The 111,018-nt window shown below is 65.8% G+C and carries 109 protein-coding genes, 3 tRNA genes and 1 riboswitch (2 of these 113 running past the window's edge); of the genes, 52 read left to right on the top strand and 60 right to left on the bottom strand.

Annotated features, from left to right (window positions below; all coding sequences use genetic code 11):
* Positions 1–2,725, bottom strand: the 5' portion of a protein-coding gene (locus PAA8504_RS09475) for a chemotaxis protein CheB (protein ID WP_108893928.1). 371 nt of this gene lie to the left of the window's left edge; the window shows 2,725 of its 3,096 coding nt (coding positions 1–2,725); it begins with the start codon at positions 2,723–2,725; its stop codon lies off the left edge, out of view.
* 361 nt (positions 2,726–3,086) lie between these two features.
* Positions 3,087–3,191: riboswitch (guanidine-I (ykkC/yxkD leader) on the top strand.
* 100 nt (positions 3,192–3,291) lie between these two features.
* Between PAA8504_RS09475 and PAA8504_RS09470 the strand changes: the two genes are divergently transcribed.
* The 6 genes from PAA8504_RS09470 to PAA8504_RS09445 all read left to right on the top strand — a co-directional run bounded on the left by PAA8504_RS09470 (position 3,292) and on the right by PAA8504_RS09445 (position 7,997).
* A complete protein-coding gene (locus PAA8504_RS09470; protein ID WP_108893927.1) occupies positions 3,292–4,359 on the top strand; it encodes a putative urea ABC transporter substrate-binding protein in 1,068 nt (355 codons plus the stop codon).
* 58 nt (positions 4,360–4,417) lie between these two features.
* Positions 4,418–5,230: an ABC transporter permease gene (locus PAA8504_RS09465; RefSeq protein WP_108893926.1), complete on the top strand. Its 813-nt coding sequence runs from the start codon at positions 4,418–4,420 to the stop codon at positions 5,228–5,230.
* Positions 5,227–5,994, top strand: coding sequence for an ATP-binding cassette domain-containing protein (locus tag PAA8504_RS09460; protein ID WP_108893925.1), 768 nt, complete (start codon positions 5,227–5,229; stop codon positions 5,992–5,994). The genes PAA8504_RS09465 and PAA8504_RS09460 overlap by 4 nt, the downstream gene beginning before the upstream one ends.
* Positions 5,995–6,089: 95 nt before the next feature.
* Positions 6,090–7,364 (top strand): agmatinase family protein, encoded by a 1,275-nt coding sequence (locus tag PAA8504_RS09455; RefSeq protein ID WP_219928907.1) that lies wholly within the window; start codon positions 6,090–6,092, stop codon positions 7,362–7,364.
* A 4-nt stretch (positions 7,365–7,368) separates the two neighbouring features.
* Positions 7,369–7,815 (top strand): hypothetical protein, encoded by a 447-nt coding sequence (locus PAA8504_RS09450; protein ID WP_108893924.1) that lies wholly within the window; start codon positions 7,369–7,371, stop codon positions 7,813–7,815.
* Positions 7,812–7,997 (top strand): hypothetical protein, encoded by a 186-nt coding sequence (locus PAA8504_RS09445; protein ID WP_108893923.1) that lies wholly within the window; start codon positions 7,812–7,814, stop codon positions 7,995–7,997. The genes PAA8504_RS09450 and PAA8504_RS09445 overlap by 4 nt, the downstream gene beginning before the upstream one ends.
* A 98-nt stretch (positions 7,998–8,095) precedes the next feature.
* On the opposite strand, the gene PAA8504_RS09440 is transcribed toward PAA8504_RS09445, so the two are convergent.
* The 7 genes from PAA8504_RS09440 to PAA8504_RS09410 form a co-directional block, all read right to left on the bottom strand.
* Entirely contained in the window at positions 8,096–10,162 is a 2,067-nt protein-coding gene (locus PAA8504_RS09440) for a TonB-dependent siderophore receptor (protein WP_108893922.1), read from the bottom strand.
* Between the two features lie 65 nt (positions 10,163–10,227).
* On the bottom strand, positions 10,228–11,076 hold the full coding sequence (locus PAA8504_RS09435) for an ABC transporter ATP-binding protein (protein ID WP_108893921.1): 849 nt from the start codon (positions 11,074–11,076) through the stop codon (positions 10,228–10,230).
* Positions 11,073–12,068, bottom strand: coding sequence for a FecCD family ABC transporter permease (locus tag PAA8504_RS09430; protein ID WP_108893920.1), 996 nt, complete (start codon positions 12,066–12,068; stop codon positions 11,073–11,075). The genes PAA8504_RS09435 and PAA8504_RS09430 overlap by 4 nt, the downstream gene beginning before the upstream one ends.
* Before the next feature lie 17 nt (positions 12,069–12,085).
* A complete protein-coding gene (locus PAA8504_RS09425; RefSeq protein WP_108893919.1) occupies positions 12,086–13,087 on the bottom strand; it encodes a FecCD family ABC transporter permease in 1,002 nt (333 codons plus the stop codon).
* A gap of 3 nt (positions 13,088–13,090) precedes the next feature.
* Positions 13,091–14,053: an ABC transporter substrate-binding protein gene (locus tag PAA8504_RS09420; protein ID WP_108893918.1), complete on the bottom strand. Its 963-nt coding sequence runs from the start codon at positions 14,051–14,053 to the stop codon at positions 13,091–13,093.
* A 72-nt stretch (positions 14,054–14,125) separates the two neighbouring features.
* On the bottom strand, positions 14,126–15,184 hold the full coding sequence (locus PAA8504_RS09415; RefSeq protein WP_108893917.1) for a siderophore-interacting protein: 1,059 nt from the start codon (positions 15,182–15,184) through the stop codon (positions 14,126–14,128).
* A 258-nt stretch (positions 15,185–15,442) separates the two neighbouring features.
* Positions 15,443–16,816, bottom strand: coding sequence for an NAD-dependent succinate-semialdehyde dehydrogenase (locus tag PAA8504_RS09410; RefSeq protein ID WP_108893916.1), 1,374 nt, complete (start codon positions 16,814–16,816; stop codon positions 15,443–15,445).
* Between the two features lie 189 nt (positions 16,817–17,005).
* Between PAA8504_RS09410 and PAA8504_RS09405 the strand changes: the two genes are divergently transcribed.
* From PAA8504_RS09405 to PAA8504_RS09395, 3 genes are all read left to right on the top strand, one after another.
* Entirely contained in the window at positions 17,006–19,507 is a 2,502-nt protein-coding gene (locus tag PAA8504_RS09405; RefSeq protein ID WP_108893915.1) for a GcvT family protein, read from the top strand.
* A 626-nt stretch (positions 19,508–20,133) separates the two neighbouring features.
* Positions 20,134–21,048, top strand: a complete 915-nt coding sequence (kdgD, locus tag PAA8504_RS09400) for a 5-dehydro-4-deoxyglucarate dehydratase (protein WP_108893914.1) — start codon at positions 20,134–20,136, stop codon at positions 21,046–21,048.
* Positions 21,045–22,289: an AGE family epimerase/isomerase gene (locus PAA8504_RS09395; protein ID WP_108893913.1), complete on the top strand. Its 1,245-nt coding sequence runs from the start codon at positions 21,045–21,047 to the stop codon at positions 22,287–22,289. The genes kdgD and PAA8504_RS09395 overlap by 4 nt, the downstream gene beginning before the upstream one ends.
* Positions 22,290–22,357: 68 nt before the next feature.
* Here the strand turns inward: PAA8504_RS09395 and PAA8504_RS09390 are convergent, their stop codons facing one another.
* The 4 genes from PAA8504_RS09390 to PAA8504_RS09375 all read right to left on the bottom strand — a co-directional run bounded on the left by PAA8504_RS09390 (position 22,358) and on the right by PAA8504_RS09375 (position 25,451).
* Positions 22,358–22,552 carry a hypothetical protein gene (locus PAA8504_RS09390; RefSeq protein WP_108893912.1) on the bottom strand — a complete coding sequence of 65 codons (195 nt, stop codon included), beginning with the start codon at positions 22,550–22,552 and terminating at the stop codon, positions 22,358–22,360.
* 99 nt (positions 22,553–22,651) lie between these two features.
* Positions 22,652–23,023, bottom strand: a complete 372-nt coding sequence (locus PAA8504_RS09385) for a DnaJ family domain-containing protein (RefSeq protein ID WP_245897577.1) — start codon at positions 23,021–23,023, stop codon at positions 22,652–22,654.
* Between the two features lie 4 nt (positions 23,024–23,027).
* Positions 23,028–24,650 carry an ABC transporter substrate-binding protein gene (locus PAA8504_RS09380; protein ID WP_108893911.1) on the bottom strand — a complete coding sequence of 541 codons (1,623 nt, stop codon included), beginning with the start codon at positions 24,648–24,650 and terminating at the stop codon, positions 23,028–23,030.
* 63 nt (positions 24,651–24,713) lie between these two features.
* Entirely contained in the window at positions 24,714–25,451 is a 738-nt protein-coding gene (locus PAA8504_RS09375) for a helix-turn-helix transcriptional regulator (protein WP_108893910.1), read from the bottom strand.
* Positions 25,452–25,523: 72 nt separating this feature from the next.
* On the opposite strand from PAA8504_RS09375, the gene PAA8504_RS09370 reads away from it, so the two are divergent.
* The 6 genes from PAA8504_RS09370 to PAA8504_RS09345 all read left to right on the top strand — a co-directional run bounded on the left by PAA8504_RS09370 (position 25,524) and on the right by PAA8504_RS09345 (position 30,350).
* Positions 25,524–26,084 carry a glutathione S-transferase family protein gene (locus tag PAA8504_RS09370; protein ID WP_108893909.1) on the top strand — a complete coding sequence of 187 codons (561 nt, stop codon included), beginning with the start codon at positions 25,524–25,526 and terminating at the stop codon, positions 26,082–26,084.
* 86 nt (positions 26,085–26,170) lie between these two features.
* Positions 26,171–27,466, top strand: coding sequence for a lipoprotein-releasing ABC transporter permease subunit (locus tag PAA8504_RS09365; protein ID WP_108893908.1), 1,296 nt, complete (start codon positions 26,171–26,173; stop codon positions 27,464–27,466).
* Complete coding sequence (locus PAA8504_RS09360) at positions 27,459–28,136, top strand: ABC transporter ATP-binding protein (protein ID WP_108893907.1); 678 nt, start codon at positions 27,459–27,461, stop codon at positions 28,134–28,136. Before PAA8504_RS09365 ends, PAA8504_RS09360 begins: the two co-directional genes overlap by 8 nt.
* 93 nt (positions 28,137–28,229) lie before the next feature.
* On the top strand, positions 28,230–29,423 hold the full coding sequence (locus tag PAA8504_RS09355) for a calcium-binding protein (protein ID WP_108893906.1): 1,194 nt from the start codon (positions 28,230–28,232) through the stop codon (positions 29,421–29,423).
* Between the two features lie 67 nt (positions 29,424–29,490).
* Positions 29,491–29,874, top strand: a complete 384-nt coding sequence (locus tag PAA8504_RS09350) for an NADH:ubiquinone oxidoreductase subunit NDUFA12 (RefSeq protein WP_108893905.1) — start codon at positions 29,491–29,493, stop codon at positions 29,872–29,874.
* Complete coding sequence (locus PAA8504_RS09345) at positions 29,871–30,350, top strand: DUF2155 domain-containing protein (RefSeq protein ID WP_245897576.1); 480 nt, start codon at positions 29,871–29,873, stop codon at positions 30,348–30,350. The genes PAA8504_RS09350 and PAA8504_RS09345 overlap by 4 nt, the downstream gene beginning before the upstream one ends.
* On the opposite strand, the gene aat is transcribed toward PAA8504_RS09345, so the two are convergent.
* The 3 genes from aat to accB are packed head-to-tail and all read right to left on the bottom strand — an operon-like array spanning position 30,317 to position 32,796.
* A complete protein-coding gene (gene aat / locus PAA8504_RS09340; protein WP_108893904.1) occupies positions 30,317–30,961 on the bottom strand; it encodes a leucyl/phenylalanyl-tRNA--protein transferase in 645 nt (214 codons plus the stop codon). The two genes, PAA8504_RS09345 and aat, sit on opposite strands and share 34 nt — an antisense overlap.
* Entirely contained in the window at positions 30,958–32,304 is a 1,347-nt protein-coding gene (gene accC / locus PAA8504_RS09335; protein ID WP_108893903.1) for an acetyl-CoA carboxylase biotin carboxylase subunit, read from the bottom strand. Before accC ends, aat begins: the two co-directional genes overlap by 4 nt.
* Positions 32,305–32,313: 9 nt before the next feature.
* Entirely contained in the window at positions 32,314–32,796 is a 483-nt protein-coding gene (accB, locus tag PAA8504_RS09330) for an acetyl-CoA carboxylase biotin carboxyl carrier protein (RefSeq protein WP_108893902.1), read from the bottom strand.
* Positions 32,797–33,014: 218 nt separating this feature from the next.
* Here accB and PAA8504_RS09325 point away from each other — a divergent pair, with 218 nt between their 5' ends.
* Together PAA8504_RS09325 and PAA8504_RS09320 are read left to right on the top strand one after the other, a co-directional pair.
* The gene (locus tag PAA8504_RS09325) at positions 33,015–33,269 is read left to right on the top strand and encodes a putative periplasmic lipoprotein (protein ID WP_108893901.1); all 255 of its coding nucleotides are present in this window, start codon (positions 33,015–33,017) and stop codon (positions 33,267–33,269) included.
* Positions 33,262–34,089: an urea carboxylase-associated family protein gene (locus PAA8504_RS09320; protein ID WP_108893900.1), complete on the top strand. Its 828-nt coding sequence runs from the start codon at positions 33,262–33,264 to the stop codon at positions 34,087–34,089. The genes PAA8504_RS09325 and PAA8504_RS09320 overlap by 8 nt, the downstream gene beginning before the upstream one ends.
* On the opposite strand, the gene PAA8504_RS09315 is transcribed toward PAA8504_RS09320, so the two are convergent.
* Positions 34,086–35,231, bottom strand: coding sequence for a cytochrome P450 (locus tag PAA8504_RS09315; protein WP_108893899.1), 1,146 nt, complete (start codon positions 35,229–35,231; stop codon positions 34,086–34,088). The genes PAA8504_RS09320 and PAA8504_RS09315 overlap by 4 nt on opposite strands.
* Positions 35,232–35,325: 94 nt before the next feature.
* Here PAA8504_RS09315 and PAA8504_RS09310 point away from each other — a divergent pair, with 94 nt between their 5' ends.
* On the top strand, positions 35,326–35,772 hold the full coding sequence (locus PAA8504_RS09310; protein WP_181375746.1) for a universal stress protein: 447 nt from the start codon (positions 35,326–35,328) through the stop codon (positions 35,770–35,772).
* On the opposite strand, the gene mmsB is transcribed toward PAA8504_RS09310, so the two are convergent.
* Genes mmsB through PAA8504_RS09285 form a run of 5 tightly spaced genes read right to left on the bottom strand, consistent with a single transcriptional unit; the run spans position 35,763 to position 41,474 of the window.
* Positions 35,763–36,638 (bottom strand): 3-hydroxyisobutyrate dehydrogenase, encoded by an 876-nt coding sequence (gene mmsB / locus PAA8504_RS09305; RefSeq protein WP_108893897.1) that lies wholly within the window; start codon positions 36,636–36,638, stop codon positions 35,763–35,765. The two genes, PAA8504_RS09310 and mmsB, sit on opposite strands and share 10 nt — an antisense overlap.
* On the bottom strand, positions 36,635–37,636 hold the full coding sequence (locus PAA8504_RS09300; RefSeq protein ID WP_108893896.1) for an enoyl-CoA hydratase/isomerase family protein: 1,002 nt from the start codon (positions 37,634–37,636) through the stop codon (positions 36,635–36,637). The genes mmsB and PAA8504_RS09300 overlap by 4 nt, the downstream gene beginning before the upstream one ends.
* Positions 37,633–38,772 carry an acyl-CoA dehydrogenase family protein gene (locus tag PAA8504_RS09295; RefSeq protein ID WP_108893895.1) on the bottom strand — a complete coding sequence of 380 codons (1,140 nt, stop codon included), beginning with the start codon at positions 38,770–38,772 and terminating at the stop codon, positions 37,633–37,635. Before PAA8504_RS09295 ends, PAA8504_RS09300 begins: the two co-directional genes overlap by 4 nt.
* Positions 38,773–38,794: 22 nt before the next feature.
* A complete protein-coding gene (locus tag PAA8504_RS09290) occupies positions 38,795–39,928 on the bottom strand; it encodes a carboxylate-amine ligase (protein ID WP_108893894.1) in 1,134 nt (377 codons plus the stop codon).
* 46 nt (positions 39,929–39,974) lie between these two features.
* Positions 39,975–41,474, bottom strand: a complete 1,500-nt coding sequence (locus PAA8504_RS09285; RefSeq protein WP_108893893.1) for a CoA-acylating methylmalonate-semialdehyde dehydrogenase — start codon at positions 41,472–41,474, stop codon at positions 39,975–39,977.
* A 104-nt stretch (positions 41,475–41,578) separates the two neighbouring features.
* On the opposite strand from PAA8504_RS09285, the gene PAA8504_RS09280 reads away from it, so the two are divergent.
* The 3 genes from PAA8504_RS09280 (at position 41,579) to coaD (ending at position 43,506) form a co-directional block, all read left to right on the top strand.
* The gene (locus PAA8504_RS09280) at positions 41,579–42,457 is read left to right on the top strand and encodes a LysR family transcriptional regulator (RefSeq protein ID WP_108893892.1); all 879 of its coding nucleotides are present in this window, start codon (positions 41,579–41,581) and stop codon (positions 42,455–42,457) included.
* 58 nt (positions 42,458–42,515) lie between these two features.
* Complete coding sequence (locus PAA8504_RS09275; protein WP_108893891.1) at positions 42,516–42,947, top strand: CBS domain-containing protein; 432 nt, start codon at positions 42,516–42,518, stop codon at positions 42,945–42,947.
* 67 nt (positions 42,948–43,014) lie between these two features.
* A complete protein-coding gene (gene coaD / locus PAA8504_RS09270; RefSeq protein WP_108893890.1) occupies positions 43,015–43,506 on the top strand; it encodes a pantetheine-phosphate adenylyltransferase in 492 nt (163 codons plus the stop codon).
* Here coaD and PAA8504_RS09265 read toward each other — a convergent pair.
* A complete protein-coding gene (locus PAA8504_RS09265) occupies positions 43,503–44,708 on the bottom strand; it encodes a bifunctional alpha/beta hydrolase/OsmC family protein (RefSeq protein WP_108893889.1) in 1,206 nt (401 codons plus the stop codon). The two genes, coaD and PAA8504_RS09265, sit on opposite strands and share 4 nt — an antisense overlap.
* Before the next feature lie 75 nt (positions 44,709–44,783).
* Between PAA8504_RS09265 and PAA8504_RS09260 the strand changes: the two genes are divergently transcribed.
* From PAA8504_RS09260 to PAA8504_RS09235, 6 genes are all read left to right on the top strand, one after another.
* Entirely contained in the window at positions 44,784–45,710 is a 927-nt protein-coding gene (locus PAA8504_RS09260) for a Gfo/Idh/MocA family protein (protein ID WP_108893888.1), read from the top strand.
* Between the two features lie 43 nt (positions 45,711–45,753).
* Positions 45,754–45,829, top strand: a tRNA-Val gene (locus PAA8504_RS09255).
* A gap of 59 nt (positions 45,830–45,888) precedes the next feature.
* The gene (locus tag PAA8504_RS09250) at positions 45,889–46,347 is read left to right on the top strand and encodes a GNAT family N-acetyltransferase (protein WP_108893887.1); all 459 of its coding nucleotides are present in this window, start codon (positions 45,889–45,891) and stop codon (positions 46,345–46,347) included.
* A 103-nt stretch (positions 46,348–46,450) separates the two neighbouring features.
* Positions 46,451–46,527: transfer RNA gene (locus PAA8504_RS09245), tRNA-Asp, on the top strand.
* 30 nt (positions 46,528–46,557) lie between these two features.
* A tRNA-Asp gene (locus tag PAA8504_RS09240) sits at positions 46,558–46,634 on the top strand.
* Between the two features lie 94 nt (positions 46,635–46,728).
* A complete protein-coding gene (locus tag PAA8504_RS09235; protein ID WP_108893886.1) occupies positions 46,729–47,181 on the top strand; it encodes a VOC family protein in 453 nt (150 codons plus the stop codon).
* An 18-nt stretch (positions 47,182–47,199) separates the two neighbouring features.
* On the opposite strand, the gene PAA8504_RS09230 is transcribed toward PAA8504_RS09235, so the two are convergent.
* The 4 genes from PAA8504_RS09230 to mazG form a co-directional block, all read right to left on the bottom strand.
* The gene (locus PAA8504_RS09230; protein ID WP_108893885.1) at positions 47,200–47,958 is read right to left on the bottom strand and encodes a DUF2243 domain-containing protein; all 759 of its coding nucleotides are present in this window, start codon (positions 47,956–47,958) and stop codon (positions 47,200–47,202) included.
* Positions 47,959–48,400: 442 nt separating this feature from the next.
* The gene (locus PAA8504_RS09225; RefSeq protein ID WP_108893884.1) at positions 48,401–49,399 is read right to left on the bottom strand and encodes a Fe(3+) ABC transporter substrate-binding protein; all 999 of its coding nucleotides are present in this window, start codon (positions 49,397–49,399) and stop codon (positions 48,401–48,403) included.
* 154 nt (positions 49,400–49,553) lie between these two features.
* Positions 49,554–49,934 carry a RidA family protein gene (locus tag PAA8504_RS09220; RefSeq protein ID WP_108894083.1) on the bottom strand — a complete coding sequence of 127 codons (381 nt, stop codon included), beginning with the start codon at positions 49,932–49,934 and terminating at the stop codon, positions 49,554–49,556.
* A gap of 5 nt (positions 49,935–49,939) precedes the next feature.
* A complete protein-coding gene (gene mazG, locus PAA8504_RS09215; RefSeq protein ID WP_108893883.1) occupies positions 49,940–50,761 on the bottom strand; it encodes a nucleoside triphosphate pyrophosphohydrolase in 822 nt (273 codons plus the stop codon).
* 100 nt (positions 50,762–50,861) lie between these two features.
* Here mazG and PAA8504_RS09210 point away from each other — a divergent pair, with 100 nt between their 5' ends.
* From PAA8504_RS09210 to PAA8504_RS09195, 4 genes are all read left to right on the top strand, one after another.
* Positions 50,862–51,287, top strand: coding sequence for a DUF1499 domain-containing protein (locus tag PAA8504_RS09210; RefSeq protein WP_245897575.1), 426 nt, complete (start codon positions 50,862–50,864; stop codon positions 51,285–51,287).
* Positions 51,288–51,323: 36 nt separating this feature from the next.
* On the top strand, positions 51,324–52,373 hold the full coding sequence (gene prfA, locus PAA8504_RS09205) for a peptide chain release factor 1 (RefSeq protein WP_108893882.1): 1,050 nt from the start codon (positions 51,324–51,326) through the stop codon (positions 52,371–52,373).
* Complete coding sequence (gene prmC, locus PAA8504_RS09200; RefSeq protein ID WP_108893881.1) at positions 52,370–53,194, top strand: peptide chain release factor N(5)-glutamine methyltransferase; 825 nt, start codon at positions 52,370–52,372, stop codon at positions 53,192–53,194. Before prfA ends, prmC begins: the two co-directional genes overlap by 4 nt.
* 228 nt (positions 53,195–53,422) lie before the next feature.
* Positions 53,423–54,304 carry a DUF4167 domain-containing protein gene (locus PAA8504_RS09195; protein ID WP_108893880.1) on the top strand — a complete coding sequence of 294 codons (882 nt, stop codon included), beginning with the start codon at positions 53,423–53,425 and terminating at the stop codon, positions 54,302–54,304.
* A 66-nt stretch (positions 54,305–54,370) separates the two neighbouring features.
* Here the strand turns inward: PAA8504_RS09195 and rsmA are convergent, their stop codons facing one another.
* Genes rsmA through PAA8504_RS09165 form a run of 6 tightly spaced genes read right to left on the bottom strand, consistent with a single transcriptional unit; the run spans position 54,371 to position 61,761 of the window.
* Positions 54,371–55,216, bottom strand: coding sequence for a 16S rRNA (adenine(1518)-N(6)/adenine(1519)-N(6))-dimethyltransferase RsmA (gene rsmA, locus PAA8504_RS09190; RefSeq protein ID WP_108893879.1), 846 nt, complete (start codon positions 55,214–55,216; stop codon positions 54,371–54,373).
* Positions 55,213–56,187 carry a 4-hydroxythreonine-4-phosphate dehydrogenase PdxA gene (pdxA, locus tag PAA8504_RS09185; protein WP_108893878.1) on the bottom strand — a complete coding sequence of 325 codons (975 nt, stop codon included), beginning with the start codon at positions 56,185–56,187 and terminating at the stop codon, positions 55,213–55,215. The genes rsmA and pdxA overlap by 4 nt, the downstream gene beginning before the upstream one ends.
* A complete protein-coding gene (locus PAA8504_RS09180; RefSeq protein ID WP_108893877.1) occupies positions 56,184–57,422 on the bottom strand; it encodes a peptidylprolyl isomerase in 1,239 nt (412 codons plus the stop codon). The genes pdxA and PAA8504_RS09180 overlap by 4 nt, the downstream gene beginning before the upstream one ends.
* A 39-nt stretch (positions 57,423–57,461) precedes the next feature.
* Positions 57,462–59,558 carry an LPS-assembly protein LptD gene (locus tag PAA8504_RS09175; RefSeq protein WP_108893876.1) on the bottom strand — a complete coding sequence of 699 codons (2,097 nt, stop codon included), beginning with the start codon at positions 59,556–59,558 and terminating at the stop codon, positions 57,462–57,464.
* A complete protein-coding gene (lptG, locus tag PAA8504_RS09170) occupies positions 59,558–60,652 on the bottom strand; it encodes an LPS export ABC transporter permease LptG (RefSeq protein WP_108894081.1) in 1,095 nt (364 codons plus the stop codon). The genes PAA8504_RS09175 and lptG overlap by 1 nt, the downstream gene beginning before the upstream one ends.
* Entirely contained in the window at positions 60,649–61,761 is a 1,113-nt protein-coding gene (locus PAA8504_RS09165) for an LptF/LptG family permease (RefSeq protein ID WP_181375745.1), read from the bottom strand. The genes lptG and PAA8504_RS09165 overlap by 4 nt, the downstream gene beginning before the upstream one ends.
* 131 nt (positions 61,762–61,892) lie before the next feature.
* Here PAA8504_RS09165 and PAA8504_RS09160 point away from each other — a divergent pair, with 131 nt between their 5' ends.
* Together PAA8504_RS09160 and PAA8504_RS09155 are read left to right on the top strand one after the other, a co-directional pair.
* Entirely contained in the window at positions 61,893–63,359 is a 1,467-nt protein-coding gene (locus PAA8504_RS09160; protein ID WP_108893874.1) for a leucyl aminopeptidase, read from the top strand.
* A gap of 65 nt (positions 63,360–63,424) precedes the next feature.
* Positions 63,425–63,883, top strand: a complete 459-nt coding sequence (locus PAA8504_RS09155) for a DNA polymerase III subunit chi (RefSeq protein ID WP_108893873.1) — start codon at positions 63,425–63,427, stop codon at positions 63,881–63,883.
* 370 nt (positions 63,884–64,253) lie between these two features.
* Here PAA8504_RS09155 and PAA8504_RS09150 read toward each other — a convergent pair whose 3' ends face one another.
* From PAA8504_RS09150 to PAA8504_RS09140, 3 genes are all read right to left on the bottom strand, one after another.
* Complete coding sequence (locus PAA8504_RS09150) at positions 64,254–64,880, bottom strand: retropepsin-like aspartic protease family protein (protein WP_306419526.1); 627 nt, start codon at positions 64,878–64,880, stop codon at positions 64,254–64,256.
* Complete coding sequence (locus PAA8504_RS09145) at positions 64,870–65,499, bottom strand: MarC family protein (RefSeq protein ID WP_108893872.1); 630 nt, start codon at positions 65,497–65,499, stop codon at positions 64,870–64,872. The genes PAA8504_RS09150 and PAA8504_RS09145 overlap by 11 nt, the downstream gene beginning before the upstream one ends.
* A gap of 79 nt (positions 65,500–65,578) precedes the next feature.
* Positions 65,579–67,432 (bottom strand): ABC-F family ATP-binding cassette domain-containing protein, encoded by a 1,854-nt coding sequence (locus tag PAA8504_RS09140; RefSeq protein WP_108893871.1) that lies wholly within the window; start codon positions 67,430–67,432, stop codon positions 65,579–65,581.
* A 135-nt stretch (positions 67,433–67,567) separates the two neighbouring features.
* On the opposite strand from PAA8504_RS09140, the gene ndk reads away from it, so the two are divergent.
* Positions 67,568–67,990, top strand: coding sequence for a nucleoside-diphosphate kinase (gene ndk, locus PAA8504_RS09135; protein ID WP_108893870.1), 423 nt, complete (start codon positions 67,568–67,570; stop codon positions 67,988–67,990).
* A gap of 133 nt (positions 67,991–68,123) precedes the next feature.
* Here ndk and PAA8504_RS09130 read toward each other — a convergent pair whose 3' ends face one another.
* Positions 68,124–69,311 (bottom strand): alpha/beta hydrolase, encoded by a 1,188-nt coding sequence (locus tag PAA8504_RS09130; RefSeq protein ID WP_146190474.1) that lies wholly within the window; start codon positions 69,309–69,311, stop codon positions 68,124–68,126.
* A 158-nt stretch (positions 69,312–69,469) separates the two neighbouring features.
* Between PAA8504_RS09130 and PAA8504_RS09125 the strand changes: the two genes are divergently transcribed.
* Positions 69,470–69,679, top strand: a complete 210-nt coding sequence (locus PAA8504_RS09125) for a hypothetical protein (RefSeq protein ID WP_146190473.1) — start codon at positions 69,470–69,472, stop codon at positions 69,677–69,679.
* Positions 69,680–69,770: 91 nt separating this feature from the next.
* Here the strand turns inward: PAA8504_RS09125 and PAA8504_RS09120 are convergent, their stop codons facing one another.
* The 5 genes from PAA8504_RS09120 to PAA8504_RS09100 all read right to left on the bottom strand — a co-directional run bounded on the left by PAA8504_RS09120 (position 69,771) and on the right by PAA8504_RS09100 (position 74,880).
* A complete protein-coding gene (locus PAA8504_RS09120; RefSeq protein WP_108893867.1) occupies positions 69,771–70,187 on the bottom strand; it encodes a DUF4112 domain-containing protein in 417 nt (138 codons plus the stop codon).
* Positions 70,188–70,209: 22 nt separating this feature from the next.
* A complete protein-coding gene (locus PAA8504_RS09115) occupies positions 70,210–70,530 on the bottom strand; it encodes a TfoX/Sxy family DNA transformation protein (RefSeq protein ID WP_108893866.1) in 321 nt (106 codons plus the stop codon).
* Between the two features lie 275 nt (positions 70,531–70,805).
* Positions 70,806–72,995, bottom strand: a complete 2,190-nt coding sequence (locus tag PAA8504_RS09110; RefSeq protein WP_108893865.1) for a hybrid sensor histidine kinase/response regulator — start codon at positions 72,993–72,995, stop codon at positions 70,806–70,808.
* On the bottom strand, positions 72,992–74,152 hold the full coding sequence (locus tag PAA8504_RS09105) for an FIST N-terminal domain-containing protein (RefSeq protein WP_245897574.1): 1,161 nt from the start codon (positions 74,150–74,152) through the stop codon (positions 72,992–72,994). The genes PAA8504_RS09110 and PAA8504_RS09105 overlap by 4 nt, the downstream gene beginning before the upstream one ends.
* A 53-nt stretch (positions 74,153–74,205) precedes the next feature.
* Positions 74,206–74,880: a response regulator gene (locus PAA8504_RS09100; protein ID WP_108893864.1), complete on the bottom strand. Its 675-nt coding sequence runs from the start codon at positions 74,878–74,880 to the stop codon at positions 74,206–74,208.
* 271 nt (positions 74,881–75,151) lie between these two features.
* Here PAA8504_RS09100 and PAA8504_RS09095 point away from each other — a divergent pair, with 271 nt between their 5' ends.
* The 5 genes from PAA8504_RS09095 (at position 75,152) to PAA8504_RS09075 (ending at position 80,003) form a co-directional block, all read left to right on the top strand.
* A complete protein-coding gene (locus PAA8504_RS09095) occupies positions 75,152–75,682 on the top strand; it encodes an SRPBCC family protein (RefSeq protein ID WP_108893863.1) in 531 nt (176 codons plus the stop codon).
* Positions 75,683–75,710: 28 nt separating this feature from the next.
* Positions 75,711–76,193 carry a (2Fe-2S)-binding protein gene (locus PAA8504_RS09090; protein ID WP_245897573.1) on the top strand — a complete coding sequence of 161 codons (483 nt, stop codon included), beginning with the start codon at positions 75,711–75,713 and terminating at the stop codon, positions 76,191–76,193.
* A 60-nt stretch (positions 76,194–76,253) separates the two neighbouring features.
* Positions 76,254–78,686: a xanthine dehydrogenase family protein molybdopterin-binding subunit gene (locus PAA8504_RS09085; protein WP_108893862.1), complete on the top strand. Its 2,433-nt coding sequence runs from the start codon at positions 76,254–76,256 to the stop codon at positions 78,684–78,686.
* 59 nt (positions 78,687–78,745) lie between these two features.
* Entirely contained in the window at positions 78,746–79,534 is a 789-nt protein-coding gene (locus tag PAA8504_RS09080; RefSeq protein ID WP_108894077.1) for an FAD binding domain-containing protein, read from the top strand.
* A gap of 193 nt (positions 79,535–79,727) precedes the next feature.
* A complete protein-coding gene (locus PAA8504_RS09075) occupies positions 79,728–80,003 on the top strand; it encodes a hypothetical protein (RefSeq protein WP_108893861.1) in 276 nt (91 codons plus the stop codon).
* A gap of 281 nt (positions 80,004–80,284) precedes the next feature.
* On the opposite strand, the gene ilvN is transcribed toward PAA8504_RS09075, so the two are convergent.
* From ilvN to PAA8504_RS09060, 3 genes are all read right to left on the bottom strand, one after another.
* A complete protein-coding gene (ilvN, locus tag PAA8504_RS09070; RefSeq protein ID WP_108894076.1) occupies positions 80,285–80,842 on the bottom strand; it encodes an acetolactate synthase small subunit in 558 nt (185 codons plus the stop codon).
* Between the two features lie 70 nt (positions 80,843–80,912).
* The gene (locus PAA8504_RS09065) at positions 80,913–82,160 is read right to left on the bottom strand and encodes a carbohydrate porin (RefSeq protein WP_146190472.1); all 1,248 of its coding nucleotides are present in this window, start codon (positions 82,158–82,160) and stop codon (positions 80,913–80,915) included.
* Positions 82,161–82,294: 134 nt separating this feature from the next.
* A complete protein-coding gene (locus PAA8504_RS09060) occupies positions 82,295–84,049 on the bottom strand; it encodes an acetolactate synthase 3 large subunit (RefSeq protein WP_108893859.1) in 1,755 nt (584 codons plus the stop codon).
* A 326-nt stretch (positions 84,050–84,375) separates the two neighbouring features.
* On the opposite strand from PAA8504_RS09060, the gene PAA8504_RS09055 reads away from it, so the two are divergent.
* The 5 genes from PAA8504_RS09055 (at position 84,376) to PAA8504_RS09035 (ending at position 90,290) form a co-directional block, all read left to right on the top strand.
* On the top strand, positions 84,376–85,212 hold the full coding sequence (locus PAA8504_RS09055) for a YihY/virulence factor BrkB family protein (protein ID WP_181375744.1): 837 nt from the start codon (positions 84,376–84,378) through the stop codon (positions 85,210–85,212).
* Between the two features lie 144 nt (positions 85,213–85,356).
* A complete protein-coding gene (locus PAA8504_RS09050) occupies positions 85,357–86,442 on the top strand; it encodes a TRAP transporter substrate-binding protein (protein WP_108893857.1) in 1,086 nt (361 codons plus the stop codon).
* Between the two features lie 116 nt (positions 86,443–86,558).
* Positions 86,559–87,437 (top strand): TRAP transporter small permease subunit, encoded by an 879-nt coding sequence (locus tag PAA8504_RS09045; protein WP_108893856.1) that lies wholly within the window; start codon positions 86,559–86,561, stop codon positions 87,435–87,437.
* Between the two features lie 15 nt (positions 87,438–87,452).
* A complete protein-coding gene (locus PAA8504_RS09040; protein ID WP_108893855.1) occupies positions 87,453–89,807 on the top strand; it encodes a TRAP transporter large permease in 2,355 nt (784 codons plus the stop codon).
* Between the two features lie 84 nt (positions 89,808–89,891).
* Complete coding sequence (locus PAA8504_RS09035) at positions 89,892–90,290, top strand: four-helix bundle copper-binding protein (protein WP_108893854.1); 399 nt, start codon at positions 89,892–89,894, stop codon at positions 90,288–90,290.
* Between the two features lie 12 nt (positions 90,291–90,302).
* Here the strand turns inward: PAA8504_RS09035 and PAA8504_RS09030 are convergent, their stop codons facing one another.
* From PAA8504_RS09030 to PAA8504_RS09020, 3 genes are all read right to left on the bottom strand, one after another.
* Positions 90,303–91,136 carry an arginyltransferase gene (locus PAA8504_RS09030; protein ID WP_108893853.1) on the bottom strand — a complete coding sequence of 278 codons (834 nt, stop codon included), beginning with the start codon at positions 91,134–91,136 and terminating at the stop codon, positions 90,303–90,305.
* A 71-nt stretch (positions 91,137–91,207) separates the two neighbouring features.
* Complete coding sequence (locus PAA8504_RS09025) at positions 91,208–91,654, bottom strand: RDD family protein (protein ID WP_181375743.1); 447 nt, start codon at positions 91,652–91,654, stop codon at positions 91,208–91,210.
* 55 nt (positions 91,655–91,709) lie between these two features.
* Positions 91,710–92,114, bottom strand: a complete 405-nt coding sequence (locus PAA8504_RS09020) for a DUF2852 domain-containing protein (protein ID WP_108893851.1) — start codon at positions 92,112–92,114, stop codon at positions 91,710–91,712.
* A 159-nt stretch (positions 92,115–92,273) separates the two neighbouring features.
* Here PAA8504_RS09020 and PAA8504_RS09015 point away from each other — a divergent pair, with 159 nt between their 5' ends.
* The 4 genes from PAA8504_RS09015 (at position 92,274) to PAA8504_RS09000 (ending at position 98,319) form a co-directional block, all read left to right on the top strand.
* On the top strand, positions 92,274–95,045 hold the full coding sequence (locus PAA8504_RS09015) for a [protein-PII] uridylyltransferase family protein (RefSeq protein WP_306419525.1): 2,772 nt from the start codon (positions 92,274–92,276) through the stop codon (positions 95,043–95,045).
* On the top strand, positions 95,032–95,313 hold the full coding sequence (locus tag PAA8504_RS09010; protein WP_108893850.1) for a hypothetical protein: 282 nt from the start codon (positions 95,032–95,034) through the stop codon (positions 95,311–95,313). Before PAA8504_RS09015 ends, PAA8504_RS09010 begins: the two co-directional genes overlap by 14 nt.
* A 71-nt stretch (positions 95,314–95,384) precedes the next feature.
* Entirely contained in the window at positions 95,385–97,163 is a 1,779-nt protein-coding gene (locus PAA8504_RS09005; protein WP_108893849.1) for an SLC13 family permease, read from the top strand.
* Positions 97,164–97,578: 415 nt separating this feature from the next.
* Entirely contained in the window at positions 97,579–98,319 is a 741-nt protein-coding gene (locus PAA8504_RS09000) for a YebC/PmpR family DNA-binding transcriptional regulator (RefSeq protein ID WP_108894074.1), read from the top strand.
* 45 nt (positions 98,320–98,364) lie between these two features.
* Here PAA8504_RS09000 and PAA8504_RS08995 read toward each other — a convergent pair whose 3' ends face one another.
* Positions 98,365–98,562, bottom strand: a complete 198-nt coding sequence (locus PAA8504_RS08995; RefSeq protein WP_108893848.1) for a hypothetical protein — start codon at positions 98,560–98,562, stop codon at positions 98,365–98,367.
* Positions 98,563–98,692: 130 nt separating this feature from the next.
* On the opposite strand from PAA8504_RS08995, the gene PAA8504_RS08990 reads away from it, so the two are divergent.
* Complete coding sequence (locus PAA8504_RS08990) at positions 98,693–99,289, top strand: LysE/ArgO family amino acid transporter (protein ID WP_108893847.1); 597 nt, start codon at positions 98,693–98,695, stop codon at positions 99,287–99,289.
* A complete protein-coding gene (locus PAA8504_RS08985; protein ID WP_108893846.1) occupies positions 99,286–100,170 on the top strand; it encodes a DMT family transporter in 885 nt (294 codons plus the stop codon). Before PAA8504_RS08990 ends, PAA8504_RS08985 begins: the two co-directional genes overlap by 4 nt.
* 2 nt (positions 100,171–100,172) lie before the next feature.
* On the opposite strand, the gene PAA8504_RS08980 is transcribed toward PAA8504_RS08985, so the two are convergent.
* The 9 genes from PAA8504_RS08980 to PAA8504_RS08940 all read right to left on the bottom strand — a co-directional run bounded on the left by PAA8504_RS08980 (position 100,173) and on the right by PAA8504_RS08940 (position 109,325).
* Positions 100,173–100,727, bottom strand: a complete 555-nt coding sequence (locus PAA8504_RS08980) for a CvpA family protein (RefSeq protein WP_108893845.1) — start codon at positions 100,725–100,727, stop codon at positions 100,173–100,175.
* Positions 100,728–100,739: 12 nt separating this feature from the next.
* Positions 100,740–102,107, bottom strand: coding sequence for a DNA repair protein RadA (radA, locus tag PAA8504_RS08975; RefSeq protein WP_108893844.1), 1,368 nt, complete (start codon positions 102,105–102,107; stop codon positions 100,740–100,742).
* Positions 102,108–102,143: 36 nt separating this feature from the next.
* The gene (locus PAA8504_RS08970; RefSeq protein WP_108893843.1) at positions 102,144–102,905 is read right to left on the bottom strand and encodes a DNA repair protein; all 762 of its coding nucleotides are present in this window, start codon (positions 102,903–102,905) and stop codon (positions 102,144–102,146) included.
* A gap of 143 nt (positions 102,906–103,048) precedes the next feature.
* Positions 103,049–104,086 carry an alanine racemase gene (gene alr / locus PAA8504_RS08965; protein WP_108893842.1) on the bottom strand — a complete coding sequence of 346 codons (1,038 nt, stop codon included), beginning with the start codon at positions 104,084–104,086 and terminating at the stop codon, positions 103,049–103,051.
* A gap of 68 nt (positions 104,087–104,154) precedes the next feature.
* Complete coding sequence (locus PAA8504_RS08960; RefSeq protein WP_108893841.1) at positions 104,155–105,645, bottom strand: replicative DNA helicase; 1,491 nt, start codon at positions 105,643–105,645, stop codon at positions 104,155–104,157.
* A gap of 197 nt (positions 105,646–105,842) precedes the next feature.
* On the bottom strand, positions 105,843–106,523 hold the full coding sequence (locus PAA8504_RS08955) for an orotate phosphoribosyltransferase (protein ID WP_108893840.1): 681 nt from the start codon (positions 106,521–106,523) through the stop codon (positions 105,843–105,845).
* Entirely contained in the window at positions 106,523–107,503 is a 981-nt protein-coding gene (gene glpX / locus PAA8504_RS08950; RefSeq protein ID WP_108893839.1) for a class II fructose-bisphosphatase, read from the bottom strand. Before glpX ends, PAA8504_RS08955 begins: the two co-directional genes overlap by 1 nt.
* 88 nt (positions 107,504–107,591) lie before the next feature.
* Complete coding sequence (locus PAA8504_RS08945; RefSeq protein ID WP_108893838.1) at positions 107,592–108,881, bottom strand: homoserine dehydrogenase; 1,290 nt, start codon at positions 108,879–108,881, stop codon at positions 107,592–107,594.
* 72 nt (positions 108,882–108,953) lie between these two features.
* A complete protein-coding gene (locus tag PAA8504_RS08940; RefSeq protein WP_108893837.1) occupies positions 108,954–109,325 on the bottom strand; it encodes a hypothetical protein in 372 nt (123 codons plus the stop codon).
* Between the two features lie 93 nt (positions 109,326–109,418).
* Between PAA8504_RS08940 and PAA8504_RS08935 the strand changes: the two genes are divergently transcribed.
* Positions 109,419–109,895, top strand: a complete 477-nt coding sequence (locus PAA8504_RS08935) for a hypothetical protein (RefSeq protein ID WP_108893836.1) — start codon at positions 109,419–109,421, stop codon at positions 109,893–109,895.
* On the opposite strand, the gene PAA8504_RS08930 is transcribed toward PAA8504_RS08935, so the two are convergent.
* The 3 genes in view from PAA8504_RS08930 to PAA8504_RS08920 are tightly spaced (each overlapping or abutting the next) and all read right to left on the bottom strand, a layout consistent with a single transcriptional unit that may run on beyond the window.
* Complete coding sequence (locus PAA8504_RS08930) at positions 109,892–110,470, bottom strand: TadE/TadG family type IV pilus assembly protein (RefSeq protein WP_146190471.1); 579 nt, start codon at positions 110,468–110,470, stop codon at positions 109,892–109,894. The two genes, PAA8504_RS08935 and PAA8504_RS08930, sit on opposite strands and share 4 nt — an antisense overlap.
* Positions 110,467–110,994, bottom strand: a complete 528-nt coding sequence (locus tag PAA8504_RS08925; RefSeq protein WP_108893834.1) for a TadE/TadG family type IV pilus assembly protein — start codon at positions 110,992–110,994, stop codon at positions 110,467–110,469. Before PAA8504_RS08925 ends, PAA8504_RS08930 begins: the two co-directional genes overlap by 4 nt.
* Positions 110,991–111,018, bottom strand: partial view of a TadE/TadG family type IV pilus assembly protein gene (locus PAA8504_RS08920; protein ID WP_108893833.1) — the final stretch only. Its footprint extends 1,574 nt past the window's final position; 28 of the gene's 1,602 nt are visible here — the last part of the coding sequence; its start codon lies off the right edge, out of view — the gene reads right to left on this strand; its stop codon occupies positions 110,991–110,993. Before PAA8504_RS08920 ends, PAA8504_RS08925 begins: the two co-directional genes overlap by 4 nt.

The following is a 111,018-nucleotide window of genomic DNA, read 5'->3' as shown; positions in this document are numbered from 1 at the left end:
CGCGCAGCTCGACGCCGCTCCATTCCGAACCTGACAGCAGCGAATACGCCCGGGCCATCCCGTTCAACCGGCCAATCAGGCGGTCGACGAATTCGTCCATGTTGGACGACGTCTTCTTGGTGAAATTCGCGATGCTGACGACCACGGCGAGCATGTTCTTGACCCGGTGATTCAACTCCGAGATCAGAACCTTCTGCTGCTGCTCCGCCTCGGCAAGCGAAGAGATGTCGACGACGGTGACGACGATTCCGCCGACATGCTCGTCCTGGTTCCGGTAGGGCACGAGCCGGACCAGGAAATGCCTCTTTGTCCTGTCCGGCGGCAGCCGCCGCTCGATCGCGTCGCCCGATCGGAGGACGGCGCGAACCTCGTCCTCGAGTTCGGGGTATTGCAGCGCCCCGGCAAGGTCGGTCATCGGGCGACCGATGTCGCTTTCGCGAATGTTGAAGAACGCCCCGGCGACGGGCGTGAAATTGCGGATGACGAGGTTGCGATCCAGGAACACGGTGGCAATCTGCGTCGCCGCATAAAGGTTCTTGAGATCCGTGTTCGCGCGGTCGAGCTGTTCGACGCTTGTCGCAAGCTCGTTGTTGATGGTCGAAAGCTCTTCGTTGAGGGACTGCATCTCCTCTCGCGAGGCTTCCAGCTCCTCGTTCGTGGACTGGGCCTCCTCGTTGACCGAGACGAGCTCCTCGTTCGAGGATTTGAGTTCCTCGAGCGCGGTTTCGTATTCCTCGACGGTGGATTGCAGCCGTTCGCGCATATCGCGCAGCTCGCGCTCCAGCGACGCCTCGGCCTCGTGCGCGATGGCCTCGGCGGTGCCGGTCGCCGCCTTCGGGCGCCATTGACCCAGCGGCTTGAAGAGCACCAGGAACAGGTCTTCCTGAGTTCCCGCATCCTCGAGCAGTTCGGTCGACAGCTCGACCATGACACTATCTTCGCCACCCCGGTCCACCATCAGAACCTGTCGTATGGCGGGCTCTCGGGATTCCGTCGTCTGGCGCAGCATGGCCCGCAAGTCTGCCCTGAACTCGCGCCGTGCGAGGTCGAAGATGTTGCGGTTCGGTGCGCCTTGGGGAATCTGCAGATAGCGTTCGGTGTTCGACGAGAAATACAGCGTTTCGCCATCATGCGTGACGACCACGTGCCCCGGCGTGTGACGTTCCAACACCTGAAGCTCGATCCGTTGGCGAAGATGTACGCCATAGGCCTCGCGACCCTTTTCCGCGTGATCCTGCCGGGTTCTGGAACTGGCGGGTTCATAGGCCATCGGAAGGCGGCGCGGTCCCCCGTGGTCGCGACTTTGGAAAAGCCGATTCTGCTTGTCGACGGGCGCGAAGAGATCGCTGTGCCGACTGACGCCTTCCGACGTGCCAAGGAACAGGTATCCCCCCGGTTTCAGCGCATAATGGAACGTCGGGATCACGCGATCCTGCAAATCGCCGCCCAGATAGATCAGCAGGTTCCGGCACGAAACGAGGTCCATCCGCGAAAATGGCGGATCCGCGATGACGCTGTGCGGCGAGAAAATGCACATTTCGCGCACTTCCTTGCTGATCACCAGGCTGCCACCGTCCCGGCGGAAGAAGCGCTTGAGCCTTTCGGACCCCAGACCGGACAGAAGTGCGTCGGGGTACCGGCCGGCACGCGCGGTCGACAGGGCCTCGTCGTCGATGTCGGTGGCAAAGATCTGGACCTTCGGCACGACCTCAAGCCCATCCATGTGCTCTCGCATCAGGATGCCCAGCGAGAAAACCTCTTCGCCCGTTGCGCAGCCCGGCACCCAAAGCCTGATTGTGTCGTCCGCGCCGCGGCCGGCGAAAAGCCGCGGGATCACCTGGGTTTCCAGCGCGGCAAAGGCGGCGCTGTCGCGAAAGAAGTTCGTCACGTTGATCAGAAGATCGCGGAACAGGGAAACGATTTCGGACGGGTCATCCTTCAGGTGCTGGATATAGGCGTCGAACGTGAACAACTGCACGACCTTCATTCGCCGGGCAACGCGGCGCAGGAAAGTCTTGCTCTTGTATCCCGCGAAGTCGTGGCCCGTGCGGTTGAGCAAAAGCCGCGCGATCTTTTCCTGGGCCTGCCGCGCCTCATGCGCGTGGTGCAGATCCTGTTCGTCAACGACCAGTGCCCCGAGGGCCCCGCGTCCGTCGCGAAGTTTGAGCAGCCGTTCGGGCATGCTTTGCACCGGCTCGGCGAAATCGATCAGGCCGCTTGCCACGGCACTGTGGGGCATCTCGGGGTTGCGCGGACCGGTGCCGTTGCCCGCCTGCGCCAACGTGATGCCGCCCCGCTCCTTGATGGCCTTGACGCCAAGCGTTCCGTCGCCACCGCCGCCCGACAGCACGATGCCGACGGCGTTCTCACCCTGATCCTCGGCCAGCGACGCGAAGAAAACGTCGATCGGCTTGCGCTCTCGCTGGATGGGGTCGTCATCGCGCAGACGCAGTTTGCCGTCCGCGATGGTCAGTATTTTGCCCTCAGGCATGATATAGACGGTATCGGCGCGAACCTCGGCCCCGTCCTCTGCAATCTTTACGGGGGACGCGGTGTATCTGGCGATCACCTCGTCCAGCAGGCTATGGCGGTTGGGACTCAAATGAGTGACGATCACGAACGCCATTCCGGTATCTCGTGGCAGTTGCTGAAAGAAGCCTTCCAGCGCCGGAATACCCCCAGCCGAGGCGCCGATACCCACGACGAGGGGGAGATGCGATGTCATCTTCCAAGATTAAACAAAGTTAACCTCGTCTACAACATGCCAATACCATAACTGGCACGCGATGGACCGGGGTCTTACAACTGATTGACCGGGTCATTCGAATGCCGACCGCCCGGCGCCGGAGGACCGCATTGCCGTCATGCACGCCGCCTGCGCGCCTGCAATGTTACAGTCCGGGACGTCGACCCCGCCGCGGTGGCGCAGGGCTTTGGGTCTGCCCGGGGGTGTGACGCATCCTTTTTGCGCACCCGTCTTCAGCACATGACGCCGCCAGCGCGTATTCTGACGGCATCGCGAGGAATGCGCGTCGCACAAGTCGGGCGCGCTTGGCGGTGGAAGGGCGGGTGATGTCACCATCGCGGCGCAGGGTGTTTAGGGTTCCGCCGCATCGCGGGTCAGGTCCGAGAAACGCCACCCGATCGGCAAAATCCGGTCGGGCACACGGCGGGCCAAAATCCCGGGAGGATCACTGCGCAGGTTCGACCCGCGCCACGACTCCTGTTCCGCCAGCGGATCCGACCTTGACCAACAGACGACCGGCGGGACGCTGACCAACGGGGTGACCCATGATCAAGACAACGTATCTCGCTACGACGGCTGCTGCATTCGGCCTGGCCGCCGCAACCTTGTCCCCGGCATTCGCACAGGAAAAGACGGATTTCTCCGTCGCCTGGTCGATCTATGTCGGCTGGATGCCCTGGGGGTATCTCGACGAGTCCGGCATCATGGACAAATGGGCCGAGAAATACGGCATCTCCGTCGATATCGTTCAGATCAACGACTACGTCGAATCCATCAACCAGTATACGGCCGGCGCATTCGACGGAGTCTCGGCCACCAACATGGACACGTTGTCGATTCCGGCGGGCGGCGGCGTGGACACCACCGCGCTGATCATCGGGGATTATTCCGACGGCAACGACGCGGTGATCGCCAAGGGCGACACGACGCTGGAAGACCTGGCAGGCACGTCCGTCAATCTGGTGGAACTGTCGGTCTCGCATTACCTGCTGGCGCGTGCGCTTGACAGCGTCGGGCTGGAGGAGCGTGACCTGGACGGGGTGGTCAATACCTCGGACGCGGACATGATCGCCGCATTTTCGAGCAATGATGTCAGTACGGTCGTCACCTGGAACCCGCTTGTCTCGGAAATTCTGTCGTCCAACCCGGATGCGACGAACCTGTTCGACAGTTCGGCGATCCCCGGCGAAATCCTCGATCTCATGGTGGTCAATACCGAGGTGCTCGAGGCGAACCCCGATTTCGGGCGCGCCCTGGTCGGGGCCTGGTACGAGGTGATGGGTCTCATGGCCGAGGGGGACGAGGACGCCCTGACCGCCATGGCAGAGGCGTCCGGCACCGACCTGGAGGGGTACAAGGCGCAGCTTGACGCGACCGAGATGTTCTTCGACCCCGCCGATGGCGTGGCCCAGGCCGAAAGTCCCGATCTGCCGGACACGATGGTCAACGTGGCCGAGTTCCTGTTCGACAAGGGGATCCTGGGGGTGAACGCCCCCTCGGCCGACTTCATCGGGATCGCCTATCCCGACGGAACGATCACGGGCGACGAGGGCAACGTGCAGTTCCGTTTCGACCCCAGCTTCATGAAGATGGCCGCCGACGGCGCGCTGTGATGCCGGTCTCCGGCCCCTTCCGAGGGGTCGGCTACTTTCGCCGCGGACGGAGCCTGCCATGCGCTTGATCAACCGACGCCCCGCCCGGCCCACCGCCGTGCTGCTGGCTGCGCTGCCTTTCGTGGCGGTGATGGTGGCCTATTGGGTCGGGTCGGAAATCCGTCTCGCGGCCAACCCCGCCGACAAGCTGCTGCCCGCGCCGGAGACAGTCGCCACCACGGCGCGGCGCTTGTTCACCGAAGGCGACCGACGCTCGGGCGAGATCCTCTTGTGGTCGGACACATGGGCCAGCTTGCGCCGTCTCGGGATCGGGGTAGGTATCGCGGCGGCCCTGTCCACCATCATAGGGGTGGCGATCGGGATGCTGCCCTATGCGCGGCGGACCCTGTCGGATTTCGTCGCGGTTCTGTCCATGGTGCCCCCGCTGGCGCTGCTTCCGATCCTGTTCATCGTGTTCGGCCTGGGCGAGGCCTCCAAGGTCGTGCTCATCGTCGTGGGGATCACGCCCTTCATCATCCGCGATCTCAGCCAGCGCGTGCTCGACATCCCGCATGAGGAAATCGTGAAGGCGCAGACGCTGGGGGCCTCGACCGCGGTGATCGCCCTGCGCGTGGTGCTGCCCAAGATCCTGCCGCGCCTCATCGCGTCCGTGCGCTTGTCGCTGGGGGCGGCCTGGCTGTTCCTGATCGCGGCCGAGGCGGTGGCGGCCGAATCCGGGTTGGGCTACCGTATCTTCCTGGTCCGCCGCTACCTCGCAATGGACATCATCCTGACCTACGTCATCTGGATCACGCTTCTTGCCTTCCTGATCGACTGGGCGCTGAAAACCCTGTCGCGCCGCGCCTTCCCCTGGCTGGAGGCCGGATTGTGAGCTTCGTCACCGTCACCGATGTCTGGCAGCGCTATGGCACGCGTTCGATCATAGAGAGGGTCAATCTCGAGGTCGCCGAGGGGGAGTTCGTCTCGATCGTGGGGGCGTCGGGCTGCGGTAAGTCCACCTTCCTGCGCCTGCTTCTGGCCGACGAGACGCCGACACGCGGCGAAATCCGCATTGACGGGGGCAAGCCCGCGCGCGAGCCGGGGCGCGAGCGGGGCGTGGTCTTCCAGAAATACTCTGTCTTTCCGCATATGACCGTGCGCGACAACATCGTCGCCGCCGAATGCTTCCCGACCGGGCTTGGCCGGTTTTTCGGGGTAAAACGCCGGGCGGCGCGGGCGCGCGCTGACGAAACGCTCGAACGGATCGGCCTGGCCCATGTCGCCGGGAACTATCCCGCGACGCTTTCGGGCGGCATGCAGCAGCGGCTGGCCATCGCGCAGGCCCTGACCGCCCGGCCGCGCATCCTGCTGCTGGACGAGCCCTTCGGCGCGCTGGACCCGGGCACGCGGCTGGCGATGCACGACTTCCTGACCGAACTGAGGTCCCAGACGGCGATGACGGTGTTCATGGTCACCCACGATCTGTCCGAGGGGTTCAAGCTGGGCGACCGTGTGCTGGTCTTCGACAAGCCGCGCTGGGACCCCCACGCGCCCGAGGCTTTCGGGGCGACGGTGACCTACGATTTCGACGCCCGCGACGACGGTGTGCCGTACCAGCACATACTGGACCGGTATCCCACGCTCGCCGCGCAATAGAACACCTTCTGCGCGCCGCCGGGCCCCGCGCAGACAGGTTTGCCAAGGCCCGTACAGACCGCCCCCGCAGGACGGGGCATATAAGGGAGACAGCGATGTTCTCTGATCTTCACCGCGCCAGGACACGGTCGCACCACCCGCTGGACGTGGCGGCACAACTGACCGCCCGCGACCGGCGCCAGCACCATCCGGACCTTACCAAGTTAGGCGGATGGAAAGCCATGCAGAAGGAGGGCGAACTGCCCGAAGGCCGCTGGGACGAGGAGCGGCGATGGGCGTTGCGCATGGGCCTGACGGGGGCCGACAGCATCGACGACAAGTCTATCCCAACCTTCGCGCGGGGCGAGCTGCCCCATTATGCCGGCATCAATACCTTCCTGAAGGCCCCCTATGCCGAGGATGTGCAGGAGGTCGCCCACTACGACGCGACCGTGTTGGGCATCCCGTTCGACGGCGGCACGACCTATCGCGCGGGCACGCGCTTCGGGCCGCAGGGCGTGCGCAAGATCAGCGCGCTCTACACCCCCTACAACTACGAGATCGGGGTGGACCTGCGCGAGCAGATGACCCTGTGCGACGCGGGCGACGTCTTCACCATCCCCGCCAATATCGAGAAGAGCTTCGACCAGATCAGCCGCGCGGTCAGCCACGTCTTCTCGTCCGGCTCGCTGCCCATCATGATCGGCGGCGACCATTCCATCGGCTTTCCCTGCCTGCGCGGCATCGCCGAATGCACCTCGAAGAAGATCGGGATCGTCCATTTCGACCGCCACGCCGATATCCAGGAAAAGGACCTGGACGAGCGGATGCACACGACCCCGTGGTTCCACGCTACCAACATGCCCAACGTCTCGCCCAAGAACCTGGTGCAGGTCGGCATCGGCGGCTGGCAGGTCCCGCGCGAGGCGGTGAAGGTCGCCCGCGAGCGCGAGACCAACATCATCACCATGGCCGACATGGAGGCGATGGGCGTCGACAAGACCGCCGAGATGGCGCTGGAGATGGCGTGGGACGGGGTGGACATGGTGTATATGTCCTTCGACATCGACAGCATCGATTGCGGCTTCGTCCCCGGCACCGGCTGGCCCGAACCGGGCGGCTTCCTGCCGCGCGAGGCGCTGGCGCTGGCTTCCAAGGTCGCGGCGGAAGGCATCTGCGGGATGGAGCTGGTCGAGGTCAGCCCGCCCTACGACCAGTCCGAGATCACCGCCCTGATGGGAACCCGGGTGATCGTGGATGTGCTCGGCTCGCTTGTCGCGCATGGCAAGCTGGGGGCGCACAAGCGCCATATCGACAAGCCCGTCGCCATTCCGCATGGGGAGTTCGACGGCAAGCGCTGGTCGAACCCCGAACCGCACCGGATCGGGTGACGCCATGCCCCATGACCACGCCCCGCACGATCATCACCATCACCACCCGCATGACCACAACCATCCCCACGACGCGGATCACCTGCACAGCCACATGCACCCACAGGATACGGCGGCCGACCTGCAGGTTCTTGCCGCGCAGTTCATCGACGGCTTCGTGCAGGCCAAGGACAAGACCAGCTATCTCAGGCTTGCCGGCGTCCCGTTCGAGCGTCCTGGCATCGCCGGGGCGACGGCCCTGAAACTTGTGGATGTGGAACTGACCACGGATTGGCAGGTGGGCACGGCGTCGCCCAGCTTCGGGTCGCGCGAATTGTCCTATCTGCCGTTTCCCGGCGAAATGGTGCGCGAACGCACGAACATGTCGCTGATCTATGTCTCGATGGACGAGAAATCGACCCTCGACCTCCGGGACTTCCTGACCGCCCGCAAAAAGGAAATCGAAACGTGATCCGTATGACTTGGTCCACACTGGCAGTTCTTTGCGCAGGCCCCGCATTTGCCCATCCCGCGTCGACCGGCCACGTGCATGCCGAAGGGGGGTGGCCCGTGCTGATCGCCTGCGCGGTGATCCTGCTGGCAGGTGGTGTCTTCGCTTGGCAAAAAAGGCGGGCCGAGGGGCATTCAGCCTGAAGGTCTGATGCGGCCTCGGCCCGGTCGGGCGCTGTCTGGAAGAGCCGGTGCCCTTCCGGATTTTGGGTGGCGACGGCCGAGTGCCGTCGCCGTCCCGGTTACCAGCTATGACGAATGGTGGCCTCCAACTCGCGTCCGGGGCTGTAGAAGTCCGCGTAGAAGCCACCATAGGCCACGTGCTTCTCATCCAGCAGGTTCTTGGCGTTGATCGCCAGTTCGGTGCTTTCCGAGAGGGCATAGGAGTAGGCGGCATCGACGGCCACGAAGCTGTCGGATTCCCCCGCGATATTCGCGTCGTCGTAGAAATAGCTGCCGCTATAGCGTGCGCCCAGACCGAAGGTCATGTCTCCACGCCCACCGCTTCCGGCCAGCGTGTAATTCGCCCAGATCGAGCCCAGATGGTTCGGCACGCGCGCTGGCTGGTTGCCTTCGTTGCCGGCCGTCCCGTTCTCGGTGATCTCAGGGTCGAGGTAGCTGTAGGCCGCCGTAAGATCGAACGCGCCGAGCTCGGCCTTCGCCTCCAGATCGACGCCGCGGACGCGGATCTCGCCAATCGGTTCGGGCAGGTTGGTCACGGGGTTCGTCCGCGTGATGTTGGTCTTCGACAGGTCGTACACCGCTGCCGACAACAGGGTCCCCCCGCCCATCGGCCGCCATTTCGCCCCGAGTTCGATCTGCTCGCCTTCTTCGGGTTCGACCCCGGTCCCGGCGGGGATGACGGATTCCGCGTAGCTAGCGAAAAGCGACAGATCGGGGGTCGGCTTGTAGGTCAGGCCGAAACGACCCGTGGTCGCGCTGATATCGTTCGTCGCGGTCGTCCCGGAAAGCATGTTCGTGTCGGTGATGTCGATCCAGTCGTGGCGCAGCCCGAAAGAGGCGATGACGCGGTCGCTCCAGTCCAGTTCCTGCTGCAGGTACAGCGCCTGGCCGCTCCGCTCGGTCTCGCCATCCGCGAAAAGCGGCACACTGTCCGGGGCGCCGGTATAGACCGGGTTGCCGATCGATATGGACGGGGCGGCCCCGAAATACCGTTTGTTCGCCGACTCGGATCGTGACGCTTCGAAGCCGACCAGAGTGCTGCTGTCGATGCCCCCGATCTGAGCGTCGTATCCAAGATGGATATCGGCGATCGCGACCTCTTCTTCGCTGTCACTGACGAAAAAGCTTCTGTTGGCTTCGGTGTCCGTCTGCCCGGAAACATAGGCATAGCCGAAATCGTCGGCACCGTCGCTGAACCGCGCAGTGCCGCCCAGGCTCAGACCGTTGCCGAACTCGTGACGCCCGATCAGCGTGGCCGTTGTGCGTTCGGTGCCGCGATAGTTGTAGTCGGGTTCGCCGAAGAACGTGTCGGTGCGGTCGAAATCATAGCCGATCGGGAAGCCGCCGCTGCCGGGCACGTCGTCACGATCCAGATGATCCAGAACGAAGGTCAATTCGCTTTGAGCGGTCGGCTGCCATGACAAGCCGCCCATGACGAAGACCTCGTCATTTCGCGAGAAAGGATACTCGCGCTCGCCGTCGCGGACCAGGCCGGTGACGCGGTAGGACAGGCTGCCGTCCTTCGTCAGGGTGTCGCCGAAATCCAGCCCCACCTCCCTGGTGTCGAACGAGCCGATGGACCCGTAGGCCGATCCGAACCGCTCGCCCCGCGGGGTCTTCGTGACATAGTTCACCGATCCGCCAGGATCGGACACGCCGAACAGGGTCGAATTGGCGCCCTTGAAGACCTCGACCCGTTCGAAGGCGAAGGGTTCTTCGCGGATGCCACCGAAATTCGCGCCCAGGGTCAGACCGTCCCGATACGTGTAGGCGTTGAAGCCGCGGATCGAGAAATAGTCGAACCGGTCGTCGGCGCCGTAGCTGTCGGTCACGACGCCCGCGGTGTAGCTCAGAACCTCTTCGATGGACTCCGCGTTGCGTTGCTCGATCTCGGCGCTGGTGACGACCGAAACCGTCGCGGGGATGTCCAGGATGTCACCGGTGATCTTTCCTCCGGCGCTGATTTCCCGGGCGACGATGGTCTGGTCATCTGCGCCCGTCGACACGTCCAGCACAATATCGGGAAGCTGAACCGCCTCCTGCGCGGCGACCTGCCCCGGGACGAGGGCCGTACAGCACAAAAGCGCGACAAGCGCCGGGCTATGGGTGAAAGGTTCCGATCTCATGGCAGCCTCTTTCCTGACTTTAATTATCAGGATTAGCTCTACAGATCATTTCCCTGGAGGGCGAGTCATAGTTGATTGATTTTATCGGAAATATGACCGTTTTGTTTTCCGAGGTTTTCGCACCGGTGGCGCCCGATCGGGACCATCGACGGGGCGCCGGATACGGGATCGGTCACGATGCGGCTTTCCAAGCCGAAGACGGTGCGGACATTGGCTTCGGTCAGAACATCCCGCGGGTCCCCTTCGGACTGGATCCCTCCGGCGGCAATGGCGACAAGCCGGTCGGAATAGCGCGCAGCGAGGTTCAGATCATGCAGCACCATGACGATGGTGGTCCCGCGCGTCCGGTTCAGATCGACCAGAAGATCGAGGACATCGATCTGGTGGGCGACGTCCAGAAAGGTCGTCGGCTCGTCCAGAAGAAGCAGGCCAGTCTCTTGGGCCAGCGCCATGGCGATCCAGGCCCGCTGGCGTTGCCCGCCCGACAGGGTGTCGACCTCACGCTCGGCAAGATTGGCCGTGCCGGTCAGGCGCAACGCTTCACAGACAGCCTGCGCATCTTTTGCGTTTCGGGTGGCGAACATCCCCTGGTGCGGGTGCCGGCCCCGGGCCACCAGATCCCGCACCGTGATCCCCTCGGGGGCGATGGGGGATTGCGGCAGGAGACCAACGGATTTCGCCACCTCGCGCGAGCGCCTCGCGTGGATCGACTTCCCGTCCAGAAGGACGCGGCCACCTTTCGGCGACAAGACCCGCGCAAGGGTTCGCAGCAGGGTCGATTTGCCCGACGCGTTGCCCCCCACGATCGAGGTGATCCGCCCCGGCATCAACGAAAGCGAGACGCCCGAAAGAATTTGTCGCTGGTCGTATCCCGCGGAAAGGTCGACGGCCTCGAGGCGAAGCGCTTCGGTCATAGTGTCCCCCCTGCGCGGTTTGCGCGGACGATCAGGTAAAGCAGGAAAGGCGCGCCAAGCGCGCCGGTAACGACGCCGACGGGCAGCCGTGCGGGAAGAAGGACCTGTCCTGCGTAATCGCCGCCCAGGACGAGGATCGCGCCCATCGCCGCCGCAGCCGGAAGCTTGGCCCGCCCGCCGGTCAGGCGCGCGGCAATCGGTCCGGCAAGAAACGCGACAAAACTTATCGGACCCGCCGCACCCGTCGCAAAGGCGACCAGCCCGACTGCGGCAAGCGTCACCCGCAGACGTGTGAAATCGGGATGCACGCCAAGCCCTCGCGCGGTGTCGTCTCCCAGTCGCAGGATTTCCAGGTCGCGGGCGGTGCTGGCCAGAAGGCCGCCGAACACGGCAAGCGCAACTGCCACGGGCCAGACCTGCGCCAGGCGCGCGCCGTTCACGCTGCCCGTCAGCCAGCGCATCGCCTCGGCCCGGTCCCAGGCCTGCGCATCGAGCATCATGTAGGACGTTGCGCTGCCCAACATTGCCGATATTCCGATCCCGACCAGGATCAGCCGTGCCCCCGCCGCGCTTCGTCCCGACGACAGCCCCCAGATCAGCGCCGCGACACCCAGTCCTGATAAAACGGCCACCAGCGACACGGCCGCTCCGTCCAGCCCGAGGACCACGATGGCAAAGACGGCAGCCGCGCCGGCCCCCCCGCTGATCCCGATGATATCAGGGCTGGCCAGCGGGTTGCGCAGCATGATCTGAAAGGACACGCCGCCAAGCCCGAAGCAGCACCCCGTGACAAGCGACAGAAGGGCCCGCGGAAGCCTGAGATCCTGCACAAGAAAGGATGTCCCCGGCACGTCGCGGCCTGAAAGCACCTGCAACACCTCGGGGATCGGCGCACAGCTCTGGCCGCAGACCAGCGTCAGCAGGAACAGACCCAGGGTGCAAGCGACCAGAGATACCAGCGCAAGCGTTGCATGGGCCCGGCGTTCCGGCATGGCTCGTACAACATCCGTCACAGCCCACGGATCCTTTGCCGCCGGACGGTCCAGATGAAGAACGGCGCGCCTACGAAGGCGGTGACCACGCCGACATCCAGTTCGTTCGGGCGCGCGACGATGCGGCCAAGGACATCCGAAAGGGTCAGAAGGATTGCGCCGCCGACGGCTGACGCAGGGATCAGGACGCGGTGGTCGATACCGCCCAGCATCCGGCACAGGTGAGGCACGATCAGCCCCACGAAGCCGATGGGGCCGCACAGCGCGGTCGCCGTTCCGCACAGCAAAATCGCCCCGGCGGCGGCCATCGCGCGGCCAAGGGCGACGTTCTGGCCCAGCCCCACGGCCATCTCTTCACCAAGGGCGAGCGCGTTCAGTACCCGCGCCGACAAGGCGCTTAGGACAAGACCGACCGCGAAGAAGGGCAGGGCGGGCACCAGCGTGTCGAAGCGCGCCCCGCCGACCCCGCCGACGGACCAGGCTTGGACATTGCCGGCGATGTCGTTGCGCGGCAGGACGACCGCGACGATGAAGGCCGAGGCCGCGATGGACGTGGCCGTTCCCGCTAGCGTCAGCTTGAGCGGCGTCGCGCCGTCCCGCCCGAGTGATCCGATGACGTAGACGAAGACCGCGGCGCATCCCGCGCCCGCAACGCCGAGCCATAGGTAGGTCACGGCGCCGGAAATGCCGAACCACGCGATACCGACGACCACGAACAGGGCCGCCCCGGCATTGACGCCCAGGATACCAGGGTCGGCCAACGGATTGCGCGTGATCCCTTGCATGATCGCGCCCGCCAGACCCAGCGCCCCGCCTGCCAGAAGCGCGAGGGCGGTCCTTGGAAGGCGAACGGCGACGGCGGCCGTTCCGATCGTGTCGGCCTGCCCCCCAAGGGCGGCACGAATCTCGGACCACCCCACCGACCGCGTGCCGATCGTCACCGACAGGACCACCGCGGCCAACAGCAGCAGCAGCGCCGCGACGGTCCCGATCGATGGCCGGATCAACTCTGCCTGCATGGGTTACTGCGACGCTGCGCGGGACAGCATTTGCAGGTAATCATCGAGGACCAGATCCATCGACAGCGGCGTCGGGTTCGCGGCGGTTCCGATCGCATCGTTGCCCAGCAAAACGACGGCATCGCGCGCGACGGCCGGGAATTGGGCGATCAGGGGATTCTGCTTCATCTCGTCGAGGCGCGCGCGATCCCCGTAGGTGACGACGACATCCACATCGTCGAAAAGGTCCACACGCTCGGCACTGATGCGACCGGAATACTGTCCGTCCTCGCTGGCTTCGCGCACCGCATCGGGCATCTCCATGCCCAGGTCCTGCAGGAACTGCACCCGCTGGTCGGCCGCGGCGTAGAAGCCGATCGTGCTCAGGTCGCGCGGATCCAGATGGGTGACGAACATGCCGGTCTTACCCTCAAGCTCGGGGTGGTTCGAAACGGCCTCTTCGATGCGTGTTTCCAGCGTCTCGATCAGCTGGTCGCCCTCGGTCGCCATGCCAATGCCGGCCGCGTTCTGGCGGATCATCTCGCGCCATGTCGTTGTCCAGGCAGCCTCGGGGTAGGCGATGACGGGGGCGATAAGGCTCAAGGTCTCGTACTCAGAGCGGGATATGCCCGAGTAAGCCGCCAGGATCACGTCAGGATCGGTGGCTGCGACCGCCTCGAAGTCCACCCCGTCGCCTTCGTCGAACAGCGCGGGCGTTTCGGCGCCCAGCTCATCAAGGCGCGCGGTCACCCAAGGCAGCACGCCGTCGCCATCGTCGTCACCCCAGTTTGCCCGGGCAAAGCCCACAGGAACGATGCCCAGGGCCAACGGCACTTCGTGATTGGCCCAGCCGACAGTGGCGATGCGTTCGGGGCGCGTCTCCAACGTCGTCGACCCGAAGGCATGTTCGACGGTGACGGGGAAGTCCTGCGCAAGGGCGCCGACTGTCGAGGCCAGAAGCACGGTGAGAGCCAGAAGGCGGGACATGGCGATTATCCGATTCTTTTTGTCATCTATCGCGTTCGGTGTAGACACGCCTTGCGGATCGGGCAAGGGGCGTCACCCCTTTTGCCAGTAGCCGGTGACGTAGCTTTCGCTGCGGGCCACCCCGCGGCGCGCGCGCAGGTCATGGCGGACGGCGGCGGCCCGGCTCTTTTCCGCGGCAAACCAGACGTGCCGCGCGCCGTCCGCGCCGAGATCGGCCTCGGCGAGCGCTGTTTCCAGATCGCTGCCCTGGCTCCTGTCGAGGATCCGCAAGGTCATGCCGGGCGGGACGGTCAGCGGCGGATAATCGAAGGCGCCATTGACCTCGACAATGGCAGTCCCGGTCGTATCCGGGGCCGCGTGGTCGAGAATGCGCGCGATGGCGGGCAGGGCGGTCTCGTCCCCCGCGATGACAAGGTGATCGGCGTCTGGGTACCAGCCGCCACCGGGGCCGATCATGCCGATCTCCTCTCCCGAGCGCGCGGCCGAGATCCAATCGCAGGTCCGTCCGCCCGCATGGCGAAAGATGTCGATCACAGTTCGGCTGGTCACGGGGTCGATGCTGCGCACTGTGTAGACCGCAACGTGCAGGTCGTCGGGCGAAGGCCATTCCGTACGCCCCCGCTGGTTCAGGATCGGCCACGCCGCCGACGCCCCGCGTGTCGGCAGGGCAAGGCGCAGGTGCAGGCCGCCATGTGCGAAGGGTGTCAGGTCGTCCCCGTCGACCTCCAGTCGCCAGAAAGACCGGCCAAGCGCGGTCACCGATAAGACCGTGGCAAGCCTGAAATTCGGGGGAAAACGCCCATGTGCGATGTCACCGTGCCACCCGAGCATGGAAACACGAGCCGGATCGAGCAGGTCGAGCTGCGTCGCGACCGTCTCGCGCAGCATATGAAGCGCGCCGTCGTTCGGGGCGGCGAGGTCAACGGACAGGCCATCACGGGACGCGCGCATGTCGATCGCGCCGATTTCGGTGGTGATGGTCAGGCGTTCGCTTCGGGTGCCTTCGAAGGGGAGGTCGTAGGTTTCGCAATACGCCGCGACACGGGACAGAAAGGCGACCGGGTCTTCGATCCCGATCCGGCCGGTATCCGTGCATACAAGGCGCGTGGCGTCGGAAATCATCTGGTTCATCGCCGCAGCTCCTGTCCGGTACGAACGATCTCGTAACGGCAGCGGCTTGATGACTCAATCCCGACTATTTTTATTTGTTAATATTTTGTCGACTTGAATTCCCGGGAACCGCCGTCCTTCGGGGTCCGGGGTTTTCCCATGATGCCATATCGGAACCTTTGCCTGGCGCAGTCGCCGAACGCGGACGACCAGGGCAACATGAAAGAGGGCGGCACATAACCGTGCCGCCCCCGGATTTCGAACGCGGTCCGTATGATGTCAGCCCATGTAGACGGACTTGGCGTTTACGAATTCCTTCATTCCGAAGCCGCCATGCTCTCGCCCGTAGCCCGAGTTCTTCACGCCGCCGAATGGCATGTTCGGGATGGCGATGTTGAACCCGTTGATCGAGACCATGCCGGTGTCGAACTGCTCGGACGCCAGCTTGCGCGCCTTCGCCTCGTCCTTCGAAAAGATGCCCCCGCCCAGGCCATAGCGGCTGTCATTGGCGATGCGCATCGCGTCCTGATCGTCTTCGGCCTTGATGATCGAGGCGACGGGACCGAAGAGCTCGTCATCATAGGCCGGCTGTCCGGGCTTCACATCGACCAGCACGGTCGCGGGATACCAGGCGCCGTCGCGGTCAGGCACTTCGCCCCCGGTCAGAACACGCGCCCCGTTCTTCACGCTTTCCTCGACCTGCTGGTGCAGGTCGTCACGCAGGTCGGTTCGCGCCATCGGGCCCAGCGCCGTGTTCTCATCCGTGGGGTCACCCATCTGCAGGGCCTCGAACCTCTGGGCGTAGCGCTCGACAAAGGCGTCGTAGTTCTTTGCCGTGACGATGAAGCGCTTACCGTTCACGCAGGTCTCGCCGTTGTTATACAGGCGCGCGGTCACACAGGCCTCGACGGCGGTGTCCAGGTCGGCATCGTCCAGCACGACATACGCGTCGTTCGACCCCAGTTCGAGCACGGATTTCTTAAGCTGCTCGGCAGCCTTCTGTGCGACGATCCGCCCCGCGCCGTCGCTTCCCGTCAGGGTCACGCCGCGCACCAGGTCGTTCTCGATCACGCGGTCGGACTGGTCGTGGTCGATCCGCAGCACGGTGAACAGGTGCTTCGGCAAGCCGGCGCGTTCCAGCACGTCCTGAAGGAACAGGCCCGATCCGGTGCAATTCTCGGCGTGCTTGAGAAGGACGCCGTTGCCGGCCATCAGGTTGGCGATCGTGTAGCGGATCACCTGATAGGCGGGGAAGTTCCAGGGCTGGATGCCGTAGATAACGCCAAGAGGCGAATAGTGCACGACGCCCGTGCCGCCGGGGATGTCGCGTTCCTCGTCGGCCAGTTCGGCGGGGCCGGTTTCGGCGGTGAATTGGCTGATCTGGGCGCAAAGCGCGATCTCGTCGCGGCTGTCGCCAATCAGCTTGCCGACTTCGCGCGTCATGAGCTGGGCGAACTCTTCCTGGCTGTTCTGAAGTTCCTGGCCGATGGTCTTGATGACTTCGGCACGGTCCTTCAACGGGCGGGCCTTCCAGTCGAGGAAGGCGTCGTGACACGCCTGAATCGCAGATTTGACCTCGGCATCGCTCATGCGCTCGTAGGTCTCGATCGGCGTGTTGTCGGTCGGGTTCACGGTGGTGATGGGATCGGTCATGAAAACCTCAAGTCTTGGGTATTTGGTGGCCCAACGCAGGCCCCCGGGGGGCGATTTCCATGCGGTGTCGCCTGACGTCGCGTCCGGTGCCGGGTGGGCATGTCGCTTTTTCGCCCGCGATTGTCGGGCGTAGGGCGAAGGGCCGGGGGCCATGCGGTAAACGGGCCCCGAGGGACGAAGGAGAGTGCCATGAAGAGCCATGTTAAGGCGTTGGTCGTGGGCGGCGGTGCGGTCGGGGCGTCGGTCGCATACCATCTGGCGAAGGCCGGGTGGCAGGATGTCCTGCTGCTGGAACGCGACGAGCTGACATCGGGCTCGACCTGGCATGCCGCGGGCCTGCTGCCGTATTTCAACATGAGCTACGCGACCACGTGGATCCACGACTACTCGATCAAGTTCTACAAGACACTGGAAGACGAAACCGGCCTGAACGCCGGATTCTCGGTTGTGGGCAACTTGCGCATGGCCGGCTCGAAAGAGCGTATGGACGAATACATGCTCTATGCCGCCACGGCCGAGACGGTGGGCGTGCCCTTCGAGTGGCTGACGCCGTCGCAGGTCAAGGACCGCTATCCGCTGGTGCACACGGACGACCTGCACGGGGCGATCTTCCACCCCACGGATGGCTACATCAATCCCGCCGACGTGACGATGGCCATGGCCAAGGGCGCGCGCCAGCGCGGCGTGACGATCGAGCGCAAGTGGCAGGTCGACGGCTATGAGTGGACCGGCAATGCCTGGAAGGTCACCCTGACCAAGATGGCGGAAAAGGGCGGCAACCTCGTCCCCACCGAAGAGCGGCAGGTGATCGAGGCCGAGCATGTCGTGACGGCCACGGGCAACCATGCACAGCGCACCGCCCGGATGCTGGGCATCAAGATCCCCGCCATTCCGGTCGAACACCAGTTCGTCGTGACCGAGCCCGACCCCGCGCTGCAGAAATGGCGTGCGGAGGGGAACGGCGAACACCCCGTCCTGCGCGATGCCGACGCCAAGTGGTACGTCCGCGAGGAACGCGGCGGCTGGCTGCTTGGCCCCTACGAGCGTAACGCCCCCGCGCGGTTCCTGTACGGTGTGCCCGAAAGCTTCCGTGCCGACCTGTTCCCGCTGGATCTGGACCGGATCGAGGCGGAATACATGTCGATGATCCACCGCATCCCCACCTCCGAGGATTGCGGCCTGAAGGACGACTTCAACGGCCCGATCTGTTACACCCCCGACGGCAATCCGCTGATCGGTCCCGCGCCGGGCCTGCGGAACATGTGGCTGGCCGAGGGCTTCAGCTTCGGGATCACCGCCGCGGGGGGCGCCGGTAATTACCTTGCGCAGATGATGGTCGAAGGCGAGGCCGAGATCGACATGGCGTCCCTGGATCCCAAGCGGTTCGGATCGTGGATCACCACCGACTGGGGTGTTGCCAAGAACGAGGAAGCTTACGAACACGTCTACATCCTGCACCACCCCGACGAGGAACGCCCGGCGGCCCGTCCGCTGCGCACCGCGCCCTGCTATGACCGCCTGAAGGCGCGAGGCGCACAGTTCGGTGTGGTCAACGGGTTCGAACGGCCCAACTATTTCGGCCCCCTCGATGCCGACGATCACTTCGACGAGGGCTCGCGCAGCTTCCGTCGCGGCGGCTGGTGGCAATACGCCAAGACCGAGGCCGAGGCGATCCGCAACGACGCGGGCCTGATCGACGTCTCGGCCTTCGCCAAGCACGTCATCAAGGGGCCGGGCGCGGCGGCGTTCCTGGACTGGTTCACCACGAACCGCCTGCCCAAGGTGGGGCGGATCAGCCTGACCTACGCCCTGACCGACGCAGGGACGGTACGCACCGAATACACCATCGTCCGGCAGGCCGAGGATCAGTTCTACCTCGTCTCGGCCGGTGGGTCGGCCGATTACGACCGCGACTATCTGGCGAAGGCGATGGAGGACAAGGCAGCCGAGTTCGGGCCCATGGTCCTGCAGGACGTCACCACGCAATACGGCGCTTTCGCGCTCGCGGGCCCAAAATCGCGCGACATCCTCGCCACGCTGATCCGCGACGCCAGCCCCGAGGACGCGCTGGGCAACAAGCGCTTCCCGTGGCTGAGCGCCCGCGAGATCGAGCTGGGCATGGTCCCCCTGACCGCCATCCGCGTCGCCTATACCGGGGAGTTGGGCTGGGAGCTGCACCACCCCGTGGAAATGCAGAATCACCTGTTCGACAAGCTGATGGAGGCGGGCGAGCCCCATGGCATGAAGCTGGTGGGCATGCGCGCGCAGAACTGGCTGCGGCAGGAGAAATCCTATCGCGCCTTCGGAAACGAGCTTGGTCGCGATGCCTCGCCGCTGGAAGCCGGGCTGGACCGGTTCGTCGACACCAGCAAGGACTTCCGCGGCAAGGACCGAATGGAGGCTTTGGGCATCCGCTCGAAATGCGTGACGTTTCTGGTCGATGGCCCCCCGGACGGCGATCCCTGGGGGCGCGAGGCGCTGTATTCCGGCGACGAGAAGGTCGGACGCATGACCTCGGGCGGCTATTCGGTGGCCTTCGGCAAGTCCATCGGCATGGGCTACGTGCGGCCCGACATGGCCGAGGTCGGCACCAAGCTGAAGGTCCGCATGTTCCGCGACCTGTTCGATGCCGAGGTGGTCGAGGATTCGCCCTACGACCCGAAGAATGCGCGTATCCGGGTCGACGGCTGACTTTGACGATCGACCGGGGCCGGCAGGGATGTCGCGCCCCGCTCGACGCCTAGGCGAACTCTTCCAGAAGCGCCGGGGTGTGATCGCAACGGACTGCGCCGGATGCCGAAGTGCAGGCGGCGGGTCGCGCGGTCGGGCACGGACATGAACTGCCCCGTCCCTGCGCCTTCGCCCGGGATCCGCCGTGTTCGCGTTGACGGGTATGAAGGCTCTTGGTCTACGCGCTTGGGATACCGGGTAGGGCCGTATCGCCCCTAAACCGCTTGAAACCCCCGAAAAGGCCGCTGTTCCTTCCGGGGAATTGCGTGCGATGTCCGCCCGCATAGTAAGCCTTAGAAAACCGACCGCCCGCGACACTTCAAAGTCGCGGGGTATGGCGCTGAAGGCCGCGTCCGGATTGCGCCGGTCGATACTCGATACTCGATAGCCGATCTGAGCCGGGCGCGGGGCCGTGCCATTCAGGGATCGCCGTGGGGGACATCCCCAAGCCGGCAGATCCACCAAGGGGATGCAGGTCGCGGCGTGCGGGATATGACCATGGTGCGGCTGGGGACCACGCCCTATCCCCGGCATTTGATCGCGGCCGGCCGGACCGGTAAACAGATCGAACCTTATGGAGCCGCCCCATGGACCCGCAACATCTCAAGTCGGCGCTCGGCGCCGGGCTTCTCTCGTTCCCGGTGACGCCGTTCGACGACGACCTGCGGTTCGCTGCCGAACCCTATCGCCGCCTTATCGCGTGGCTTGGCGGTTACGAGGCCAGCGTCCTGTTCGCCGCCGGCGGCACGGGAGAGCTCTTCTCGCTAACCCCGGACGAGGTGCCGCAGGTCGTCGCCGCCGCCAAGGACGCAGCGGGCCGGACCCCCATCGTGGGGGGCACCGCCTGGGGCACCGCGACGGCGGTCGAGACGGCAAAACGGATCGAAGCCGCCGGCGGCGACGGCGTTCTGGTCCTGCCGCACTATCTGATCGACGCCCCGCAGGAGGGGCTGTTCGCCCATGCCAAGGCCATCTGTGACGCAGTCGGGATCGGGGTCATCCTCTATAATCGCGACAACGCCATCTATCGCCCCGAGACCATCGCACGCCTGGCCGGGGTCTGCCCGAACCTCGTGGGCTTCAAGGACGGATCGGGCGATATCGGCCTTGTGCGCCGGGTGACTTGCGAACTGGGCGACCGGCTGACCTATATCGGTGGGATGCCGACGGCCGAGTTGTTCGCCCAAGCCTACCTCGGAGCGGGCTTCACGACCTATTCGTCGGCCAGCTTCAATTTCGTACCCGAACTGGCGCAGCGGTTCTACAACGCGCTCCGCGCCGGGGACAGGACGGTTTGCGACCAGCTTCTGACCGATTTCTATTATCCTTTTATGGCGATCCGGGACCGGCAGAAAGGCTATGCGGTGTCGGCCATCAAGGCCGGCGTGCGGCTGCGCGGGTTCGAGGCCGGGTCGGTGCGCCCCCCGCTGACCGATCTGACGGAAGAGGAGGAGCGGATGCTCGACTGCTTGATCGCCTTCGACATGGGGAAAGCTGAATGAAGATCGGTGATATGAAATTCGAAGGCCTCTGGCTGGACGACCCGGTGCACCGAGCCTTCCTTGCCGACGATGCCCGTGCCCATTTCGACTTCTTTCGCGCCAGTCTTCGCCCCGACGGGCGGATCGCCGCGCTGGACGAGACCGGCGCCCCTAGGCCCGATGCGCCGCAGGAACTGCATGCCGTTGCCCGGCTGGTTCACTCCTATGCCCTTGGGCAACTCTGCGGGCAGGGCGGCACGGCCGATGTCGTCGAAGCGGCCCTTGCCGCCCTGACCCGCGACCATCGCGACCCCGACCACGGCGGCTATGTGTGGGCGGTGCAGGACCGACAGATCGTCGACGGCATCAAGCTCGCTTATGGTCAGGTCTTCGTGCTTCTGGCCGCGTCGACCGCCCGGATCGCGGGCCATAGCGCCGCGGAGCCGCTGTTCGATGACGTGGCAGAGGTGATCGAGACGCGGTTCTGGGACGATGCGGCCGGTCATCTTCGCGACGAGTTTGCCCGCGACTGGACCCCGTTTTCGACCTATCGCGGGATGAACGCCAACATGCACGGGGTCGAAGCGATGCTGACCGCGTTCGAGGCGACAGGCGACACCGTCTGGCGCGATCGGGCGGGGCGTATCCTGACCTTCTTCGTTGGCCGTATGGCCCCGGCCCACGGGTGGCGCCTGCCCGAACACTATAACGAGGACTGGAGCGTCGATCCCGCGTATTCCGGCGATCCGATGTTCCGGCCGGCAGGAACGACCCCCGGGCATTCCTTCGAACTGGCGCGATTGTCGATCCAGCACTGGGATCTGTGCGGCCGGCCCGCAAACGACGCGCCCGCCATGGCGCGCAGGCTGATCGAACGGGCGCTGTCGGATGCGTGGCTGCCCGAAGGCGGCTTTGCCTATACGCTCGGGCATGATGGACACGTCGCGGTCGCCGACCGCTATTGGTGGCCCGTGACCGAGGCAATCGGCGCGATGGCGACGCTGTTGAAGGTCGACCCCCGGCCCGGGGACGCTGACTGGTATCGTCGCCTCTGGGTCTTCGCCGCGGATCATTTCATCGACGCAGCGCGGGGCGGCTGGTTTCCCGAGGTCGACGCAGAAGGGCGCCACGCCCACGCACAGTTCGCGGGCAAGCCCGACATCTATCATAGCCTTCAGGCCGATTTGATTCCACTGATCCCGAGTGTATCCAGAATGTGGGAAGGGATCGGCACGCTTAAACCGCTGGCAGACCGCAGTTAAGCTGCGCGCAAAGCATTGGAAAATCGGGAAAACTTCGTACCCGACGCACGCCTGCGAACCGTCTTACGTTAGTAAAGTCCGTGCAGCCCCGCACCCGCCAAGCAGATAAGGCTGACCACGATCAATGCGAATAGCCGAAGCGTCATGGCCTGTCCTGACGTGAGTTTCTCTTGCTGGTAACAGAAAGCATACTTGTCAAACGCGGACTCGGTGTCGGGTTCCAGCGCCTCGCCGTCAATTTCGAACCCATGGGTGTTGGCCATCTGCGGTGTCTTCCTCGGGACGGTTTCGTATCTCGACGCCTTATCGCTAGGGTAGAATGGTTAACAAAGTGTTCACCGCCTATGCGACCATCTGACGGGTTACCGTGCGTGGCGGGCATCCTGTACCGCGCGCTCGATCTCGATCCGGCGCCGCATGTCCGCCTCGGCGATCTCGGCCAGCAACGCGCGCCGACGGGTGCGGTCATGCTCGGACGCCAACTGCGCCCGCAGATCTTCAAGCTTGCGGTTCAGAACGACGACGGGGGGCGTATAGCCGGACTCTCGCAAAGATTTCGGGACTACGGGATCGCCGGGCTTGAAAGGCAGAGGCTTGCCAGCGCCGGGGAGGTTGTCGAACGCGCCGTCTTCCATGGCACGCTCGATCTTTTCCTGTGCGATACGTTCGAAAAACAGCATCCCCGAAAGATGGGCCGAGATCGCCGCGTGCGCAACATTCCCGGCCCGGAACATCGCGTCAGGCGGCGACGAAGCCCAGCTCGTAGGGGTGGATTTCGAACGCGGGGTGTTGTTCGGCCCCGACGACGCGCGCGTCGAAATGGCGGAAGACCGACCGCCAGTAGGGTTGGGTGATCACGCCTTCCTCGCGCAGGATCGTCTCCAGCCGGGCCATGACCTCGGCCCGCGCCTCGGCGTCGCCGATCCCCTGCGCCTCTTCCAGCAGGCTGTCGAACTCCTCGTTCGAGAATCCGGCCTCGTTCCAGGGCACGCCCGATTTGTAAGCCAGCGACAGAAGCTGGATGCCCAGCGGGCGGTGCCCCCAGTCGGTGGCCGAGAACGGGTATTGCGTCCAGTTGTTCCAGAACGTTGCCCCCGGCACGACAGTGCGGCGCACATTCATGCCCGCATCGCGCAACTGCGCGGCCATGGCATCGCAGGTATTGCGCCGCCAGTCGTCGTCGATCGAGATCAGCTCGAACTCGAAATCCGCCTGGCCTGCCTCTTCCAGAAGCGCCATCGCCTGTTCGGGGTCGTAGGTGGCCGGGCCGATATCGGCATAGTCGGGATGGATCGGCGCAACGTGATGGTTCGCGGCGACTTGGCCGCGTCCGGCATATCCCAGTTCCAGCAGGGTCGCGTTGTCGACCGCCAGTTGCAGCGCGCGGCGTACGCGGACATCGTCATAGGGAGCGGTGGTCTGGTTCGGGCGCAGGACCACGGTGCCCGAGGTCACACTTTCCGAGCCGGTCCAGTCCAGCGTCTCGAACAGGTCGATGAACTCGCCAACGGTCTCGTAGACCATGTCGACCTCGCCGGCGTCGGCGGCGGCGAACCAACTGGCCGGGTCGGTGCCGTAGTCGATGAACTCGATCCGGTCCAGCGTCGCGGGGCCATAGACCTCTGTCCCCCACCAGTCGTGGTCGGGGCGCTTTTCGATCGCGGCGCGCACGCCGACCTCGTATTCAACGGGCATGTACGCCCCGGTGCCCTTCGCAATCAACGGATCGCCTGTGAAGTCCTGCGGCACGATCCCGGCGGTGAAGTCGCTGAACGTCGCGATCAATGTCACGTCGGGGAAGGACAGCGACAGGGCGACGGTGGTGTCGTCGACGACCTCGATCGCGCCCTCGCGTGCTTGGCCCGTCTCTTCGTCCATCAGCGCGTTGAAGCGGGCGGCCATCGAATTGCCCTCGACCGTGCTGTCGGCCCACCGGGTCAAATTGAAGGCCACGTCCTCGGCCGTGAAGGGCGTGCCGTCGGACCACGTGACGCCGGGGCGGACGCGCAGGGTATAGGTGGTGGCGTCGTCGCTGATCTCCCACCCTTCCAGCAACATGGGGGTCAAGCTGCCGTCGCGCTCGTACTTGACGAGGTATTCCAGCCAGCCGCGCGTGACGTTCGACATCTGCGGCCAGTCATAGGTGCGAGGGTCCTTCAGGGCGCGCACGTCCTGCTGGATGCGCAGGGTGCCGCCCTGCTCGCGCTCCTGCGCGCGGGCGGGACTGGGGAGGAGGCCAAGAAGGCCGTAGGCGGCCGAAGCCGACAGCCCCAGCGACGTGGCGCGGGTCAGGAACTCGCGGCGGGACAGAAGACCGCGCGTGGCTTCGGCGGCAAGGGTGAGGGCATGGGGGTGGGTCATGGGGCGCTCCGGCTCCGAAGGTTGTCTAGGGGGCCCGAAGGGTCCCGGCGAACCGGCTGCCAACTAGCCTTCCGCTCCGGTCCGTCCATCTGCCGGGTCGCGACCGGCTGTCGCGGGCGGCGTGCCCCGGCTTACGACGAACCCGCGCAGAAGCGCCACGCGGCGGGGGCGGAAGCTGGTCGTGCCTTCCTGCATCGCTTCGATCCGTGGCACGTGAAACACGCGGTAATCCTGTCGCTTCAAGCAGAACGCCGCGAGGGTCAGGGTATCGGGGGCGAAGGACAGGCCCAGCGGCCAGATTTCGCGCTCGGTGACGCGCTCGGATTGGTCGCGATACCGGATGCGGACCCCGACCTCGTCCCAGCAGGCCCGATACAGTGCGTCCACATCGACCGAAGGAGCGGGGCGCTGTTCGGACGGCCGCCACGATCGCAGGACGGTGTGCATGGCCTGCCGCGCCTGCCGGTCGGGCAGGGTGGCGACGATCCGCGCCATGGCATCGCGCCCCGCCCGCGCCAGCGCGGGATCGCCCAGATGGTCGAGGCTGGAGATCCCCAGCATCAGCGCCTCGATCTCCAGCCGGGTGAAGCTTTGCGGGGGCAGGACCGGATCCTCGGTCAGAGTATATCCCACGCCCGCAGCCCCGTCGATCAGCGCACCGCCCGCGCGCAAGGTGGCGATGTCTCGGTAAAGCTGGCGGGGCGATACCTCGGTCTCGGCCGCCAGTCGCGCCGCAGTGACCGGCGCCGGGATCCGGCGCAGCGCATCCATCAGACGCATCAGTCGGTCCTGCCGGGCCATCGTCCTCCTGCCGGGTTCTGTCAGCACGGGCAGCGTAGGACGTCGGCAGGCAAAGCGCAAAAGGAGATCACCATGCCCATCCTCTATCATTCCCCCCAATCGCGGTCTGAAACCGTCGCTGCCCTGGCCCGGATGCTGTCGGACCAGATCGAGATCCGCGAGGTCACGGTCTCCCGCCAGGACGGCACCGGAGCGCCCGATCCCGCCAATCCCCACCCTGAAAAGAAGGTGCCTTTCCTGACTGACGGGGCCGAGTCGGTGCGCGAACGCGGCGCGATCATCACCTACCTGACCGATCTTTACCCCGAAGCGGACCTCGCCCCTCTGCCGGGCGAAGCGGGGCGGGGCGCCTACCTGTCGTGGCTGACCTATTACCATGCGGTGATGGAGCCGATCATCATCTTCGACTGGGCCGAGCTCAGCCACCCTATCCTCCACGCGACCTTCCGCGACCGTCAGACCATGATCGACCGGTTGTGCGAAGGGCTGGAGCCCGGCCCGTGGCTGCTGGGCGAGAGGTTCTCGGCCGCGGACATGCTGTGCGCCTCGCCCTTCCACTGGTTCCCCGAGGCGACGCCCGACGTGCCTGCGATCCGCGACTGGGTGGCGCGCACGACCGAACGGATGGGATAAGGGGTGCGCGGGCGGAACACAGCCGTGACTTGACCCCGCCCGCGCCTTCCGCCAACCCGTGGCGCGACCCTTCGAAGGACCGATCCATGGCCAGTCCCGCGCCTTTCGCCCGCTATGAATGGATGATTGCCTGGCGCTACCTGCGCGCCAAGCGGGCCGAGGGCGGCGTCAGCGTGATGACCTGGATCAGCCTCGTCGGGATCACGCTGGCGGTCTTCGCGTTGATCGCGACGCTGGCCGTCCGGTCGGGCTTCCGGGCCGAGTTCATCGACACGATCCTGGGCGCCAACGCCCATGTCACGGTCTATTCGACCGCCTATGTCTCGGAAACCGGGGCGACGTCGCGCCAGATCGAGGAGTACGCCCAGATGGCCGACGCGGTGCGCGCCGTTCCGGGCGTGACCCGGGTGGCCCCTTTGGTCAAGGGGCAGGTCATGGCCAGCTTCCGGGGCGAAACCTCAGGGGTCGAGGTTCACGGCATCCGCCCCGAGGATCTGCAATCGGTCCCCCGGGTGGCCGAGCCCCTGGACAGTTCGGGCGACCTGTCGCGCTTCGGGGCCGAGGACGTCGCGGGCATTGCCATCGGATCGGGCGTGGCGCGCGAGCTGAACGTGGTCGAGGGCGACGTGATCCGCCTGATCTCTCCCGATGGGGCGCGCACCGCCTTCGGCACGACGCCCCGCGTCTCGAATTACGAGATCGTCTATGTCTTCACAGCCGGGCGCTATGACATCGACCGCACGCGTGTCTACATGCCATTCGCCGAGGCGCAGACCTATTTCAACGCAGAAGGTGCCGCGACCGAGCTCGAGGTGATGGTCGAGAACCCCGACGAGATCGAGCAATACGAGCTTCCGATCCTTCAGGCGGCCGGGCCGGACGCGATCCTGTGGACGTGGAAGGACGCCAGCGGCAGTTTCCTGCGCGCGCTGGATATCGAGGACAACGTGATGTTCGTGATCCTGTCGATCCTGGTGCTGATCGCGGCGATGAACATCGTCTCGGGCCTTATCATGCTGGTCAAGAACAAGGGGCGCGACATCGGCATTTTGCGCACCGTGGGCCTGACGGAAGGCGCGATCCTGCGCATCTTCTTCATCTGCGGCTCGCTCACGGGGATCATCGGTACGGTGCTGGGCGTGATCCTGGGGTGCCTGTTCGCACTCTACGTCGATCCGATCTTCTCGGCTGTGAACTACCTGTCGGGGGGCGGGGCGTGGGATCCGTCGATCCGGGGTATCTATGCCCTACCGGCCAAGCTGGAATGGGGGGACGTCCTGTCGGCCGTGGTGCTGTCGCTGGGCCTGTCGTTCATCGTCACCATCTTTCCCGCCCGCCGCGCGGCGCGGATGAACCCGGTCGAGGCCTTGCGCTATGAGTGATCCTGCCCTCGACCTGTCGGACCTGCACAAGGGCTATAACCACGGCACCCCGAAGGAGGTGCAGGTCCTGCGCGGCGTGTCCCTTGCCGTGCAGCCGGGCGAGATCGTGTCGATGGTCGCCCCTTCTGGCGCGGGCAAGTCGACGCTTCTGCACATCGCGGGGCTTCTGGACACCGCCGACAGCGGCCACGTGCGGCTGGGAGGGGAGGAAATGACTGCCCTCGGCGACCGCCGCCGCACCGCCGCGCGTCGCAACCGCGTGGGCTTCGTCTACCAATTCCACCATCTTCTCCCCGAGTTCACGGCGGCCGAGAACATCGTCCTGCCGCAGCTTGCCAACGGTGTCGCCCGGGCCGAGGCCGAGAAACACGCCACCAGCCTGCTGGAGATCGTAGGCGTCGGCCACCGGTCCGATCACCGCCCGTCGGCCCTGTCTGGCGGGGAACAGCAGCGCGTCGCCTTCTGCCGGGCGCTGGCAAACCGCCCTCGCGTCCTGCTGGCCGACGAACCTACGGGCAATCTCGATCCCGAAACGTCGGACACGGTCTTCGCCGCCCTGATGAATCTGGTGCGCGAGACAGGGCTTGCCGCGCTGATCGCGACGCACAACCTGGACCTCGCCGCGCGCATGGATCGCACGGTCAGGCTGAAAGACGGCCGGATCGTCTGAGGTCGGAAACCATTGTTTCCAAACGGTGAGCTTGTCCTCCGCTGAATTTTCTGGACTAGTCAGTTTAGATTAGAATTTGCGGGATTTCATCAGATGATTGGCCTGTTTCTGCTTGGCGGAATGCTTCTCTTGGGCGGGTTTGCCGCGTTCGGGAATGATGACGGTGACGACGACACCTCGTCTCGCGACACTGACGACGCTTCGGGCAATGACAGCGGCAACGGCCCGGACCTGACCGATTTCGACACGCTGACGGTCGGCGGCGAGGATATACTGGTGCCCTCCGACATCTCGAAGGTGCCGTCCTCTGGCAGCGATTCCCTTGAAGGGGGGGCGGGCGCCGATTCGATCTACGGCCTGGGCGGGGCAGATATCCTGCAAGGGCGCGGCGGGGACGATCTGCTCAGCGGCCAAGATGGTGAAGATATCCTGTTCGGCGGACCCGGATCGGATCTGATGTTCGGTGGGGCGGGGATCGACCTGATGTATGGCGGCCCGGATCAGGACACCCTGATCGGCGGACCCGACGGGGACCTTCTTGATGGCGGGCGGGGCGACGATTCCCTCGATGGCGGATTGGGGGACGACGTGATCATCGGGTTCACCGGGAACGACACACTGATCGGTTTCGATGGCAATGACAGCCTTGGTGGTGAAGATGGCGACGACCTGATCGATGCGGGGGATGGCGACGATATTGCCGTCGGCGGGGCCGGGAATGATGTCATCGACGCAGGCCGTGGATGGGACGGGGTGTCCGGTCAGGCGGGCAACGACCGTATCACCGGCGGCGACGGCTCGGACACGCTTCTGGGCGGCGACGGGAACGACACCCTTTCGGGCGGCGATTTCGGTTTGCCGGGCGAGCAGGGGCGCCCGGACGCCGGCGATCTGTTCGACGACGAGGAAGACTTCCTCTTCGGCGACGCGGGCAACGATCACCTTGTTCTGACCGGCGCGGATTACGGCATCGGCGGGGCCGGGGCGGACCGGTTCGAGGTCTTCGACCGGCCCACCGGATCGACCGACACGATCATCACGGTCAACGATTTCTCCCCGGGCGAAGACGTCCTGCAGATCACCGTGCCCGACGCGGGCGCGGCCACCGGCATCGACGACTATCTTGCGCGCCAGGAGGTTCTGAGCGGCGACCCGACCCTGGGCCAGCCCGCGGTACTGGGGTATCAGATCACACTGGATACGGGGCAGGTCGTCAGGCTCTATGGCCTGGACCAACCGCTGACCGCCGCTGACCTCGATATACTGACCGACACCCGCGCGGCCTGACGGCGCTTTGTCTGGACCTTCGCGCCCGGTTGCGTCATATCGGGCGCGATCGGGAACGGAGTGATCCATGGGACTTCTCAACCGCGTTCTGCAGGCCGTCACCTGGTGGAACGGTGCGACGCTGAACACGCTGCTCTGGTCGTGGCGCAACGGCCAGAAGGTCGGCGAGGACGAGGCCGGGAACACGTTCTGGCAGACCAAGGACGGCAAGCGCCGCTGGGTCCTGTTCAACGGCGAAGCCGAGGCCAGCCGCGTCGGGCCTGAATGGCATGGCTGGCTGCACCATACCTGGGACGAGCCGCCCACCGAACGTCCGATCAAGAAGCAAGCGTGGGAAAAGCCCCATTTGCCGAACCTGACCGGGACGCCCGCGGCCTATGCGCCCGCCGGCTCGATCCGGCGTGAAAACACGGCTGATCGCTCGGATTACGAGGCCTGGACCCCCGAATGATCCGCGCGGTCCTTTTGCTTTCGGCCTTTGCCCTGCCGGTCGCGGCGCAGGAGATTCAGCAGATTCCCGGCGCAGAAGAGATGTTCAGCGGCGAAGATGACGGCGATATCATGAAGCAGGATTGGGAAAACGGTATCCTGATCCCGCTGAACCAGGATGAGCCCGAGGAAACGCGCGAACGCGTGGCGCAAGGCAGCGCGGCCGTGCTGCGCGGCCTCGACAAGCTGACGGGCGACGTGCGCGATCTAGAGATCGGGGTGGGCCAGACGCAAACATTGGGCCGGATCGAGGTCACGCTGAGCGAATGTCGCTATCCCGAGGCGAACCCCGTGGGCAATGCCTATGCCTACCTGACCATCCGCGAGAGGGGTGATGACGCCCCCGCGTTTACGGGCTGGATGGTCGCCGCATCCCCCGCCCTGAACCCGATGGAGCACCCGCGCTATGACGTCTGGGTGATGCGCTGCACGACCTGATCCGCCGGATCGACAGGGCTTTCCGCGTCGAAGATGGCCTGGGTGCGCATCGCCTGCGCCAGCCGCAAGTGATACTCGGACCGCGGGATTTCGACGGCCCCCAAGCTTTCCAAATGGGGCGTGATGAACTGCGTGTCGAACAGCGTAAAGCCCGAATGCCGCAACCGGTCCACCAGGTAGGCCAACGCGATCTTCGAGGCATCCGTCCGACGCGAGAACATCGACTCGCCGAAGAACGCGCCGCCTATCGTGACGCCATAAACCCCACCGGCCAGAATGTCCCCATCCCACAACTCGATGGAATGGGCATGGCCAGCCTCGAACAGCGCCAGGTAAAGTGCCGCGATCTCGGGATTGATCCAGGTCTCGTCGCGATCCGCGCATCCGGCCAGAACGCCGGGGAAATCGCTGTCGAAGGTGATGGCGAAAGGTTGTGCGCGCATTCTGCGCCGTAACGACCGAGAGACGTGGAAACCTTGCAGCGGCAGGATGCCCCGAAAACGCGGATCGACCCAAAAGATCTGGGCTGAATCGCGCCCCTCGGCCATCGGGAAGATGCCCCGCGCGTAAGCGGCCAGCACGAGGTCGGGCGTGACCTCGGGCGCCCTCACGCCAGATTCTGGGCCAGCCACTCTTCCAACCAGTGGATCGTGTAATTACCAGTCTGGACGGCTTCCTGCTGCAACAATGCGTGGAAAAGTGGTACTGTTGTATCCACGCCGTCAACAATAAGCTCGCCAAGCGCACGGTTCAGTCGGGCCAACGCTTCGGGCCGGTCCCGGCCATGCACGATCAGCTTGCCGATTAGCGAATCGTAGTAGGGCGGGATGCGATACCCATCATACAGCGCCGAATCCATCCGGACGCCCAGACCGCCCGGCGCGTGATACTGGGTAATCTTACCCGGCGAGGGCGAGAAACTGGGCAGTTTTTCCGCGTTGATCCGCACCTCGATGGCATGCCCGTTGATCCGCAGATCCTCTTGCGCGAAGGACAGCGGCAGACCGGCGGCTACGCGGATCTGCTCGCGGACCAGATCGACGCCGAAGATCACCTCGGTCACGGGATGCTCGACCTGAAGGCGGGTGTTCATCTCGATGAAATAGAACTCGCCGTCCTCGAACAGGAATTCGATTGTGCCCGCGCCCGCATACCCGATCCGGGCGACCGCGTCGGCACAGGTCTTGCCGATCTCGGCCCGCTGTTCTTGTGTGATCGACGGGCCGGGGGCTTCTTCGAACACCTTCTGGTGGCGGCGTTGCAGCGAACAGTCCCGCTCGCCCAAGTGGACGGCGTTGCCCTTGCCGTCGCCGAAGACCTGCACTTCGATATGGCGCGGGGCGCCGAGGTATTTCTCGAGGTAGACTTCGTCATTGCCGAAGGCGGCCTTGGCCTCGGACCGGGCGGTCTGGAACGCACGCTCCATCTCGGCTGCGGTTTTCGCCAGCTTCATGCCGCGCCCGCCGCCGCCGGCGGTGGCCTTGACGATCACGGGATAGCCGATTTCCTCCCCGATCCTCTGCGCGGCCTCCAGATCGGGCACACCGCCTTCCGAGCCCGGCACGCAGGGCACCCCAAGCTCGCGCATCGTTTCCTTGGCGGTGATCTTGTCGCCCATGATGCGGATATGCTCGGCGCGGGGTCCGATGAAGGTCAGTTCATGGTCTTCGACGATCTGCACGAAATTGGCGTTCTCGGACAGGAAGCCATAGCCGGGATGGATCGCCTGCGCCCCCGTCACTTCGCAGGCCGAGATGATGGCGGGGAAGTTCAGGTAGCTCTGCGCGGCCGAGGGCGGACCAATGCACACGCTTTCATCGGCCATGCGCACATGCATCGCGTCGGCATCGGCGGTCGAATGCACGGCGACGGTGCCGATATCCATCTCGCGGGCCGCGCGGATGACCCGAAGCGCGATCTCGCCGCGGTTGGCGATGAGGATCTTGTCGAACATGCGGTTGCCTCAGCCGAGGATCACGAGGGGGGCGCCGTATTCCACCGGTGCGCCGTCCTCGACAAGGATGTCCGTGATCTTGCCCGACCGGGGTGCGGGAATGTGGTTCATGGTCTTCATCGCCTCGACGATCAGCAGCGTCTGGCCTTCCTCGACCGTGTCGCCGACCTTCACGAAGGCGGCCGCGTTAGGCTCGGGCGACAGATAGACCGTGCCGACCATGGGCGAGGTCACGGCGCCGGGATCGTTCGCCGGATCGGCGGGGGCTGCCGCAGGACGTGGCGCGTCCGAGGACGCAGGCTGCGGGGCAGGGGCGGCCGCCTGGGCCGTGTGCTGAACCGGCGGCGGGCCCATGCGCGACACGCGCACATCCAGGCTGTCATCCTCGCCGTATTCCCGCTTGACGCGAAGTTCCGTCAGGTCGTTCTCGCGCAGCAGTTCCGCCAAAGCCTGGATGAAGGCCACGTCTTGGTCGTGCGGGGTGTCGCTCATGCCGTCCTCGTCGTCGTTCCGCTGACCCGGGCTACGGGCCGTTCCGATCTTGCTTTGCCCGTCTATAGGATAGAGCGGACGCGGTGGAAAGCAGGCTCTCGATCGGGTGGCGTCGCTTTCGGGTAACGCTCGGGCGACGGCACCCATGCCTGCGCTTGACGCCCGAAGGGTCGCTGTTAGCGTCCGTCCGGTCTTGAGTTCAGGGGATTTCCAGCGACATGAAAGCACTTTCCGGCGTTTGCGCCATCATCCTTCTTCTGTCCGGGTGTGTGACCGCCCCGATTTCCGTCGAAGAAGATGGAACGGTCCGCAACGTCTCGCCTGCGGCGCTGGCGGCCCTGCCGCGCGGAATTTCGCCGGAGTTCCTGATCAAGGATGCGAACGGTTGCTACGGAATCGCGCTGGAGCAGGCCGAGATCCCTTCCGGCATTCCCCTCCGCAACGACGCCGGGCAGCAGGTCTGCGATGCCTGAAGCACCGCCGGATGCCGCGGCACGCCGTGCCGTGGCCCCGGTCGCCGTCTATGATCCGGACGCGCTGGACCGGAAGATCCCCGATCCCGGTCCGCTGACCCCGGTCGACACGATCCGCGTGCCACCCCGCGACGCCCGCGCGATCCACGTGCCCGCGGGCCACGTCCTGCGCATCCTGTCGATCGAGGGGGCGCAGGTCGGCGATCTGAACCTCTTCGCGGCCGACGACCTGTCCGAGCGGTTCTTCTCGGGCAAGACCCGCGCGCTGCATGGCACGCATGTCACCGCCGGAGACCGGCTCTGGTCCTGCCTGCCGTATCTGCGGCCCATGGCGACGATCATCTATGATTCGCTGTCGTGGTACGGGACGGATCCCCATGGCTGCCGCGTGCATGATGTGATCGGCACGCGCTGCGATCCCTATACCGGGCGGCTTCTGGGCGGGGACGACTATCACCGCTGCTGCCATTCCAACCTGACCCGCGCGCTGGCCGATGCCACCGACCTGCCGCTGCCCGAGGCCGAGGGGCATGTGCATGACGTCCTGAACGTCTTCATGGCCACCGGTTTCGACGAAACCGGTCGATATATCATGAAAGCCAGCCCCGTGCGCCCCGGCGACCGCCTGGACCTTCAGGCACAGTTCGACCTGCTGGCGGTGCTGTCGACCTGCCCGGGCGGCGATTGCGGTTCGGGCCATTCATCCGACGACGCGCCATGCTTTCCGATCGACCTTCAGGTCCTTGCCCCCGCGCCCGGGGTTCTGGAAGGCTGGCAAGTGCCGCCGTCCAACCCCTACGACCGCAGCCACGGCCGCTAGGGCGCGACGCGCAACCGCGCAGGCCCCCGGAAGTGATAGATCGGCGCGATTTCCGCCGGTTCGACCAAGTGCAGGCCCGGCATCCGCTGGAAAAGCACCCGCAGCGAGATCTCGAGCTCCAGCCGTGCGAGCGGCGCGCCAAGGCAGAAATGGGCCCCTCCGCCGAACGCGGTATGGGACGGCCCCGCGCGGTCGGGGATCAGGCGGTCCGGATCCGGATAGGCCTCCGGGTCCCGATTGGCTGCGCCCAAAAGCAGCCCGATCCGGTCGCCGCGGCGGAATTGGTGGCCGAACAGCTCGGCATCTTCCAGCACCCAACGGGTGAACAGGTGCAACGGCGGGTCGAGGCGCAAAAGCTCGTCCACCAGCCCTTCGGTGGGCCGCGTACCGGTGGCGCACAGGTGGATCACCGCGTTGCCCAGCGCATGCACCGTCGCCTCGTGGCCGGCGTTCAGAAGCAGGATGGCAGTGGCAATACGCTCAGGATCCGACAGGTTGTCGGCGGTGACCATTGCCGACAGCAGATCGTCCCGTGGCTCAGCCCGCCGCGCGGCCATGGTCTCGGCCAGATGGGCGCGGAAGGCCCCGGCGGCGTCGGCGGCGGCGTCCTCCATCGCGCGGGTGCGCCCGGCCTGATACATGCCCACCATAGCGTGCGACCAGTCCAGAAGCTGCGGCGCCATGTCCTCGGGCAGGCCGATCAACCGGGCGATGGTCCGCACCGGCAGGGGCGCGGCATAGGCATCGATCAGGTCGAAGGGGCCGTTCGTGGCATCCAGCAGATCATGGCACAAAGCCTCGATCGCGGGGGCCAGCCCCGCCACCCGTTTCGAGGTAAAGGCCGTCAGCACCTGCCGGCGCAGCCGCGCGTGGCGCGGGCCGTCCAGTTCCAGCATCGAATGATCCTCGACCGCGTAGAACGGGGCGACATGATCGGGGACCGGTTCGCGCCTCTCCTCCGGGGTCTCGCGCCCCAGGCGGCGGTCTCGCAGCAGGGCTGTGACGGCGCGGTGGCTTGCGGCGACCGGCATGTCATAGTCGTCCCAGACCGCGATATTCCCGACGGCGCGCAGCCGCGCATAGAAGGGGTAGGGGTCCGCGACGAAGGCGGGATCGACGGGGCTTTGAGAAATCCGGTCCATGCCCCGGCGTCTAGCGCGGCGCGAATCCCGCGGAAACCCCGTTCCGCTTCGCGTGTTCTCAGTTCAGTGCGTCCCAGTCCCGGAGGAACCGAAGATGCCCGCCAAGACCTTTCCCAACCGTATCCTCGTCAATCTCGACAAGTCCGCGCCCGCGCAAAAGGCGCTGGAGATGGCAATGCAGATCGCCAGCGCCACCGGGTCCGAATTGCACGTCGTCCACGTGGTGCACATGACGCGCTATACCTATCCGCAGTTCATGTCCGACAACCAGATCGACAAGTATGTCGAGGCCGCCGAAGGCCATCTGAAAGAACTTCTGTCTGAAGGAGCCGACATCCCCGCATCCAACCGCCATGTCCGCGCGGGCACCACCGACAACGAGGTCATGCGCCTGGCCCAGGAATTGAAGGCCGGCCTTATCGTCGTGGGCAACCGGTCCGCGGACGCGATCTCGCGCATCGTTCTGGGGAATGCCGCCGACAGCATCGTGCGGCATGCCCATTGCCCGGTGCTGGTCGTCCGCGACGAAAGTTACGACTGAGTATGCCCCCGCGCGGCGAAGCGCGGCAGCATGGCCGAGAAGTCGCGCCCCGTGCCGCCCTCGTCCTCGACGAAGGCGCGGTAAAGGTCGCGCGCGGCACGACCGATCGGCGTGTCCGCATCCGCGTTTTCGGCCGCGGCCATCGCAAGGCTCAGGTCCTTCAGCATCAGCTCGGCCGCGAAACCGGGGGTGTAGTCGTTGTCGGCCGGGCTTTGCGGCCCAATGCCGGGCGCGGGGCAATAGGCGTTCATGCTCCACGAATATCCCGAGGACGTGCTGACCACGTCGAACATCGCCTGCCGGTCCAGCCCCAGCTTGTCGGCCAGCGCGAAGGCCTCGCAGGTGACGATCATGGTCGCGCCCAGAATCATGTTGTTGCAGATCTTGGCGGCTTGGCCGTTTCCGGATTGCCCGCAATGAACTGCTTTCTTGCCCATTGTGTCGAACAGCGGCTTGGCTTTCTCGAACGCGGCTTGGTCGCCGCCGACCATGAAAGTCAGCGTGCCGCCTTGCGCGCCGCCGATCCCGCCCGAGACGGGCGCATCCAGCGCACCCAGACCTGCGGCATTCGCCTGTTCGGCGACGGCGCGCGCGCTTTCCACATCCACGGTCGAACAGTCCAGAAACACCGCCCCGTCAGCCATGGCCGGGATGATCTCGGTCGCGACGCTGCGCAGGATATTCCCGTTCGGCAGCATGGTGATGACCATTTCGGCCCCGTTCACGGCATCGGTGGCGCTGCGGGCGGTGGGGAAGGGTGCGTCAACGGATGCGGTGTCGAAGCCGGTGACCTCGTGCCCGGCTTCGGCCAGATTCTTCGCCATGGGCAGGCCCATGTTTCCAAGGCCGATGAACGCGATCTTCATGGAAGTTCTCCTGTTCCGATGGGGGCAAGATAGGCGTCGATCAACGCCTCGGGCACGTCCGCGAAGCTGGCATGCTGCCAATGCGGGGTGCGATCCTTGTCGATGACCTGCGCGCGGATACCTTCGACGAGGTCCCCGTGCTCGATCAGGCGGTGTGTGCAGCGGTATTCCAGCTCCAGCGCGTCCTCGATCTGGGTCAGGGACCGCACCTCGCGGATCAGCCGCAGCGAAAGCTCGCTGGACAGGGGCGAGAGGCGCGACAGTGCCTTCATCGTGTCCGGGTCGGCCTGTACGTCCGCCATGCGGGGGACAGCGAAGTCCGCGTCGATCTGGTCCTGCCGCGCTGCCAGGGGGCTATCGCCCGGATCCTGCGCCATGTCGGCGATGATCCCGGGATCGCCAGTCTCGCACAGGCGCGCGGTCAGATCGGACCACAACTCCTCGGGCACGAAACGGTTGGCGAAGCCCGCGTGGATCGCGCAGGCCGGGCCCATGCGGTCGCCCGTGGTGCCCAGGTATTCGCCAAGCCGTCCCGGGGCGCGGGACAGCAGGAACGAGCCGCCCGCGTCCGGAATCAGCCCGATCCCGCATTCGGGCATCGCGATCCGGGTGCTTTCGCCCACCACGCGGTGCGCGGCATGGCAGCCCAAGCCCACGCCGCCGCCCATGGCAAAGCCCTGCATCAGCGCGACGACCGGCTTGGGATAGGTGCGGATCCGCGCGTTCATGCGGTATTCGTCCCGCCAGAAGGCGCGCGTGGCCTCGTAATTGCCCGAGCTACCGTTGCGGTGGATCGCGGCGATGTCGCCCCCGGCGCAGAAGGCCTTCTCACCCTCGGCGTCGATCAGGACCAGCGCGACGGCCGCGTCCCCCTCCCACGCGTCCAGCGCACGCTCGATCTCCAGCCCCATCTCGTGGGTCAGGGCGTTCAGGGCCTTGGGCCGGGTCAGCGTGATCCGGCCTGCGCAGCCTTCGATGCGGATGTTCAGATCGCTCATTGGGCGAGCATCTTTCGTGCGACGATCATGCGCATGATCTCGTTCGTGCCTTCCAGGATCTGGTGCACACGCAGGTCGCGCACGATCTTCTCGATCCCGTAATCGCCCAGATATCCGTAGCCGCCATGCAGTTGCAGGCACTGGTCCGCGACTCGGCTACCGGCTTCGGTCACGAATTTCTTGGCCATGGCGCAATGCTTCGTCGCCTCCGGGTGCCCTTCGTCCAGCATCCACGCGGCCTGGCGCAGGAAGGCGCGGGCGGCCTGAAGCTCGATCTCCATCTCGGCCAGGCGGAACTGCAGCGCCTGGAAATCCGACAGTGCTTGCCCGAAGGCCTTGCGCTCGCGCATGTAGTCGACCGTCTGGTCCAGCGCGGCCTGCGCCGCGCCCAGCGAACAGGCGGCGATGTTCAGCCGCCCGCCATCGAGGCCCGACATCGCATAATTGAAACCCTTGCCCTCCTCGCCCAACAGATTGACCGCCGGAATATTGCAATCGTCCAACTGCACCTGCCGCGTCGGTTGCGAGCGCCAGCCCATCTTGTCCTCGAGCCCGCCGAAAGACAGCCCCGGCGTCCCGTCCTCGACGATCACGGCCGAGATGCCCTTGGGCCCGGCACCGCCGGTGCGGGCCATGACGATGTAGGCGTCCGAATACCCTCCGCCCGAGATGAACGCCTTCACCCCGTTCAACTTGTAGCCTTCGTTCGTCCGCTCGGCCTTCGTCTTCAGGCCCGCCGCGTCCGATCCCGATCCCGGCTCGGTCAGGCAATAGGAAAAGAACGTCTCCATCGCGCAGGCGGGGGCCAGGAAGCGGTCCTTCACCTCGTCCGAGCCATAGCGGTCCACCATCGCCGCGCACATGTTGTGGATTGACAGGAACGCCGCCGTGCTGGCGCAGGACATCGACAGCGCCTCGAAGATCAGCGTGGCGTCCAGCCGCGTCAGGCCCGTGCCCCCCGCGTCCTCGCTGACGTAAAGGCCGCCGAAGCCCAGCTCGGCCGCCTTTGACCACAACTCTTTGGGGATGGTCCCGTCCTTCTCCCAGTCGCGCGCATGGGGCGCAATGTGGTCCGTGCCGAACGACCGGGCCATGTCATAGATGGCCGATTGCTCCTCGCTCAATGCGAAATCCATGTGTCTTCCTCCCAATCCTGTTTCAGTGCGGCGCCGCGGGCACGAAGCGCCGCGCCAGGTCCCGCGTGACGGCGCGGCAGCCGGCAGCATCGTCGGACCCGCCCTCACACGCCTCGGCATGAACCGCCCTCTGCCGCTCGGCCGAGATGCCGCCCGCCACGATATCGCGCAGTCCCTCGACTTCGGCGCGGCATCCCAGCGCCTCGGCATCCTCGGCAATCAGGGCCACCCATTCATCGACCAGCCGCGCCATCGCGACGACCTCGCCCGCGCCGAAATCCACCAGCCCCTCAGCGGTGCCATAGCGTCGCGCGCGCCAGCGGTTCTCGTTCAGCAGCGCGTTGTCGTAGACGCGCCACCGCCGGTTCTGCTTCTTCAGCCGCCACAGGAACCGCGTCGTCGCCTGGATCGTGGCGGCCAGCGACAGGGTGTGCTCGACCTCGGGGCAGGCGTCGCAGATCCGAGTCTCCAGCGTCGGGTAACTGTCCGAGGGGCGCAGATCCCACCAGATTTTCGACCCGTCCTCGATCAGCCCGGCACCGATCAAAGTATCCACGTAGCGCCGGTAGGAAGCCCAACCGTCGAAGCGCGGCGGCAGCCCGGTGCGGGGCAGGTTGTCGAAAATCCCCAGCCGGTAGGACGCCAGTCCCGTGTCCCTGCCTTGCCAGAACGGCGACGAGGCCGACAGCGCCAGAAGATGCGGCAGGAAATACGAGACCTGGTTCATCAGGTCGATCCGGGTGTCGTCGTCGTCGATCCCGACATGGACATGCATCCCGCAGATCAGCATCCGCTCGCCCACCGCGGCCAGATCGCGGCGGAGCTCGTTATAGCGCTTGCGGTCCCTGTGGGTTTGTTCGGACCAGTCGGCGGTGGGGTGACAGCCGGCGGCGATGGGCGCCAGGCCATGCTCGGCCGCGACATCGGCCACGGTGCGGCGCAAGGTCGTCAGCTCGGCCCGCGCCTCGCCGATATCGGCGCAGACGCGGGTGCCGACCTCGATCTGGCAGCGCAGGAACTCGGGCGAGACCCGGTCGCCGACACGCTCCTTGCAGGCGGTGATCATCGCCTCGGGCGCCTCGGCCAGGTCGCACGTCTCGGCATCGACAAGAAGGTATTCCTCCTCGATCCCGATGGTGAAGTCCGGCTCGGTCATGTCATCCCCCCTTGCGCGGCGCACCCGGGGGCGCGCCGCGACCGGGTTAGTCCATGGCCTTGAAGTTGAACTCAGCCGCATCCTTGATCCCCGAGAACCAGCGCGCCGTGACGGTCTTGGTCCGGGTATAGAACTTGAACGCGTCGGGGCCGTACTGGTTCAGGTCACCGAAGGCCGACTTCTTCCACCCGCCGAACGAGTGATAGGACAGCGGCACCGGGATCGGAAAGTTGATGCCGACCATGCCCACATTGACCTTGTGCGCGAAATCGCGCGCGGTGTCGCCGTCGGCGGTATAGATCGCCACCCCGTTGCCGTAGGGATTGTCCATGATCAGGTTCAGCGCGTCGTCATAGGTGTCGGCGCGGACCTGGGACAGGACGGGGCCGAAGATCTCTTCTTTATAGATTTCCATGTCCGGCGTGACGTTATCGAACAGCGAGGGGCCCACGAAAAAGCCGTTCTCGTAGCCCTGCAACTTGAACCCGCGTCCGTCGACGGCCAGCGTAGCACCTTCCTCGACGCCCTTTTCGACCAGCCCGTTGATCCGATCGCGCGCAGCCCCGGTGATGACCGGGCCGAAATCCACGTCGTCGCCCGCGGTATAGGGGCCGACCTTCAGCGCCTCGACCTTGGGGATCAGCTTTTCGACCAGCGCGTCGGCGGTGTCCTTGCCCACCGGCACGGCGACCGAGACGGCCATGCATCGCTCGCCCGCGGCGCCGTAGCCCGCGCCCACCAGAGCGTCGGCCGCCTTGTCCAGATCGGCGTCGGGCATGATGATCATGTGGTTCTTCGCACCGCCGAAGCACTGCGCGCGCTTCCCGTTCGAACAGGCCCGGCCATAGATATACTGCGCGATCGGGGTCGATCCGACGAAGCCCACGCCCTGGATGGTGTCGTTGTCCAGAATGCCGTCGACCACTTCCTTGTCGCCGTTGACGACCTGAAGCACGCCGTCGGGCAGGCCCGCTTCCTTGATCAGCTCGGCCAGCCGCAGCGACACGGACGGCACCCGCTCGGACGGCTTGAGGATCATCGCGTTGCCGCAAACCAGCGCCGGTCCCATCTTCCACAGCGGGATCATGGCGGGGAAGTTGAACGGCACGATCCCCGCGACCACGCCCAAAGGCTGGCGCATGGAATAAAGGTCGATGCCGGGGCCGCCATCGTCGGTGTATTCACCCTTCAGCATGTGCGGCGCGCCCATGCAGACCTCGATCACCTCAAGACCGCGCTGCACGTCGCCGCGCCCGTCGGGGATGGTCTTGCCATGCTCGCGGCTGACCAGCTCGGCCAGTTCGTCCATGTGCTCGTTGATCAGCTGGCCGAAGCGCATCATCACCCGCGCGCGGCGCTGCGGGTTCGTCGCGGCCCAGCCCTTCTGGGCTTCGGCGGCGCTGGCGATGGCCTTGTCCAGCTCGGCCGTGGTGGCCAGCGGCGTGCGCGCCTGCACCTCGCCCGTGGCGGGGTTGTAGACGTCGGTGAAGCGGCCCGAAGTGCCCTTGACCCGCTGGCCGTCGATCCAGTGATGCAGCTCTTCCATATGACCCTCCCGTAAAACTTGGTCACGCGAAGGATAGCTTGCAGTTTTTCCCGTGCTAGGGGCAGCATCCCAAAGCGGTTTTGTGATTTTGCAAGGATGCGGCGATGCATTGGGACGATATGCGTGTTTTTCTGGGCGTGGCGCGGGATGGCGGGCTGACCGGGGCCGCGCGGTCCCTACGCCTCGATCCCGCGACGTTGGGCCGCCGCGTGGCCCGGCTGGAGGATGCATTAGGCGCGGCGCTGTTCGTGAAGGGGCCGCAGGGTTACCGGCTGACGGCCGAGGGGGGGCGCCTGTTCGACCATGCCGAACGGGCCGAAGCGGCGATGCGCGCGGCCGAGGCGGAACTGGGCGGAGCGATGACGGGGGCGGTGCGCATCGGCGCACCCGAGGGCTGCGCGACCTGGCTCTTGCCGCAGGTCACGGCGGAGATGGTCGCCGCCAACTCCGGCCTGACCGTGGAGATCGTGGCCCTGCCGCGCGTGTTCGACCTGAACCGGCGCGAGGTCGATATGGCCATCGCCGTCTCGCGCCCTACGGCGGGGCGGATCACGGTGCAGAAGGTGTCGGACTATCGCCTCAGCCTCGCCGCGCATCGCGACTACCTGGTCGACCGGCCGATCGCAGCGGTCGATGAGCTGAGCCGCCACCGCGTCGTCGGCTATGTCCCCGACATGATCTTCGACCGCGAGCTCGATTATCTGGGCGAGATCGGGGTGGGCCGCGTGGATCTCGCCTCGTCCTCGGTGGTGGTGCAGGGCCAGTGGATCGCGCGGGGGCAGGGGATCGGCATCGTGCATGATTTCGCGCTGTCCCAGCTTCCGGGCGTGATCCGCGCGCTGCCCGATGCCGTGCGCCTGACCCGCGCTTTCTGGCTGCTGCGCCCGGCCGAGGACCCGCGCGCCGCGCGCCTGGACGCGGTGGCCGCGGCCCTGGCCCAAGGCCTGCGGGCCGAAGTCGACCGCGCCGAGGGACTGGCTTGACAGGGGGCGGGCCCCGCGCACACGCTACGGGATAGCAGTAAGGTTTGGAGGGCCGGTAATGCGTATCGAACGGGTTTTACGGGACAAGGGCGGCGACGTCCTGACGATCACGCCGGGGGCGAAGGTGTCCCAGGCGGCGGCGATGCTGTCCGAGAAACGGATCGGCGCGCTGATCGTTTGCGAAAAAGGCGGTGGCCCCGAAGGCATCCTGTCCGAGCGTGACATCGTCCGCGAACTGGGCCGCAGCGGGGCCGGGTGCCTCGACACACCTGTGTCCGAACTGATGACCGCCAAGATCGAAAGCTGCGCCAAGGACGATGCCCTCGACGCCGTTCTGACCAAGATGACCGAGGGCCGCTTCCGCCACATGCCGGTCATTGAAAACGGGCAGATGATTGGCCTCGTCTCGATCGGCGACGTGGTCAAGGCCCGCCTGAGCGAGCTGGCGATGGAGCGGGACGCGCTGCAGGGCATGGTGATGGGCCACTGATCTTCCGCTTGCAAAGCGCCATGCAACAATGTTGCGTGGCGCCGGACGCGAGAGGGGGAACATCGCCATGCGCACGGCACTCTATCCGGGCACCTTCGATCCGGTGACCGAAGGCCACCTGGACATCATCCGCCGGGCGACGGTCCTGGTCGACCGGCTGGTCATCGGCATCGCCATCAACCGCGACAAGGGGCCCATGTTCTCCCTCGACGAGCGGGTCGCGATGATCGAGGGCGAATGCAAGACCATCGCCGAGGAGACGGGGGTCGAGATCATCGCCCACCCGTTCGAGAATCTGCTGATCGATTGCGCCCGCGATGTCGGTGCCAAGCTGATCGTGCGCGGGCTGCGCGCGGTCGCCGATTTCGAATACGAGTTCCAGATGGTCGGCATGAATCGCCGCCTCGACGATTCGATCGAGACGGTGTTCCTGATGGCCGAGGCCGAGCATCAGGCCGTCGCCTCGAAGCTGGTGAAGGAGATCGCGCGTCTCGGCGGCGACATCTCGCCCTTCGTGACCCCGGCCGTCGAACGCGCGCTCAAGTCAAAGCTGTTCTAATCCGCCAGTGCGGTGTCGATCCGCGCGCCCGACTCCAGCGATCGGTGGACGGGGCACTTGTCCGCGATTTCCAGCAGTTTCGAACGCTGATTGTCGCTTAACTCGCCGTCTATCGTGATCGTCCTGTGGAACCGGTCCGCGCGGGTGTCGGCCGAGGTCCCGGCATCCTTCGCGTGGGACCGGTCATGAGAGACATCGACCGTCACCCCCTCGAGCGGCCAACCCTTGCGGTCGGCATACATCCGCAGCGTCATCGACGTGCAGGCCCCCAAGGCGGCGCACAGCAGATTGTAGGGAGTCATCCCCATATCCGTGCCGCCCATGGACCTGGGCTCGTCGGCGTGGATGTGATGGCGGTTCGCAGTGACGTCCTGCAAGAAGCCGTCGTTCTCGCGCACCCGAACGATGCCTTCTGGCGCAGCCGCCGGCGCGGGGCCTTCGTCCATGTCGACATAGCGCGCGGCCCACGCGGCGATCAGATCGGCGGCATAGACCGCGTCCGCCTCAGCCGAAACCAGATGATCCGCGCTGTCCAGCGTCACAAAACTTTTGGGATGCTTCGCGGCGGTGAAGATGCGCGTGGCGTTGTCGATCCCCACCACCGAATCCAGCGGCGCATGCATCACCAGAAGCGCGCGGTTCAGGCCCGCGATCGCGTCGGTCAGGTCCAGCCCGTCGACCCCGTCCACGAAATCGCGACCAATCCGGATGGGCCGTCCGCCAAGGTTGACCTCTGCCGATCCTTCGGCCGCGATCCGCCCCAGCGCGTCGCCGAAATTGCCGGTGACGTGCCCCGGCTCGAACGGGGCGCCGATGGTGGCCACGGCCTTGACCGAGGGCAGCGCGCCCGCGGCCTTCAAAACCGCCGCCCCGCCCAGCGAATGGCCGATCAAAAGGGCAGGGGGCGCGATCCGGTCCGCCAACGCCCCGGCCGCAGCCGCCAGGTCCCCGACATTCGAGGCGAAGGTCGTTTCCTCAAACGCGCCGCCCGAGCGTCCCAACCCGGTGAAGTCGAACCGCAGCACCGCGATTCCGCCCGCCGCCAGCCGCGCCCCGATCCGGCGTGCCGCGGCGATGTCCTTGCCGCAAGTGAAGCAATGCGCGAACAGGGCCGTCGCCCGCACCCGTCCCACGGGCAGATCCAGCCGGGCATCCAGCATCACGCCCTGCGGCGAAGTGAACTCCAGTCTCTCGGTCGGCATCCCAAGTCTTCCCCTGACGTTGACACGGGCCCACCCTAGTCCATCTGCGTCCCTGACACGAGACGAGGATCCCCCATGACCCAGCCCATCGCGCTTGCCGGTATCGGCAAGATCGCCCGCGACGCCCATCTGCCCGCGTTGCAGCGCAGCTCGGACTGGCATCTCGATGCCACGATCAGCCGCAATGCCTCCCTCGACGGCATCCGCGCGTTCAAGACGATGGAGGATTTCCTGGCCGATCCGGGTGAGGTGAAGACCGTTTCTCTCTCTTTGCCGCCTGCGCCCAGATTCGACTATGCGATCAAGGCGATGCGGGCCGGACTTAACGTGATGCTTGAAAAGCCCCCTGCGGTCACGTTGATCGAATGCCGCAAGCTGATCGCCGAGGCCGAGGCCCAGGGCGTCACGCTGTTCCTGTCATGGCACAGCCGCATGGGTGCCGCCTGCAACATGGCCCGCGACCGGTTGAAGGACGCGCGGCTGAAACGGCTGACCATCGACTGGCGCGAGGATATCCGCCAGTTCCACCCCGATCAGGACTGGATCTGGGACGCCGGGAACCTGGGCGTCTTCGACCCCGGCATCAATGCGTTCTCGATCCTGGCCAGGATACTGCCCGACTTTCCGCATGTCTCGAAGACCCACATGATCGTGCCGGAAGGACGCGAGACCCCCATCGCCGCCGATGTCGCCTTCACCCATCCCCACGGCGCCGACATGACCTGCACCCTCGACTGGCGCCATGACGGCGGGCCCATCTGGAACATGGAGATCGAGACCGACCAAGGCGCCTTTACCCTGACCCGGTCGGGCAGCGGCATCGACGATGGCGACGGGGAAATCGATCTGGGCGACGCCCTGGACGAATACGACCACCTCTATGCTCGTTTGGCCGAACTGGTCGCGAAGGGAACGTCCGAGACCGACACGCGCCCGATGGAAATGGTCGCGGACGCCTTCCTTCTGGGCACCCGGGAAACGGGCGCCCCGTTCGACTGGTAGGGCTTGCAAACCGCCCGGTCCCGACGATAGAAGCGCGTGGTCCGGGCGGTTAGCTCAGCTGGTAGAGCGTCTCGTTTACACCGAGGATGTCGGGGGTTCGAACCCCTCACCGCCCACCATTCCCATCCCCGGCCCCTGCCGCGGCGGGATGTGACCGGGCCCAGACGACAGCCCGATCATGCCCGACCTTACCCTTCATCGCAGCCGTCCCTTCGACCCCGACCCGCTTGGCCGGCTTCTGTCCGACCCCGGCGACCTAGCACTGGTCAATCCCGGCGCGAAACAGCCCTTCGATCCGATGGAGTGGCTGGAGATCTGGCTGAACGAGCCTTCAGACGCGGCCTACTACCTTTTGGATGCCACAGGCGCCGAAAAGGGGTTCTTCGCCCTGCGCGTCGGCATCGGCCCCGAACAGCGCCATCTGGTCTTCGTCTATCTCGACCCTTCCGTGCGAGGCGGCGGCGGCGGCGAGCTGATCGCGCATGTGGAAACCGCGGCGCACGAGCTTCAGGCCCTGACGATCACCCTCAAGGTCGAACTCGACAACGCCCCGGCGCTGGCCCTTTACCAGGGCGCGGGGTTCGAGGAGCTCGGCCGCCGCAACGGCATGGCGACCATGCGCAAGGACCTTGGATAAGGGCAGGGCAGCCGGCGAAGAAATCGCCCGGAAACCGCTTGACGCCCTGACCCCCCGTGCATAGAACGCGCCTCACGTTCGGGGCACCCCGTTCGGGCAATGGGCGGTTGTAGCTCAGTTGGTTAGAGTACCGGCCTGTCACGCCGGGGGTCGCGGGTTCGAGCCCCGTCAACCGCGCCACCATTGCCCCGACGATGTTCCGGCCGAAATGCGGTTGTAGCTCAGTTGGTTAGAGTACCGGCCTGTCACGCCGGGGGTCGCGGGTTCGAGCCCCGTCAACCGCGCCACTTCCTTCGAAAAGCCCCGTGGCGACGGCCGCGGGGCTTTCGTCGTCTTGAAGGTCCGGGATAGGCTGACGCGACATCCCCGAAAGGACCGCCCATGCAACGTTCCCGACAACGCGTCACCCTGATCACATTGGGCGTTCGAAACATGGACCGCGCCCGCGCCTTCTACGAGGGGTGGGGCTGGAGCTCGCACGCCTCCTCGCTGCCCACGCTGACGCTGTACCAGATGCACGGCGCGGCGTTGGCGCTGTTCGACCGCGACGCGCTGGCCGAGGATCAGGCCGTCGCGCCCGACACACTTGGCACTGGCGCCGCCACACTGGCGCAGAACTGCGAAGACCGGGCCGAGGTCGACGCGGTCTTCGCCGCCGCGCTGGACGCGGGTGGGACGGCGCGCAAACCGCCGAAGGAGGTTTTCTGGGGCGGTTATTCCGGGTACTTCGCCGACCCCGACGGCCATGTGTGGGAGGTGGCGCACAACCCGTACTGGCCGTTGGCCGAGGACGGATCACTGACCCTGCCGGTCCCGGACGCGCAGGCGGGCTGAGGCGGCCGCGCCGGTGCCTCAGGCCGTGCTCCACCCGAAGCAGCCCGCCGGCAGGGCCGACCCGCCCACCAGAAGGGCGCCGTGCCGATAGAAGGTCCAGCGCCGCTCGGGCGCGACATCGACGACCACGACCCCCATGGCGTCATCCGCCCAGACCAGCGTGGCGTCCGTCGCCGCAAGGGACGCCATCACCTCGGCCAGCCCGCGCGAGGGGTGGAAGACCACCGTGGTGAAGGTCTGGCCCGGGGGTGGCTGCATGGCCCACAGACCGCCGCCGATCCCGGCGGCCATCAGCGCCAGCATCGTCGCCCGCTGGCGCATCCGCCCGCCCGACGACCCGCCACCCCCGCGCATCCTCCAGCCAAGGGCGAACGGCACCAGCCCGAACAGCGCGAACCACGCCAGATCCCATAAAAGCGGCTGCGTGGCGTCGATTTTGATTCGATGAATGCCCATGATCCAATGGGACAGGATGCCGTCCACGATGTGCCACGATCCCGACCCCATCAGCAGCGCGCCATAAAGTGCCCGCCCGCCGATTTCGCCCCCGCGTCTGTACGCGCGCCACAGGCCCCACAGCCCGACCGCCACGATGACATACATCAGCGCATGGAAAAGCCCGTCCCACAGAACTTGCGCGCGCAGGTCTTCCACCCCGGGAACGAGGCTCAGCAGGTGGTGCCATTGCAGGATCTGGTGCAGCAGGATCCCGTCGAAGAACCCGCCAAGCCCGAAGCCCAGCACGACGCCGTATGTGATCCAGGAAGATGGGGGCATGTCGTCCTCGCTTGCAACGTCGAGTGGACAGGATGCACGCCCCGTGCGCCGCAGTCGATCCGGAACCCGCGCGGATTCGGGGGCGGTGGGTGGCCGACTTTGCGGTGGGCAGGCGATGTCTGAAAGGGAGAGGACGGATTCTCGTCCCCCAGGTGATCACAAGGGACGTGGTGCGCTGCAAACGCCCCAGCGGGGCGTTTGCATTGGGTGTTCGGCTGCAGTGATGCAGGCTTCCCGCGATCTGAAACGCCCCTCCACCAAAGGGGCGTTCCCTTGACTGTCGGCCCTACGCTTGCGCTTGTCCGGCCTTTCGCCTTCGCTTCGGGCGTGATCGGGTGCGACCCTCCACCGGAGGGTCGCCTATCCCCAACCTGCTGGCCCTACGCCTGCGCTATGGGCGTTCGCCGCTGCAAACGCCCGTCAGGGCGTTTGCGGATGCGGTTCACCCGTCAAAGTTGACTTCTTCGACCAGGCGCAGGGCGTCTGCGCGATGCTCGGCGATGGCGGCCAGATCCGTCTCGTCGCCCGTCACCTCACCCCAGCTCTGCACAAGGTCCGAGGCGGCGACCAAGGGGTCGGCGGGATATTCGTAATTCGCCTCGGCATAGATCTGCTGCGCCTCGGGCGAGGCCAGGTAGTCCATGAACGCCTGCGCGTCCTCGGGGTTGGGCGCGTTCGCGGCCATCGCGACGCCCGAGATGTTCAGGTGCGTGCCGCCATCCTCGAACTCGGGGAAGGTCACGCGGACCGAATTGGCCCATTCCTGCTGCTCGGGGTCTTCCAGCATCTTGCCCATGTAATAGGTGTTGCCCAGGCTGATGTCGCATTCACCCGCCCAGATGGCGCGGACCTGGGCGCGGTCGTTGCCCTGCGGACGCCGCGCAAGGTTCGACTTCACGCCTTCCAGCCATTCCTTCGTGTACTCTTCGCCGTGATGCTCGATCATCGCGGCGACAAGGCCCAGCGTGTAGACATGCGTGCCCGAGCGGGTGCAGATCCGGCCTTCCCATTTGTCGTCGGCCAGATCCTCGTAGGTGGTGATCTCGCCCTCTTCCACGCGCTCTTTCGAGGCATAGACGATCCGGGCGCGCGTCGTCACGCCGAACCAGTGGCCTTCGGGGTCGCGCAGCGAGGCGGGGATGTTGTCCGACAGCGCGTCGCTTTCGACGGACTGCGTGACACCCGCATCCTTTGCGCCGGTCAGGCGGCTGATATCCACGGTCATGATGATGTCGGCCGGGCTGCGCTCGCCCTCGGCCTGAAGACGCTCGACCAGGCCCTGCTCGACAAAAGCGACGTTGGTCTCGATCCCCGTCTGTTCAGTGAACCCGTCGATGATGGGCTGGATCAGCTCGGGCTGGCGATAGGAATAGATGTTGACCTCGGCCATCGCGGGCAGGGCGGTGGCGCAGGTCAGGGCGGCAAGCAGTGCTGTGCGCATGTCGGGTTTCCTCCTTGAAAAATCTGTGCGCCCTTCAAACCCGAGAGTTTTGCTAGGGTCAATACCTGACTGGACCAGTCGGATGTATGCCCCTGGAACAGCCCACACCCCCTTGTCCGAAGATCCGCGATTCGACCGAGATGGGGCGAACCCGTCAGTCCTTCGTCGCGGTGACGTCGATCTCGACCTTCATCTCCGGTGCGATCAACTGCGCAACGATCATCGTCGCGGCCGGACGGATGTCGCCGAACGCCTCGCCCATCACGTCGAACACCGCCGATACATGGGCGCGGTCTGTCACGACATACCGGGCGCGCACGATATCGGCGAACTCGAACCCCGCCTCGGCCAGCGTCCGCCTGATGGTCTCCAGCGCGTTGCGCGTCTGGTCGGCGACGTCGTCGGGCATGATCATCGTGGCATAATCATAACCGGTCGTCCCCGAAACATGGCAGTCCCTGCCCACTACGACAGCGCGGGAATAGCCCGCCGCCGTTTCGAAGGGCGATCCGGTCGAGATCAGCTTACGCCCCATCCCCGTCAAATCCCAGCCCGTTTCGCAGCGGTCCAAAGCGCGTCCATCTCTTCCAGCGTGGACCCCTCGGGGGTGGTGCCGGCCTCGCGCAGGGCGCCCTCGACGAAGGCGAAGCGGCGGGTGAACTTGTCGTTCGTCGCCCGCAGCGCGGTTTCGGGATCCACGCCCAGATGCCGCGCCAGATTGGCGACCGAGAACAGCAGATCGCCCATTTCCTCGGCGATCCTGTCTTGCGGCAGGGTCTTTTGCGCCTCGGCCAGCTCGCGCGCCTCCTCTGCGATCTTGTCGACGACCTGATCCGTCGCGGGCCAGTCGAAGCCGACCCGCGCGGCGCGCTTCTGCAACTTCTCGGCCCGCATCAGCGCGGGCAGCGCCAGCGCCACGCCATCCAGAACGCCGGTCTCGGCCCGGGCGGCCCGCTCCTTTGCCTTCTCGACTTCCCAGTCGGCAGTTTGCTGGTCGGCTGACTTGTCGCGGCTCTGATCGCCGAACACATGCGGGTGGCGGGCGATCATCTTGTCGGTGATGCCCCGGATCACGTCCATCAGGTCGAAATGCCCGGCCTCCTCGGCCATCTGCGCGTGGAAGACCGACTGGAACAGCAGATCCCCAAGCTCGCCCCTCAGGTCGTCCATCGCGTCGCGCTGGATGGCGTCCTGCACCTCATAGGCTTCCTCGATCGTGTAGGGCGCGATGGTGGCGAAATCCTGCTCCAGATCCCACGGACAGCCCGCGTCGGGGTCGCGCAAACGGGCCATCACGGCCCGCAGGCGGTCCATGCCTTCGGGAATGTCGAAGATCGGGTCGTCGGAATTTGTTGCGGTCATCGGGCCACCTCCAGTCGCGCCCAGACATGACGCCGCGGCGCGGCGCTGTCCATTGCGGGCGGCGGGAACGGTGCTACCCTCTGGCCGAAAGGGGACCACCATGACCAATATCCTGCTGTGGGTCGTTGTCGCGATCGTTCTGATCTTCGGGGCGCTGGCGATCTGGCTGCGCACCGTCACAATCCCGCCCGAGATGCACCGGACCGCGGATCTGCCCGATAGCGGCCGCGAACAGACCGACGGCAGCTTCTTCACCACGCGCCGCCCCGCGGATCCCGCCGCCGCTCTGCGCGATCTGGCGGACGTGATCGAGGACACCCCGCGCACCGCGCGCCTGGCCGGCAGCGTGGACGAGGGGCACGTCTCCTACGTCACGCGCAGCCGCGTGATGGGGTTTCCCGACGTGACGAACCTGTGGCGCGAGGGGGACGTGGTGGCCATCCGCGGGCACCTGATCTTCGGCAAGGGCGACATGGGCGTGAACAAGCGCCGGATCGAAGGGTGGCTGACGCGCGCCGGGCTGTGACTTGACGCGCCCCCTCGAACGGATAGGACGACCTGCATGGTGCCACGGGACAGATTGCAGCAGATCATCGGCCGGTTCGAATACCTCGAAGCGGCGATGTCGGAAGGGAAGGGCGATATCGCCCAGCTCGGGCGGGAATATGCCGAACTGCGCCCCGTCGTCGAAAGCGCGCGCGCCTGGCAGGCCGCGGAGGCCGAGATCGCGGAGACCGAGGCGATGCTGTCCGACCCCGAGATGCGCGCCCTGGCCGAGGAAGAGCTGCCGGCCCTGCGCGCCCGCCACGACGCCCTGGCCGAGGATCTGCGGATGGCGCTTCTTCCCAAGGACGCCGCCGACGCCCGCCCCGCCATCCTGGAGATCCGCCCCGGCACCGGCGGGGACGAGGCCGCACTTTTCGCCGCCGACCTGATGCGCATGTATCAGCGCTTCGCCGACGCGCAGGGCTGGCGGTTCGAGATCGTCGAGCATCAGGAGACCGAGCTGGGCGGCCTGAAGGAGCTTGTGGCGAACATCAAGGGCGACGGGGTCTTCGCCAAGCTGAAGTTCGAGTCAGGCGTCCACCGGGTGCAGCGCGTGCCGTCGACCGAATCGGGCGGGCGTATCCACACCTCTGCGGCGACGGTCGCCGTCCTGCCCGAGGCACAGGAGGTCGATATCGCCATCGACCCCGGTGATATCCGCATCGACACGATGCGCGCCAGCGGGGCGGGGGGCCAGCACGTCAACACGACGGATTCGGCCGTCCGCATCACGCACCTGCCGACTGGGCTGATCGTCACGAGCTCGGAAAAGTCGCAGCACCGCAACCGCGAGATTGCCATGCAGGTCCTGCGCGCGCGGCTGTTCGACATGGAACGTCAGAAGGCCGCGACCGAACGCGCCGACGCGCGCAAGGCGCAGGTGGGCTCGGGCGACCGGTCGGAACGCATCCGCACCTACAACTTCCCGCAGGGCCGCCTGACGGATCATCGGATCAACCTCACGCTCTACAAGCTCGACCAGGTGATGCAGGGTGATCTGGTCGAGATCATCGACGCGCTGACGTCGGAGGATCAGGCCGCCCGCCTGGCCGAGATCGAGGGATGACGGCAGCCGACGCGCTGCGCGACGCTGCCCGCCGCCTGGCGCATGTCCCCGACCCGATGCGCGACGCCCGCACGCTTCTGGCTCACGCCGCCGGTCTGGACCGTTCCGCGCTGCACCGGATCGACACGGTCGAGGGCGATCTGGCCGCCCGGTTCGCAGCGCTTCTGGACCGCCGCGCGGCGGGCGAGCCGCTGGCCCGTATCCTGGGCACCCGCGCCTTCTGGAAGCACGAGTTCCGCATCACCCCCGACGTTCTGGATCCGCGCGCGGACACCGAAGCGCTGGTGGCCCGTGCCCTGGACCTGCCGTGGCAAAGCGTTCTCGACCTCGGCACCGGATCGGGCTGCATCCTGCTCAGCCTCCTGAGCGAGCGGCCGGGCGCGACGGGGGTGGGCACCGACATCTCGGACGCGGCCTTGAAGGTTGCGAAGATCAACGCGCAAACCCTTGGGATCGAAGCCGATTTCGCAATTTCCGACTGGTTTTCCGACGTCGCGGGGCGGTTCGATCTGATCGTCTCGAACCCGCCCTATATCGCGGCGGATGAGATGCCCGACCTCTCGCCCGAGGTGGCCGATCACGACCCGCACCTGGCACTGTCGCCGGGGTCGGATGGCCTGTCCGCCTACCGCGCGATCGCAGCGGGCGCGCGCAACCACCTGACCCAAGGGGGACATCTGATGGTCGAAGTCGGTTGGACCCAGGCCAGGGCGGTCGCAGCGCTTTTTCGCGCCGCGGGTCTTGCGGATGTCGTGGTACATCCCGATCTTGCGGCGCGTGACCGGGTCGTCTGCGCAAAAGCCGGCGCGATCACGGTGTAGCGAAGCGGTTTTTCACCAGATGTTGGTGAAAATCCGACAAATCGACCGGAATGGGCTTGCCAAAGGGGTTCGCCCATGGTCTCACCAAGGTGCAGAGAGCGAAGCGACGAACGACGCTTGCCTTTGAAACTGCCGCAACATGCCCTGTCCGTCAGTCGCGCTTCTTTGCGGCACGTCGCAGACAGGCGCTGTATATGCCAAGAAATTAAGGCCGGAACATACTCCGACATGCGATCTTCCAACAAACGCTCGCGGTCCAAGAACAACCGCAACCGTCCCTCTGGCGGCAACATCGTCAACCGGGTCTTCGACAGTTCGGGACCCGAGGGCAAGGTGCGCGGTACGCCGCAGCAGATCATCGACAAATACAACCAGCTGACCCGTGATGCCCAGCTTTCGGGCGACCGCGTGGCCGCGGAAAACTTCGCCCAGCACGCCGAGCATTACACGCGGATGCTGGCCGAGGCGCAGCGCGAGATGAACGAGCGCAGCGCCCAGCAGGACCAGAATCGCCAACAGAATCAGGGCGGTCAGCAGAATGACGGTGGCGACCAGTCCAACGACAATCGCGACCGCCAAGGCGATCGCAACCAGCAGGACCGCGGTCATCAGGACCGGAACCAGCAGGATCGTGGTCAACAGGACCGCAACCAGCAGGACCGCAATCAGCGGGACGATGGCGGTCAGCGTGAGGACGATCAGCCGCAACGCTTCGATAGGCGCGACGACCGCGACAGGCAGGACGACCGTGATCGGCAGGATAACCGTGATCGGCAGGATAACCGTGACCGGCAAGACGACACCGGGCGCGGCGAAGACCGTCAGCCCGAGCCCGCACCTGCCCCGCAGGAGGCTGCCGAGGCACCGAAGCCCAAGCGCACCCGTCGTCCCCGCAAGAAAGACGATGACGTGATCGACACGGCCGCGCCCGCTGGCGATTCCAGCTTGGTGGAAACGCCTGAGAACGCGCCGAAGCCCAAGCGCCCCCGCGCCCCGCGAAAGCCGAAGACTGCCGAGGCGCCAAAAGCCGCCGATACGCCCGAGGGCGGCGAAGGCAGTGGTGGTGGCGAAAGCGGCGAAAGCGGCGGCAACACCGAAACGGTGGAGTGATCGAAAGGCCGGGCCCAGCGCCCGGCCTTCTTCGTTCCGACCCCGGTCTGCCCCGGTCTGCCCCGGTCAGTCAGCCCGCGCGATCTCTCGCGACAGGGCACAGAACTGCTCCAGCGACAGCTCTTCGGCGCGCTGCGTGGGTTTGATTCCGGCGGCGGTCAGGCGATCCTCGATATCCGGGGCCAAACCCTTCAGCGATGCGCGCAGCATCTTGCGGCGCTGGCCGAACGCGGCTTGCGTCACGCGAAACAGCCCCTTCGGATCGGCCGGAAAGCGCGGCTGGGGCAGGGCGGTCAGGTGCACGACCGAGGATCGCACCTTGGGCGGCGGGGTGAATGCCTCGGGCGGAAGCTCCATCACGATGCGCGCGTCGGTGCGCCACTGGCACAGGATCGCAAGCCGCCCATAGGCCTTCGATCCGGGTGCGGCGACGATGCGCTGCGCGACCTCCTTCTGGAACATCAGCGTCAGCGAGGACCAGAAGGGGGGCCAGTCGCCCGGATCCAGCCAGCGGGTCAGAAGCTCGGTCCCGACATTGTACGGCAGGTTTGACACGATCTTGATGGGCGGGGTCAGATGCGCCGCCGGGTCGATCTTCAGCGCGTCGGCGTTCATCACCTCCAGCCGCCCCGGGTAAGCCTCCGCGATCTGCGACAGGGGGGCGAGGCAGCGCGTGTCCTTTTCGACCGCCAGCACCCGGCGCGCGCCCTCGGCCAAAAGCCCGCGGGTCAGGCCGCCGGGGCCGGGGCCGACCTCCAGCACGTCCGCGCCCGACAGGTCCCCGGCCTGCCGTGCGATCTTGGCCGTCAGGTTCAGATCCAGAAGGAAGTTCTGCCCCAGCGACTTGCGCGCGGAAAGGCCGTGATCGGCGATGACCTGGCGCAGGGGGGGAAGATCGTCGATCCCGCTCATGCGTGCGACATGCGCCCGGCCATCCGCGCGGCCATACGCAGCGCCGCGATGGTCGAGGTCGGGTCGGCCAGCCCGGTGCCCGCGATGTCGAAGGCGGTCCCGTGATCGGGCGAGGTGCGCACGAAGGGTAGCCCCAGCGTGACGTTCACCCCGCCCGCGAAGTCGATCGTCTTGATCGGGATCAGCGCCTGGTCGTGATACATCGCTATGGCCGCATCATAGCGGTCGCGCGCCGCGGCATGAAACATCGTGTCGGCCGAGGCTGGACCGCGCAGGTCGAACCCGTCTACGCGCAGCCGGTCGACAAGTGGGGCGATCCAGTCGACCTCTTCCCGGCCGATCGCGCCGCCTTCGCCTGCATGGGGATTCAAGCCGGCGACGGCGATACGCGGGAAGTCGATGCCGAACCGGTCCATCAATGCGGCGTGGGTGATGCGGATCGTCCGCTCGAGGCTTTCCGGCGTCAGGGCGCGGGGCACCTCGGACAGGGGGATGTGGATCGTGGCAGGCACGACGCGCAGGGCATCGCAGGCCAGCATCATCACCACATGCTCGGACCCCGCCAGCGCGGCGAGGTATTCGGTATGGCCGGGATAGGCGAAATTCGCACCGTCTTTCAGCGCTTTCTTGTGGATCGGCAGGGTGCAAAGCGCCGCAGCCTCGCCCTGGCGCACCAGCTCGACGGCGCGGGCGATGACCTCGATCACGACGGGCGCGTGGGCCGGGTCGGGGTGTCCGGGTGTCGAAGGGCCGCCCATGTCGAAGGCCAGGACGGGAACGCCGTGATGCGCGGCCTCGGCCGCCTCTGACGGGGTGTCGATCACCCGCACGGGCGTCCCCGCCGGCAGATGCGAGGGATCGCCCATGTAGAAGAAGGGCAGCGCGGTCCCAAGGAACGCCCAGGCCTTCGCCGCGATCTCGGGGCCGACGCCTGCGGGTTCGCCGCAGGTCAGCGCGATCGGGCCCGTCATTCGTAGCGGATGCGGGCGTTGGCGCGCAGCTCGGCCAGGTAGTTCTCGGCCTGCTGGGCCGTCAGACGATTGCCGAGCGAGGCGCGCACCTGACCCAGGTTCGGCTCCTCCGCGTCGGGGGCCCGATAGATGCGGTTGCACAGCATCAGAACGACCAGCGTCTGCCCCTCGGCGCGGGTCAGCGCCATGCTGACCTCGCCAGGATCGAGCTGCGCAAGCTCCAGCGCGACGTCCTGCGGCACCTGGGCCACGGGCAGGGTGTCGGCCTGCGTCGCCGCGCCGATCCGGCCGCCGATGGCTTGAAGATCGGTGCAGGTATCGGCGTCGGCCGCGATCTGCGCGGCGCGCTGCAACGTCTCCTCGGATCGGCCGCCGGGCAGGTAGAGGGCGGCATAATCCAGCTGGGTGGGCGTACCGTTCGACGGGACCTCGCCCACTTCGCGCAGCTGGAAGAAGGCCAGCGCATTGGGCAGTCGCACGGGCGGTGAGACTTCTCCCGGTTCCAGCGCGGTCAGGATCTGCCCCAATTGCGGCGGCAGGTCCGACAGTTCCAGCCAGTCGATGGCCCCGCCCCGTTCGCGCGAGGGGGTGGCGGAGTAGGTGCGGGCGGCAGCAGCGAAGGCGCCGAAACCGCGGATGCTTTCGATTTCGGGGATCAGCGACTCGGCCCGGGCGGCCCTTTGGGGGGTGTCCGCGGGGATGATGATCTCGTTCAGGAGCACCCGCAATTCGGGGGCGGGGGGGGCGTCGGCGGCGGCCTGGACCTGGTCGTCGGGGATCTGGCCGGCCGCTGCGCCGAAGCGCTGCTGAACCAGTTGACGCCAGGCCACGCCCGCACGGATGAAGTCGGCATAGCTGGCCGGATCGATGCCCGCACGCGTCAGCTCGGCGATGAAGGCCTCGCGTTCCAGATCGGCGCGGGCGGCGAACTCCGTCTCGCCGGCGATCTGCGCCTCGCGGTCGACCACGATGCCGCGCCGGGCGGCCTCGGCCAGTTGCAGGCGTTCGTCGATCAGGTCCTGAAGCGCCGCCTCGCGCGAGGTGTCGGGGGCGCGGAACACCTCCAGAAGGCGCTGGCGCTGCGTGACCTCGAACTGGGTCACGACGCCCTCGTTCACATGCGCGGCGGGCGAGAACAGCGACTGCGCGGTCGCGGGCGCAAGGACGGGTGCGGTCAGCCCCAACCCAAACGACAGGGCGACGACCGCGGCAAGGGTGCGGGTGCGGTGGATCATGGGCGGCTCATTCCTCGGGTTCGTTTTGCGACCGGCATATCATCCCCGGCAGGTAGATCGATAGCTTTCGTCCACCGATCCGGCGCCGAAGCCCAGAAGCTCGACCTCGACCGCGTATGTGGTGACGGGCGCGATGTCGAGGCGGCGGTAGAACGTGCGGTCGGCGTCCAGACCCACGCGGATGCATTCGGTCTGGTAGGTCAGCCCGACGGACGCCCCGTCCAGGCCGTCGGTATCCATGTCATAGCGCCCCGCGGCTTCGCCCCGCCAATGGCGGGCCAGTCGGGCGTTTGCGGCGAAATCGAACTGGTGCGTGTCGACGGGCCGATTTTCCAGCGGTTCGGCATCCTGGAACAGGTAGGTCCCCGACAGCCCGAACCCCTGTCCGTCATAGCCCGCGATCAGTTCGGCCCGGGTGGCGCCGAAGCTGTCGTCCACCAGTGTCCGGGCCGCCAGATCGAAGCGCGCAAGCTCGAGATCCAGGGCCGCCAGCCAGTCGGATTCGGTGCCCGCAAGGCCGGTGCCCTCGTTCAGTTCGGGGTCGGGATCGTCGCGGATCACGCGGCCCAGCGTCAGGCCCAGGCGCTGATCCTCGGCCAGGCGCGCGGTGTATCCCACGCCCAGATTGGCGCGAATGCCTTCCTCGACCCGGTCGTCGCCCGGGAATCGGTTCATGGCGTAAAGGTTGCCCTCGTCGAAATCGACCAGCACGCTGTCTTCGTTCGGCACCCGGTCTTCCGAGCCGGACCACGCCAATTGCACGACGGGCTCGATCAGGTGGTGGCTGCCCCTGGGCCCCGCGCGTTGCAGCGGCAGGCGCAATTCCGTCGACACACCCCCCGCCAGGCGGAACACGTCGTCGAAGGCGGGGTCGTCCGCCACAGTGTAGGTCCCGCCCGACACCACGGCACGGGTGGTCCAGACGAGGCCCGGGGAAAGCACCATGCGCCGGATATAGTCGCCAGAGACGCCGATCTCTGACACGTCGCGTCCCAGTCCGTCCAGATCGCTGTCGCGCTGGACGCCCGCGGCGTCGATGCCCAACCGAAGTTCCCCCCCACCGACGGACAGGCGGCGCTGATAGGCGAAATCGGCGGCGAGGCCCGGCAACTGGTCGGCGATTTGTGCCTCTGATGCGGCCAGCGGCGTGTAGTCGATAATCGCGGCGCGGATCGCCTCGTTCCTGTCGTACCGCGTCACCCGCACCTCGCTTTCCAGAAGGTCGATGCTGGAATAGTCGTATTGCGCCAGATAGCGGCGGTCCGACGTCTCGCGCAGGTCGAATTGCAGCAGGAAGTCGCCCGGCAACCGGAACGCGCCCTCGGCGAACAGGTAGTACCGGTCCTCGTCCGGCAGGATCGTGTCCTGCGAGAACGCGCCCGCGATGTCGACGGCACCGGTGCGGAAGTTCTGGCGATAGCGCGCTTCCAGCGTCGTCGTCTCGGCCGAGACATAGGGGGTGAACGTTACGTCGGCGTAAGGCCCCAGCGTCTGATAATAGGGCAGCTTGATCCCGAACCCCAGTGTCGAGGACGTCACCAGCCGCGGCGTCAGAAGGCCCGATTGCCGCGGGTTGTTCGACGACGGCAGCCGCAGCCGCGGAATATAGGCGATGGGGACACCCGCCAGCCGGAACGAGGCGCGGTCGAAATAGATCAGCTCTTCCTGCTGGTCGTAGATCACCTTCCGGGCGCGGATCTCCCACAGGGGCGTCGCACCGGTCGCGCAGATCCTGCAGGCCGAGGTGACGGCGTTCGACAGCTGGGTATACCGGCCATCGACGCGCGCAATCTCGGTCGCGGCAAGCTGAAGCTGTCGGTCCAGCACCAGCCGCGCCGATTGCAGGATGCCGTTGGTGAAGTCGCGGTCCAGCGCGGCGCTGTCGGCCAGAAGCACGGTGTCGCCATTGTCCGACGTCAGGGTCAGCGGCCCCACGATCGCGACCTGGTCGGTGTCCTTGTCATAGGTGACGCGGGTGGCCGTCAGGATCGACCCCTCGTAGGAGACCTGCACATCGCCTTCGGCCACCAGAACGTCGCCTTCGACCCGCACAACGTTGGCGATCAGCGCAGCCTGCTGGGCGGCGGCGGCCAGCGGCGCCACGGCTAGTCCAAGGATCAGAAGAATGGCGCGCATCAGCCGTCTTCCCAGTGCAAAATCAGGCCCAGCGGCAAGCAGATCGCGGCCACGGGCGGCCCCCAAGCAGCCAGGATCGCCGAGATCTGACCGTTCTCCCCCAGGATTTGCGCGAAATCGTTCAGAAAGAAAAGGCTGAAGCCAGAGGCAAGCGCCAGAAGCACCATCCTTCCCGTCCGACCGAAGCGCGTATGCCGCATGGTGAACGCCGCCCCCACCAGCACCATCGCCATCAGCATCGCAGGCAGGGCAAGGGTCGCGTGCAGCCCCACGATATAGGCCTGCGCGGAGAATCCGGCGGCCTGCATGTCCTGGATGAAGCGGGGCAGCTGCCAGATCGGGACCGAGGCGGGGTCGGAGAAGCTGTCGGCGATGCCCTGCGCCGAGAGGCTGGAAGGCAGGATCAGCATCGAGCTGTCCATCGACGCCGCCTCGGGGTTGGGGTCCGAGAAATCCCAGCGCTTGGCCTGCCTCAACTGCCATTCCTCGTCCAGAAGCACGGCCGTGGCCGCCTCGGCCCGCGACAGCGCGGTGCCGGCGTCGTCGAAGGTCAGAAAGGTGGCGTCGCGCAGGACGGTGCCGCCGTCGTCGATGCCGGTGGCGTGGATCACCGTCTGGCCCGTGACGTCCGCCTGCCGCAGCCAGACCCCCTCGCGCCCCATGGACAGTGCGGGTCCCGACACCCCCTGAAGCCGGTCCGACAGCCGGTCGTATTGACGTGCCGTGCCGGCTGCGATTGGGTTCAGGGCCGCCACGGCGATCGTTCCGATCAGGAAGGTCACGACCAGCGGACCCAGAAGGCTGAGGATCGCCGACCGCCCCGACGCGCGGCTGACCACCAGTTCCGACGTGCGCGCCAGCGACAGGAACAGCGTCAGCGTGGCAATGATCGTGATCAGCGGCAGGATCGAATAAAGCGTGCGCGGCACCGAAAGAAGCGTCAGGCCGATCAGCATGACGAACCCCACGGCGTCGTCCTCGAACCGGCGGACCTGATCGACAAGGTCGATCAGGATCAGGATCCCCAGAAAGACCCCCAGCACCAAAAGGAACGTCCCGGCGAAACGGCGGGCGAAATAGATGTGCAGGATCATGCGTTTGCCCCCCGCGGCCGCCACGGCCTGCCGGCGATCTTCAGCGCCAGCAGCGCCACGATGGAAAAGACCAGCGTGGGTATGAAAAGCGCCAAAGGCGGCAGTGTCCCGCCCAGGACGGCCCCCAGGGCCATGCGGTAGGACAGCTCGTACAGGACCAGCGCGACGATCGCGCCGGTGACCTGCCGCCATGCCGAAAAGCGCGAGAATCCCCCCAGCATCAGCATGGCGAACCCGAGGATGGGGGCGGCGAAGGATTGCAGTCCCTGGGCGGTGCGCTCGGCGATCTCGACCGTGATCTGGCGCGGCGTGCTGCCGGTCCGCAGCGCGGTGTCGGCGGGGTCGGACAGCGCGGCCGGTGTCGGCACCGCGTCGAGGTCGATGCGCCCGCCCGGGCCGTCCCGGGCGGGGTCGACGGTGACGGTCAGCTCGTCGAAGAACGTCGTCTCGAGCTGGCCGGTCGCCGGATCGTAATCCTGCGACAGACCGTTGAACATCACCAGGAAGGTCTGCCCCTCGCGCGTCGCCAGGATCGCGGTTTCAGACGTATAGGTCGTCTCTTCGGCGGGGTCGCGGCGGTCGCTGAGGAACACCTTCTCCATCAGGCCGCGGTCGGTAATGTTCGCGACGAACAGCGTGACGTCGTCGGCGGGGTGCTGGAACTGCCCCGCGACCAGCAGGCCCGCGGTGACGTCGGCCGCGATCTCGGCGTTGCGGACATCCAGTCTGTTCTGGCTCATCGGGCCCAGGACGTGGGTCATCGTCAGCGTGATCAGGGCCGCCACCCCGCCGAAGACGACCACCGCCCGCGCGCCGCGCAGGGGCGACAGGCCGGTCGCCTGGGCGATCACCAGCTCGGATTCCGTGCGCATCCGGTTCGTCACCTGCACCGCCGCCGCGAAGGCCGCCACGGGCAGCACCACGCGGATCACGTTGGGCAACGTCAGGATCGAGAATTCCAGGAAGACGCCGGCCGAGTGGCCGTTGGCCACCAGCCTGTCGAACAGCCCGACCGCGCGGTTCACCCAGTAGACGGCGACCAGCACGAGGCTGAAGAACCCGAACAGCGTCAGGAATTGCGACAGCAGGTATCTGTCGTAGGTCGGCACGTCTCTCCCCGGCGGTCGTTGTTCCCGGACCCTATCCAAACCGGCGGGCAAGGCAAACTGCGTTCTGGCCAATAGGACACGCCGCGCCTACCTAGGGGCGGACCGAAAGACCGAAAACCCGGAGATCCCACATGACCACCCCCGCCACCTTCCGCCTGACCGAGACCGACGTGAACACCCTGGGTGAGGCGTCCGGCCTCGTGGCGGTGTTCGTGCCCGAGGAAGGGACGCTGGACGCCGCGGCGCGCCGGGTGAACCGCCTGACCAAGGGCGCGGTCGAGCGTGTCACGACGGCAAAAGGCTGGGAGAAGGCCGAGGCGGGGGACGTGACGATCCTGTCCTGGCCCACCGGCATGACCGCCGAGAAGGTGGCCGTGGTGAAACTGGGCAAGAAGCCCGGCCCCGAGGCGGCACGCAAGGCCGGCGTGGCGCTGGGCAAAGCGCTGGGCGCGGAGGGCGCGACCCTGTGCCTGGCCAACCGCAAGGGCGTGCGCGAGGTACTGACGGGTGCGATGCTGCGCGCCTATGACTACACCGATCAGAAGACGAAAAGCGGGGAGGAGAAGGCACTTGGCGAGATCGTCGCCATGGTCTCGAAACCCGAGGAGATGGACGTGGACGACCTCTCGGCGGTGGCCGAGGGTGTGTTCTTCTGTCGCGATCTGGTCAACGCGCCGGCCAATGTGCTGACCACGACCAGCTATGCCGAGCAGCTGTCGGCCCTGTCCGAGCATGGTGTCGAGGTCGAGGTGCTGGAAGAGGAGAAGCTGGCCGAGCTGGGCATGGGCGCGCTTCTGGCCGTGGGGCAGGGATCCGACAGCCCGTCGAAGGTCGTGGTGATGAAGTGGATGGGCGGCGGTGACGAGGCCCCGCTGGCGCTGGTCGGCAAGGGCGTGGTCTTCGACACCGGGGGCATTTCGTTGAAGCCGGGCGCCGGCATGGAAGACATGACGATGGACATGGGCGGGTCCGCCGTGGTCGCGGGCGTGATGAAGACGCTGGCGCTGCGCAAGGCGAAGGCCAATGTCGTGGGGCTGGTCGGGCTGGTCGAGAACATGCCCTCGGGCCGAGCCTATCGCCCCGGCGATGTGGTGAAATCAATGAAGGGCGACACGATCGAGGTCATCAACACCGATGCCGAGGGGCGTTTGGTGCTGGCCGACGTGATGTGGTACGCGCAGGAGACGTTCCAGCCGTCGGGCATGATCGACCTTGCCACGCTGACGGGGGCCGTGATCATCGGTCTGGGACATCACAATGCGGGATTGTTGTCGAACGATGACGGGTTCGTCGGTGATATTCTGAAGGCCGCGGGGGCCGAAGGCGAGGGCGCATGGCGTCTGCCGTTGGGCAACGATTATGCCGACCAGCTGAAATCGCGCATCGCGGATGTGAAGAACGTGGGTGGCCGTCCGGCGGGGACGATCACTGCGGCCGAGTTCCTGCACCGCTTCGTGAAAGAGGGCACGCGCTGGTGTCATATCGACATCGCGGGCGTCGCCTCGACCTCGTTCGATTCGCCCTATGCGCCCAAGGGGGCGTCGGGCTGGGGCGTGCGGGCGCTGGACCGCTTCATTCGCGACACCTGCGAGGGGTGATGGGCCGGGCGGGGGCCAGCCCCCGCACCCCCGGGGTATTTGACCAAGGATGAAGGAGGGGGCGTTTGGGAGAGGCGTATTTCTATCACCTGACCCGGCGGCCCCTTGAGGCCGTACTTCCGCAATTGCTGGAGCGCAGTCTCGCGCAAGGGTGGCGCGTGCTGGTCCGGGGGCGCAACGAGGTGAGGCTGCGGCAATTGGACGAGGCGCTTTGGCTGGAGCCCGAGGACGGGTTCCTGCCCCATGGGCTGGCGGGCGGGGACCGTGATGCGGATCAGCCGGTTCTGCTGACCGTTGATGCGGAGACGGCGGGGGATCGTGGATGCCTGATCTGTATTGAGGGGGCAGAGGTGTCGGCCGACGAGGTAAGCGCGGCTCAGCGGGTCTGCGTGATCTTCGACGGGGGCAACCCGGATGCCTTGAACCGGGCCCGCGAGCAGTGGCGCGGGCTGACGAAGGCCGGGGCCAAGGCGCAATACTGGTCCGAGGAAACGGGCCAGTGGCAGAAGAAGGCCGAGAGCTGATCGGGTGTCAGATCGGGGGCCAGGCCCCGGACCCTCGGGGCATTCCGGCAAGGATGAAAGTTGGAACCTCTGGATAAGGCCCGGGGCGGAAGACGCGCATGGCGGAACGCCGGTGGCCCGGCGACGGCGTGGGCCGGGCCGGGTAGTGGTCGGTTCGTGATATGGAAGTCGGTGGCGCCACCTGCGGGGACGCGAGGATTGGGGCGGGGCGTCACCCCCTGCCTGCGATCTCACCGGTGAGACCTGTGGTCGGACCTGTCCGGCGTGTCAGACCGAACCATCCCCCTGGGCCTCGCTGTTCTTCCAATTGCGCGCGGTGGGGATATGCGTCGCGCGCGGTTAAGTTGAAGCGAAGGCGGCGTGCGGTGGGTCAGCGTGTGAGGGTCAGCGTGTCGTCTTGGATCGTGATCTGGCCGAACCGACTGAGATAGCTCATCCCCAGCAGGGAGCCCGACATCTCTCCGCCATTGACTGAGGCAGGGACGCCGCGTTCGATGACAGGGCCGAGGCTGACGCGGTCGAGACGGACGCGCGCCAGGGGCACCGTTCCGTTGGCGGTCTGTGCGCGGCCGAGATAGGCGAGTGTATCGGGCTCGATCCCCGCGCGGCGCGCGTCGTTCTGGCTGAGCACCATGTCCGAGGCGCCGGTGTCGACGATGAAGTCGATGGGCACGTCGTTGATCCCCATCGTCACGTGGTAATGCCCGTCGACACCGCGCGGGACCTGAAGGCTGCCGGTGGAGGTGAAGCTTTGCCGGGGGGCGACGGTGTCGCGGATGCCGGGCCAGAGGCCGGCGATGGCGATGGCGCCGAGGAAGATAAGCCCCCACAGGGCCAACTGGCGCAGGGTCTTACCCATGTTCTGCCGGTTCGAAGCGATGAAATAGCCGAAGATCGCCGCGCCGAGCAGGGCGAGATAAAGAAGGGATGCGGTCTGGTCGCCTGTCATGCCCCGGATATGGTGGTCGGGGCCGGCGTTTTCCAGATCACGGGCCAAGGCCTGCGTTCACCAGGCCGTCCAGCACGAACTGGACCGAGAGTGCGGCCAGGAGCATGCCCAGAAGGCGAGTGACAACGAGGATGCCGGTATCGCCGAGGCCACGCTCGATCGCGCCGGCGGCCATGAACAGAAGGTAGCAAATCGCGTAGATTACGGCGATCACGGCGAAGAGCCCCGCCAACGTCGCCGGTCCGCCGCCGCCCTGGTCGGTCAGCAGGATCAGCGAGGCGATGGAGCCGGGCCCGGCAAGCAGCGGGATCGCAAGGGGGAAGACCGAAGGGTCGTCGGAGGGATCGTCGTCGGCCGCCTCGGCCTGGGACTGGCGGCGCTGGGTGCGGCGGCCGAACAGCATCTCGAGCGCGGTGAGGAACAGCAAAAGGCCGCCCGCGATGCGGAAGGCGGGCATGGAGATGCCGATGAAGCCCAGGACCGCTTCGCCGAAGAGGCCGAAGGCCAGAAGGATCAGCAGGCCGATGAGGCACGCCCGGCGCGCGATGGCCCGGCGCCGGGCGGAGGTCATCCCGCCGGTCAGCGCGACGAAGACCGGCGTGGTGCCCACGGGGTCGATCACGACGAACAGCGTGACGAAGGCGGTGATGAGGAAGTCGGGCGTCATCGGGGGGTGACCCGCGCCTTGCGGCGCGGTGCCTTCGGCGGGGGTATTTGGACAAGGGTGAAGAGGGCGGGCGGGGGCATCAGTGTTCCGCGGTTTCGAGCTTTTCCAGCGAGGCCATCCAGAGCGCTTCGGCTTTGTCCATGGCGCCCATGACTTCGGCGTATTTCTTGTTCCAGGTGGCGAGTTCGCCCACGCGGTCGTCTTCGTAGAGGGTGGGATCGGCCAGCTTCTTGGCCAGCTTGTCGCGCATCTCGGTCAATTTGGCGACGCGGGCCTCGGCCTTTCGCACCTCGGACCTCAGGGCGAGGACCTGGTCGCGCGAGGGTTTGGCGGGTTTGGCCGCGGGTTTCGGCTTTTCGGGCTTCTGTTGATCCTCGCCCGTCAGGAGCATCTTGCGATAGGCGTCGAGGTCGTCCTCGAACGGGGCGACGCGCCCGTCCTTGACCAGCCAGAGGCGGTCGGCGACGAGGCTGAGCAGGTGCATGTCGTGGCTGACGAGGATGACGGCGCCCGAATAGGCGGTCAGCGCCTCGACCAGCGCCTCGCGGCTTTCGATGTCGAGGTGGTTCGTCGGCTCGTCCAGGATCAGCATGTGGGGCGCGTCGATGGTCGCGATCAGCAGCGACAGGCGGGCCTTCTGCCCGCCCGAGAGGGAGCCGACGACCGTGTCCGCCTGATCGGCGGTCAGGCCGAACCCGGCCAGCCGGGCGCGCAGACGGGCGGGTGCTTCGAGCGGGCGCAGCTGGCGCACGTGGTCCAGCGGCGTCTCGTCGATATGAAGCTCGTCGACCTGGTGCTGGGCGAAGTAGCCGACGCGCAGTTTCGACGAGGTCGTGACGCGCCCGCCCATAGCGTCGAGCCGTCCCGCAAGAAGCTTGGACAGGGTCGATTTCCCTTCGCCGTTGCGCCCCAGAAGCGCGATGCGGTCGTCCTGGTCGATGCGCAGGTTCAGCTTGCCCAGCACCGTGCGGTCGCCATAGCCGACCGAGGCGCTTTCGAGGTTCACGATGGGGGGCGACAGTTCCTCGGGTTCGGGGAAGGTGAAGGCGCGCAGCGCGGCCTCCTGCGGGGTTGTGATCGTCTCCATCTTCTCGATCATCTTCAGGCGGGATTGGGCCTGCTTGGCCTTGGTGGCCTTGGCGCGGAAGCGGTCGACGAAGCTTTGCAGGTGGGCGCGGCGCGCATCCTGCTTGGAGATTGCAGCCTCCTTGGCGGCCAGCCGCGCGGCGCGGGTGCGCGCGAAGGTGTCATACCCGCCGGAATACAGCGTGAGCTTGCGATCCTCGAGATGCAGGATCGAGCCCACGGACCGGTTCAGCAAGCCGCGGTCGTGGGAGATGACGATGACCGTGTGCGGATAGCGCGTCAGATAGCTTTCCAGCCACAGCGCGCCTTCGAGGTCGAGATAGTTCGTCGGCTCGTCCAGCAGCAGCACGTCGGGCGCGGCGAAAAGCACGCCGGCCAAGGCCACGCGCATCCGCCAGCCGCCCGAGAAGGCCGAGCACGGCATCGCGATCTCGGCCTGGGTGAAGCCCAGCCCGCGCAGGATCTGCGTTGCGCGGCCTTCCGCCGACCAGGCGTCGATATCGGCCAGCCGCGTCTGGATCTCGGCGATGCGGGCGGGGTCGGCGGCGGTCTCGGCCTCGGCCATCAGGCCGGCGCGTTCAGTATCGGCGTCGAGGACGGTGTCCAGAAGCGTGGTCTGGGACGACGGCACCTCTTGCCGGACGCCGCCGATGCGGGCCTGTCTGGGCAGGTCGATGGAGCCGCCTTCCAGGGCAATCTCGCCCCGGATCAGGCCGAACAGCGTGGTCTTGCCGGTGCCGTTGCGGCCCACCACGCCGACCTTGTGGCCGTCGGGAATATCGGCCGAGGCCCCCTCGAACAGGGGGCGGCCGGCGATGGAGTACGAGATGTCGCGAATTCGAAGCATGGACGCGCCCTAGCAGAGGCCGCGCCCGGGCGGAAGACGGCGCGTCTGCGGCTTTCCCTTCGGAGAGGCCCGTGCTAGCAGGCGGGCAATTCGCGGACCCGCATGGGGCGGGCCGCCCGAAACGAAGAGGCACCCATGGCCACCGAACGCACCCTGTCGATCATCAAGCCCGACGCCACCCGCCGCAACCTGACCGGCAAGATCAACGCCAAGTTCGAGGATGCCGGCCTGCGCATCGTCGCGCAAAAGCGCATCCACCTGACCAAGGCGCAGGCGGGCGAGTTCTACAAGGTCCATGCCGAGCGTCCGTTCTATCAGGAGCTGGTGGACTTCATGGCCAGCGAGCCGGTGGTCGTGCAGGTGCTGGAAGGCGACAACGCCATCGCGAAGAACCGCGAAGTGATGGGCGCCACGAACCCCGCCGATGCGGAATCGGGCACGATCCGCGCCGAATTCGCCGAGTCGGTCGGCGAGAACTCGGTCCACGGCTCTGACGCGCCTGAGACGGCGAAGGAAGAGATCGCCTATTTCTTCTCGGGCCTCGAACTGGTCGGCTGAGCCAACGATTTTCGCGACGATTTGAAAAGGCCCTCGGTTTTCGGGGGCCTTTTTTTTGTTCCGCGCTCACCGAGTTTGACCACCTGCGATGCCGGAGCGGGCAACGAGTCCGGGCGGCCGCGCTCGGTCTACGTCATCCGGCCAGGAAACGATCCGTTTCGTCCATCATCACGGCGAAGGCCGCTTCCGACGGGGCGATGACGTGATTGTCCGTGTCGAGCGACAGAAACTCGGCATTGGGCAAGGTGCGGGCGAGCTGACGGCTCTGCGCCTGGGGGTGCACGGCATCGCCCACTGACGCCATGACCAGAACCGGGGCGGTGACCTGTTCCAAAATGGCGCTGACGTCGAAATGCCCCACGGCCCTGCGCATCGCGGCGGCCTCTTCGCTGTTGGCGGACCGGGTTTGCATCTCGACGAAACTGGCCAGTTCGACCTCTGTCGCGCGGGGCATGAACACGGTCGCCACGGCCTTGACGAAGGGGCTGCCGGGAAGGCCCCAGCCCGCCCGTATCATGGCGATCACCGCGTCCGTCCTGTCGATCTCTCCGCGCGCATAGCTGCCCTGGACGAAGCCGTTCACCAGCACGAGTCTGCGCACCCGGTCCGGATGGGTGGCGGCGAACGCGAGCGCGACCGGGGCGCTTTGGGACACGGCGAATATGTCTGCGGGATCGGCCCCCGCCGCCGCGATCACCGCGGCCAGGTCCGCCACGAAATCCCCCTGCGAGCGCCGCGGGGGGTGCCGCTCGGACAAGCCCGTCCCCCGCGCGTCATAGCGGATCAGCCGCCGTCCCGCCCCGAGCCGATCGAGCCATGGACGCCAGAGCGGGCTGGTCCAGTCATGCTCCAGATGCGAGATCCAGTGCGCACCGCGGACGAGCGGCGGCCCCTCGGCGTCCGAGACAGCATAGGCGATGCCCGTGCCGTCGGCGGATGCGGCATAACGAATGGTCTGACGCGGGATGACCCGCGGGTCCGGCGCCGGCGTTACCCTCTCGCCGATGCCGGGGGCCAGATGGACGGGGCAGACCAGCTGTACCCCGCGGCGCGGTATGGTGCGGATCACGGACTGGGCCTTGCCGCTGTCCCCGACCGCTGCGCGGGCCGAACTGATCCGGGCGCTGAGGGTCGCATCCGACACGATCCGCCCGTGCCAGACCCGTTCGATCATGTCGTCATAGCTGAGCAAACCGGGCGCGGTCCGAACCAGCGCGATCAACAGGTCGAACACCTGCGGCTCGACATGCACGGGTGTGCCGGAGCGTAAAAGCCGGTGGGACGTCTCGTCCAGGACGCAATCGGCGAATGCATAGGCCATCCCGCGATTGTGCCCCACGCGCGGGAACGCGCACAAGCGGGACGGACAATCTCGGGCGAAAATCACGGGAACCTTCAGGTCTTCTGAAGGCGGTCTTCAAGTGCCGTCTGCCGTCCTGTCGCAGGATGGGATCGGAAGATATGCAGGAGGACCACGAGATGACCGATCCGATCAGAACCCGCGCCGATGGCAGCATCGACACCGCCTATTACATGCGCCGCGGCCGGATTGCCCGTGGCGAGGCGGCCTATGACATGGCCCGCCGCGCTGTGCCGTCCCGGAGGACACCGACAGGCGCGCGTCGTCCGTGGATGATGCCACTGGTGATCGTCGCGTTCGCCGGTCTGACGGTGCCTTACCTACTGTAGGGCGATCCGGGGGCTGAGCTTGGCAAATGCGGTGGTGCGGGCACGATTTCCGGCGCCATCCCGCCCCAGAATCTCCGCCCCGGAACGGTGCTCAGGCTTTCCCGCCATAGGAGGGGTGGTGCGAGCTGAGGGCGCCTTCGCCGGTATGCGTCCCGGCGCGCATGCCGCGTTCCACGTGATCGCGCAGAATGCCGACATTCCGGCGGTTCGCCTTGAACTTTGCGTCGAAGAGGTCGCCGAGCAGAGGGATGGTGCCGACGGCCACGTCCAGACCGACATTGACGCCTTGCTGTAGCAATTTGTGGCGCGGCAGGCCCATTCGGTAGCTTTCATAGACGATCCATGCGGCGGGCGCTGCGGCCGCCGCGTCGCCGACGCCGGGGATCAGGCCTATGATGGAATCCCAGCCGACGCGCAGTCCGATCCCCGGCACGCGGAACGCGGTATCCATCCGGCGCGACAGGCGATCGAGCCGTTCGAGGCGGAGAAGATCGGGATGCTGTGTCATGGGTGGCAAACGACCCGGCGCGTCAGCGGTTCCGAAGCCCCATGTCATCGAGAAACCTCGACAGGGGTGGGGGCAGTGGATCGTTGTCCTCGGGGGCTGCAGGCGGCAGGTGTCCCGCTTTGACGGTCGCCAGAATCGCCGCGTGCCGCTCCCGCAGATTGGCCATCATGGCCGGATCTGCGGCCCGCCAATCGCGGTCTTCAAGCGCCATCGCCAAGGCGATGAACTTCATGATGTGCGGGGCGTCCCCGCCGGCGATCATGCGCGCATACGCATGATCGACCCCGACCGCACGATAGTTTTCGACCGAATGGATGCCGATCCGCGCGAAAGCGTCGGACATCGCGGGCCGATATTGCGCAGCGTGCTCAGGGGCGTTCCGGTCATGCGGACCGCCCCACGCCGCGGTGGATCAGATCATCGCCCAGTCGTCGAAGCGCACGGGCTTCGGGGGGGTCTGGCGGGCGGGCTGATGCGATTTGGTTGATTTGGCGCGCATGACGGCGGTTCCCTGGTTCACTCCATTCGCCCATCCTGCCCGGCGATTTGGGCACAAGATGGGCCGTTGGCGGAAACAATTCGCCCGCGCGCCGGAAGTTCCAGGGTGTTGCCGAAGGGTTACGCTTGGGCATCGGCGGGGTCGTCGATGAGGCGGATCAGGCGATGTCGGTCCAATGGTTTGGGGATCAGCGAAACGCCGGCTGCGGCGCAGCTTGCGGCAATATCCTCGTGCCGGCTGGCCGAGATGACGGCGGCGGGAATCGGGCCGTGACGGGTCCGCAGCACGGCGATCAGGTCCAGTCCGGTCATGCCGTCCCCCAGCTGATAGTCGATCAGAAGCCTGTCGGGAATGATGTCGATCTCGGCCAGAAGATCCATCGCCGCTTCGCCGCTGTCGGCCGGGATGACGTGATTGTCCCAGGATTCGATCATCAGGGTCAGGGCGGCGGACATTTCGGCATCGTTCTCGACCAGCAGCACGACGAGGCCGCGGGTGCGGGGGGCCAATCCGTCGTTCCGGGGCGGTCGCGCCTGGGGCAGGGTCGAAAGCCGTGGAACCGTGACCGAAAAGGTCGATCCCCGGCCGGGAACGGACAGCAGGTCCAGCGGATGACCCAGCATGCCGCAAGCCCGTTCGACGATCGCCAGGCCGAGGCCGAGCCCCTGCGCGCCGGAGGCCGAAGGGCCGAGCTGCCGGAACTCCTGGAAGATCGTGGCGCGGTCCTCGTCCGCGATGCCGGGTCCGGTGTCGCGGACCTCGATCCGCGTGGTGCCGCCCAAGCGGCGCGCGCCCACCAGAACGCGGCCCGCCGAAGTATAGCGGATGGCGTTCGAGACGAGATTTTGAAGGATCCGGCGCAGAAAGACCGGGTCGGAGCGCACGATATGCGTGCTGTCAAGGATCTTCAGCCGCAGGCCCTTCGCGTCGGCAGCGGGGCCAAGCTCGCTTTGCAGGGAATGCAGGATGCGGCCCAGTTCGACCTCCTGCACGCGCATCGTGGCCTGACCGGAATCCAGCTTCGATATATCCAGAAGCGCCTCGATGATCTGCTCGACCGAGGACAGGGCCGAGACGGCCTTCGACGCGGTCGCCCGCGCGGCGTCGCTGCCCGCCCGTTCCTCCAGGTGCGAGACGAAGAGTTTGGCCGCCGAGAGAGGTTGCAGCAGGTCGTGCGAGGCCGCGGCGACGAAGCGCGTCTTTGAGGCGTTGGCGCGGCGGGCTTCCTCCAAGGCGATGCCGAGCTCCTCGGTGCGTTCCTCGACCCGGCGTTCCAGCGTTTCGTTCATGTCTCGCAAGGCCCGCTCGGCCTCGCGTTCGGCGGTGACATCGGTGAACGAGATGACGAAGCCTCGGTCGGGAATCTCTTGCGCGAAGACCGACAGGATGGCGTCACGGCCGCGGTTGACCTCGAAGCTGATGGGGCGGCGCGGGCGGGTGCGGTTCGCCCAGGCGATCAGATGCTCGCGCGTGAAATGGGACGAGAACGCGATCTGTTCGTCCAAGCGTTCGACCAGCGCGGTGAAGCGGATGCCCAGGACCTGCCCGTCGATGGGGCGGTCCAGAAGGTCCTCCATCCGGTCGTTCCAGCCGACCAGCCGCTGCCGGGCCGAGAAGATGCACACCCCTTGGTTCAGGTGGTCGAGGGTGGCGCGCACCATCTGCGCCTGTTCGTCCAGCAGCCGGTCGCGTTTGACCCGCTCGGCGCGCATGATCTCGGACACGTCGGTCTGCAGGATCACGGTTCCGCCCGAGGCGGTGCGGTGCTCGCCCACCTGAAGCCAGCGGTCCCGGGTGAGGCGGACGTTGAACACGGTGCTGTCGTCGGCGTGCCGTGCCATCCGGCGGGCCATCCACTGCGCCCGCGTTTCGCCTTCCGGCAGCGCCAGATAGATCGACTGCGACACCAGCGCGACATAGTCGGCAAAGGGTAGCCCGGGTTCGATCCGGGGGACGATGTCGGCGATCTCGCGGCAGAAGCGCGAGTTCGACATGACCAGGTGGTCCGAGTGATCGAACAGCGCAAATCCCTCCTGCACCGACTCCACGGCCTCGGCCATGTTCGACCGTGCCGCCTCGGCCGCGGCGTTGGCCTCGTGCAGCAGGGCAAGCGTGCGTTCCAGGTCGACGGTGCGCTGGCGGACCTGCGCCTCCAGAAGGGCCGCACGCTCGAACTGGGAATAGGCGAGGCCGGGGTCGCTGCCGGCTTGTTCGACCTTGCGCATCAGCGATTGCGCGATGCGCATCAGCTTGGCGTTCTGGACCTCGACGGGGTCGGCGGGGTCGATCAGTCCGGGTGCATCGCTCATGCCGGGTCTGCCGTGTGCGGCGGGGGATAAAGCGCCACGCCGGTCATGGTGTGGTTGACGTGCATCGGCCCGATCTGCTCGCCATAGGTGGAAAAGCCGACGACGCGGTGCCGCGCGAGAATCTCCGACACCCGGTGGCTTTGCTGGGATTGCTCGGCCTCGATCCGGCGCAGGATGCAATCGCAGCCCAGGATGTCCGCCGGAGGACCATGGCGCCCCAGACCCGCGAGTTCCCGGTGCAGATGCCCCGCCATGTCCGAGGAACGCGCGACCGACAGAACCATCCCTTCCTCGATCGCCGAGAAGAAAACCAGATCCCCCCCGGGAGTCACCCGCTGGATCGCACGGACATGGTGGGTGTCGCCCAGCCGGACCACGACGGGGTGCGAGGCGAAGGTGAACGTATCGAGCTGGGCGGGATCGGTGCCTATCAGGCGGGCGTATTCGCTCGCGGCCGGTGCGCCGTTGATCTGCTTCACGCAGCGCGTTTCGGGGTCGGCGGCGGTGACGACCATGCGCGTCGGGGTGGGTGTCATGTGATCGAGGCTGAAGACCTGCGCGCGGCACGCCGTGGTCACCAGCGACAGGATCGCGGCATTGTCGTGGACGGTCCCGTTCAGGCCCAGTTTCGTACGGCCGAACGCGCGCCCGTCGCCGGCCGACCCGCCGAACAGGGGCAGAGGCCCCAGTGCCGGTGCGATCTGCGACAGCACGGCGTCCTCGCGTCGCGACAGGCCGTCGATCATCGCGAAGGCGAATGCGGTCGGGAAGCCCGGGCGCCGTCCCGTCAGTTCGACCCGGGCCTGAACGACGCGATCGGTCAGGCCGTGCCCGTGCAGCCTGTCGAGGGAAGGTGCCAGGATCACGGAGGTGGCGAAATCGCGGTCCGGAAGGCCGACCGCGATGATGGTGTCCTCGGCATAGCCCATGGGCCCGATCTCGCCCGCCGTGGTGCACGCGACGGTGGGAATGTCGGGATAGGCGCGGGCGGCCTCGGCGACGACGTGGTCGAAATCGGCGGTGGGTCCGACAAACAGGAACAACTGCGCAAGGGGCGTTCCGTCGAGCCGGGCGACGATCTTCGCGAACGGCTGGCCCTTGGTGATGGCACAGCGCATCAGGACGTGCGGGACCTGGCCCTGCACGGGCGACGCCATGGCTGCTGGATCCGTCCTGTGGATTGCGGTTTCCTCCCGCGGGGCAGGATCGTTCAGTTTTGCCTGCCGGGCAAGATCGACGTGAACCGGGCCTCTTGCGCGACCAGCACCGCCTGGGTGCGCGACTGGACCGACAGCTTGCGCATGATGGCGGTGACATGCGCTTTCACGGTCGTTTCGGCGATGGACAGGTCGAAGGCGATCTGCTTGTTCAGCTTGCCGTCGCAGATCAGGTCGAGGATGCGCGCCTGCTGCGGCGTCAGTGAGGCCAGCCGGCTGACCGGGTCGGGACCGTCCGCAGGCTCGGCGACGTCCACGAACTGCTCGGGCAGGTAGGTGCCGCCGTCCAGGATGCGCGCGATCGCGGCGCGGAATTCGGAATGGGGGCTGTGCTTGGGCACATAGCCCGCGGCACCCGCCTTCATCGCCGACGCGATGATTGCATTCTCGGTCATCGACGAGACGACGATGACCGGCGTGCCCGGGGCGCGGGATTTCAGCCGCAGTAGCCCGTCGAGGCCAGTGACGTCGGGCAGGTTGAGATCCAGCACGATCAGGTCGCACCCGCCCCCCGCGTCGAGCGCGTCCAGCCCCCCGGCCAGCGAGTCCGCCGTGGCGATGTCGGCGAACCCTGCGCAGTCGCGCAAGGTCAGTTCCAGCGCGTCGCAGAACATCGGGTGATCGTCGATCACCAGCGCTCGGCGGGCGGGGGTGGCTTGGTCCAGCATGACGGCAGCCTACGCGATTCCGGGGGCGCGGTCATCCGCTGCCAAAGTCGGGGGGCCGGACAGGCCGCCGCCGTTCATTTCGCATCGCCTTTGCCGGGATATAAGGTTGACGGCGAACCCCGCGAAGCGCTGAGTGTCGGGGTGCAGAGATCTACGCCGCCACGGCTTGGCCCGCGCGGGAGCCGGACCCCGAACGACCTGTCCATAGGTCGCATATCGCGGGCCCCACGCGGCGCCGTAGCATCTCGTCGAAAAAAGGGGAGGCACCCATATGGAACTGAGCGGACACCGCATCATCGATGCGCCTAGGGAAGAGGTCTGGGCGGCACTGCTGAACCCCGACGTCCTGAAGGAATGCGTGCCCGGCTGCCAGGAGATGGCCGGAAACCCCGAGGATGGGTTCGACGCGACCGTCGTCCAGAAGGTCGGACCCGTGAAGGCCACGTTCAAGGGGAAGGTCCACCTCAACGATATGAACGCCCCCGAAAGCCTGACGCTGGAAGGCGAGGGCAAGGGCGGCGCCGCGGGATTCGCGAAGGGCGGGGCGAAATGCGTCCTGACCGAGGAAGACGGCAAGACCCGTCTGGATTACGATGTCGAGGCCAAGGTGGGCGGCAAGCTGGCGCAGCTTGGCAGCCGCATCATCGACGGTTTCGCCAAGAAGATGGCCGATCAGTTCTTCGAGGACTTCAAGGCCCAGGTCGAAGGGCCAGGCACGGAGTCCGAGCCAGAGATGGCCGGCGGCGAAGGCGGTGAGCCCGCAAAGAAAAAGGGATGGTTCGGGCGCGGCTCGGCCGAATGACAGCAAGATTGAGAGGGAGGATTTTCGCATGAAAGTCGACATGAAGGTCAACGGCCGCGCCGTTTCGGGCGAGGTCGAAGGCCGAACGCTTCTGGTGGATTTCATCCGGCAGACCCTGCGCCTGACGGGCACCCATGTGGGATGCGACACCAGCCAGTGCGGCGCGTGTACCATCCACATGAACGGCGAGCCGGTGAAGTCGTGCTCGGTCCTGGCGGTGGAGTGCGAGGGGGCCGAGATCACCACCATCGAAGGTATGGCCAACGCCGATGGATCGCTGTCCACGATGCAGGCCGCGTTCCAAGAGCATCACGGCCTTCAGTGCGGCTTTTGCACGCCCGGCATGGTCATGGCGGCGACCGCGCTGCTGAAGGAGAACCCGTCCCCCAGCGAGGCCGAGATCCGGCATCACCTGGAGGGCAATATCTGCCGCTGCACAGGCTACCACAACATCATCAAGGCGGTGCAGGCGGCATCGGGGCAGGACGTTCAGCCCGTCGCGGCCGAGTGAAATCATGACGGGGGACCAGATTTTCGATCCGAAAATCTGACCCCGAGGGGAGGAGACGACATGCCTAAAGATGGTGGCATCGGCGCCAGCTCGAAACGGCGCGAAGATATCCGGTTCCTGAGCGGAACCGGGCAATATACGGACGACATCAACCTGCACGGCCAGGCCTACGCGTATTTCCTGCGCTCGGACGTGGCCCACGGGAAGATCAACGGGATCGACACGTCGGCCGCCGAAGGGATGCCGGGGGTGCTGCGGGTCTTCACCGCCAAGGATTTCGACGGCGTCGGCGGCATTCCCTGCGGCTGGCAGATCACCTCGATCGACGGCCAGCCCATGCAGGAGCCCAAGCATCCGATTCTGGCGGAAGGCAAGGTGCGCCATGTGGGCGACCCGATTGCCGTGGTGGTGGCCGAAAGCCTCGCTCAGGCCCGTGACGCGGCCGAAGCAATCATGCCCGATATCGAGGACCTTCCGGCCGTCATGGACATGAAGGCCGCCGTTCAGGAGGGGGCGCCGAAGGTCCACGACGATCTGACCTCGAACCTGTGTTACGACTGGGGCTTCGTCGAGGATAACCGCGAGGCCGTCGACCAGGCGATCAAGGATGCCGCGCATGTCACCACGCTGGAGTTGGTGAACAACCGCATGGTCGCCAACCCGATGGAGCCGCGGGTGGCCGTGGGCGACTATGCCGCCCATTCGGGCGAGTCGACGCTGTACACCACCTCGCAGAACCCGCATGTGATTCGGCTTCTGATGGGGGCCTTTGTGTTGGGCATTCCCGAGCACAAGCTGCGCGTGGTCGCCCCCGACGTAGGCGGCGGCTTCGGCACCAAGATCTTCCACTATGCCGAGGAAGCGTTCTGTACCTTTGCCGCCAAGCAGTTGCGCCGTCCCGTCAAGTGGACGTCCAGCCGGTCCGAGGCGTTCATGTCGGACGCCCATGGCCGCGACCACGTCACCAAGATCGAACTGGCGCTGGACGCGGACAACAACTTCACCGCCCTTCGGACCGAAACCTACGCGAACATGGGCGCGTATTTGTCGACCTTCGCGCCTTCGGTCCCGACATGGCTGCACGGCACGCTGATGGCGGGCAACTACAAGACGCCGCTGATCTATGTGAACGTGAAGGCGGTCTTCACTAACACCGTCCCCGTCGACGCCTATCGCGGCGCGGGACGCCCTGAGGCGACGTTCCAGCTTGAACGCGTGGTGGACAAGGCTGCGCGCGAACTGGGCGTGGATCCGATCGCGCTGCGCCGGCAGAACTTCATCACCGAGTTCCCATACGCCACCCCGGTCGCCGTCGAATACGACACCGGCGACTATCACGCGACCATGGACAAGGTGCTGGAAGTCTCGGACCACGCGGGCTTCGAGGCGCGTGCGGCCGAGTCGAAGAAGAACGGCAAGCTGCGCGGCTATGGCATCGCCCATTATATCGAGGCGTGCGGCATCGCGCCGTCGAACCTTGTCGGGCAGCTGGGCGCGCGGGCGGGTCTCTACGAGAGCGCAACGGTTCGGGTGAACGCCACCGGCGGCATCGTCGTGATGACCGGCAGCCACAGCCACGGGCAGGGGCACGAGACGACATTCGCGCAGGTGATCTCGGAAATGATCGGGATCGATGCCGACCAGGTCGAGATCGTGCATGGCGACACCGCCCGAACCCCGATGGGCATGGGCACCTATGGCTCGCGATCCATCGCCGTGGGCGGCAGCGCGATGGTCCGCGCGGCCGAGAAGATCATCAACAAGGCCAAGAAGATCGCGGCCCACCTGATGGAGGCCAGCGAGGGGGATATCGAGCTGAAGGACGGGGCCTTCACCGTCGCGGGCACCGACAAGTCGGTCGCCTGGGGCGATGTCACGCTGGCGGCGTATGTCCCCCACAACTACCCGCTGGAGGATATCGAGCCCGGGCTGGAGGAGACGGCGTTCTACGACCCCGCGAACTTCACCTACCCCTCGGGCGGCTATGCCTGCGAGGTCGAGGTGGACGAGGAAACCGGCCGGGTCGAGGTCATGGGCTTCACCGCGGCGGACGATTTCGGCAACGTCATCAATCCGATGATCGTCGAAGGTCAGGTTCACGGCGGTTTGGCGCAAGGTATCGGACAGGCGTTGTGGGAGAATTGCGCCTATGACGAAGACGGGCAGCTGATCTCGGCCAGCTACATGGATTATGCCATGCCACGCTCGACCGATCTGCCGATGTTCAAGGTGGACCATTCCTGCGTCACGCCCTGTACCCACAACCCGCTGGGCGTGAAGGGCTGCGGCGAGGCCGGGGCCATCGGATCGCCGCCCGCGGTCATCAACGCGGTCATCGACGCGCTGCATCGGGGCGGCTACGACGTGCCCCACATCAACATGCCGGCCAGCCCCGACCGGGTCTGGGCGGCGATGCAGGGCGCGAAGGCCAACATGGGCGCGGCACAGCCCGCCGCCCGCTCGACGGATACGGCCGAGGGCCGCTCGGTCTGAGGAACCTCCCCATGGCGGGTGCCCAGTTGGGCCCCGCCGCATCGATAGGGATAGAAAAGATGTATGATTTCGAATTCGACCGGCCGACCAGCATCCAAGCGGCCGTGGACAGCCTGAAGACGGAAGAGGCGCTGGCCTTCTCGGGCGGGCAGACGCTGATGCCGACGATGAAGCAGCGGCTGGCGATGCCGTCGAAGGTGGTCAGCCTGTCCGCCATCGAGGAAATGAAAGGCGTGCGCGTCGAGGGCAGCGAGCTTTGGATCGGCGGCGCGACCACCCACGCCACCGTGATGCGCGAGACCGCTGAAAGCTATCCAGCGATCTCATCTCTGGCGGGTCGGATCGGCGATCCGTCGGTGCGTTCGCGCGGGACCATCGGTGGTTCGGTCGCCAACAACGACCCCTCGGCCTGCTATCCGGCGGGGACGCTGGCCTCGAAAGGCGTGATCGTGACGGACCGGCGTGAAATCCCGGCTGACGAGTTCTTCCAAGGCATGTTCATGACCGCGCTGGAAGAGGGCGAGATCGTGACGGCGGTGAAGATGCAAATCCCCGACGCTGCGCACTATGCCAAGTTCATCCAGCCTGCCTCGCGCTTCCCGCTGACGGCGGTCTTCGTCGCGAGATACGGCGATGGCGTGCGCGTGGCCGTGACCGGGGCGTCCGAAAGTGGAGTGTTCCGCTGGACCGAGGCGGAGGAAGCGCTGTCGGGCAACTTCTCGGCCGAAGCGGTCGACGGGCTGGCGACGCCGGACGGATCGGGCATGATCTCGGACCTGCACGGAACCGGCGACTACCGCGCGCATCTGGTGAAGGTCATGACCAAGCGGGCCGTGGCCGCCTGCTGAGGGTTCGGACGGCTGATTTGCGCGCCTCCGGACCCGGGGGCGCGTTCAAGTCTCCGACAATCACCGCGTCAGTTTGCGGCAGGTGGATGGCGTCTGCCCCGGGAACAACGCCGGACTTCTTCTTGTTCGTCAGTCAATCCGGCCATCGTGCCGCAGGCACCGTCGCCGCGTTAACGAGTGAAGGAGTACCAGGATGAAAACGATTGCTGCCACCATCGCCGTCGTCGGTCTCACGACAGGCTTTGCCGTCGCCCAGGACATGGACGAAGACACCGACGGCTATGATTTCGGGACGCTTTCAGGCTATAACGAGGGCCTGACCGAGGATCAGTTCAACACCTATGACCTGAACCAGGATGGCTTCCTGCAGGAAAACGAGACGGGCACGTTCGAAGGCGACGGCTACGCGCTGGACGATATCGCCGAACCGACGGACGGGTTCGAGAACGAGATCGGCGTCGACGACTGATTTTTTCTGAGACGATCCCGCCCGGCGCGAGCTGGGCGGGTTTCTCTATGCCCGGGCCTGACAGCTTAGGGAGCGGCATCGCCGGTCAGGCCTGAACCGATTGGCTTTCGAATCCGACGGCGCAGACATTTGGTCCGATACCGGCGATACCTCTGAACGAGCCCTTTGCATCCCGTGGCGCTGTCGTTCCGCACCGCGTAGCCCCCGAACCGCCGTCCAAGAACATTTGTCGCTCGACGCGACCAAGGGCCAGCGCCCTTCCCGAAAGGGCAAAGACTGGCCTAGCCGCGGGCCAACGCCGCAACACCGGTACGGGCCATCTCGGTCAGACCCAGGGGGCGCATAAGGTCCGCAAAGGCGTCGATCTTTTCGGGCGATCCGGTGATTTCGAACGTGAAGTTCTTGAGCGTGCTGTCGACGACATTGGCGCGGAAGATATCCGCAAGACGCAACGCCTCGACCCGCTTGTCGCCTTCGCCCGAAACCTTGAACAAGGCAAGCTCACGTTCGACGCTAGCGCCTTCGACGGTCAGATCGTGGACTTCGTGAACCGGAACGATCCGCCCCAGCTGCGCCTTGATCTGGTCGATGATGGCGGGCGTCCCGGTGGTGACGATGGTGATGCGAGAGGTGTGACCGGTATGGTCGATCTCGGCCACCGTCAGGCTTTCGATGTTGTAACCCCGCCCGGAGAACAGGCCGATGACTCGCGCCAGCACGCCGGCCTCGTTGTCGACGATCACTGCCAGCGTATGACGCTCGATGGTGTCCGCGTTCGGATCGCGTAGGTCATAGGCTGACCGCCGGGACGACCCTTTCTCGATCTTCAGGTTGCTCACGAACGCCTCCCCCACGTGGTATTCCAGTCCACCTTCTATGCCGCCCGGACGGCGGCGGGACAAGGGGCGTTCACCACCAATGCTCGACCTGCACGCCATAGGTCGCGCCCGCGGTCCCGGGATAGACCCGGCCCAACCCGGCCGTCTCGGCCTCGTCGTTCCAGTCGGCATAGGTCACATAGCCGCGGATGGCGGGCCGGTCGAAGAAGTCCGATCCGCCCGGCTTCCAGACCAACGCGCCGGTCAGTTTTCCCAGGATCTGCGCGTCGCCATCTTCGACCGTGACATCTAGCCCGGGCTCCAGCCCGACATGGAAATCGCCGCCGATCCGCCATAATGGGCGCGCCCCGATCGACAGCCATTCGCGGTTCCGGCTCTGCGCCTCGACCACGGCCGTGGCCTGCATCGAGAAATCGTCGCCGCGGTTCGTCAGGTAGCTGGCGACCAGACGCGCCCCGACCTCTCCTTCGGGGGCCGTGGCGTCCGAGGCGAAGGTCAGCGTATGCCCCGGCCCCCAACCCAGTTGCGCAGTCAGCGATAGGCTGCCTTGCCAGATATCGGAAACCTCTGCCTCGACGGTGGCCATGCCGCCGAAATCGGCCCGCGTCTCGGCGTGGGACTTGGCAAAGCGCAGGTCCACGGCACCGCGCAGAAGGACGGTCTCGGTGTGCTGCCAATCCTCGATCCGGGCCTCGACGCGGCGGAAGGGCGTGTCCTCGTCCAGCGCGGTCCCGATGTCGAAGCTGGAATGCTCGAAGAGGGCGACGGCCAGCTCGCCTTGGCCAAACGGGATCTGCTCGATCCCGTAGCCGAGGCCGGTGCCGTTGAAATAATAAAAGTCGTGGATATGCGTGTCCTGGCGATAGTAGAACCGTTGCCCGCCCCAGACCCGGGCACCGGCCAGCGGTCCCTGGTCGGTGAACTCGCCCAGCCCGACCCAGCTCTCGACGGTCAGGATCTCGAAATCGTCATAGTCGTTGATCGGCGTTCCGATGATCGCGTTGCGCAGTTGGAACAGAAGGGTCGGTCCGGCCTCGCGATCGCCGAATGTCAGGGTAAAACCCGGCTCGACATAGGTCTCGCACTCGTTGCCAAGGCGGTATTTTACGGGCGCATCGGGAAGTTGGAAGCATTCCTGTGCGCCGCCGTCGAACCGCCCGCCGAAGCCCAGAGACCGCAAATACCCGAAACTCACCAACTCTATGCTGTCCGACTGGTAAAGCGTCGGCCACCCGCTTTCCTCGTCCAGCCGATCCTGGGCATGGGCGCCCGTGATCAGTCCCGCACCAAAAACCACCACAATACATGTTGCCCGCATCACCGAACCCAAAAAACTGCACTTGTACCAGCAGAGTTTCGCGCCGAACGGCCCGCGGTGCAACACCGCGCACCTTCATTCTTGGGAAAATACCCCACGGGGGTCCGGGGGTGTGAAACCCCCGGTCCTGGCCTTCAAACCAGCACGGCGCCAGGTGCGGTGATCTGGTTCTGCGTTTCTGCATTGGGCAGCAGCATCTTATTGTGCGGCTCACCGCTGGGGATCATCGGGAAGCAGTTCTCGTGCTTTTCCACCAGGCAGTCGAAGATGACCGGGCCGTCGTGGTCCAGCATCTCCTTGATGGCGTCGTCCAGGTCCTTGGGGTCCGCGCATTGGATGCCCTTGGCCCCGAACGCCTCGGCCAGTTTCACGAAGTCGGGCAGGGCCTCGGACCAGCTTTGCGAGTATCGCTCGCCATGCAGAAGCTCCTGCCATTGGCGCACCATGCCCAGGCGTTCGTTGTTCAGGATGAACTGCTTCACGGGCATGCGGTACTGCACCATCGTGCCCATTTCCTGCATGTTCATCAGCCATGACGCCTCGCCCGCGACGTTGATGACCAGGGCATCGGGGTGGGCCATCTGGACGCCCATCGACGCCGGCTGGCCATAGCCCATGGTGCCCAGACCGCCGGAGGTCATCCAGCGGTTGGGTTCCTCGAATCCCAGGTATTGCGCGGCCCACATCTGGTGCTGGCCGACTTCGGTGCAGATGTAGCGGTCGCGGTCCTTGGTCAGCGCCTCGAGCCGCTGCATCGCGTATTGCGGCTTGATGACCGTGTCGGAGTTCTTGAACTCCAGGCACTTCACCGCGCGCCATTCGTCGATCTGGGCCCACCACTTGGACAGGGCGGCCTTGTCGGTCTTGCGGCCCTGGCTTTTCCAGATCCGCAGCAGGTCTTCCAACACATGCCCGACGTCGCCGATGATCGGCATGTCCACCCGGATGACCTTGTTGATCGACGAGGGGTCGATATCGATATGCGCTTTCTGGCTGTTGGGGCTGAAATCCTGCGTGCGCCCGGTGATGCGGTCGTCGAAACGGGCGCCGATGTTGATCATCAGGTCGCAGCCATGCATCGCGAGGTTCGCCTCGTAGAGGCCGTGCATCCCCAGCATTCCCAACCACTTTTCGCCCGAGGCCGGATAGGCCCCCAGGCCCATCAGGGTCGAGGTGATGGGAAACCCGGTCTCGTCCACCAGTTCGCGCAGAAGCTGGCTGGCGGCTGGGCCGGAATTGATGACGCCGCCGCCCGAATAGATGATGGGCCGCTTGGCGGTCGCGATGGCTTCGGCCAGGCGCGACAGCATCTCGGGGTCGCCCTTTACCTTGGGTTGATAGCGCGAGGTGTTGGCCTTGACCTTGGGCGTATAGGTCCCGGCCGCGAACTGGACGTCCTTGGGGATGTCGACCAGCACCGGGCCGGGCCGGCCCGAGCGGGCAACGTGGAAGGCCTCGTGGATCACGCCCGACAGGGCGTCGGTCTCTTTCACCAGCCAGTTGTGCTTGGTGCAGGGCCGGGTGATGCCCACGGTGTCGGCCTCCTGGAAGGCGTCGTTGCCGATCATGAAGGTGGGCACTTGGCCCGACAGGACGATGATCGGGATCGAATCCATCAGAGCGTCGGTCAGGCCAGTGACCGCGTTCGTCGCACCGGGCCCTGATGTGACCAGCGCGACCCCGACCTTCCCGGTGGACCGGGCATAGCCTTCGGCGGCGTGGACGGCGGCCTGTTCGTGGCGGACGAGGACGTGCTTGATCTCGTTTTGCAGGAAGATCTCGTCATAGATCGGAAGGACCGCGCCGCCGGGGTAGCCGAACACCACGTCTACGCCCTGATCCTTCAGGGCCTGAACAACCATTTGGGCGCCGGTGATGGGCTGGGTCATCGTTTCGTCTCCGTCGTGCATTGCCCAAGAAAAAGCCCCCGAGGGTGAGGTCGGGGGCGCGTCAGAAGTCCGATCGGGGCCGTTCACCCCGCGTGCCTGTCGCTCCGTACTACAAGAAGGATCGCCATGGTCCGGTCTCCGTTGCCGTGCGTTGACCGATACGCCCGGGGCGACATGCGGTCAACCGCGATTCCGCACGAAAAATGTCGCAGCACCGTGATCAGGCGAACGAATGTTGCGCCCGGGGTCTCCGGTGCGGCCGTGCGCGTCATGCGGAACGACATACCCGGTCCGCCGTTCAGAGAGCAGGCAACAGGAGGGACCCCATGGCCGACACCGCAAGCGTCGCAAAAGCCGTCTACACCCAGATGAACGACAAGAAGCTGACACTGATCGCGGCGGGCGTGGCATTTTACGGCTTGCTGGCGCTGTTTCCGGCCATCGGTGCAATGATGGCGATGGCGGGCCTTGTTGCCGATCCCGCGCAGGTGACCGAAACCCTGAACAGCCTTTCGGGCGTGATGCCCCAAGCCGCGCAAGAGATCATCATCGGCCAGGCGCGCGAGGTCGCGGGCAGCGAATCCGGCGGGCTCGGCCTTGTTGCAATCTTCGGTCTTCTGATCACGCTCTATTCCGCGTCGAAGGGCATGCAGGCACTGATCGACGGGATGAACCTGATCAACGAACGCGACGACGATCGCAGCTTCGTCAAGCAGACGGCGTTGAAGCTGGCGCTGACGCTGGGCCTGCTTCTTGGGGTGCTTCTTTGCGTCGCAGTCGCGGTGATCGTTCCGGCGGTGCTGGCGTGGCTTCCGCTGCCCGCCTCGACCGAGACGCTGGTGACCGCCGCGAGATGGCCGGTCCTGCTTGTGATCGCGGCTGCCGGCATTGCGCTGACCTATCGTGTCGGGCCGGCCGGGCAGAACACGGCGTGGCGCTGGATCGTGCCGGGTGCGGCGCTGGCCTGCCTGCTGTGGCTTGCCGGGACGGCCGCCTTCGCCGTCTATGTGCGCCTGTTCGGATCATATCAGGAGACGTTCGGCGCGCTGGGCGGCGTGGTGATCCTGCTCATGTGGCTATGGGTGTCGGCCAGCGTTGTCTTGCTGGGCGCGCTTGTGGCGAAAGTCCTGCGGGAACGGTCGAGGAGCGCCGGGCGGGACTGATGTGGAACCGAAAGGGTTCCGGCCACGTTAAGTTAATTGCTGAATATTTCATATTTCCTCCCTCGATCTGTCTCGCTAGGGTCGCGTCACGCAACGGATCCGTCGCGCCGGGCATAACGGCGCGGCATCACGGGAGGAAAATATATGGATCGCCGTTCATTCTTGAGAACGTCTGCTCTTGGCGGCTCGGCCGCTGCCGCGTCGACGCTGGCCGCACCGGCCTACGCGCAGGGCAACCGGACACTGACGATGGTCACGACCTGGGGCCGCGGCCTTGCGGGTGTCCACGACAGCGCGCAATTCTGTGCCGACAAGATCACCGAACTGACGGACGGTCAGGTCACCGTCGACCTGCGCGCCGCGGGGGAGCTGGTCGGCGCGTTCGAGGTCTTCGACGCGGTCACCGCCGGCCAGGCCGACATGTATCATGGCGTGGATTACTATTTCCTCAGCCAGCACCCGGCGCTGTCCTTCTTCAGCCAGGTGCCGTTCGGCATGACGTTCCAGGAATACAACAACTGGATCGACCACCAGGGCGGACAGGAACTGGCGGACGAACTGTATTCGATCTTCGGGCTGAAGGCGATGGCGGCGGGCAACACAGGTCCGCAGTCGGGCGGCTGGTTCAGCAAGGAAATCAACGCCCCCGAAGACTTCCAGGGCCTGCGGTTCCGGATGCCGGGGCAGGGCGGTCAAGTGCTCTCGAAGCTGGGCGCGTCGGTGCAGAACCTGCCGGGCGCCGAAGTGTACCAGGCGCTGTCCTCTGGCGCCATTGACGGGACCGAGTGGATCGGACCCTGGGCGGACGAAAAGGCCGGTTTCCAGGAGATCACGAATATCTACTACACCGCCGGCTTCCACGAGCCCGGGCCGAACCTGAACCTCGTGATGAACCTCGAGGTGTTCGAAAGCCTGACCCCGGCGCAGCAGGCCATCGTTCAGCAGGTCTCGCGCTCGTCGAACCTGTGGACCATGTCCCTGTTCATGGCCAACAACGGTGCCGCGCTTCAGCGTCTGCAGTCGGGAGGCGTGCGCATCGCCGAGTTCCCCGACGCCGTGTGGGATGCCTTCGGCTCAGCCGCGGAAGAGGTCTTGATGGAGGCCGCAGGCGACGATCTTTATGATCGCTGCCTCGAAAGCTATCAGAACTCGCTTCAGGCGTCGGCCCAGTGGATTTCCACGTCCTCGGGCGTGTTCTCCCAGCAGCGGGACCGCGTGAAGGGCTACTGACCTTTCCGACCTGACGGGCGCGCGCCGCACGCGGGGCGCGCCGACCGGGCCGACCGGTGCTAGGGCACTGGCCGGCCTTCGTCCAAGTTGACCTCAAGGCCCACCGGGACTCACTCATGCTTGATGGACTGATCTGGTTCGTGACCAACATCGTGCTGTCGGTCTGGCACTTCATCCTCGCGGTGACGCAGCCGGGGCTGTGGCTGGACTGGTCGAATGGCGAAAGCCTCGTCCGTTTCATATATTACGGTGCCTCGGTTGAATTCTTCTTCGTCGTCCTGACGGCCTTTCTGATCTTCACGGCGTTCGGGATGTGGAAGACCTGGCTTCTGTGGGGCGCGGTCCGCGGGATCGAGGCGTTCGGGAACACGGTGGGACGGGTGATGGCCTGGGCGGGACTGATCATGGTCCTTCAGCAGATCGTCGTCATCTTCGTCCAGCGCATCTTCGCCCAGTCGCAACTGGGGATCGGGTTCGGCACGGCCTTCTCGTTCGAGGTGTCGTGGTGGTCCGAGGAACTGAAGCTCTACAACGCGATCGTCGTGACGCTGTGCTGCGCCTATACGTTCGTCCAGAAGGGCCATGTGCGCGTCGATCTTCTGTACGCGCCGGCATCGTACCGGACCAAGAAGATCATAGACATGGTCGGCGCGCTGATCTTCATGGCGCCGATGGCGATCATCATCTGGCTTTACGCCTGGTTCTTCCTGTGGCGTCATCTGGTGACGCCCAAGGTGTCGGCCTCGGACAAGCTGGATCTGATGATGCGCAAGGCGACGATCCTGCGCTGGAACGTGGAAACCATCGGATTCTCGCCCAACGGGTTCAACGCGTATTTCCTGTTCAAGGTGCTTCTGGTCGCGTTCTGCGGGATGATCTTCCTGCAGGCCATCGCCGTGTTCTATCGGTCCTACCTCGAACTGAGGGAGGGGCCGGCCTCCGACAACAAGTATCTTGACCTCGACAACCCCGACGCCGTCGCGTCGAGCCATTGAGACTGGAATAGACACATGCTCTTCGGTTTGGACGGGGTCGAGATCGGCCTGATCATCGTGTTCCTCTGCCTGTTCGGCGGGATCCTGTCGGGCTTCCCGGTGGCCTTCGCCATCGGCGGCGCCGCGGTGGTGTCCTTCGCGATCATTGCCGCGCTGGACAGCGCGGGGATCCTTGTCCACCAGGCGGTGGATACCGGGTCCGACGCCTATCGGGGCCTGACGGCCGACGGGGTGAACCCCATCGACATCTCGAAGTTCAGGTATCCCGACCTGCCCCTGATCACCGAACCCCTGTTCAACGGCGGCTGGCAGCTGGCGCTGGACCGCAACATCAGCTTCATCGTCAACCGCATCAACGAGCGTGTGCTGGCCGGCCAGTCGATCGAGACGCTACTTGCCGTCCTGATGTTCGTCCTCATGGGCATCACGCTGGAACGCTCGCGCATCGCGAACGACCTGCTGACGACCATGGCGCGGGTGTTCGGACCGATCCCGGGCGGTCTGGCGGTTTCGGTCGTCGTCGTCGGCGCGTTCCTCGCGGCCTCCACCGGGATCGTGGGGGCGACCGTGGTGACCATGGGGCTGCTGTCGCTGCCGACGATGCTGCGGGCGAACTATTCGGCCGAGCTGGCGACGGGGGTCATCGCGGCCTCGGGGACGCTGGGGCAGATCATCCCGCCGTCGATCGTGATCGTCCTTCTGGGCACGTTGGCCGGCGACCTCTATTCCACCGCGCAGGAGGCCCGCGCGCAGTCGGTCGGCTGTTCCGACGCGCTGACCTATTTGGGCGAAGCGGCCGTCGTCTCGGTCGGGACGTTGTTCCAGGCCGCGCTGTTGCCGGGGATCTTCCTGGCGCTGCTCTACGGGCTTTATGCCTTCGGCTATGCGGTGCTGAACCCGTCCAAGGCCCCGCCGGTCACGGGCGAGGGCGCGAACGGCGAGTACATCACCCGCGGCGAGGGGCTGACCTGGTTTCTGGGTGTGCCCGCGGCGATGGTGCTTGCGGTGGTGCTGGCCGGATCGGCCGGGTTGATGGGCTCGCAATCCGTAGTCGTTGACTCGTTCAGCCAACAGGGCGATGCCGCGTCGCTGCGTACCAACGTGTCGCCCCAGTGCCAGGAAGCGATGATCGATCTGCACGGTCAGTCCGCCTGGGACCGTGCCGTGGCCGAGCAGGCCGCGATCAACGAGTCCGGCGGCTTGCAGGACGTGCATCGCCTGACCGAGGAGGAGCGCGAGGTCGAACTGGCGCGCATGATCGACGAGGCCGCCCCCATCGGCACCGGCGTCGCGATCTTTTTCCTGTTCTTCGCCATCGTCCTGGCCTTCGCGCGCGGCGTCTCGCCCTCGGACGAGCCAAGGCCGCTGGCACTTGGGGGGCTGGGGATCGTGCTGGCCCTGCTTGCCGATATTGTCTTCATCGGCCCCACGACGTCCCCCGGGGCGACATTCCTGATCCTGTTGCTGCCGGGGCTTCTGGTCCTGTGGGCCGTGCGCGAGGCTGCGAGGCGTTTGGCGCGAAACGACCTGATCCGCGTGGTCTTCCCGCCGCTGGTCCTGATCGTCGCGGTCCTGGGGTCGATCCTGGGCGGGATCACCAACCCGACGCCCGCCGCGGCATTGGGGGCAGGGGGCGCCATCATGCTGGCGGCCTTCCGCAAGCTGAAGGATGACGGGAAGTCGGGGAAGATCATCATAGGTTCTGCGTTAGCCATCGTCGTTATGATCCTGATCGGGGTGAACTTCGACTTGCGCGTGGGCCTGGGCGAAACGGGCGCCGAGCAATGGATCGCCTATCTGGCCGCGCAGGCATGTTATCTGTTTGCGCTGTTCGGGCTGCTTTATGCCTGCGTCGTGCTGTGGACGGGGGGCGTGTTGACGCCCGTGGTGCGTGAGACGGCGAAGGTTACCAGCATGGTCTTCACCATCCTGATCGGCTCGCAGCTTTTGAACCTGGTCGTGATCTCGTTCGGGGGCGAGCACTATATCCAGGCGTTCCTTCGCAGCTTCGACAACGAGATGGTCGTCTTCCTGATCGTCATGCTGGTGCTGTTCGTGCTGGGCTTCGTGCTCGACTTCCTCGAGATCATCTACATCGTCGTCCCCATCGTGGGCCCCGTGATCTATGGCGGGACGATGGATCCCAAATGGGTGACGATCATGATCGCGGTTAATTTGCAGACCTCGTTCCTGACGCCGCCCTTCGGGTTTGCGCTGTTCTATCTGCGCGGGGTCGCCCCGAAGGAGGTCACGACCGGCCACATCTATCGCGGTGTCCTGCCCTTCGTGCTGATCCAGATCGTCGGGCTGTCGATCCTGTGGTTCTTCCCCGCCATCGTGACCATCGTGCCGGACCTGTTCCCCGGCTGAGCCGTCGGCGCAGCCCGCGTCACGGAACGGGCTGCGCCGTCTCTTCGTTACCGGGATGTATGTGACCAGTAACGGAGAGACCCCATGGACACCGGACGCATGATCGCGGCCCATCCCCACGTGGAAGGCCACCTGAACGACCCGCTGGCTGACTGTGTCGCCGAGGCGCTGAACTGCGCGCAGGTCTGCACATCATGCGCGGATGCCTGCGCGGGTGAGCCGAACGTTGCGGACCTTGTCGACTGCATCCGACTGGACGCCGACTGCGCCGACATCTGCATGGCGACCGCCAAGGTGGCCACCCGTCGGACCGGATCGAACGAGGAGGTCATCCGGGCGATGCTGAACGCCTGCATGGTCGCCTGTGGCACGTGCGGCGCCATGTGCGAGCAGCACGGCGAGATGATGGAGCATTGCAGGATTTGCGCCGAGGCCTGCAAACGCTGTGGCGACGCGTGCAAGAAAGCGCTGGAAACGATGTAGGCGCCTTCGGCGTCAGTCGCGCCGCGACATCGTGTCGGGCAGGTCCAGTTTCGCGACCTGCTCGGCAATCGGATCTGTCGAGAGGGGATGCGTCTGGGATTCGTGATCGGCCGGATTGCCGATTGGTACCCATTGACCGCCCTTGTAGATCTCGAGCGCGTTGAACCGCGCTTTGTATCCCATCTTCGCAGACCCGGGCACCCAGTAGCCCAGATAGACGTAGGGCAAACCGGCATCCCGCGCGATCCTGACGTGATCGAGGATGGCATAGGTCCCCAAGGACCGTTCGGCCATGTCCGGGGCGTAGAAAGAATAGACCATGGACAGCCCGTCATCCAGCACGTCGGTGAGGCAAGTCGCGATCAGCTCGGCCCGTCCGGTGTCCGGGTCGGGGCGTTGGTATTCGACCACGCGGCTGCGGATCGGGGTTTCCTCGATCATCGCCGCGAACTCGAAAATGTCCATATCCGCCATGCCGCCATCGGCGTGCCGGCTGTCGAGGTAGGACCGGAACAGCTCGTACTGGGCTTCGGTGGCCCAGGGCGCGTTGGCCCCCCGCGTCACATCCGCATTTCGCTTCATCAGGCGCCGCTGTGTACGCGACGGCTGGAAATCGGCCACGCGAATCCGGGCCGACAGGCAGGCGGCGCATTCGGCGCAGGAGGGGCGATAAAGCACGTTCTGGCTGCGCCGGAAGCCCTGCTTGGACAGCGCGTCGTTCAGCAGTTGCGCCTCGTCCCCGTGCAGCGCGGTGAAGAGCTTCCGCTCGACCCGGTCGGGAAGATAGGGGCAAGGTTGGGGCGCCGTAACGTAGAACTGCGGCGCGATGGGAAGTGTGTGTCGCATGTGGTCCGAAGAACTGTTCGGGGGCGACGGTAGCGCGGCCTTGACGCCGCGCCAACCCCCCGAAATCGCACCTAGGCGAGGGCGGCGCGGTTGATCGCCGCCGAGCCCAGGACAAGATCGACAAGGCCCTGTTTCCGGGCGGTCCCGATCATCAGGGCGCCGGACATCAATTGCAACGGGAAGAACACGACGGCGGCGGTATATCCGGCCGTGTGCAGCGCGGCGTTGACTATGTCGAACCGTTCGCCATTCACGTCCCTAAGCTCGACCGACATCAGTCGCATGCCGGGCGTGCCGGACCATTTGGCGATGCTGGCGCTGCGATAGGCGAAGCCGACGCAAAGGTAGAACAGCGGGAAATAGAAGATCGACGTGAACAGCGTCAGCGGCGTCAGCGCCACCGACAGCGCCGTGATGAGGACGACATCTACGACCCAGGCCAGGGCGCGCTTGATGGCGGTGTCCTCGTAGAACGCGGCGTCGCGATACGGGTCGGGAAGTCCAAGTGCAGTCGTCATCATACCCTCTCAGATAAGCGTTCGGCCCGCCCTGTGGAAGGGCGGGCCGCTTGGATCACGCGGCGTCCTTGTCGTCGGACTTCCGGTTCCGATCTTCCATGAACTGGTCGAACTCGGCCTTGTCGCGGGCTTCGCGCAGACGCTTCAGGAAGCCTTCGAACGCGGCCTGTTCGTCTTCCAGACGGCGCAACGTTTCATTGCGGTAGGTGTCGAAGGCGGCGTTGCCCGACGTCCCGCGCAAGTTGCCGCTGCGCCGCATGGCGTAGCTGCCGCGTTTGCTCAGCGAGAACTTGTTCTGCCAGACCATGTATCCCAGGAAGGCCAGCCCGACCGGCCAAAAGAAGATGAAACCGGCCACCATCGAGGCGATCCAGGCGAACTTTCCGCGCTGGTCGAGCCACTGTTCCACCCGGACGAGCGGATTGGGGCGATGGACGGGGGTATCGGCGAAGCTGGTCATCGAAGTCTCCTATGTTAATGCCTTTCACATGACTCAAGATGGGGTGACGTGGCGGAGCCTGCAAGGGGTGATGTGAAAGCTTTTCACATTTTTCGATTGGCTGATCGTGCGAAAGGTGCCTGCCGTGGCTTGACGGGCGGATCGCTTGGGCGAACATGCATGCACATGTCCCTGACCGCGCGCATCACCCGTTGGCCGTCCCCGTTCGAGACCGATCGGGCCCGAGAGACCCTGGATACGGTCGGAACCCTGCCGGATCGGGCTGGTGATCTTGTTGCCGGCATCGCGGGATGCAGCCCCTATCTGCGCGGCTTGATCGAGCGGGAGGCCGAGTGGGTGCGCCACGCGGTGGAGGGGGACCCGGAAACGCTTCTGCACACGATCCTGTCTGACGTGAATGCCGCGCAGGATGCCGACCTAGCCGCGGCGCTGCGCCAAGCCAAGCGACGTGTCGCGCTTCTGACGGCGCTTTGCGATTGCGGCGGTGTCTGGTCGCTGGGCGAGGTGACGGGCGCCTTGACCCGGCTGGCGGATCTGGCCGTGGACCGCGCATGGCGCCGCGAGATCGCGACCGAGCGGCAGCGCAAGCGGTTGCCCCCCAGCGAGGCGGATGCGGGCGGCTTTGTCGCGCTGGCCATGGGTAAGATGGGCGCCTTCGAACTGAACTATTCGTCGGATATCGACCTGATCTGCTTATTCGACGAAGGCGCCTACGACCCCGGCGAGATCGGCCAGGTGCGCAGTGCGCTGGTCAAGGCCGGTCAAAGGGCTTGCCGCCTGCTGTCGGAGACCGACGCCGACGGCTATGTGTTCAGGACGGACCTGCGCCTGCGCCCCGATCCGTCCGTCACGCCGATCTGCATGGGCATGGCCGCGGCCGAACGGTATTACGAATCCTTGGGGCGCACATGGGAACGCGCCGCCCACATCAAGGCCCGCCCCTGCGCCGGCGACGTGCGCGCGGGCGAGCGGTACTTGTGCGATCTGCGTCCGTTTGTCTGGCGGCGGCACTTGGACTTCGCCGCCATTCGCGACGCCCACGACATGCGGCTGCGCATCCGCGATCACAAGGGGCTGGGCGGGCCGATCCGGCTGGACGGGCATGACATGAAACTGGGCCGCGGCGGCATCCGCGAGATCGAGTTCTTCACCCAGACCCGCCAGATCATCGCCGGTGGTCGCGACGAGAGTCTTCGGGTCCGCGGCACGGTTGAGGGGCTGAACCGCCTGGTCGCCGCGGGCTGGGTGCCCGCCGATGTTGCTGAGACGCTGGCCGAGGACTACGCCGCCCATCGCGAGGTCGAACATCGCATTCAGATGATCGCCGACCGCCAGACCCACGAGCTTCCCGACGATGCCGAGGGATTCGACCGACTGGCCGCGTTCATGGGGACCGATACAGCGACCCTGAAGCGCAACCTGACCGAGAGTCTGTCGCGGGTGTCCGAGCTGACCGAGGATTTCTTCGCCCCCACGCCCGCGCCCCGGTCCGAGGTCGACCTGACCCCGGATCAGGCCCGGATCGTCGAAGGTTGGCGAGGCGTACCTGCGTTGCGCTCGGAACGGGCGCTGGACATCTTCGACCGGATCAAGGCGGACCTGCTGAAGCGGCTTCTGTCGGGGCCCCGCGCCGACAAGGCGTTGGTTAATTTCGACGGGTTCCTGCGCGGACTTCCCGCGGGGGTGCAGCTGTTCTCCCTCTTCGAGGCCAATCCCGAGCTTTTGACCCTGATCGCCGACATCGCGGGCACCACGACCGAATTGTCCAGCTATCTCAGCCGGAACGCGGCCGTTCTGGACGCAGTTCTGGTGGGGGACTTCTTCCGCCCCTGGCCCGGGGAGGCGGCGCTGACCGGCGATCTTTCGACCGCGCTTCAGGCCGATGACGATTACGAACGCCAGCTCGACACCGCGCGGCGGTGGGCGCGGGACTGGCATTTCCGCATCGGTGTCCATCACCTGCGCGGCCTGATCGACGGGGCCGAGGCAGGGCGGCAGTATACCGATCTTGCGACCTCGGTCATCCGGTCGCTTTGGCCTACCGTTCAGGCCGAATTTGCGGGCAAGCACGGCGCGGCCCCGGGGCGGGGCGCGATGGTCCTGGGGATGGGGTCGCTGGGGGCCGGGCATCTGACCGCACGGTCGGATCTGGACCTCATCGTCATCTACGACGCGGATGGCGCCGACAGCTCGGACGGGCGGCGCCCCCTGCCCGCGCGGACCTATTACGCGCGCCTGACGCAGGCGCTGGTGACGGCGCTGACGGTGCCCACGGCGGAAGGGCGGCTTTACGAGGTCGACATGCGGCTGCGACCGTCTGGCAAACAGGGTCCGGTCGCGACAGCCTTGTCGGCCTTCGACACCTATCAACGGGACCAAGCCTGGACGTGGGAGCATCTGGCCCTGACCCGCGCTTGCGGCATCGCCGGGCCACCGGGGCTGATCGACGATGTCGACGGCATACGTCGTGCGGTGATCGGGGAGGATCACGATGCGGGGGCCGTACTGTCGGATGCCCGCGCGATGCTGGATCGTCTGTCCGAGGCCAAGCCGGGCGGCGCGTGGGACATGAAGGCCGGCCCCGGTCGGCTGATGGAGATCGAGCTGGCCGCGCAGGCGATGGGGCTGCTGGCGGGGTCGGATGCCCGCGCACCCGCCGCTCAGATCGAGGCGGGCAAGGCCCGTGGACTTATCGCGGGCGCATTGGCCGCAACGCTGAGCGAGGCGCACGAGCGGCTGTCGCGCGTTCAGGATGCCAAGCGTCTGCTGGTCGAGGATCGCCTGGATCCCGGCGATCTGGGCGCCGCGGCGGAAGAGATGATCCTGCGCGAAACGGGCTGCGGCTCCATCGCCGAGCTGTCGGACAGGATCGACGAATGGGCCGCCCTGGCGGCCAAAGCTGTGCGTGAGGTGCTTCATGCGGAAAGGTGACGCGGCGGATCCCAAGGGGCTGATCGCCGAAAGTTTCGAGATCGAGGGGATCACGCTGGCCGATTGCCGGACGATCTTCCTTGACTGGGCGCTGTCGCTGCCCGGGGACATGACGACCGAGACCGCGCTGCCCCGGCTGCTGTCACGCCATCAGGGCAAACCCTCCGACCACCCGATGCAACAGGTTCTGCGCGAAGCGCTGGCTGAAGCGCCACGCCGGCGACGCCGGGGGGGATGGTCCGGGCGGCGCGGGGATGCAACGGACTGAAACCGCACGATGGCTTGGCTTGCGCACCGCGTCCCCGCGGTTAAGGTCGCACGACTCACCCGGACGCAGGCATGATCGAAAACGCGCTCGACCCCACGGCCACTGCACTGCTGAGTTTCGCCATCGTGGTGGGCATGTTCATTCTGTTCGCGCGCGAGACCTACCCGACGGAGGTCGTCGCGATCGGGGGGGCGGCGGTCATGTTCGCCACGGGGCTTTTGCCCTATGACGATGCGCTTCAGGTTCTGTCGAACCCCGCACCATGGACCATCGCGGCGATGTTCCTGATCATGGGCGGGCTGGTACGCACCGGCGCCCTGCAATGGCTGACCGAGGTCGCCGATGCCCGCGCCGAGACGCGCCCTCGCCGCACGCTGGTCTTGGCGCTGGCGGCCGTGGCGCTGGGATCGGCAGTAATGAACAACACGCCGGTTGTCGTGGTGATGATCCCGGTCTTCGTGCAACTGGCCAAGCGGCTGAACGTCTCGCCCTCGAAGGTGCTGATCCCGCTGTCCTATGCGGCGATCCTGGGGGGCACGCTGACGCTACTGGGCACGTCCACGAACCTGCTGGTCGACGGCGTGGCGCGATCACAGGGGATGGAGGCGTTCTCGATCTTCGAGATTCTGCCGCTGGGCATCGTTCAGGTGGCGATGGGCGGGGCCTATCTGGCCTTCGTCGGGCGCCGCCTTCTGCCCGAGCGGACCTCGCTGGCGGGCACCTTGTCCGAGCGCCGGCGGATGAAATACTTCACCGAAGTCGCAATCCCCGAAGGGTCGAACCTGATCGGTGACCGGGTGGTCGAGGTCGAGGCCTTCCGACGGGAAGGCGGGCGCGTGATCGACGTGTTGCGCGGCGATGCCTCGCTGCGGCGCGATCTGGGCGCCGTGGTCTTGGCGGCCGGGGACCGCGTGGTCCTGCGCACCGAGATGGCGGAGCTTCTGAGCCTGAAGGAAAGCAGGGACCTGCGCGGGGTGGACCGCCTGTCGTCGGTCGAGACGGAGACGGTCGAGGTGCTAATCTCTCCCGGATGCCGGATGATCGGCCGTTCGCTGGGGGCGATGCGGCTGCGGCGCCGGTATGGTGTCTATCCGCTGGCGGTTCACCGCAGGAACCAGAATATCGGGCGCCAGCTGGACGAGGTGGTCGTGCGCGTGGGCGACACCCTTTTGCTGGAAGGCAGCCCCGGCGATATCGAGCGCCTGGCCACGGACATGGATCTGGTCGACATCTCGCGCCCTGCCGCGCAGGCCTATCGGCGCAGCCGCGCGCCCTGGGCCATCGGATCGCTGGTCGGGGTGGTCGTGCTGTCGGCGCTGGGGATTGCTCCGATCCTGGGGCTGGCCATCGTCGCGGTGGCAATCATTCTGCTGACCCGCTGCATTGACGCAGACGAGGCGTTTACCTTCATCGAAGGCCAGCTTCTGGCCCTGATCTTCGCGATGCTGGCCGTAGGCGCGGGATTGCAGGCGTCGGGCGCCGTCGCACTTCTGGCGGACTGGCTGTCCCCGCTTCTGAGCGGTTTGCCCCCCGTGGCACTGGTCTTTGCCATCTACATCATGGCCTCTGCTCTGACGGAAATGGTGTCGAACAATGCGGTTGGCGTGATCCTGACCCCCATCGCAATAGAAATCGGTGTTTCGCTGGGCTACGACCCGCGCGCGTTGGTCGTCGCGGTGATGTTCGCCGCGTCCTCGGCCTTTTCGACGCCCATCGGGTATCAGACCAACATGCTGGTCTTCGGCCCCGGCGGGTATCGGTTCACCGACTATCTGAAGGTCGGCATTCCGATGAACCTGCTTCTGGCCTGTTCGGCCAGCCTTGCCATTCCCTTGATCTGGCCATTGTGATGCGAGCCGTTCTTCTGCTTCTTTTGCTCGGCGCCTGTGCCTCCCCTGAAATTGCGCGGGATACGACAGATCCTGGCGGCGTCACCGCGCGTGAGGTCGTGTTGTACCGCGACACCGTCACGGCGCGCATGTCCGACGGGGCCTTCTGCACGGCGGTGCGCAGTTCGGGAGCGGGGCCATGGCGCGCGCCTTTGGCGGGATGTCCGCATCAATGGCCCGCGGCGGTTCTGCGTGTGCCCGCGCGCCCGCGTGTTCCCTTGGTCGGCTCCTCTGCCGATCCGTGGGTAACGCTGACATCGCCCGCGGGACAGGTCGGGTTCGCACCGCCGGGGTGAGTTCGGCCGGCGATGGCTTGAACGCCCCATGTCTCGTGGCGTATATGCCTGCCGATCAGGCGACATTCGGAGATACCCCCATGGCCGGCCATTCCAAATGGGCGAACATTCAGCACCGCAAGGGACGCCAGGACGCGGCCCGCTCGAAACTCTTTTCCAAACTGGCGAAGGAAATCACCGTCGCCGCCAAGATGGGCGATCCCGATCCCGACAAGAACCCGCGCCTGCGGCTGGCGGTGAAGGAAGCGAAGGCCGTGTCCGTTCCGAAGGACGTGATCGACCGCGCGATCAAGAAATCCCTCGGCGGCGATTCCGAGAATTACGAGGAAATCCGATACGAAGGGTACGGCCCCGGCGGTGTCGCGATCATCGTCGAGGCGATGACCGACAACCGCAACCGCACCGCGTCCACCGTCCGCTCGACGTTTTCCAAGAACGGCGGCAATCTGGGCGAGACGGGGTCGGTGTCGTTCATGTTCGATCGCAAGGGGCAGGTGGTCTATCCCGCCTCGGTAGGCGATGCGGATGACGTGATGATGGCCGCGATCGAGGCTGGCGCCGAAGACGTCGAAAGCAGCGACGAGTCGCATGTGATCTGGTGCGCGGACACCGATTTGAACGACGTGTCGAACGTGCTGGAGGAACAGCTGGGCGAGTCCGAGAGCACCAAGCTGGTCTGGCGGCCGCAGACCACGACCGAGCTGGACCTGGACGGCATGCAGAAGCTGATGAAGCTGATGGAGGCCCTGGACGACGACGATGACGTTCAGAACGTCACCGCCAATTTCGATGCCTCCGACGATGTGATGGCGCAGCTTTAAGCGCGCTGTCTGGCGCGTTTCAGCAGTCCGGCGCGGGGTGCCGTATCAGCAGGTTCCCCCGCCCCCGGTCCCGTCGTAATCAGCGGCTTTTTCGACTGCGGCAGAGACGTTGCAAGAGGTGGTCTTGCTGCTGCCGGCGACCGTGGAAATGCCAGCCACCGCGATGCCGACGGCCGCCGCGGTCAGAACGACCCAATCTATGGTGACCGCGCCGTCTTCTGACAGACTGAAGCGTCGTTGCATCGCAGATGATCCTTGGCTGAACGCTCGATCATTACAATTCCATTCGAAAGGGGCAAAACTGCGGCTTGCCCTCGACTTCTGTGCGACCCGGGGCATTGGCAAGACCGTCGAATTGGTCGTAAGTGCCCGTATGCCGTCACTGTTTTCCGGTTTCGCCCTTGGCCTTTCGCTGATCCTCGCCATCGGGGCCCAGAATGCCTTCGTTCTGCGGCAGGGCCTGCGTCAATCGCATGTCTTCGCCGTCTGCCTGACCTGCGCGTTGTCGGACGCGATACTCGTCGCGGCCGGTGTGGCGGGGTTCGGATGGCTGGTCGAGGCCGCGCCCTGGATCGCTCCCGTCTTCACGTTGGGCGGGGCCGCGTTCCTTGTGGCCTACGGGGCGATCTCCTTGCGGTCGGCATGGCGCGGGGGCCATGCCCTGGAAGCTGCCGATGCCCGCGCGGATGACCTGCGCCGCGCGGTGTTGACCTGCCTCGCGCTGACCTGGCTCAACCCGCATGTCTATCTGGATACCGTCGTGCTTCTGGGATCGATCTCCAGTGGGGCGGACTGGCCATTGGGCTTCGGGATCGGCGCGGTCACAGCGTCTTTCGTCTTCTTCTTCAGCTTGGGCTACGGCGCGCGGCTTCTATCGCCGCTGTTCGCCAAGCCGCGATCCTGGCGCATCCTTGACGTCGTCGTTGGCGCCACGATGTGGATCCTTGCCCTGAACTTGGTGCTGTCATGAAACAGGCGTCTCGCCCCCTGGCCGGTGTTCTCTGGATGTTGCTGACCGGGGCTTTGTTCGTTGCGGTCACGGCCACCGTCAAGCATCTGGGAGACCGGGTGCCAGCCGCCGAGGCTGCGTTCCTGCGGTATCTTCTGGGCCTGGTCTTTTTGCTGCCCCTGATTGGCGTGCTGCGCCGGGCACGTCTGGACAAGCGCCGCATGGGCTTCTTCGCCCTGCGCGGCGCGGTGCATTCGGTGGGCGTCGCCCTGTGGTTCTTTGCGATGACCCAGATCCCCATCGCAGAAGTCACGGCGCTGAATTACCTTTCTCCGGTCTATGTCAGCCTAGGTGCGGCGATTTTCCTGGGCGAGCGGTTTTCGTGGGCACGGGGGACGGCCATTGCGACCGCCCTTCTGGGGGTGCTTTTGATCCTGCGGCCGGGGTTCCGCGCGATCGACCCCGGGCATCTGGCGATGATGGGCACGGCCTTGCTGTTCGCGTGTTCCTACCTGATCGCAAAGATCATGTCGGACGAGGTCGCGCCCTCGGTCGTGGTGGCGATGCTGTCGGTGTGGACGACGCTGGGGCTGGCGCCGCTTGCGATCTCGGTCTGGGTCTGGCCCACCTGGGACGAAATCGGCTGGCTGTTTCTGGTGGCCACGCTGGCGACGACGGGCCACTTTACCATGACGCTGGCGTTCAAGTCGGCCGATATCAGCGTCACCCAGCCGGTGACGTTCCTGCAATTGGTCTGGGCCAGCCTTCTGGGGTGGGTCGTGTTCGGCGAGGGGCTGGACGCCTACGTCCTGACAGGTGGCACGATCATCGTGGGGTCGGTGGTCGTGATCTCGATCCGCGAGGCGCGCAAGAAGGTGAAGACGCCGCCCGTCGCCCCCTGATCTTACTGGGTGCAGACCGAGACGAGCGACTCGTACCGGGTGACGATCCATCCGGGCGCATCGGCCGGGATCGTCTGGTCGATGGTGCCCTCGGACCGGGCGAAGACGTTCGCGGTGCGCGAATTCTCGACCGCGGCGATGGTCTCTGTCACGGCGATGCGGTCGTAGACGACGAAGGCTACTGCGATCAGGATGATCCCGCGGGCAACGCCGAACAGGAAGCCAAGGCCCCGGTCGATGGGGCCAAGCGCCGAATCCTGCACCGCGCCCGATAGGATGGGCGTGAAGATGGACGCCACGACCAGCATCACGGCGAAAACCGCTGCGAAGGCGAAGATGATGGAAAGCTCACAACTGTCGCCAAGGTAACGGTCGAGGACCGGGATTTCCTGCACCAAGGGTTGCGCCGTGGTCGCAAGCGCAAAGGCCGCTATGGCCGCGACGATCCATCCCGCAATGGCCATTGCTTCGCGTACGAACCCGCGGGAATAGGCGAGGATGGCCGAAACCACGAGGATCAGCGCGACGATACCGTCGACGATGGTGAAGCCGTCCATTCAGGTATTCCTTTACCCTGCGCCGAAAATGTCGCCGACGAGGCTTGCCAGATCGGGGTAATGGCGCAGGGCCATATCCTCTCCGGCAAGCGCCTTCGATTGGCTCGGCGCGATCGCGGTGGAGAAACCAAGTTTGGCCGCCTCTTTCAACCTGTTTTCCGTTTGGCCGGCGGGGCGCAGCGCACCCGACAAGCTGATCTCTCCGAAGACGACCGAATGCGGGGGCAGGGCGACATCTTCACGGGCCGACAGTAGGGCGGCGGCGACCGCCAGATCGGCGGCCGGTTCGCGCACCCGAAGGCCGCCGGCTACGTTGAGATAAACGTCGAGCCCCGAGAAGGGGATCGCGCAGCGCGCTTCGAGGACGGCGAGGATCATCGCCAGACGCCCGCCGTCCCAACCGACCGTGGACCGGCGCGGCTGGCTGTGCGGGGTGGGGGCCACAAGGGCCTGGAATTCGCACAGGACGGGGCGCGAGCCTTCGATCCCTGCAAAGACCGCCGCACCTGCCTGCGGCTCGTCCCGGTCGCCCAGAAACAGGGCCGAGGGGTTGGAAACTTGGGCCAGACCGGCGCCCGTCATCTCGAACACGCCGATCTCATCCGCGGGGCCGAAACGGTTCTTGACCGCGCGCAGGATGCGGAACTGGTGGCCGCGTTCGCCCTCGAAATAAAGGACGGTATCGACCATGTGCTCGATCACGCGGGGGCCGGCGATCTGGCCTTCCTTGGTGACGTGACCGACGAGGATCACCGCGATGCCGTTGCGCTTGGCGAAGGTGGTCAACTCATGCGCGGCGGCCCGCACCTGAGAGACCGAGCCGGGCGAGCTGTCGACATTGTCGGCCCACATCGTCTGAATCGAGTCGATGATCGCAAGGTCGGGTTTTTCCGCCTCGAGCGTGGTCAGGATGTTGCGCAGATTGGTTTCCGTCGCCAGTCGCACGGGGGCGTCACCCAGTCCCAGCCGTTGAGCGCGCATCCGGATCTGCGCGCTTGCCTCCTCGCCCGAGACATAGATGCACGACGTTCCCGCCCGCGCGAAACTGGCCGCCGCTTGCAGCAGCAGCGTGGATTTGCCAATTCCGGGATCGCCGCCCACCAGAACAGCAGAAGAGGGCACCAAGCCGCCGCCAAGCACGCGGTCAAGCTCATCAATGCCGCTGCTGGACCTTGGGGGAGGTGCTTCCTCGCGGGCCAAGTCGGTCAGCGCCATGCCCTTGCCGCGCTTGGTCCCCAACGATTTGGCCGCAGGCCCCGAGGAAAGGGGCTGTTCCTCGACGATGGTGTTCCAGGCGCCGCAGGCGTCACAGCGGCCCGACCATTTGGAATGCGCCGCGCCGCAGGCTTGGCAGATGAAATTTTGGGACTGTTTGGCCATATCGCCCTTCTGCCGCGCGACCGCGGCAGGGGCAAGTTACTCGGCCGCTGTCGCGTGGGGCAGGGCGATCACGTTTGCGGGCTGACGGGTCCGCGAGAAGCCAAGCTCGTCCAGGAGATCGCCGAATTCCTCCTGAAGGGCCTGAAGTCGGCTTTCCATCGCAGCTTCTTCAACCTCGACGGTTTCCTTGTGACGGCGTAATTCGCGGCTGATGGACAGTGCGTGGTCGATCCGGTCCTCGAACAGGGCGATCTCTTCCTCGCGGTGGCGCAGGAAGCCTTGAGCACGGGACACGTTTTCGTCCGAATAGATTTCGGCAAGTTCGCGAGAGGCATAGGACATCTCGGCCGCGGCTTCGAGCACTTCGGGCTCAAGCTCGCGCAGGTTCGGATGACTGCGCAGGAACACGATACGCTCCTTCACGGCATCGTATTCAGACGCGATGCGGAACACCCCCTCGCGATCGGCCGCATGGCACAAGTGATACGCTTCGGCGACGTCGGACATGGAAATCGTGAAATCGCGATGGGTTCGTTCAAGACGAAGGACGCGGAACCCGGCGGGCAGGGCGCACAGGACCGTCAGAAGGAACAGAACCAGCCCGATCTGGATCAGAAGGCCGGCCTCAGGATAAATCGTATCACCGAACTGAAGGGGCATGGTCAGCGTGGGCAGATACCCCAGCATTCCTGCCACGGTCGCCCCGGTCGCAGCTATGCAGGCCAGAAAGATCAGAGTCGTCGCGATCCACTGAAAATAGGCAGAGATCGGGAACCGCGTGTGCCGCTGCGATCGCATGGTCTTTTATCCCCCGTGGATACCGTAGGCGGAAGTCCGCTTTCTCCGCCAATGATATTACGGCAGATTGGTTCCTTACGGAGAAAATTCGGTCGGCTTATGGCGGTCTTGTGACGTGTAGGACCCAGAAAACACGTGTCAGATCAGGAATATGTTCGCCTGTACCGAACACCCAGAGATGTGAGGACCTCGTACCCGATCGTGCCCGCCGCTTCGGCCAGGTCGTCGACGCTTTGCTCGGTGCCCAAAATATCGAGCGAATCAGGCACCGTGTCGAGGTGGCCGATATCGACCGTCAGCAAGTCCATCGAGACCCGACCGACAAGCGGGCAGGGGGTGCCCTCGTGAAACAACACCGCATCGTTTCCCATCGCGCGAATCAGGCCGTCGGCATAGCCCGCGGACAAGGTCGCGACCCGGGTTGGCTCATCCGCCAGCCACGATCCACCGTAGCCGACGATCTCGCCGGGGGCGACATCGCGGGTCTGGATCACGGGAACTGAAAGACGCACGACTGGACGTCCGTCGGTGAATGGAAAGCCGCCATACAGACCGATGCCCGGGCGGGTGAAGTCGAAGTGATACTCCGGGCCCAGAAGAATCCCGCCCGTGGCGGACAGAGAGACTGGGACGTCCACCCCATCGACCATCTCGGTAAAGGTTCGAAGTTGACGCGCGTTCATCGGATCGCTGGGATCGTCGGCGCAGGCAAGGTGGCTCATGATCATGGCGGGGGACTGGCCCATCACCAGACGCCTTGCGGCCGTCCATTCGGCGGGTTCCAGCCCCAGGCGGTTCATGCCGGTGTCAAGCTGCACGCCGAACGGATGGTCGGGGAGCGCTTCGAAATGCCGGGTGAGCTGCTCGATCGAGTTGAGCATGGGCGTCAGGTTCAGCGATTGGATCGTGTCGGTATCACCCGCCATGTGGCCCGAAAACACGCAGATTTCCGCATCCGGTCCAAGGGTTTGACGGATCGCCGCGCCTTCCTCGGCCACCGCGATGAAGAAGCGTCGGGCGCCGGCCTCCCACAGGGTTTTCGTGACGGCTTCGGCCCCCAGACCGTACCCGTCCGCCTTGACCACCGCAGCCGTTTCGCACCTTTCGGCGGTGCGCCCATCCAGTGCGCGCCAGTTTTCGGCAAGGGCGGTCAGGTCGATCTGAAGATGCGCGGTTCCCATGGGGGCGCAGGTGCCGTCAAACCCGGGCCGGGGTCAAGGGAAGACGTAGCCGAAGATGAGGACCGACCTCAGAAGCCATCGCCCGAGCCTTGTTGCCAGGCCTGAACAAGGTTGCCGAACCGGGTGAAGCGCCCTTCGAACGACAGATCGACCGAGCCGATGGGACCGTGACGCTGCTTGCCGATGATGACTTCGGCCCGGCCGTGCAGACGCTCCATCTCATCCTGCCAGGTCGCCATCTTTTCAAGCTCGTGGTCGCCGGGTTTCTCTCGTTCTTTGTAGTATTCCTCGCGGAACACGAACATCACGACGTCGGCGTCCTGCTCGATCGAGCCGGATTCGCGCAAGTCCGACAGCTGCGGGCGCTTGTCCTCGCGGCTTTCGACCTGGCGTGACAGCTGCGACAGGGCGACCACGGGGATGTCCAGTTCCTTCGCGATGGCTTTCAGGCCCTGCGAAATCTCCGATATCTCGTTGACCCGGTTTTCCCCGCGCCCGGTGCCCTTCACCAGCTGCAAATAGTCCACGAACAGCGCATCTAGGCCGTGCTCGCGCTTCAGACGCCGAGCGCGGGCGGCCAGTTGGCTGATCGGCAGGGCAGGGGTGTCGTCGATGTATAGCGGGCAAGCCTCAAGCGATTTCGCGGCCTCGACGAAGCGGCGGAACTCGCCCTCGTTCATGTCGCCGCGACGAATTTGCTCGGACGGAACCTCGGAGGCTTCGGACAGGATCCGCGCGGCCAGCTGCTCAGCCGACATTTCCAGCGAGTAGAAGCCCACGACGCCGCCATCCACGGCGCCTTCGCTGCCGTCGGGCCGCGTTCCCTTGCGATAGGCCTTGGCGATGTTGAACGCGATGTTCGTCGCCAGCGACGTCTTGCCCATCGACGGGCGTCCGGCGAGGATCAGAAGGTCGGACTTGTGCAGACCGCCCAGCTTTTTGTCCAGATCGACAAGGCCAGTGGAGACGCCCGCCAGCCCTCCTTCGCGCTGGTATGCGGCGTTGGCGACGTTCACCGCGTCCGTGACCGCGCGCAAGAAGGACTGGAAGCCCTGGTTCGACTGGCCGGCCTCGCCCAGCTTGTAGAGGGATTGTTCCGCCTCGACGATCTGCTCGCGCGGCTCGGAGGTGATGTCGACCTTGCCGGCCTTGGTCGAGATATCGCGCCCCAGCTGGATCAGCTTCCGGCGGATCGCCAGGTCATAGATCATCTGCGCGTAATCGCGCGCTGCGTAGGAAGAGATCGCGGCACCGGCGAGCTTGACCAGATAGGCCGGTCCGCCAAGTTCCTTCAGCCCCGAATCCTCTTCCAGGAACGCCTTCAGCGTCACGGGGGAGGCGAGGGCGTTCTTTGCGATTCTCGCCGCAGCCACCTCGTAGATGCGGGCGTGAACCGGATCGTAGAAGTGCGATTCGTCGATCAGGCTTGCGACACGGTCGAACACGTCGTTGTTCGTCAGGATCGCACCCAGAAGCTGTTGTTCCGCCTCGATGTTGTGCGGCAGCAGGTCCGGGGTCTCGCCGTCCTTCGATGTCGGAATTGTCGTGATCTGGTTCATGCCAACCGCCCCTTGCCTGCCTCGAACGTGCCCCGTGTCGGATGGTGTAGCGCCCCTGTGGGCCTGCGATCAACATGGGATAAGTTGGGGCGAGGTTCCGCCGGGCGGGCCGTCATCTGGCGGTAACAGTAAGCCGACCTACCACATCTGGGCAAACTCACATGGGGCCCGCAAGTTATCCCGGCCCCTCCACAGGGTCAGCTTCCCCGGCGGGCGTCTTGCCAGGCGCGCGGGTCGTTCAGGAACTCTTCCACGCCCTGCAACGTGGCGGCATCGAAGCTGCCCGACGCCTTAGCCGCGTCCAGCACGTCCCACCAGGTGCACAAGCTGTGAAGTTTCACGCCATGGTCCCCCAGCGTCTTCTCGGTCTCGGGGAAAATCCCGTACGAGAAGATGACGGCCGTATGCGCGCAGGAGGCACCGGTTTCGCGGATCGCATCGACGAAGGACAGTTTCGAGCCACCGTCTGTCGTCAGGTCCTCGACCAACAGTACGCGCTGCCCCTCGGTCATGGCGCCTTCGATCCGGGCGTTGCGCCCGTATCCCTTGGGCTTCTTGCGCACATAGGTCATCGGCAGGCCCAGCCGTTCGGCAACGAGGGCCGCGAAGGGGATCCCCGCGGTCTCTCCGCCCGCGATGTTGTCGAAGGCCTCGAACCCCGCGTCGCGCATGACCGTGATGGCCATGAAGTCCATGAGCGTCGACCGGATGCGCGGGTAGGAGATCAGCTTGCGGCAATCGATATAGGTGGGCGAAGGCAGGCCGCTGGCAAGCGTGAACGGCTCGCCCGCGTTGAAATGCACGGCTTCGATCTCAAGCAGCATCCGGGCCGAAAGACGCGCGACCTCGGCCCGGTCGGGGAACCCGGTGGGGATCATCAATCGCGCCCCGTGGGCGAGCGGTCGACCGGGTTGCGATAGGTCATGCGCCGCACCGAGCCGGTTTTCGAGCGCATCAGGATCGTCTCGGTCGTGAAATACCCGGGCTCGCGCTTGATGCCGGGCACGATCGACCCGTCGGTGACGCCCGTCGCGGCGAAGATCACGTCGTCGGTCACCAGATCGTCACGGGTATAGACCCGGTCGAAATTCTTGATCCCCGCCTTTTCGGCGCGGCCACGCTCGGCCGCGTCTCGGAAGGTCAGCTTGCCGTACATCTGGCCGCCCATGCACTTGAGCGCGGCGGCCGCCAACACCCCCTCGGGCGCTCCGCCCGAACCCATATACATGTCGATGCCGGTCGACGGTTCAGCGCAGTGGATGATACCGGCCACGTCGCCGTCGGTGATCAGGCGGATCGCGCAATCTGTCGTGCGCAGCTCCTCGATCATGTCCTCGTGGCGCGGACGTTCCAGCACGCAGACGGTGATGTCATGGGTGGACACACCCTTTGCGGACGCAAGGTTCGAAACGCGCTCGGCCGGACTCATGTTCATGGTGACGACGCCGGGGCGGAAGCCGGGGCCGATCGCCAGCTTTTCCATGTAGACGTCGGGGGCATGCAGAAGCGACCCCTTGGGGCCCATCGCGATGACGGTCAGCGCGTTCGGCATGTCCTTGGCCGTCAGCGTCGTCCCTTCCAGCGGGTCCAGCGCGATGTCCACCTCGGGACCATCTCCGGTGCCGACTTCCTCGCCGATATAGAGCATTGGGGCCTCGTCACGCTCCCCCTCGCCGATGACGACGGTGCCGCGGATCTGCAGCTTGTTCAGCTGGTCGCGCATCGCGGTGACGGCAGCCTGGTCGGCGGCTTTCTCGTCGCCGCGGCCGATCCAGCGACCCGACGCCAGCGCCGCGGCCTCCGAGACGCGAGCCAGGCCCAGTGAAAGCATGCGGTCGTTGAAATCGTTGGTCGCCATGCGCCGGTTCTCCCCTATGACGTTGGGTCGGGGTCTAGCGCGGGGCGGGTGATGCGCACAAGGCTGTTACCGGCGAAACTATGGACAGTCAGTCCAGCTGTTCGATCCTGAGGGCAACGGGCTCGCCGATCAGGACCCCGGTTTCGGCCATCGCCTCGATCGCCGCATCCAGCGACGGGCGGCCCGCCTTGTGCGTCACGACGATCACCGGTGCGGTGCTTTCGGGGTGATCGTACTGGCGCATCCGGTCGATGGATATCCCGGCATCGCCAAGGCAAGACGCGATCTTCGCCAGCGCCCCGGGCTTGTCCACCAAATCCATCCGCAGGTAATAGGGCGACGGGCCGCCGGAATGTGCCCGTGTTCCGGCCTTCAGCGTCGAGGCGGGCTGTCCGAAGGTCGACAGACGCGTACCGCGGGCGATTTCCATGATGTCCGCCAGGACCGCGCTGGCGGTGGGGCCTTCGCCCGCGCCCGCACCGCGCATGACGATCCGGCCGACCGCGTCGCCTTCGAGGACCACCATGTTCGTAGCCCCGTCGAGTTGGCCCAGCGGCGAGGAGGCGGGAACGAGGCATGGCGACATCCGCGCCTCGAGCCCCCGACCGGTCATCTGTGCCACGCCCAGAAGCTTGACCTTGAACCCCATGTCGGCGGCGTGGCGGATGTCGGCGATCGAGACACGCTCGATCCCCTCGAGCTTTACGCCCTCGAAGTCAACGCGCGTACCATACGCGATCGAGGCCAACAGGGCCAGCTTGTGGCCCGCGTCGATGCCGCCGACGTCCAGCGTGGGGTCGGCTTCGAGATAACCCAGCGCATTCGCCTCGGCGAAGACCGTGTCGTAGGGCAGGCCCGCGTCCTCCATCCGCGTGAGGATATAGTTGCAGGTGCCGTTCATCACGCCCATCACGCGCTCGATCCGGTTGCCGGCAAGCCCTTCCGTAAGGGCTTTCACACATGGGATCCCCCCCGCGACGGCGGCCTCGAAGCGCAGACACAGGCCCTTCGCCTCGGCAGCCTCGGCCAAGGCCTGGCCGTGAAGGGCCAGAAGTGCCTTGTTCGCCGTCACGACGTCCTTGCCGTTTGCGATCGCCGCTTCCACCGTCGATTTCGCGGGTCCGCTGTCGCCGCCCACAAGTTCCACGACGAGATCCACGTCATCCCGCGCGGCCAGGGCCACCGGGTCATCCTCCCACGCGAAGGGTGACAGATCGACGCCGCGATCCTTGTCCCTGGTCCGGGCCGAGACGGCTGTGATCTGAATGGGGCGACCGGCTCGAGCGGCCAGGGTCTCGGCACGTTTCGTGACGATCTTCACCACACCGGCGCCGACCGTTCCAAGGCCGGCGATGCCAAGACGCACGGGATCGGACATGGGCAGGTTCCTTTTCGGCATGGCGTGTTGCGGAACGCGCCATAGCCCGGATCGGCGACAGGGAACAGGGGGTCAGTATGTCGCCGCGCGCTCTCGAAGGCGTCGCATGCGCTCCAGAAGCGTTGCATCCCCTTCGGCATTGGCCCGGATAACGGCCGCCCGGGCACGAAGCTGTGCGGCCCGGTCGGTCAGTTCCGCGGCTATGCCGGGCGACAATCCCGTTCGGGTCGACGCAGTCCGCGCCCTGAGTTGGGCAGAGGCGGAATCGAGCTCCGCCGGTAGCGCGGCGAGCTGGGGCGACTGCGTTTCGGTCGCCCTCGAAATGGTTTCGAAGGGGGCGAGCATCGGAAAGTCGGCGCGCGACGGGGTCGTCGCCACCGGCGTGTCGAGCTGCGGCAGATCGCAGGCCGTCAGCAAAATGCAGGCGATCAGCAGCCGTTTCATGATCCCGTCCCAGATGACGGCTCAGTCTAGGCCGGCCCCCCGAACGCACGCAACGCCCTTTTCACTGCAACGCCGGGGCGGTACAGGCAAACCATGTCGGACCCTTCCGAAATCCTGTACCGCCTCGACGCGTCTGCACCACGGCGCGTGTTTGCGACCGGCGTCCTCGCCGCGCTTACCGGGCTGCTGCTCTGGCTTTCGCTCGCCGCCCAGGCGGACCCCATCTGGAGGGTTGTTCTAATCGCCATCGCGGTGGCTGCGGCCTTTGCAGCACGTTCGCTATGGGTCGCGACGGCGTATGCGATCCTGTTGACCGAGGAGGGACTTGTTCAATCGGACGGTCGCCTCATAGCATCCTACGATCAGATCGGATCGGTTGATCGGGGCATGTTCGCGCTGAAACCGTCGAACGGGTTCCTAATCAATTTGACGGAAGCCCGCCCGTTCGGATGGGCGCCGGGTCTGTGGTGGCGGTGGGGCAAGAGGGTCGGCGTCGGGGGGGTTACGCGCGCCGGATCGGCGAAAGCAATGGCTGACCTCCTGGCGCTTCGTATCGAAGCGCGCGGTTAACTCGTTCCCTCATACCGCAGAACCGGAACGAAGCGGGGCGAGACCACCGTATAGTTGGCGAACCGCCGACCGCCGAAGCCCACATCAAAGGGAGGCGTATAGTCCATCCACGTCTCGACCACGATGATCGAATCCCCGTCCGCAAGAACCGGTATTCGGTCGGCCAGGTCGGGCAGGGTCGCCTCTGTGTGCGGCTGCGGCTTGTAGATCGCGCTGTCGGGGAAGGTCACGTCGGACCAGACGAGGATATGCCGGGCGTTCGTCTCGTCCCAGATGACGGAACTGATCCGCATATACGTGTTTTCGTCCCCCACGGTGAGATAGTCGTAGACGCGCCCCAATCCTTCGACCGTTTGACGGGTCGCCGGAAACTGCTCGCGCGAGAGCATGTCCGCGATGGAATACGTGATGCGCAGGTTCGAGATCTGGGTGCGATACGCATCCACGAATGTCAGCAGCGCAAGACAGGTCATGACCAGAAAGGGCAGGACCAGCACCGTCTCGACGGTGTAGGACCCGCTTTCGTCCCGGCGGAAAGCCATCAGGCGGCGCGAGAGGCGCTGGATCAACCTCATGGCTCGTTCACGAAGAAGGTCTCTGCGATCATCGCGACGCCCCTCCCGCCCGTATTCACGTCCATTTGCGCCCCGACACCGGCGCCGGGCAGGATGGGATCGTACAGAACGCAGAACCGCATCATCATAAGCTCGTTGCGACCACCGGGCCGGACCGTCAGGGCCGGTTGAACATCCTCGGCCCGATCACGGCATTTCGTGCTTTCAGTTGGCGCCGCGAAATTGGCAACGGGCACCGGGTACATCTCGAGGTAAAGGTCCGACAGGCAGTTTGGGATCACGAGGGTCTCGTCGCAGACCGCAGCGCGGATCGCATCGAAGGATTGCAGGGTGGGATCGCCCAGCCGGATGTCACGCGCCACGACGTCCACCGCGCGTTCGAACATGACGCGCCGCATCTGCATCATGCCCGACTCCATGGCCATGAAGAACGGCCACATGATCAGCGGGAACAGTAGCACGATCTCGACCGTGGCAGCGCCGTCGTCGCGGCGCAAAAATCGGAGGATGCGGCGCAGGGTCATTCGATCAACTGCAACTGATTGATG

The organism is Palleronia abyssalis (genome assembly GCF_900302445.1).
Classification (GTDB): Bacteria; Pseudomonadota; Alphaproteobacteria; order Rhodobacterales; family Rhodobacteraceae; genus Palleronia; species Palleronia abyssalis.
This window is presented reverse-complemented; position numbering and strand designations above follow the sequence as displayed.

Bases quoted from the DNA above. Each gene is read 5' to 3' on its own strand.
- PAA8504_RS09470 (WP_108893927.1), top strand. From the start codon at position 3,292: ATGATCAAGACAACGTATCTCGCTACGACGGCTGCTGCATTCGGCCTG.
- PAA8504_RS09465 (WP_108893926.1), top strand. From the start codon at position 4,418: ATGCGCTTGATCAACCGACGCCCCGCCCGGCCCACCGCCGTGCTGCTG.
- PAA8504_RS09455 (WP_219928907.1), top strand. From the start codon at position 6,090: ATGTTCTCTGATCTTCACCGCGCCAGGACACGGTCGCACCACCCGCTG.
- PAA8504_RS09450 (WP_108893924.1), top strand. From the start codon at position 7,369: ATGCCCCATGACCACGCCCCGCACGATCATCACCATCACCACCCGCAT.
- PAA8504_RS09440 (WP_108893922.1), bottom strand. From the start codon at position 10,162: ATGAGATCGGAACCTTTCACCCATAGCCCGGCGCTTGTCGCGCTTTTG.
- PAA8504_RS09435 (WP_108893921.1), bottom strand. From the start codon at position 11,076: ATGACCGAAGCGCTTCGCCTCGAGGCCGTCGACCTTTCCGCGGGATAC.
- PAA8504_RS09430 (WP_108893920.1), bottom strand. From the start codon at position 12,068: ATGCCGGAACGCCGGGCCCATGCAACGCTTGCGCTGGTATCTCTGGTC.
- PAA8504_RS09425 (WP_108893919.1), bottom strand. From the start codon at position 13,087: ATGCAGGCAGAGTTGATCCGGCCATCGATCGGGACCGTCGCGGCGCTG.
- PAA8504_RS09420 (WP_108893918.1), bottom strand. From the start codon at position 14,053: ATGTCCCGCCTTCTGGCTCTCACCGTGCTTCTGGCCTCGACAGTCGGC.
- PAA8504_RS09415 (WP_108893917.1), bottom strand. From the start codon at position 15,184: ATGAACCAGATGATTTCCGACGCCACGCGCCTTGTATGCACGGATACC.
- PAA8504_RS09410 (WP_108893916.1), bottom strand. From the start codon at position 16,816: ATGACCGATCCCATCACCACCGTGAACCCGACCGACAACACGCCGATC.
- PAA8504_RS09405 (WP_108893915.1), top strand. From the start codon at position 17,006: ATGAAGAGCCATGTTAAGGCGTTGGTCGTGGGCGGCGGTGCGGTCGGG.
- kdgD (WP_108893914.1), top strand. From the start codon at position 20,134: ATGGACCCGCAACATCTCAAGTCGGCGCTCGGCGCCGGGCTTCTCTCG.
- PAA8504_RS09395 (WP_108893913.1), top strand. From the start codon at position 21,045: ATGAAGATCGGTGATATGAAATTCGAAGGCCTCTGGCTGGACGACCCG.
- PAA8504_RS09390 (WP_108893912.1), bottom strand. From the start codon at position 22,552: ATGGCCAACACCCATGGGTTCGAAATTGACGGCGAGGCGCTGGAACCC.
- PAA8504_RS09385 (WP_245897577.1), bottom strand. From the start codon at position 23,023: ATGTTCCGGGCCGGGAATGTTGCGCACGCGGCGATCTCGGCCCATCTT.
- PAA8504_RS09380 (WP_108893911.1), bottom strand. From the start codon at position 24,650: ATGACCCACCCCCATGCCCTCACCCTTGCCGCCGAAGCCACGCGCGGT.
- PAA8504_RS09375 (WP_108893910.1), bottom strand. From the start codon at position 25,451: ATGGCCCGGCAGGACCGACTGATGCGTCTGATGGATGCGCTGCGCCGG.
- PAA8504_RS09370 (WP_108893909.1), top strand. From the start codon at position 25,524: ATGCCCATCCTCTATCATTCCCCCCAATCGCGGTCTGAAACCGTCGCT.
- PAA8504_RS09365 (WP_108893908.1), top strand. From the start codon at position 26,171: ATGGCCAGTCCCGCGCCTTTCGCCCGCTATGAATGGATGATTGCCTGG.
- PAA8504_RS09360 (WP_108893907.1), top strand. From the start codon at position 27,459: ATGAGTGATCCTGCCCTCGACCTGTCGGACCTGCACAAGGGCTATAAC.
- PAA8504_RS09355 (WP_108893906.1), top strand. From the start codon at position 28,230: ATGATTGGCCTGTTTCTGCTTGGCGGAATGCTTCTCTTGGGCGGGTTT.
- PAA8504_RS09350 (WP_108893905.1), top strand. From the start codon at position 29,491: ATGGGACTTCTCAACCGCGTTCTGCAGGCCGTCACCTGGTGGAACGGT.
- PAA8504_RS09345 (WP_245897576.1), top strand. From the start codon at position 29,871: ATGATCCGCGCGGTCCTTTTGCTTTCGGCCTTTGCCCTGCCGGTCGCG.
- accC (WP_108893903.1), bottom strand. From the start codon at position 32,304: ATGTTCGACAAGATCCTCATCGCCAACCGCGGCGAGATCGCGCTTCGG.
- accB (WP_108893902.1), bottom strand. From the start codon at position 32,796: ATGAGCGACACCCCGCACGACCAAGACGTGGCCTTCATCCAGGCTTTG.
- PAA8504_RS09325 (WP_108893901.1), top strand. From the start codon at position 33,015: ATGAAAGCACTTTCCGGCGTTTGCGCCATCATCCTTCTTCTGTCCGGG.
- PAA8504_RS09320 (WP_108893900.1), top strand. From the start codon at position 33,262: ATGCCTGAAGCACCGCCGGATGCCGCGGCACGCCGTGCCGTGGCCCCG.
- PAA8504_RS09315 (WP_108893899.1), bottom strand. From the start codon at position 35,231: ATGGACCGGATTTCTCAAAGCCCCGTCGATCCCGCCTTCGTCGCGGAC.
- PAA8504_RS09310 (WP_181375746.1), top strand. From the start codon at position 35,326: ATGCCCGCCAAGACCTTTCCCAACCGTATCCTCGTCAATCTCGACAAG.
- mmsB (WP_108893897.1), bottom strand. From the start codon at position 36,638: ATGAAGATCGCGTTCATCGGCCTTGGAAACATGGGCCTGCCCATGGCG.
- PAA8504_RS09300 (WP_108893896.1), bottom strand. From the start codon at position 37,636: ATGAGCGATCTGAACATCCGCATCGAAGGCTGCGCAGGCCGGATCACG.
- PAA8504_RS09295 (WP_108893895.1), bottom strand. From the start codon at position 38,772: ATGGATTTCGCATTGAGCGAGGAGCAATCGGCCATCTATGACATGGCC.
- PAA8504_RS09290 (WP_108893894.1), bottom strand. From the start codon at position 39,928: ATGACCGAGCCGGACTTCACCATCGGGATCGAGGAGGAATACCTTCTT.
- PAA8504_RS09285 (WP_108893893.1), bottom strand. From the start codon at position 41,474: ATGGAAGAGCTGCATCACTGGATCGACGGCCAGCGGGTCAAGGGCACT.
- PAA8504_RS09280 (WP_108893892.1), top strand. From the start codon at position 41,579: ATGCATTGGGACGATATGCGTGTTTTTCTGGGCGTGGCGCGGGATGGC.
- PAA8504_RS09275 (WP_108893891.1), top strand. From the start codon at position 42,516: ATGCGTATCGAACGGGTTTTACGGGACAAGGGCGGCGACGTCCTGACG.
- coaD (WP_108893890.1), top strand. From the start codon at position 43,015: ATGCGCACGGCACTCTATCCGGGCACCTTCGATCCGGTGACCGAAGGC.
- PAA8504_RS09265 (WP_108893889.1), bottom strand. From the start codon at position 44,708: ATGCCGACCGAGAGACTGGAGTTCACTTCGCCGCAGGGCGTGATGCTG.
- PAA8504_RS09260 (WP_108893888.1), top strand. From the start codon at position 44,784: ATGACCCAGCCCATCGCGCTTGCCGGTATCGGCAAGATCGCCCGCGAC.
- PAA8504_RS09250 (WP_108893887.1), top strand. From the start codon at position 45,889: ATGCCCGACCTTACCCTTCATCGCAGCCGTCCCTTCGACCCCGACCCG.
- PAA8504_RS09235 (WP_108893886.1), top strand. From the start codon at position 46,729: ATGCAACGTTCCCGACAACGCGTCACCCTGATCACATTGGGCGTTCGA.
- PAA8504_RS09230 (WP_108893885.1), bottom strand. From the start codon at position 47,958: ATGCCCCCATCTTCCTGGATCACATACGGCGTCGTGCTGGGCTTCGGG.
- PAA8504_RS09225 (WP_108893884.1), bottom strand. From the start codon at position 49,399: ATGCGCACAGCACTGCTTGCCGCCCTGACCTGCGCCACCGCCCTGCCC.
- PAA8504_RS09220 (WP_108894083.1), bottom strand. From the start codon at position 49,934: ATGGGGCGTAAGCTGATCTCGACCGGATCGCCCTTCGAAACGGCGGCG.
- mazG (WP_108893883.1), bottom strand. From the start codon at position 50,761: ATGACCGCAACAAATTCCGACGACCCGATCTTCGACATTCCCGAAGGC.
- PAA8504_RS09210 (WP_245897575.1), top strand. From the start codon at position 50,862: ATGACCAATATCCTGCTGTGGGTCGTTGTCGCGATCGTTCTGATCTTC.
- prfA (WP_108893882.1), top strand. From the start codon at position 51,324: ATGGTGCCACGGGACAGATTGCAGCAGATCATCGGCCGGTTCGAATAC.
- prmC (WP_108893881.1), top strand. From the start codon at position 52,370: ATGACGGCAGCCGACGCGCTGCGCGACGCTGCCCGCCGCCTGGCGCAT.
- PAA8504_RS09195 (WP_108893880.1), top strand. From the start codon at position 53,423: ATGCGATCTTCCAACAAACGCTCGCGGTCCAAGAACAACCGCAACCGT.
- rsmA (WP_108893879.1), bottom strand. From the start codon at position 55,216: ATGAGCGGGATCGACGATCTTCCCCCCCTGCGCCAGGTCATCGCCGAT.
- pdxA (WP_108893878.1), bottom strand. From the start codon at position 56,187: ATGACGGGCCCGATCGCGCTGACCTGCGGCGAACCCGCAGGCGTCGGC.
- PAA8504_RS09180 (WP_108893877.1), bottom strand. From the start codon at position 57,422: ATGATCCACCGCACCCGCACCCTTGCCGCGGTCGTCGCCCTGTCGTTT.
- PAA8504_RS09175 (WP_108893876.1), bottom strand. From the start codon at position 59,558: ATGCGCGCCATTCTTCTGATCCTTGGACTAGCCGTGGCGCCGCTGGCC.
- lptG (WP_108894081.1), bottom strand. From the start codon at position 60,652: ATGATCCTGCACATCTATTTCGCCCGCCGTTTCGCCGGGACGTTCCTT.
- PAA8504_RS09160 (WP_108893874.1), top strand. From the start codon at position 61,893: ATGACCACCCCCGCCACCTTCCGCCTGACCGAGACCGACGTGAACACC.
- PAA8504_RS09145 (WP_108893872.1), bottom strand. From the start codon at position 65,499: ATGACGCCCGACTTCCTCATCACCGCCTTCGTCACGCTGTTCGTCGTG.
- PAA8504_RS09140 (WP_108893871.1), bottom strand. From the start codon at position 67,432: ATGCTTCGAATTCGCGACATCTCGTACTCCATCGCCGGCCGCCCCCTG.
- ndk (WP_108893870.1), top strand. From the start codon at position 67,568: ATGGCCACCGAACGCACCCTGTCGATCATCAAGCCCGACGCCACCCGC.
- PAA8504_RS09130 (WP_146190474.1), bottom strand. From the start codon at position 69,311: ATGGCCTATGCATTCGCCGATTGCGTCCTGGACGAGACGTCCCACCGG.
- PAA8504_RS09125 (WP_146190473.1), top strand. From the start codon at position 69,470: ATGACCGATCCGATCAGAACCCGCGCCGATGGCAGCATCGACACCGCC.
- PAA8504_RS09120 (WP_108893867.1), bottom strand. From the start codon at position 70,187: ATGACACAGCATCCCGATCTTCTCCGCCTCGAACGGCTCGATCGCCTG.
- PAA8504_RS09115 (WP_108893866.1), bottom strand. From the start codon at position 70,530: ATGTCCGACGCTTTCGCGCGGATCGGCATCCATTCGGTCGAAAACTAT.
- PAA8504_RS09110 (WP_108893865.1), bottom strand. From the start codon at position 72,995: ATGAGCGATGCACCCGGACTGATCGACCCCGCCGACCCCGTCGAGGTC.
- PAA8504_RS09105 (WP_245897574.1), bottom strand. From the start codon at position 74,152: ATGGCGTCGCCCGTGCAGGGCCAGGTCCCGCACGTCCTGATGCGCTGT.
- PAA8504_RS09100 (WP_108893864.1), bottom strand. From the start codon at position 74,880: ATGCTGGACCAAGCCACCCCCGCCCGCCGAGCGCTGGTGATCGACGAT.
- PAA8504_RS09095 (WP_108893863.1), top strand. From the start codon at position 75,152: ATGGAACTGAGCGGACACCGCATCATCGATGCGCCTAGGGAAGAGGTC.
- PAA8504_RS09090 (WP_245897573.1), top strand. From the start codon at position 75,711: ATGAAAGTCGACATGAAGGTCAACGGCCGCGCCGTTTCGGGCGAGGTC.
- PAA8504_RS09085 (WP_108893862.1), top strand. From the start codon at position 76,254: ATGCCTAAAGATGGTGGCATCGGCGCCAGCTCGAAACGGCGCGAAGAT.
- PAA8504_RS09080 (WP_108894077.1), top strand. From the start codon at position 78,746: ATGTATGATTTCGAATTCGACCGGCCGACCAGCATCCAAGCGGCCGTG.
- PAA8504_RS09075 (WP_108893861.1), top strand. From the start codon at position 79,728: ATGAAAACGATTGCTGCCACCATCGCCGTCGTCGGTCTCACGACAGGC.
- PAA8504_RS09065 (WP_146190472.1), bottom strand. From the start codon at position 82,160: ATGCGGGCAACATGTATTGTGGTGGTTTTTGGTGCGGGACTGATCACG.
- PAA8504_RS09060 (WP_108893859.1), bottom strand. From the start codon at position 84,049: ATGACCCAGCCCATCACCGGCGCCCAAATGGTTGTTCAGGCCCTGAAG.
- PAA8504_RS09055 (WP_181375744.1), top strand. From the start codon at position 84,376: ATGGCCGACACCGCAAGCGTCGCAAAAGCCGTCTACACCCAGATGAAC.
- PAA8504_RS09050 (WP_108893857.1), top strand. From the start codon at position 85,357: ATGGATCGCCGTTCATTCTTGAGAACGTCTGCTCTTGGCGGCTCGGCC.
- PAA8504_RS09045 (WP_108893856.1), top strand. From the start codon at position 86,559: ATGCTTGATGGACTGATCTGGTTCGTGACCAACATCGTGCTGTCGGTC.
- PAA8504_RS09040 (WP_108893855.1), top strand. From the start codon at position 87,453: ATGCTCTTCGGTTTGGACGGGGTCGAGATCGGCCTGATCATCGTGTTC.
- PAA8504_RS09035 (WP_108893854.1), top strand. From the start codon at position 89,892: ATGGACACCGGACGCATGATCGCGGCCCATCCCCACGTGGAAGGCCAC.
- PAA8504_RS09030 (WP_108893853.1), bottom strand. From the start codon at position 91,136: ATGCGACACACACTTCCCATCGCGCCGCAGTTCTACGTTACGGCGCCC.
- PAA8504_RS09025 (WP_181375743.1), bottom strand. From the start codon at position 91,654: ATGACGACTGCACTTGGACTTCCCGACCCGTATCGCGACGCCGCGTTC.
- PAA8504_RS09020 (WP_108893851.1), bottom strand. From the start codon at position 92,114: ATGACCAGCTTCGCCGATACCCCCGTCCATCGCCCCAATCCGCTCGTC.
- PAA8504_RS09015 (WP_306419525.1), top strand. From the start codon at position 92,274: ATGCACATGTCCCTGACCGCGCGCATCACCCGTTGGCCGTCCCCGTTC.
- PAA8504_RS09010 (WP_108893850.1), top strand. From the start codon at position 95,032: ATGCGGAAAGGTGACGCGGCGGATCCCAAGGGGCTGATCGCCGAAAGT.
- PAA8504_RS09005 (WP_108893849.1), top strand. From the start codon at position 95,385: ATGATCGAAAACGCGCTCGACCCCACGGCCACTGCACTGCTGAGTTTC.
- PAA8504_RS09000 (WP_108894074.1), top strand. From the start codon at position 97,579: ATGGCCGGCCATTCCAAATGGGCGAACATTCAGCACCGCAAGGGACGC.
- PAA8504_RS08995 (WP_108893848.1), bottom strand. From the start codon at position 98,562: ATGCAACGACGCTTCAGTCTGTCAGAAGACGGCGCGGTCACCATAGAT.
- PAA8504_RS08990 (WP_108893847.1), top strand. From the start codon at position 98,693: ATGCCGTCACTGTTTTCCGGTTTCGCCCTTGGCCTTTCGCTGATCCTC.
- PAA8504_RS08985 (WP_108893846.1), top strand. From the start codon at position 99,286: ATGAAACAGGCGTCTCGCCCCCTGGCCGGTGTTCTCTGGATGTTGCTG.
- PAA8504_RS08980 (WP_108893845.1), bottom strand. From the start codon at position 100,727: ATGGACGGCTTCACCATCGTCGACGGTATCGTCGCGCTGATCCTCGTG.
- radA (WP_108893844.1), bottom strand. From the start codon at position 102,107: ATGGCCAAACAGTCCCAAAATTTCATCTGCCAAGCCTGCGGCGCGGCG.
- PAA8504_RS08970 (WP_108893843.1), bottom strand. From the start codon at position 102,905: ATGCGATCGCAGCGGCACACGCGGTTCCCGATCTCTGCCTATTTTCAG.
- alr (WP_108893842.1), bottom strand. From the start codon at position 104,086: ATGGGAACCGCGCATCTTCAGATCGACCTGACCGCCCTTGCCGAAAAC.
- PAA8504_RS08960 (WP_108893841.1), bottom strand. From the start codon at position 105,645: ATGAACCAGATCACGACAATTCCGACATCGAAGGACGGCGAGACCCCG.
- PAA8504_RS08955 (WP_108893840.1), bottom strand. From the start codon at position 106,523: ATGATCCCCACCGGGTTCCCCGACCGGGCCGAGGTCGCGCGTCTTTCG.
- glpX (WP_108893839.1), bottom strand. From the start codon at position 107,503: ATGGCGACCAACGATTTCAACGACCGCATGCTTTCACTGGGCCTGGCT.
- PAA8504_RS08945 (WP_108893838.1), bottom strand. From the start codon at position 108,881: ATGTCCGATCCCGTGCGTCTTGGCATCGCCGGCCTTGGAACGGTCGGC.
- PAA8504_RS08940 (WP_108893837.1), bottom strand. From the start codon at position 109,325: ATGAAACGGCTGCTGATCGCCTGCATTTTGCTGACGGCCTGCGATCTG.
- PAA8504_RS08935 (WP_108893836.1), top strand. From the start codon at position 109,419: ATGTCGGACCCTTCCGAAATCCTGTACCGCCTCGACGCGTCTGCACCA.
- PAA8504_RS08930 (WP_146190471.1), bottom strand. From the start codon at position 110,470: ATGAGGTTGATCCAGCGCCTCTCGCGCCGCCTGATGGCTTTCCGCCGG.
- PAA8504_RS08925 (WP_108893834.1), bottom strand. From the start codon at position 110,994: ATGACCCTGCGCCGCATCCTCCGATTTTTGCGCCGCGACGACGGCGCT.